General features: G+C 56.6%; 103 protein-coding genes and 8 tRNA genes (1 of these 111 cut by a window edge). 57 read left to right on the top strand and 54 right to left on the bottom strand.

Annotation, left to right across the window (positions count from 1 at the left end):
* The 3 genes in view from G482_RS17795 to lplT are tightly spaced (at most 14 nt apart) and all read right to left on the bottom strand, a layout consistent with a single transcriptional unit that may run on beyond the window.
* Positions 1–717, bottom strand: the 5' end (the start) of a protein-coding gene (locus tag G482_RS17795; RefSeq protein WP_034619275.1) for an efflux RND transporter permease subunit. 2,385 nt of this gene lie to the left of the window's left edge; only the first 717 of its 3,102 coding nucleotides appear in the window; it begins with the start codon at positions 715–717; its stop codon lies beyond the left edge, outside the window.
* Complete coding sequence (locus G482_RS17790; protein WP_051258838.1) at positions 714–1,886, bottom strand: efflux RND transporter periplasmic adaptor subunit; 1,173 nt, start codon at positions 1,884–1,886, stop codon at positions 714–716. Before G482_RS17790 ends, G482_RS17795 begins: the two co-directional genes overlap by 4 nt.
* Positions 1,887–1,900: 14 nt before the next feature.
* Complete coding sequence (lplT, locus tag G482_RS0108055; RefSeq protein WP_028449614.1) at positions 1,901–3,193, bottom strand: lysophospholipid transporter LplT; 1,293 nt, start codon at positions 3,191–3,193, stop codon at positions 1,901–1,903.
* A 161-nt stretch (positions 3,194–3,354) separates the two neighbouring features.
* Here lplT and G482_RS0108045 point away from each other — a divergent pair, with 161 nt between their 5' ends.
* The 10 genes from G482_RS0108045 to G482_RS0108000 all read left to right on the top strand — a co-directional run bounded on the left by G482_RS0108045 (position 3,355) and on the right by G482_RS0108000 (position 9,231).
* Entirely contained in the window at positions 3,355–3,957 is a 603-nt protein-coding gene (locus G482_RS0108045; RefSeq protein WP_028449613.1) for a DedA family protein, read from the top strand.
* Positions 3,958–4,059: 102 nt separating this feature from the next.
* On the top strand, positions 4,060–5,130 hold the full coding sequence (gene alr, locus G482_RS0108040; RefSeq protein WP_028449612.1) for an alanine racemase: 1,071 nt from the start codon (positions 4,060–4,062) through the stop codon (positions 5,128–5,130).
* Positions 5,131–5,239: 109 nt separating this feature from the next.
* The gene (locus G482_RS0108035; RefSeq protein WP_028449611.1) at positions 5,240–6,466 is read left to right on the top strand and encodes an aspartate kinase; all 1,227 of its coding nucleotides are present in this window, start codon (positions 5,240–5,242) and stop codon (positions 6,464–6,466) included.
* A 187-nt stretch (positions 6,467–6,653) separates the two neighbouring features.
* Positions 6,654–6,747, top strand: a tRNA-Ser gene (locus G482_RS0108030).
* A gap of 24 nt (positions 6,748–6,771) precedes the next feature.
* Positions 6,772–6,848: transfer RNA gene (locus tag G482_RS0108025), tRNA-Arg, on the top strand.
* Between the two features lie 28 nt (positions 6,849–6,876).
* A tRNA-Glu gene (locus tag G482_RS0108020) sits at positions 6,877–6,951 on the top strand.
* A gap of 37 nt (positions 6,952–6,988) precedes the next feature.
* A tRNA-Arg gene (locus tag G482_RS0108015) sits at positions 6,989–7,065 on the top strand.
* Between the two features lie 28 nt (positions 7,066–7,093).
* Positions 7,094–7,168, top strand: a tRNA-Glu gene (locus G482_RS0108010).
* 156 nt (positions 7,169–7,324) lie between these two features.
* Positions 7,325–8,497, top strand: a complete 1,173-nt coding sequence (locus G482_RS0108005) for a UbiH/UbiF family hydroxylase (protein WP_034619274.1) — start codon at positions 7,325–7,327, stop codon at positions 8,495–8,497.
* Between the two features lie 8 nt (positions 8,498–8,505).
* Positions 8,506–9,231, top strand: a complete 726-nt coding sequence (locus G482_RS0108000; protein WP_028449609.1) for a DsbC family protein — start codon at positions 8,506–8,508, stop codon at positions 9,229–9,231.
* Positions 9,232–9,286: 55 nt separating this feature from the next.
* On the opposite strand, the gene G482_RS0107995 is transcribed toward G482_RS0108000, so the two are convergent.
* From G482_RS0107995 to G482_RS0107930, 13 genes are all read right to left on the bottom strand, one after another.
* A complete protein-coding gene (locus G482_RS0107995) occupies positions 9,287–10,198 on the bottom strand; it encodes a carbohydrate kinase family protein (protein ID WP_028449608.1) in 912 nt (303 codons plus the stop codon).
* 7 nt (positions 10,199–10,205) lie between these two features.
* Positions 10,206–11,441 (bottom strand): ROK family transcriptional regulator, encoded by a 1,236-nt coding sequence (locus tag G482_RS0107990; protein WP_034619273.1) that lies wholly within the window; start codon positions 11,439–11,441, stop codon positions 10,206–10,208.
* On the bottom strand, positions 11,422–11,877 hold the full coding sequence (locus G482_RS0107985; protein ID WP_028449606.1) for an RbsD/FucU family protein: 456 nt from the start codon (positions 11,875–11,877) through the stop codon (positions 11,422–11,424). Before G482_RS0107985 ends, G482_RS0107990 begins: the two co-directional genes overlap by 20 nt.
* A 12-nt stretch (positions 11,878–11,889) precedes the next feature.
* Positions 11,890–12,726: an ATP-binding cassette domain-containing protein gene (locus G482_RS0107980; protein WP_051258837.1), complete on the bottom strand. Its 837-nt coding sequence runs from the start codon at positions 12,724–12,726 to the stop codon at positions 11,890–11,892.
* 1 nt (position 12,727) lies between these two features.
* Positions 12,728–13,687 (bottom strand): ABC transporter permease, encoded by a 960-nt coding sequence (locus G482_RS0107975; RefSeq protein WP_028449604.1) that lies wholly within the window; start codon positions 13,685–13,687, stop codon positions 12,728–12,730.
* 95 nt (positions 13,688–13,782) lie between these two features.
* Complete coding sequence (locus G482_RS0107970) at positions 13,783–14,787, bottom strand: sugar ABC transporter substrate-binding protein (protein ID WP_034619272.1); 1,005 nt, start codon at positions 14,785–14,787, stop codon at positions 13,783–13,785.
* A gap of 298 nt (positions 14,788–15,085) precedes the next feature.
* Entirely contained in the window at positions 15,086–15,649 is a 564-nt protein-coding gene (locus G482_RS0107960; RefSeq protein WP_028449602.1) for a hypothetical protein, read from the bottom strand.
* Positions 15,650–15,728: 79 nt separating this feature from the next.
* Positions 15,729–17,747, bottom strand: coding sequence for an excinuclease ABC subunit UvrB (gene uvrB, locus G482_RS0107955; protein ID WP_028449601.1), 2,019 nt, complete (start codon positions 17,745–17,747; stop codon positions 15,729–15,731).
* Positions 17,748–17,990: 243 nt separating this feature from the next.
* Positions 17,991–19,961, bottom strand: coding sequence for an acetate--CoA ligase (gene acs / locus G482_RS0107950; protein ID WP_028449600.1), 1,971 nt, complete (start codon positions 19,959–19,961; stop codon positions 17,991–17,993).
* A gap of 136 nt (positions 19,962–20,097) precedes the next feature.
* Complete coding sequence (locus G482_RS0107945) at positions 20,098–20,730, bottom strand: 3'-5' exonuclease (RefSeq protein ID WP_028449599.1); 633 nt, start codon at positions 20,728–20,730, stop codon at positions 20,098–20,100.
* The gene (locus G482_RS0107940) at positions 20,727–22,526 is read right to left on the bottom strand and encodes a DUF294 nucleotidyltransferase-like domain-containing protein (RefSeq protein WP_028449598.1); all 1,800 of its coding nucleotides are present in this window, start codon (positions 22,524–22,526) and stop codon (positions 20,727–20,729) included. Before G482_RS0107940 ends, G482_RS0107945 begins: the two co-directional genes overlap by 4 nt.
* An 81-nt stretch (positions 22,527–22,607) precedes the next feature.
* A complete protein-coding gene (locus tag G482_RS0107935) occupies positions 22,608–24,413 on the bottom strand; it encodes a cation acetate symporter (protein ID WP_034619270.1) in 1,806 nt (601 codons plus the stop codon).
* A complete protein-coding gene (locus tag G482_RS0107930; protein ID WP_028449596.1) occupies positions 24,410–24,718 on the bottom strand; it encodes a DUF485 domain-containing protein in 309 nt (102 codons plus the stop codon). Before G482_RS0107930 ends, G482_RS0107935 begins: the two co-directional genes overlap by 4 nt.
* Before the next feature lie 181 nt (positions 24,719–24,899).
* Here G482_RS0107930 and G482_RS0107925 point away from each other — a divergent pair, with 181 nt between their 5' ends.
* The gene (locus G482_RS0107925) at positions 24,900–25,835 is read left to right on the top strand and encodes a LysR family transcriptional regulator (protein WP_245575269.1); all 936 of its coding nucleotides are present in this window, start codon (positions 24,900–24,902) and stop codon (positions 25,833–25,835) included.
* A 133-nt stretch (positions 25,836–25,968) separates the two neighbouring features.
* On the opposite strand, the gene rpmG is transcribed toward G482_RS0107925, so the two are convergent.
* The 14 genes from rpmG to flhB all read right to left on the bottom strand — a co-directional run bounded on the left by rpmG (position 25,969) and on the right by flhB (position 40,951).
* Entirely contained in the window at positions 25,969–26,124 is a 156-nt protein-coding gene (rpmG, locus tag G482_RS0107920; RefSeq protein ID WP_028449594.1) for a 50S ribosomal protein L33, read from the bottom strand.
* Positions 26,125–26,141: 17 nt separating this feature from the next.
* On the bottom strand, positions 26,142–26,375 hold the full coding sequence (rpmB, locus tag G482_RS0107915; protein WP_028449593.1) for a 50S ribosomal protein L28: 234 nt from the start codon (positions 26,373–26,375) through the stop codon (positions 26,142–26,144).
* A 244-nt stretch (positions 26,376–26,619) separates the two neighbouring features.
* Entirely contained in the window at positions 26,620–29,022 is a 2,403-nt protein-coding gene (locus tag G482_RS0107910) for a DNA translocase FtsK (RefSeq protein WP_028449592.1), read from the bottom strand.
* 124 nt (positions 29,023–29,146) lie between these two features.
* Positions 29,147–29,893: a lysophospholipid acyltransferase family protein gene (locus G482_RS0107905; protein WP_028449591.1), complete on the bottom strand. Its 747-nt coding sequence runs from the start codon at positions 29,891–29,893 to the stop codon at positions 29,147–29,149.
* 147 nt (positions 29,894–30,040) lie between these two features.
* Positions 30,041–30,784, bottom strand: coding sequence for a flagellar motor protein (locus G482_RS0107900; RefSeq protein ID WP_028449590.1), 744 nt, complete (start codon positions 30,782–30,784; stop codon positions 30,041–30,043).
* Positions 30,785–31,525, bottom strand: coding sequence for an RNA polymerase sigma factor FliA (locus tag G482_RS0107895; RefSeq protein WP_028449589.1), 741 nt, complete (start codon positions 31,523–31,525; stop codon positions 30,785–30,787).
* Between the two features lie 38 nt (positions 31,526–31,563).
* Entirely contained in the window at positions 31,564–32,139 is a 576-nt protein-coding gene (locus G482_RS19520; RefSeq protein ID WP_028449588.1) for an ABC-type transport auxiliary lipoprotein family protein, read from the bottom strand.
* Positions 32,136–33,182, bottom strand: a complete 1,047-nt coding sequence (locus G482_RS0107885) for an MlaD family protein (protein WP_028449587.1) — start codon at positions 33,180–33,182, stop codon at positions 32,136–32,138. Before G482_RS0107885 ends, G482_RS19520 begins: the two co-directional genes overlap by 4 nt.
* Entirely contained in the window at positions 33,179–33,949 is a 771-nt protein-coding gene (locus G482_RS17780) for an ABC transporter ATP-binding protein (protein WP_245575268.1), read from the bottom strand. The genes G482_RS0107885 and G482_RS17780 overlap by 4 nt, the downstream gene beginning before the upstream one ends.
* A gap of 2 nt (positions 33,950–33,951) precedes the next feature.
* A complete protein-coding gene (locus G482_RS0107875; RefSeq protein ID WP_028449586.1) occupies positions 33,952–35,055 on the bottom strand; it encodes an ABC transporter permease in 1,104 nt (367 codons plus the stop codon).
* Positions 35,048–35,938 (bottom strand): MinD/ParA family ATP-binding protein, encoded by an 891-nt coding sequence (locus G482_RS0107870; protein WP_028449585.1) that lies wholly within the window; start codon positions 35,936–35,938, stop codon positions 35,048–35,050. The genes G482_RS0107875 and G482_RS0107870 overlap by 8 nt, the downstream gene beginning before the upstream one ends.
* Complete coding sequence (flhF, locus tag G482_RS0107865; protein ID WP_028449584.1) at positions 35,931–37,550, bottom strand: flagellar biosynthesis GTPase FlhF; 1,620 nt, start codon at positions 37,548–37,550, stop codon at positions 35,931–35,933. The genes G482_RS0107870 and flhF overlap by 8 nt, the downstream gene beginning before the upstream one ends.
* A 115-nt stretch (positions 37,551–37,665) precedes the next feature.
* The gene (gene flhA, locus G482_RS0107860) at positions 37,666–39,750 is read right to left on the bottom strand and encodes a flagellar biosynthesis protein FlhA (RefSeq protein WP_028449583.1); all 2,085 of its coding nucleotides are present in this window, start codon (positions 39,748–39,750) and stop codon (positions 37,666–37,668) included.
* A 49-nt stretch (positions 39,751–39,799) separates the two neighbouring features.
* A complete protein-coding gene (gene flhB, locus G482_RS0107855; protein ID WP_028449582.1) occupies positions 39,800–40,951 on the bottom strand; it encodes a flagellar biosynthesis protein FlhB in 1,152 nt (383 codons plus the stop codon).
* 86 nt (positions 40,952–41,037) lie between these two features.
* On the opposite strand from flhB, the gene G482_RS0107850 reads away from it, so the two are divergent.
* The 11 genes from G482_RS0107850 to G482_RS0107800 all read left to right on the top strand — a co-directional run bounded on the left by G482_RS0107850 (position 41,038) and on the right by G482_RS0107800 (position 48,707).
* Positions 41,038–42,270, top strand: a complete 1,233-nt coding sequence (locus G482_RS0107850; RefSeq protein WP_028449581.1) for a flagellar hook-length control protein FliK — start codon at positions 41,038–41,040, stop codon at positions 42,268–42,270.
* Between the two features lie 152 nt (positions 42,271–42,422).
* Complete coding sequence (locus G482_RS17775) at positions 42,423–42,995, top strand: flagellar basal body-associated FliL family protein (protein ID WP_051258836.1); 573 nt, start codon at positions 42,423–42,425, stop codon at positions 42,993–42,995.
* Positions 42,996–43,040: 45 nt separating this feature from the next.
* Positions 43,041–44,057, top strand: a complete 1,017-nt coding sequence (gene fliM, locus G482_RS0107840) for a flagellar motor switch protein FliM (protein ID WP_028449580.1) — start codon at positions 43,041–43,043, stop codon at positions 44,055–44,057.
* Positions 44,050–44,490 (top strand): flagellar motor switch protein FliN, encoded by a 441-nt coding sequence (gene fliN, locus G482_RS0107835; RefSeq protein WP_028449579.1) that lies wholly within the window; start codon positions 44,050–44,052, stop codon positions 44,488–44,490. The genes fliM and fliN overlap by 8 nt, the downstream gene beginning before the upstream one ends.
* A gap of 4 nt (positions 44,491–44,494) precedes the next feature.
* Positions 44,495–44,956 carry a flagellar biosynthetic protein FliO gene (gene fliO, locus G482_RS0107830; protein ID WP_034619266.1) on the top strand — a complete coding sequence of 154 codons (462 nt, stop codon included), beginning with the start codon at positions 44,495–44,497 and terminating at the stop codon, positions 44,954–44,956.
* Positions 44,946–45,704, top strand: a complete 759-nt coding sequence (fliP, locus tag G482_RS0107825; RefSeq protein WP_034619265.1) for a flagellar type III secretion system pore protein FliP — start codon at positions 44,946–44,948, stop codon at positions 45,702–45,704. Before fliO ends, fliP begins: the two co-directional genes overlap by 11 nt.
* 3 nt (positions 45,705–45,707) lie before the next feature.
* Entirely contained in the window at positions 45,708–45,977 is a 270-nt protein-coding gene (gene fliQ / locus G482_RS0107820) for a flagellar biosynthesis protein FliQ (RefSeq protein ID WP_028449576.1), read from the top strand.
* Positions 45,978–46,769 (top strand): flagellar biosynthetic protein FliR, encoded by a 792-nt coding sequence (gene fliR / locus G482_RS0107815; RefSeq protein ID WP_028449575.1) that lies wholly within the window; start codon positions 45,978–45,980, stop codon positions 46,767–46,769.
* Between the two features lie 114 nt (positions 46,770–46,883).
* A complete protein-coding gene (folE2, locus tag G482_RS0107810; RefSeq protein WP_028449574.1) occupies positions 46,884–47,672 on the top strand; it encodes a GTP cyclohydrolase FolE2 in 789 nt (262 codons plus the stop codon).
* Positions 47,673–47,878: 206 nt separating this feature from the next.
* Positions 47,879–48,139, top strand: coding sequence for a hypothetical protein (locus G482_RS17770; RefSeq protein ID WP_051258835.1), 261 nt, complete (start codon positions 47,879–47,881; stop codon positions 48,137–48,139).
* Between the two features lies 1 nt (position 48,140).
* Complete coding sequence (locus G482_RS0107800) at positions 48,141–48,707, top strand: GNAT family N-acetyltransferase (RefSeq protein WP_028449573.1); 567 nt, start codon at positions 48,141–48,143, stop codon at positions 48,705–48,707.
* A 63-nt stretch (positions 48,708–48,770) separates the two neighbouring features.
* On the opposite strand, the gene G482_RS0107795 is transcribed toward G482_RS0107800, so the two are convergent.
* The 3 genes from G482_RS0107795 to rluD all read right to left on the bottom strand — a co-directional run bounded on the left by G482_RS0107795 (position 48,771) and on the right by rluD (position 51,696).
* On the bottom strand, positions 48,771–49,703 hold the full coding sequence (locus tag G482_RS0107795; RefSeq protein WP_028449572.1) for a ZIP family metal transporter: 933 nt from the start codon (positions 49,701–49,703) through the stop codon (positions 48,771–48,773).
* 207 nt (positions 49,704–49,910) lie between these two features.
* Positions 49,911–50,648, bottom strand: coding sequence for a peptidoglycan editing factor PgeF (pgeF, locus tag G482_RS0107790; RefSeq protein WP_028449571.1), 738 nt, complete (start codon positions 50,646–50,648; stop codon positions 49,911–49,913).
* A complete protein-coding gene (gene rluD / locus G482_RS0107785) occupies positions 50,641–51,696 on the bottom strand; it encodes a 23S rRNA pseudouridine(1911/1915/1917) synthase RluD (protein ID WP_028449570.1) in 1,056 nt (351 codons plus the stop codon). Before rluD ends, pgeF begins: the two co-directional genes overlap by 8 nt.
* Here rluD and G482_RS0107780 point away from each other — a divergent pair.
* From G482_RS0107780 to G482_RS0107765, 4 genes are all read left to right on the top strand, one after another.
* Positions 51,695–52,495: an outer membrane protein assembly factor BamD gene (locus G482_RS0107780; protein ID WP_081986337.1), complete on the top strand. Its 801-nt coding sequence runs from the start codon at positions 51,695–51,697 to the stop codon at positions 52,493–52,495. The genes rluD and G482_RS0107780 overlap by 2 nt on opposite strands.
* Before the next feature lie 94 nt (positions 52,496–52,589).
* A tRNA-Ala gene (locus G482_RS0107775) sits at positions 52,590–52,665 on the top strand.
* 49 nt (positions 52,666–52,714) lie between these two features.
* Positions 52,715–52,790, top strand: a tRNA-Glu gene (locus tag G482_RS0107770).
* Between the two features lie 36 nt (positions 52,791–52,826).
* Positions 52,827–52,901 (top strand) — tRNA-Glu (locus tag G482_RS0107765).
* A 66-nt stretch (positions 52,902–52,967) separates the two neighbouring features.
* Here G482_RS0107765 and G482_RS0107760 read toward each other — a convergent pair.
* Positions 52,968–53,150 carry a hypothetical protein gene (locus tag G482_RS0107760; RefSeq protein WP_028449568.1) on the bottom strand — a complete coding sequence of 61 codons (183 nt, stop codon included), beginning with the start codon at positions 53,148–53,150 and terminating at the stop codon, positions 52,968–52,970.
* A gap of 387 nt (positions 53,151–53,537) precedes the next feature.
* On the opposite strand from G482_RS0107760, the gene G482_RS0107750 reads away from it, so the two are divergent.
* Together G482_RS0107750 and G482_RS17765 are read left to right on the top strand one after the other, a co-directional pair.
* Positions 53,538–54,626, top strand: a complete 1,089-nt coding sequence (locus G482_RS0107750; protein ID WP_028449567.1) for a YjgN family protein — start codon at positions 53,538–53,540, stop codon at positions 54,624–54,626.
* Positions 54,626–55,615, top strand: coding sequence for a M48 family metallopeptidase (locus G482_RS17765; RefSeq protein ID WP_051258833.1), 990 nt, complete (start codon positions 54,626–54,628; stop codon positions 55,613–55,615). The genes G482_RS0107750 and G482_RS17765 overlap by 1 nt, the downstream gene beginning before the upstream one ends.
* Before the next feature lie 112 nt (positions 55,616–55,727).
* Here the strand turns inward: G482_RS17765 and lpdA are convergent, their stop codons facing one another.
* The 7 genes from lpdA to zwf all read right to left on the bottom strand — a co-directional run bounded on the left by lpdA (position 55,728) and on the right by zwf (position 66,950).
* Positions 55,728–57,527 (bottom strand): dihydrolipoyl dehydrogenase, encoded by a 1,800-nt coding sequence (lpdA, locus tag G482_RS0107740; RefSeq protein ID WP_028449566.1) that lies wholly within the window; start codon positions 57,525–57,527, stop codon positions 55,728–55,730.
* 90 nt (positions 57,528–57,617) lie between these two features.
* Positions 57,618–59,252, bottom strand: coding sequence for a dihydrolipoyllysine-residue acetyltransferase (gene aceF, locus G482_RS0107735; RefSeq protein ID WP_028449565.1), 1,635 nt, complete (start codon positions 59,250–59,252; stop codon positions 57,618–57,620).
* 94 nt (positions 59,253–59,346) lie between these two features.
* On the bottom strand, positions 59,347–62,004 hold the full coding sequence (gene aceE / locus G482_RS0107730; protein WP_028449564.1) for a pyruvate dehydrogenase (acetyl-transferring), homodimeric type: 2,658 nt from the start codon (positions 62,002–62,004) through the stop codon (positions 59,347–59,349).
* A gap of 102 nt (positions 62,005–62,106) precedes the next feature.
* The gene (gene pgi / locus G482_RS0107725; protein ID WP_028449563.1) at positions 62,107–63,753 is read right to left on the bottom strand and encodes a glucose-6-phosphate isomerase; all 1,647 of its coding nucleotides are present in this window, start codon (positions 63,751–63,753) and stop codon (positions 62,107–62,109) included.
* 43 nt (positions 63,754–63,796) lie between these two features.
* Complete coding sequence (gene hexR, locus G482_RS0107720; protein WP_028449562.1) at positions 63,797–64,639, bottom strand: transcriptional regulator HexR; 843 nt, start codon at positions 64,637–64,639, stop codon at positions 63,797–63,799.
* 86 nt (positions 64,640–64,725) lie between these two features.
* On the bottom strand, positions 64,726–65,421 hold the full coding sequence (gene pgl / locus G482_RS0107715; protein WP_034619263.1) for a 6-phosphogluconolactonase: 696 nt from the start codon (positions 65,419–65,421) through the stop codon (positions 64,726–64,728).
* A 74-nt stretch (positions 65,422–65,495) separates the two neighbouring features.
* The gene (gene zwf / locus G482_RS0107710; protein WP_028449560.1) at positions 65,496–66,950 is read right to left on the bottom strand and encodes a glucose-6-phosphate dehydrogenase; all 1,455 of its coding nucleotides are present in this window, start codon (positions 66,948–66,950) and stop codon (positions 65,496–65,498) included.
* A gap of 299 nt (positions 66,951–67,249) precedes the next feature.
* Here zwf and edd point away from each other — a divergent pair, with 299 nt between their 5' ends.
* The 10 genes from edd to G482_RS0107660 all read left to right on the top strand — a co-directional run bounded on the left by edd (position 67,250) and on the right by G482_RS0107660 (position 78,894).
* Positions 67,250–69,073: a phosphogluconate dehydratase gene (edd, locus tag G482_RS0107705; RefSeq protein ID WP_028449559.1), complete on the top strand. Its 1,824-nt coding sequence runs from the start codon at positions 67,250–67,252 to the stop codon at positions 69,071–69,073.
* Between the two features lie 117 nt (positions 69,074–69,190).
* Positions 69,191–69,814, top strand: a complete 624-nt coding sequence (locus G482_RS0107700; protein WP_028449558.1) for a bifunctional 4-hydroxy-2-oxoglutarate aldolase/2-dehydro-3-deoxy-phosphogluconate aldolase — start codon at positions 69,191–69,193, stop codon at positions 69,812–69,814.
* Positions 69,815–69,997: 183 nt separating this feature from the next.
* Positions 69,998–70,999 (top strand): type I glyceraldehyde-3-phosphate dehydrogenase, encoded by a 1,002-nt coding sequence (gene gap / locus G482_RS0107695; protein ID WP_028449557.1) that lies wholly within the window; start codon positions 69,998–70,000, stop codon positions 70,997–70,999.
* Between the two features lie 425 nt (positions 71,000–71,424).
* Complete coding sequence (locus G482_RS0107690) at positions 71,425–72,501, top strand: porin (protein ID WP_028449556.1); 1,077 nt, start codon at positions 71,425–71,427, stop codon at positions 72,499–72,501.
* Between the two features lie 200 nt (positions 72,502–72,701).
* Positions 72,702–73,841, top strand: coding sequence for a porin (locus G482_RS0107685; protein WP_028449555.1), 1,140 nt, complete (start codon positions 72,702–72,704; stop codon positions 73,839–73,841).
* A 154-nt stretch (positions 73,842–73,995) separates the two neighbouring features.
* On the top strand, positions 73,996–75,096 hold the full coding sequence (aroC, locus tag G482_RS0107680) for a chorismate synthase (RefSeq protein ID WP_028449554.1): 1,101 nt from the start codon (positions 73,996–73,998) through the stop codon (positions 75,094–75,096).
* The gene (locus G482_RS0107675) at positions 75,096–75,782 is read left to right on the top strand and encodes a DUF4136 domain-containing protein (protein WP_028449553.1); all 687 of its coding nucleotides are present in this window, start codon (positions 75,096–75,098) and stop codon (positions 75,780–75,782) included. Before aroC ends, G482_RS0107675 begins: the two co-directional genes overlap by 1 nt.
* Before the next feature lie 9 nt (positions 75,783–75,791).
* Positions 75,792–76,628: a presqualene diphosphate synthase HpnD gene (gene hpnD, locus G482_RS0107670; RefSeq protein WP_028449552.1), complete on the top strand. Its 837-nt coding sequence runs from the start codon at positions 75,792–75,794 to the stop codon at positions 76,626–76,628.
* A gap of 4 nt (positions 76,629–76,632) precedes the next feature.
* On the top strand, positions 76,633–78,021 hold the full coding sequence (gene hpnE, locus G482_RS0107665) for a hydroxysqualene dehydroxylase HpnE (protein WP_034619261.1): 1,389 nt from the start codon (positions 76,633–76,635) through the stop codon (positions 78,019–78,021).
* Positions 78,022–78,126: 105 nt separating this feature from the next.
* Positions 78,127–78,894 carry an SDR family NAD(P)-dependent oxidoreductase gene (locus G482_RS0107660; protein ID WP_028449550.1) on the top strand — a complete coding sequence of 256 codons (768 nt, stop codon included), beginning with the start codon at positions 78,127–78,129 and terminating at the stop codon, positions 78,892–78,894.
* Positions 78,895–79,086: 192 nt separating this feature from the next.
* Here G482_RS0107660 and ccoG read toward each other — a convergent pair whose 3' ends face one another.
* On the bottom strand, positions 79,087–80,478 hold the full coding sequence (gene ccoG / locus G482_RS0107655; protein WP_028449549.1) for a cytochrome c oxidase accessory protein CcoG: 1,392 nt from the start codon (positions 80,476–80,478) through the stop codon (positions 79,087–79,089).
* 147 nt (positions 80,479–80,625) lie between these two features.
* On the opposite strand from ccoG, the gene G482_RS0107650 reads away from it, so the two are divergent.
* Entirely contained in the window at positions 80,626–82,053 is a 1,428-nt protein-coding gene (locus G482_RS0107650; RefSeq protein ID WP_028449548.1) for an aminotransferase-like domain-containing protein, read from the top strand.
* A gap of 21 nt (positions 82,054–82,074) precedes the next feature.
* Here G482_RS0107650 and G482_RS0107645 read toward each other — a convergent pair whose 3' ends face one another.
* Positions 82,075–82,515 carry a hypothetical protein gene (locus G482_RS0107645; protein WP_028449547.1) on the bottom strand — a complete coding sequence of 147 codons (441 nt, stop codon included), beginning with the start codon at positions 82,513–82,515 and terminating at the stop codon, positions 82,075–82,077.
* 240 nt (positions 82,516–82,755) lie between these two features.
* On the opposite strand from G482_RS0107645, the gene G482_RS0107640 reads away from it, so the two are divergent.
* The 7 genes from G482_RS0107640 (at position 82,756) to G482_RS0107610 (ending at position 92,812) form a co-directional block, all read left to right on the top strand.
* Positions 82,756–83,589, top strand: a complete 834-nt coding sequence (locus G482_RS0107640; protein WP_028449546.1) for a DODA-type extradiol aromatic ring-opening family dioxygenase — start codon at positions 82,756–82,758, stop codon at positions 83,587–83,589.
* A 67-nt stretch (positions 83,590–83,656) separates the two neighbouring features.
* A complete protein-coding gene (gene yoaA / locus G482_RS0107635; protein ID WP_028449545.1) occupies positions 83,657–85,618 on the top strand; it encodes a DNA repair helicase YoaA in 1,962 nt (653 codons plus the stop codon).
* A 23-nt stretch (positions 85,619–85,641) separates the two neighbouring features.
* Positions 85,642–86,700 carry an endolytic transglycosylase MltG gene (mltG, locus tag G482_RS0107630; RefSeq protein WP_245575267.1) on the top strand — a complete coding sequence of 353 codons (1,059 nt, stop codon included), beginning with the start codon at positions 85,642–85,644 and terminating at the stop codon, positions 86,698–86,700.
* 122 nt (positions 86,701–86,822) lie between these two features.
* Complete coding sequence (locus G482_RS0107625; RefSeq protein ID WP_028449543.1) at positions 86,823–88,271, top strand: alkaline phosphatase; 1,449 nt, start codon at positions 86,823–86,825, stop codon at positions 88,269–88,271.
* Between the two features lie 36 nt (positions 88,272–88,307).
* The gene (locus tag G482_RS0107620) at positions 88,308–89,696 is read left to right on the top strand and encodes an alkaline phosphatase (protein ID WP_211227590.1); all 1,389 of its coding nucleotides are present in this window, start codon (positions 88,308–88,310) and stop codon (positions 89,694–89,696) included.
* A 66-nt stretch (positions 89,697–89,762) separates the two neighbouring features.
* Positions 89,763–90,440, top strand: coding sequence for a hypothetical protein (locus G482_RS0107615; protein ID WP_028449541.1), 678 nt, complete (start codon positions 89,763–89,765; stop codon positions 90,438–90,440).
* 131 nt (positions 90,441–90,571) lie between these two features.
* Complete coding sequence (locus G482_RS0107610; protein ID WP_028449540.1) at positions 90,572–92,812, top strand: PhoX family protein; 2,241 nt, start codon at positions 90,572–90,574, stop codon at positions 92,810–92,812.
* Positions 92,813–92,921: 109 nt separating this feature from the next.
* On the opposite strand, the gene G482_RS0107605 is transcribed toward G482_RS0107610, so the two are convergent.
* A complete protein-coding gene (locus tag G482_RS0107605; protein WP_028449539.1) occupies positions 92,922–93,827 on the bottom strand; it encodes a PP2C family protein-serine/threonine phosphatase in 906 nt (301 codons plus the stop codon).
* A complete protein-coding gene (locus tag G482_RS0107600; RefSeq protein WP_028449538.1) occupies positions 93,824–94,792 on the bottom strand; it encodes a serine/threonine protein kinase in 969 nt (322 codons plus the stop codon). The genes G482_RS0107605 and G482_RS0107600 overlap by 4 nt, the downstream gene beginning before the upstream one ends.
* Before the next feature lie 85 nt (positions 94,793–94,877).
* On the opposite strand from G482_RS0107600, the gene G482_RS0107595 reads away from it, so the two are divergent.
* From G482_RS0107595 to G482_RS0107545, 10 genes are all read left to right on the top strand, one after another.
* Positions 94,878–95,744, top strand: coding sequence for a YicC/YloC family endoribonuclease (locus G482_RS0107595; protein WP_028449537.1), 867 nt, complete (start codon positions 94,878–94,880; stop codon positions 95,742–95,744).
* An 83-nt stretch (positions 95,745–95,827) separates the two neighbouring features.
* Positions 95,828–96,442: a guanylate kinase gene (gene gmk / locus G482_RS0107590; protein ID WP_028449536.1), complete on the top strand. Its 615-nt coding sequence runs from the start codon at positions 95,828–95,830 to the stop codon at positions 96,440–96,442.
* Between the two features lie 78 nt (positions 96,443–96,520).
* Positions 96,521–96,727, top strand: a complete 207-nt coding sequence (gene rpoZ / locus G482_RS0107585; RefSeq protein WP_028449535.1) for a DNA-directed RNA polymerase subunit omega — start codon at positions 96,521–96,523, stop codon at positions 96,725–96,727.
* Positions 96,728–96,733: 6 nt separating this feature from the next.
* Positions 96,734–98,926 carry a RelA/SpoT family protein gene (locus G482_RS0107580; RefSeq protein WP_034619258.1) on the top strand — a complete coding sequence of 731 codons (2,193 nt, stop codon included), beginning with the start codon at positions 96,734–96,736 and terminating at the stop codon, positions 98,924–98,926.
* 134 nt (positions 98,927–99,060) lie between these two features.
* On the top strand, positions 99,061–99,261 hold the full coding sequence (gene thiS, locus G482_RS0107575) for a sulfur carrier protein ThiS (RefSeq protein ID WP_028449533.1): 201 nt from the start codon (positions 99,061–99,063) through the stop codon (positions 99,259–99,261).
* A gap of 101 nt (positions 99,262–99,362) precedes the next feature.
* Positions 99,363–100,154, top strand: a complete 792-nt coding sequence (locus tag G482_RS0107570; protein WP_028449532.1) for a thiazole synthase — start codon at positions 99,363–99,365, stop codon at positions 100,152–100,154.
* A gap of 267 nt (positions 100,155–100,421) precedes the next feature.
* Positions 100,422–101,093 (top strand): tRNA (guanosine(46)-N7)-methyltransferase TrmB, encoded by a 672-nt coding sequence (gene trmB / locus G482_RS0107565; RefSeq protein WP_028449531.1) that lies wholly within the window; start codon positions 100,422–100,424, stop codon positions 101,091–101,093.
* Between the two features lie 225 nt (positions 101,094–101,318).
* Positions 101,319–101,906 (top strand): LPP20 family lipoprotein, encoded by a 588-nt coding sequence (locus G482_RS17760; protein WP_051258832.1) that lies wholly within the window; start codon positions 101,319–101,321, stop codon positions 101,904–101,906.
* Entirely contained in the window at positions 101,903–103,210 is a 1,308-nt protein-coding gene (locus G482_RS0107550) for a flagellar assembly protein T N-terminal domain-containing protein (RefSeq protein ID WP_028449530.1), read from the top strand. Before G482_RS17760 ends, G482_RS0107550 begins: the two co-directional genes overlap by 4 nt.
* Complete coding sequence (locus tag G482_RS0107545) at positions 103,207–103,914, top strand: hypothetical protein (protein ID WP_028449529.1); 708 nt, start codon at positions 103,207–103,209, stop codon at positions 103,912–103,914. The genes G482_RS0107550 and G482_RS0107545 overlap by 4 nt, the downstream gene beginning before the upstream one ends.
* A 100-nt stretch (positions 103,915–104,014) precedes the next feature.
* On the opposite strand, the gene G482_RS0107540 is transcribed toward G482_RS0107545, so the two are convergent.
* The 5 genes from G482_RS0107540 to G482_RS0107520 all read right to left on the bottom strand — a co-directional run bounded on the left by G482_RS0107540 (position 104,015) and on the right by G482_RS0107520 (position 108,476).
* Positions 104,015–104,767 carry an SPOR domain-containing protein gene (locus tag G482_RS0107540; protein ID WP_028449528.1) on the bottom strand — a complete coding sequence of 251 codons (753 nt, stop codon included), beginning with the start codon at positions 104,765–104,767 and terminating at the stop codon, positions 104,015–104,017.
* Positions 104,758–105,501 (bottom strand): type III pantothenate kinase, encoded by a 744-nt coding sequence (locus tag G482_RS17755; protein WP_051258831.1) that lies wholly within the window; start codon positions 105,499–105,501, stop codon positions 104,758–104,760. The genes G482_RS0107540 and G482_RS17755 overlap by 10 nt, the downstream gene beginning before the upstream one ends.
* Positions 105,494–106,480, bottom strand: a complete 987-nt coding sequence (locus G482_RS0107530) for a biotin--[acetyl-CoA-carboxylase] ligase (protein ID WP_028449527.1) — start codon at positions 106,478–106,480, stop codon at positions 105,494–105,496. The genes G482_RS17755 and G482_RS0107530 overlap by 8 nt, the downstream gene beginning before the upstream one ends.
* 126 nt (positions 106,481–106,606) lie before the next feature.
* A complete protein-coding gene (gene hslV / locus G482_RS0107525) occupies positions 106,607–107,179 on the bottom strand; it encodes an ATP-dependent protease subunit HslV (RefSeq protein WP_028449526.1) in 573 nt (190 codons plus the stop codon).
* 115 nt (positions 107,180–107,294) lie between these two features.
* Entirely contained in the window at positions 107,295–108,476 is a 1,182-nt protein-coding gene (locus G482_RS0107520) for an STAS domain-containing protein (protein WP_156905370.1), read from the bottom strand.
* A gap of 185 nt (positions 108,477–108,661) precedes the next feature.
* Here G482_RS0107520 and G482_RS0107515 point away from each other — a divergent pair, with 185 nt between their 5' ends.
* The gene (locus G482_RS0107515) at positions 108,662–112,237 is read left to right on the top strand and encodes a DUF748 domain-containing protein (RefSeq protein ID WP_028449524.1); all 3,576 of its coding nucleotides are present in this window, start codon (positions 108,662–108,664) and stop codon (positions 112,235–112,237) included.
* 41 nt (positions 112,238–112,278) lie between these two features.
* Here the strand turns inward: G482_RS0107515 and G482_RS0107510 are convergent, their stop codons facing one another.
* The 4 genes from G482_RS0107510 to G482_RS20490 all read right to left on the bottom strand — a co-directional run bounded on the left by G482_RS0107510 (position 112,279) and on the right by G482_RS20490 (position 115,007).
* Entirely contained in the window at positions 112,279–113,067 is a 789-nt protein-coding gene (locus tag G482_RS0107510) for a DUF3025 domain-containing protein (RefSeq protein WP_028449523.1), read from the bottom strand.
* Between the two features lie 102 nt (positions 113,068–113,169).
* Positions 113,170–113,670: a thiol peroxidase gene (gene tpx / locus G482_RS17750; protein ID WP_034619286.1), complete on the bottom strand. Its 501-nt coding sequence runs from the start codon at positions 113,668–113,670 to the stop codon at positions 113,170–113,172.
* Between the two features lie 121 nt (positions 113,671–113,791).
* Positions 113,792–114,337, bottom strand: a complete 546-nt coding sequence (gene tpx, locus G482_RS17745) for a thiol peroxidase (RefSeq protein ID WP_051258830.1) — start codon at positions 114,335–114,337, stop codon at positions 113,792–113,794.
* 67 nt (positions 114,338–114,404) lie between these two features.
* Positions 114,405–115,007 carry a DUF3426 domain-containing protein gene (locus G482_RS20490; protein WP_028449522.1) on the bottom strand — a complete coding sequence of 201 codons (603 nt, stop codon included), beginning with the start codon at positions 115,005–115,007 and terminating at the stop codon, positions 114,405–114,407.
* Positions 115,008–115,343 lie beyond the last annotated feature (336 nt).

Below are 115,343 nucleotides of genomic sequence, written 5' to 3'. Positions count from 1 at the left end.
CTCATTGGCTTGCAGCATCAGCGTTTGCCGGTCGCCTTCCAGCTGGCCGACCGGCGAGTTGGCATTGGCGGTTTTGAGTGCGCTGGCGACTTCGGGCAGCGATAAATCACGGGCGGTGAGTTTTTCCGGGTCAACGGCAATCCGCACCGCGTATTTCTTTTGCCCATAAATCTGCACCTGCGCCACGCCATCAATGGTGGATAAGGCAGGGGCGACTAGATTGTCTGAATAATCATTGAGCTGCGCCAGCGACATTGAGGGTGAGCTGATCGCCAGCATCAGAATTGGCGCATCGGAAGGGTTCACCTTGCGATAGCTCGGCGGGCTTTTCATATCGCTCGGTAGCGCCCGATTGGCACGATAGAGTGCGGCTTGGACATCCACCGCGGCAGATTCGATATCGCGGCTAGGGGCAAATTCCAGCGTGATGGTGGTTTGGCCCAGCCGGCTGGTGGAGCTCATGGTCGCTAGGCCCGGAATCGTGGAAAACTGCTTTTCCAGCGGGGTAGCCACCGAATTGGCCATGGTTTCGGGCGAAGCGCCAGTGAGATTGGCTGAGACTTGAATTGTTGGGGTGTCGTAGCTGGGCAGTGCCGAAATCGGCAAATGAAACCAAGCTACCGCCCCGGCCACCATGACGGCCAGCCACAGGAGCAAGGTGGCTACTGGGCGATGAATGGCCCACCAGGAAATCCCGCGTACTTCAGCGCCACTCATGCTGCCGCCCCTTGGCTTGCCGCATGGCTAGCCTTGGCACTGCCTGAGGCACGGCCGGCTTTTTTATCGCCGGCTTTGCTTTCTTGTACTTTGGCGCCGGGGCGCAAGTTTTGCCCGCCCTCCAGTACCACCTTGCTGCCGGCTTTTATGCCGGTGATCAGCGCCATGCCATCCGCGCTGCGCAAGATTTGCACTGGTTTAGCCTCAACTTGCTGTTGGGCATTGATTTGGTACACAAAGCGCTGCTCTGGCCCGGTTTGCACGGCTTGCAACGGCAATACGAGGCCACGCTGGCGACCCAGGTCGAGGTTTACGGTCGTGCTGAGGCCCGGCCAGAGCAATTGATCCGGGTTCGCAAATTCGGCCTTCACCAGCAAGGTGCCGCTGGATTTATCGATCTGGCTATCCATGAAAGTGACTTTGCCGGCGCGCTGCTGCCCATCCGGTAGGGTGGTGTTTACCATGACCGGGGCTTGTTGCTTGGCGGCAAGCAGGGCGGGTAGCTCGCGCTCGGGGAGCTGAAATGTCACCTGCACCGGGTCCAGCTGAGTGAGCGTGACCAGTGGCTCGCTGCCATTGGTTTGGGCCAGACTACCTTGATGCACATTGATTTTACCGGTGCGCCCAGCAAATGGCGCGCTAATACGGGTGTAAGAGAGTTTAACCGCACTGGTTTGTTGATCGGCACGGGCGGCGTTGAGCTGGGCACGTAGCGTATCCACCTTGGCCTGCGCGGTATCGACGGCCGACGGCGAAATAAATTTAGCGCGCGCTAGCTCTTGCGAGCGGTGCAGGCTGCGTTCGGCTTCGCGCAGCTGCGCGGCGGTTTGTTCGGTTTGCGCGCGGCTTTTGCTGGCGTTGGCTTCGTCATCGCGCGCATCCAGCGTAAACAGCAGCTGGCCGGCTTTGACATTAGCCCCTTCGCTGAAATGGATACCGGCAATCTGCGCGGTGAGCTGCGGACGAATCTCAACGCTGCGAATCGCTTCGACATGGCCAGTGGCGCTGAGCTGATTAGGCAGCTCGCCTTCTTTCACGACCACGCTGGTGATCAGCGTGGGGCGATCGCCTTTTTTATTCGTAGCCGCATCGGGGGCTTTCTGACAGCCTGCCAGCGAGACGACGAGCGTGAGTGGAACGAGAGCCAGTGGGCGCAAATTGTAGGTCATAGAGTGACTCTTGTTTAATCATGAAGTACACCGCGGGCCAGGCCTGCACGGTAGCGGGCAATGATCAAACTCATCGTCAGCATGACCAAGAGGCCAAACCCGATGATGATCAAATACATCGGCGGCATGCCACTGTGACCAAATTGCTTGAGGAGCAGGGCACTGGCATCGCTGGGTACTGGGCTACTCCAGTTTTTCACCAGCCAGGCATGCAGCCCCACCATCAGCAAAATGCCGAGGTTTTCGTTGAAATTTTGCACCGCAATCGAGTGACCCGCGCCCATCAGCTGATGGCCGCGGTGTTGCAGCATGGCATTCAACGGCACCACAAAAAAGCCAGACAGCGCGCCGATAATGAGCATTAATAACGCAGCCAGCCAGATCTGGTTGACGAGCAACATGATGATGACCAGTGCGCCCATCGCCACGCCGGCCCACAGTACGCTAAATGCCCGCTCCAGTTTCACCAGCCGCCCGGCCAGAAAGGCCCCGGCGGCAATCCCAACTGCCACCAGCGCAATCAGCTGACTGGCTTGTTCCATGGTAAGGGACAGCCAGATTACCGCCCAGTTCAGCACCACCAGCCGCATGGTGGCGCCTGCGCCCCAGAATAGCGTAGTCACTCCAAGCGAGAGCTGGCCTTGCGGGTCGCGCCACAGCCGCTTCACGCACCAGGCAAATTCGCGCGCTTGATGCACGGGATCGAGATGAAAGGGCTTTAGCCGTACCTGCAGTTTGGGGATAGCCAAATTGATATAGGCCGCAAGCAAATACAGCGCGATGGTGCCGGCGATGGCAAATTGGGCTGGGCTCAGATACTGTCCAAGGGTATGGCTATGCAGCCAAATAGATATTTGGGCTCCAGATAAATACCCGCCAATGATGGTGCCAAGAATAATCGCCCCCACCGTAGCGCCTTCTAGCCAGCCATTGGCCTCGACTAATTTTTCATGCGGTAGATATTCGGTAATGATGCCGTATTTGGCCGGGGAGTAAGCGGCGGCGCCAAAGCCGACGATGGCATAGGCAAAGATCGCCGGCATGCCCAGTAGCATGCTGGCACAGCCCACAAGCTTGATGCCATTGCAGATCAGCATGGCCCGGCCTTTGTGCATTGAATCGGCAAAGGCTCCAGCATACGGGGCGATCACGACATACGACACGGTAAAAGCCCACAGCAACATCGAGAGGTGCCACTCGGGCGCTTGTTGCTCTTTTAATAAGGCCAGGGCGGCGAAAAACAAAGCATTGTCGGCCAGCGCAGAAAAAAATTGCGCCCCCAAAATGGTGAAGAAACCACGATTCATGGTGTGTGCTCAGCGCTCTGGCGCGGGAATTGTGGCGTTTATATCACGATTGGATGACAAAAAAGCTGCGTGGGATCAGCTTGCGTCGATAAAAACACCAATTATCGGCGCTAAGCGGCGTGTTATGATGCGCTATTAGCTTTCCCCGATGTGGCTGCTGAATGATACTTGACGCGCTTATTACCATCTTTACCGAGTATGGTTATCTGGCCGTGTTTACCGTCTTGCTGATTTGCGGCTTTGGCGTGCCGATTCCGGAAGACGTGTCTTTGGTCGCAGGCGGGGTGATTTCCGGTCTGGGTTATGCCCATGTGCATACCATGTTTGCCGTTGGGATGGCGGGCGTGCTGATCGGCGATAGTCTGATGTTTCTATTGGGCCGCTACGCCGGCCCCAGCTTGCTCGAGCACCGCTTTTTCAAGCGGATGATGACGCCAGAGCGCTTTGCCGCGGTGCAGGATAAATTCGAGCGTTACGGCAATCGTGTGCTGTTTGTGGCCCGCTTTTTACCTGGCTTGCGTGCCCCGATTTTTATGACCGCGGGTATGTCCTGCAAAGTCTCTTATCTACGGTTTTTATTGCTGGATGGATTGGCCGCGCTCATTAGCGTGCCCATCTGGGTGTATTTGGGCTATTACGGCGCCAAAAATCACGAGTGGCTGATGACCTGGCTGGGTCGTGGCCAGGTGGCGATTTTGCTGCTGGTGGCCGTGGTAGCCGTGGTGGTGGGCGTCTGGTATTGGCGCAACCGCAAGAAAAAATAAGCCCATGGCCGCATGGCTAGTGGGCTGATTCGTCGTTCCTCGTTTTTCTATTTAATATTAATCGTGCTGTGCGCCGCCTCTGGGCGCAACATGGATTAGCCAATGACTCGCCCTATTGAAGTTGTCATTCATCGCTCCGCCCTTCATCACAATTATCAGGTGATCAAGCAGCGCGCCGCCGGCGCGCGCGCTTTGGCGGTGATCAAAGCCAATGCCTATGGGCATGGCATTGAGCAGGTGGTGGCTGCGTTGCCGGCGGCGGATGGCTTTGCCTTACTGGAAATGCCGGCTGCCCTGCGGTTGCGGGCCATGGGCGTTACTCAGCCGATTTTGCTGCTGGAAGGGGCTTTTAGCCCGGCAGAGTTGCAGCTCTGCGCCGAGCATGATTTATGGTTGGCTATTCATGAGCCGCAACATCTAGAGTGGCTCACCCAAACCACGCTGGTGCGGCCGGTGCAGGTGTTTGTGAAACTCAATACCGGCATGAATCGGCTCGGCTTTGCGGCCGAGCAGGCGAGTGCCGTCGTGGCCCAATTGCAGCAGTTGCCAAATGTCGCCGGCATTACCTTGATGACGCACTTTGCCACCGCCGATGATCCGGCCGTGGGGGTAACGGCCCAGTGGGCACGTTTCCAGCAAGGCACTGCGGGGCTGGGCTTGCCCGTGAGTCTGGCGAATTCTGCGGCGACTTTTGCCTACCCACAGGTGCACGGTGATTGGGTGCGGCCCGGCATTGCCCTGTATGGTAGCTCGCCGCTGGCCGATCAGTCTGCCAAAAGCCTGGGTTTAGTCGCGGCGATGACGCTGCGCGCCAAGATTATTAGTACCCAGCAACTGCAAGCGGGCGATAGCGTTGGCTATGGTGCTACTTTCACCGCTGATCGGCCGATGCGAATTGGCACCGTGGCTTGCGGCTATGCTGATGGCTATCCGCGCCATGCGCCGACCGGCACACCGGTTTTGGTGGCAGGGCAGCGTAGCCGTTTGCTGGGTCGGGTTTCGATGGATATGTTATGTGTCGATCTCACCGCAATCGATGCGGCGGGGATTGGCAGCGAGGTTGAACTTTGGGGGCAGACTTTGTCTATCGACGAGGTGGCTGCCAGTGCCGGCACCATTGGCTACGAGCTAATGTGTGCGGTGGCGCCACGTGTGCCAATGCGGGTGGAATAAGCGGTGTGAACCAGATCGGGCGAAAATCGCCGAAATCCCCCAATTGACATACTTTGAATTACAATATTGCGGTTTTTATTATTAATTTTCTCCAGCCTGCAGGTTAATCATGGCATTGATCGTCCAAAAATATGGCGGCACTTCGGTTGGGTCTCCTGACCGAATCAAAAATGTAGCCCGCCGCGTCGCCAAGTTTAAAGCCCAGGGGCATGATCTGGTGGTGGTAGTGTCTGCGATGTCAGGCGAAACCAATCGTCTGATCGCTTTGGCAAAAGAAATTCAAACGAATCCAGATCCACGTGAACTGGACGTGATCGTATCGACAGGCGAGCAAGTTACGATCGGCCTGTTGGTGATGGCACTGAAAGAGCAAGGCTTGGATGCGGTGTCATACACCGGTGCCCAGGTCAAAATTCTGACCGATAGCGCGCACACCAAAGCCCGGATTCAGCACATCGATGATGCCAATATGCGTGCCGATCTGAATGCCGGCCGTGTGGTGGTGGTGGCCGGTTTCCAAGGTGTCGATGCCCAAGGCAATATCACGACGCTTGGTCGTGGTGGCTCGGATACTTCAGGCGTTGCCTTGGCGGCCGCACTGAAAGCCGACGAGTGCCAGATTTATACCGATGTGGATGGCGTATATACCACCGACCCACGTGTGGTGCCGGAAGCGCGCAAACTCAAGACCATTACCTTCGAAGAAATGCTGGAAATGGCAAGCTTGGGTTCTAAGATTCTGCAAATTCGCTCGGTTGAATTTGCCGGTAAATACAATGTGAAGCTGCGCGTATTGTCTTCGTTCCAAGAAGAGGGCGAAGGTACGCTGATTACGTTTGAGGAAGATACAGACATGGAAAAACCGGTCATTTCCGGCATTGCCTTTAACCGCGACGAAGCCCGTATCAATGTGATCGGCGTGCCAGACAAGCCTGGTATTGCGTACCAGATTCTGGGTCCAGTGGCTGATGCCAACATCGATGTGGATATGATTATCCAGAACGTTGGCCAAGATGGCACTACCGATTTCTCGTTTACCGTACCTAAGGGCGAGCTCAATCGCGCGATTAAAGTACTGGAAGGCGTGCAAAGCCAGATCGGTGGCAAATCAGTGTCGGGCGACGACAAGATTTGTAAAGTATCGATTGTGGGTGTGGGCATGCGCTCGCACGTTGGCGTGGCTTCCACCATGTTCCGCACGCTAGCGGAAGAAGGTATCAATATTCAGATGATCTCTACCTCGGAAATCAAGATTTCTGTGGTTGTGGATGAAAAGTATCTGGAATTGGCTGTTCGCGTGCTGCACAAGGCCTTTGGTCTGGATCAGCAAGGCTAATTAGCTATCGGGGCAGGCTTTGAAGCTGGCCTCAAAAACAGCGCCGCTGCATGAGTTTGGTAAGTGCCAAATTCGCAGCGGCGTTTTTTTATGTTTGCAGTGAGGTACTTATGCAACCAGTCGGAAATATTTCAATAAAAGTGTTGACGACAAATGGGGGTGTGGGTATTATCTCGTCTCCCTTGACGGAGACGTGGATGAGTGGCTGAAATCACCTCCCTGCTAAGGAGACATACGGGCTTAAACCTGTATCGAGGGTTCGAATCCCTCCGTCTCCGCCAACGGAAAATTTTGTTGTGTCGTGTGCGCCCGTAGCTCAGTTGGATAGAGTATTTGGCTACGAACCAAAGGGTCGGGCGTTCGAATCGCTCCGGGCGCGCCAGCATAGCAAAATAGGTAGTTAATTTGTTGTCCCCATAGTTTAGCGGTTAGAACACTGCCCTTTCACGGCGGCGGCCGGGGTTCGATTCCCCGTGGGGACGCCAAAATCAAATTAGCATACCGTATAAAATTTAAATCAGCGCGCCCGTAGCTCAGTTGGATAGAGTATTTGGCTACGAACCAAAGGGTCGGGCGTTCGAATCGCTCCGGGCGCGCCAGCATAGCAAAATAGGTAGTTAATTTGTTGTCCCCATAGTTTAGCGGTTAGAACACTGCCCTTTCACGGCGGCGGCCGGGGTTCGATTCCCCGTGGGGACGCCACTTCCTCCCAGTAGTAATCTCTGTAGCATCTCTCCGTTTTACCTCTGTAGCAAATCCCTAGTTTGTATAAATATTCCAGCTCTGCTCACATTCAGCTTTGGCCACTGGCACTTTGCATGATGTTGCCTGTGCGTTAACGATGTTAAACTCTTGCGCATGAAAGCATATGACGCAGATGTAATTGTATTGGGTGGTGGTTTAGTCGGCTCGGCACTGGCCTTGGCGCTGCGCCATTCTGCTCATGAAGTCATCCTGATTGAGGGCCGCGAGCCGCAGCTGGATTGGCCCGTCGAGAGCTGGGATCAGCGGGTTTACGCCATTAGCCGCGCTAGTCAGCAATTATTGGCCGAGATTGGCGCCTGGGCGCAGTTACGGCCGGCGCGTTTATGCCCGGTCAGCGCGATGAAGATTCGCGGCGACGGCCACAGCCAGCTGGATTTTTCCGCGCTCGATAGCGGTGTGGATGCACTGGCCACCATTCTGGAAAACCGTGAACTGCAGCGCGCGCTCTGGCTAGCCCTTGGCGAAGCGCCCAATGTCCGCATCATGAGCGGAGTGCAAGCCCAGCAACTAGAGATCAGCCCTTCTGCGGCGACCTTGACCCTGAGTGATGGCCAACAGCTGTCCGCGCGCCTGCTGGTTGGTGCTGATGGGGCTAACTCATGGCTGCGCCAGCAAGCTGGTATTGAAGTTAAAACCCGCCCTTACGGTCAAGCTGGGGTTGTGGCCAACTTTGCTTGTGAAAAGCCGCATTACGGTGTGGCTCAGCAATGGTTCCGCCCTGATGGCATTCTGGCCTTTTTGCCCTTGCCCGATCAGCAAATGTCGATGGTATGGTCCTGTGCGGATGCGCTACGGGATGAGTTACTGCAATTAGATCCCGCTGCGCTGGCGGCTCGCGTGGCCCAAGCAGGAAGTATGAGCCTTGGTGCGCTGCAACTGATTACCCCCACGGCGGCTTTTCCATTACGGCTTAATCAGCCCGAAAGTATTGTGCGCGCACGGGTGGCCTTGATTGGTGATGCGGCCCACACGGTGCACCCTTTGGCTGGGCAGGGCGTTAACCTTGGCTTTGGTGATGTGCAAGAATTAGCGCAACTTTTACAGCAAACACCGGCGGAACGTCTCGGCGATGTGCTAGTCCTACGCCGTTACGAACGTGCCCGGCGTGAGCCGGTGTTATTAATGCAGACCGTGTGCGATGGACTGCAACGATTATTCGATACGCCTCATCCATTGGTGAAGGCCATGCGCAACTTTGGTCTGGCTGCAACCGACCAGCTGCCATGGTTGAAGCGTCAACTGATCCGTCACGCGATGGATTCCTAAGGAAAACTATGAAACATCTGACCCGATTGCTGGTTGCGGCTGGCGTACTGACTATGGTGGCTTGCTCGGCGCAGGCGGATACACCGCCGAAAAACCTGAAAGAAACCATTAGTAAAAAGCTGGGCCGCCCTGTTGATGCGGTGAATTCCACCCCTGTGAAGGGCGTGTATGAGATCGTGATCGGCAAGAACAACATCGTTTATTCCGATGCCAAAGGTCAGTATATGTTTGTTGGTGAGCTGGTGGATGTCACTAAAAAAGAGAGCCTGACCGAAAAACGCATCGCTGAACTATCCAAAACCGACTTTAACAAACTGCCATTTGCAGATGCGGTAAAAATCGTGCGGGGTGATGGTAGCCGCAAAATGGCGGTCTTTACCGATCCGGATTGCCCATTTTGTAAGCGCTTGGAGCAAGTCAGCCTCAATGGTTTAGACAATGTCACGATTTATAATTTCCTGATGCCACTGCCGGGCTTGCACCCTGATGCGGCGCGTAAATCAGGCATGATCTGGTGTAGCGCAGATCAGCAGGTGGCGTGGCGCAATTGGTTTTTTGATGGCAAATTGCCTGAAAACGGCCCTGAGTGTGATAACCCGATCGAGCGCAATATGCAGCTGGGGGCGTCATTGGGCATTAGCGGCACCCCCGCGCTGGTGTTTGCCAATGGCCAGATTGTTTCTGGCGCGGTGCCACAAGAACAGATCGAAGCGATGCTGGCGAAAAGCAAGTAAGCTTCGATACGCAAAAAGCCACCTGCGGGTGGGTTTTTTTGTTTTTGGCCTTTATTTAGCTAGTTAAGAGCTTTTGTACCTGAGCCAGCGTTGGTGGGGTGGCGCCTTGTTGGGCACAGGCGGCGGCGCCACAGGCGAGGCAGAAGTGTAAATGCTGCGCGAGAGGTTGCTCGGGCTGGGTGAGTAGGCTGTAGATCAGCCCACCCATCGCGGCATCACCGGCACCCACGGTGTCTACCACGTCCACCGGAATTGTGGGCGCGCAGACGGTTTGTTCGCCGCTGATTAGGCTGGCGCCAGCTGCGCCCCGGGTGAACAACACCATGGCCTGTGGATTGAGCTCGCGTAAGGTGGCCAAGGCTGCCGTCGTGTCGAGTGCTGGAAATAGCCCAGTCAGGTCTTCATCCGATACCTTAATCACATCCGCTAGGGCGCTCATGCTGGCCAGGGTGGCATGATAGCTGGGCCCCATTAAAACCCGATAATTGGGGTCATAACTAATGCGCACGCCGCGCAGCTTGGCGTGACGCGCCATCTCCACGAGATGGCTGGCAAGTGGTTCGCGAGCGAGGCTAATGCCGCCGAAATGCAGCCAGTCGGTGGCGCTTTCCCAGCCTTGGGGCAGGGCGTGCCAGTTAAAGGCTAGATCGGCGCTGTTTTCACCGATAAAGAAATACTGCGGCGGATGCTGCTGATGCACGATGGCCAGCAGTGGTGGTTGGGCCACAGTTTGCAGATAGCGTAAATCTAGCCCCGCTGCCGCGCTGGCGGCTTGTAAATCTTGGCCAAAGCAATCGGTGCTAATCGCGCCGGCAAAGGCTGTGGGTAGCCCGAGGCTTGCTATTACGCGGGCGACATTCCAGGTGGAACCACCGACCTTACTTACCCATTGTTCCCCATCGGTGCGGATCATATCGGTGAGTGCTTCGCCAGCGGCAATGCAGCGGGGGAGGGCGGCGTGGCTCATGCTTGCTTTATCCTTCATTCAGTTTCAGGAATAAATCCCGATCAGGGGCAAAATTGGCATACAGCGGCAGCAGCGCACCACCCAGTGCACGCGCATCCGGCCCAATGGCCCCGGCGAGTAAATCGGGCGGGCTGACGCCTTCCCAGTTCATTTTGTGCATGGCTTTTTGAATGGCTTGCAGCAATGCTTGCTGCAGCTCGCGGCAAAAGCAGCCATCGATAATCACGGCTTCCAGATCAAGCAAGCAAGCGGCATTCAGTAGCGCCAGCGCGATGGCAGGAGCGCATTCGTCAAGCCACAGACTGGTGTGCGGCCAGTAGGCCGCCGACATGCAGCGGCCATCGCTGGTGGCGGTGCCATCCAGCCCAGCGGCCACGTAGCGGTTTTCCAGTTGGTAAAGTGAGGCCACATTCAGTAGCTGGGTTTGCGCTCCTCGCGTCACTTGCCCTAGCGGCAGCGAGCCCATTGCGCCGGCATTGCCATTGCGGCCAAGATGCAGATGGCTATCGAGCACCAAGCTGCCGCCAATAAAGGTATCGACAAACACATACACAAAGTTGCGCACATCCCGCCCGCGCCCGGCCACCAGCTCGGCAACACAGGCGGCGGAGGTGTCTTTGATGGATTGCACGGGCAAGCCGGTCAGTTTGCTGACTTCTTCGTCCAGCGCCAGTGCACGCCATTGCGCGGCGACGCTGGGGTCTTGTCCGAGTAGCTCTTGCCAGCCACCCATATTCAGCGGGGCGGCTAGGCCAATGCCCTGAATTCGTGGCCACAGCGCAGCCGGCAGGCTGGCGCGGATTTGCTCCAGGCTGGCGGCAATGTGGGCCAGCACCTGCGCGGGCTTGGCCAGCGCATATTGCAGCTCCCAGCGGCCGCGCACTTGGCCGGTAAAATCGACCAGTAGTACATCCAGACTACGGCGACCGATTTTGATCCCAATGGCCAAAGCCCCATCTGGGTTTAGGGCCAGTGGCACCGATGGCTGTCCCACTTTGCCCCGTTGTGGGGTTTCTTTGCGCAGCAGCTCTTCATCTAGCAGCCGCTTGGTAATTTGGGAAATGGATTGCGCGGTCAGGCCGGTAAGGCGAGCAATTTCGGCGCCCGGCAGCGGGCCGTGCAACCGCACGGCCTGCAAAATCACCCGCTCATTGTATTGCCGCAGCCCATCTTGCGATGAGCCACGCGGCTTGAGCTTGGCGGCCGGGCTTTCCAGCGCCGCATTATCCGGCGAGCGGTTCACAAATCACTCCTTTTTTCAGGATAAAGTTGCCATAGGGCTGCAACTCGCCCGTGAGCACAATCGCGTAAGCTTGCTTCACCCGCTCGTAAAATGCAAACCGCTCAATCGCCTCCACTTGCTGAGCCTGCACGTGGCCCTGCTCAACGAGCTGGTGAATCACATGGCGCTGCAGCGCGCTGCGCCAACCCTCAGGCTGGTGGCTTACCTGCATATAGGCCACTGGCTCGGCCACATCCTGATCAAGCGGCAATAGGCTGATAATGGCTTCCACCGTACGGGCCATGCCCGCGCCGGACAGATGCAGCAATGGCTTGCCTTTGGCCAGCGTCGCGGCGGTGAAATTGGCATCGGCGAGGACGATTTCATCGCCGTGCCCCATTTCCGCCAGCACTTTCAGTAGCTCAGGCGTGAGCAATGGATCAATTCCTTTTAGCATCGTGGGCTCCTGTTACTGGGCTAGCCAGTGCGGCGGAATATCGGCCGGTTTCATCGCTCCGGTCATGACGGCTACCGCATCGCTCATGGTGATGGCTTTCGGGTTCAAGATCGCTGCACGCCGCCCCAAGCGGGCGACATGAATCCGGTCGGCAATCTCAAAAACATGCGGCATGTTATGGCTGATCAGCACCACCGGTAGCCCGCGATCACGCACATTGCGGATTAATTCCAGCACCATATTGCCTTCTTTTACCCCCAGCGCCGCGGTGGGTTCATCCATGATCACCACATGGCGGGCAAAGGCGGCCGCTCGGGCCACGGCTACACCTTGGCGCTGACCACCGGATAGCGTCTCTACGGCCTGGCTCATCGAGCGGATGCCGATCTTCAGCTCTTGCATATAGGCAATGCTGTCTTCCAGCATCTTGCGTTTATCCAGTGCGCCAAACCATTGCCCCAGCACATCATTGCGGCGAATTTCGCGCCCCAGAAACAGGTTTTCGGCAATGGTCATTGCCGGCGCAACGGCCAGATCTTGGTACACCGTTTCGATCCCGGCGCGGCGGGCATCGATCGGGCTTTTTAATACCACCGGCTGGCCATCGAGCAAGATTTCGCCACTATCCGGGCTAATCGCGCCCGACAGTGCTTTGATCAGCGATGATTTACCGGCACCGTTGTCGCCGATTACGGCCATGATTTCGCCAGCGCGTAGTTCAAAATCGGCGCCATCCAGCGCGGTGACCTGACCGTAGCGTTTAACCAGCCCTTTGGCTTGGAGTACCAGTGGGCGTGGGTCGATATTCAGGCTGTGCGTGCTTGGTTCGAGTTCGGTGATCGCGCTCATCTTAGCGGCCCCCTTTGCGTGAGAGTTGGTCGGTGGCGACGGCAAGAATGACCAAAATCCCGGTAATGAGTATCTGGTATACCGATGAAACCCCCATCAGTGTTAGCCCGTTGCGAAATACCCCCACAATCAGGGCGCCAATCAGCGAGCCAATGATCATCCCCCGCCCACCAAACAGGCTGGTGCCCCCCAAGACCACGGCGGTAATGGCATCTAGGTTTTCGGTTTGCCCGGCATTCGGGTCACCCACACCAGTGCGCGCTACCGAAAGTAGGGCGGCTAGGCCGTAACACAACCCTGCCAGCACATACACCAGCAGCAGTACTTTGTGGGTGGCAATCCCGGTGAGGCGTGTGGCTTCGGGATTGTTACCCACGGCATAAATATGCCGGCCGGTGGCGGTATCACGCAGCCACAGCCAGCTCAGGGCATACATGGCCAGCATCACCACCGTGCCGTAGGCCACCTGGGTTTGGCCGATGGCAAAGGTATTTCCCAGCAAGGTCATGCCGGCGGGCAGATCGGTAATCGTTTGCGACTGGGAATACAGTTGGGTGAGGGCAAAGGCAATATTCATTGTGCCCAGCGTAACGATAAACGAGGGCAGTTTAATCCGTGTGACCAGCAGGCCGTTAATCAGCCCAAAGCCGGCGGTAACGGCAAAACCAATACTGATCGCTACGATCGGGTGCAAGCCATGATCGTGGGCCATTTTCGTCATCACCACTCCGCCCAGTGCCATCACCATCCCGCAGGAAAGGTCGATTCCGGCGGTGAGGATAATCAGGGTTTGGCCGATGGCGATCAGCCCTACCACCATCACTTGCTGCAAAATCAGAGAAAAATTCGCCCCGGTGAGAAACTGCTCACTCTGTAGGGCAAAGAAGCCGCAGGCCAGCACTAAGGCAATCAGCGGCCCTAGTGTTCCTAATGACGGCATTTGGTCTTTCCAGCTCGGCATCACACCGCTCCTTGCTGCGTAGGTCTAGAAATTCAGAACTGAGATGAGAAAGCCCCGGTGGGGCAGGGCGCAGTACGGGGCTGCGCCCGCTGGGCTTATTTAGTGCCCCAGCACAGATCGAGGCCAACTTTGGTGTCTTTGCTATCCACACCACTGACGCTTTTCGCGGCAATCAGCGTGACGCCGGTATCGGTGTAGCCACTCGGCTTTTTGCCGGTTTTCGCGTATTCCACCCCTGCTGCAACCCCCATGGCGGCCATCTTCAGCGGATATTGCTGCGAGGTTGCGGCGATTTTGCCGGCGGCAACGTCTTTAATCCCCTGGCAGCCACCGTCCACCGATACGATCATCACGTTTTTCTCTTTGCCGGCTTTTTTCAGCGCGTTATAGGCGCCTGCTGCCGCCGGCTCATTGATGGTGTAAACCAGATTGATGTCAGGGTTTTTTTGCAGACAGTTTTCCATCGCGGTCTGGCCTTTGGCCTGATCGCCAAAACTATCGGCCATACACACTACTTCGGCTGGTTTGGCGAGCTCGTTGCTCTTGGCGTCCAGCGATTTCAGGCCAAACCCTTGCAGAAAACCATTGTGACGCTGGGCGCCCACGGGGTGGCCGGGAAAGAGATCCAGCGTGGCGATTTTGACTGGCTTACCGGCCATGCCGGCTTTGGCGTAATTGCCAATGAGCACCCCGGCTTTGTAATTATCGGTGGCAAACAGCGCATCGGTGGCGTTCATTGGGTCAGTAGGGCTATCCAGCGCAATCACCAACACGCCTTTGTCGCGGGCCTTTTTGATGGTGGGCACAATGGCTTTCGAATCGCTCGGGGTGATCAGAATCGTTTTGGCTCCAGCGGCGATCATGTTTTCAATCGCGGTGACTTGGCCGGCATTATCACCGTCGGCTTTCCCCGCGGCGGTAAGCAGTTTGGCGCCTTTGGCCTTGGCTTCCGCGGCGGCGCCTTCTTTCATTTTTACAAAGAAGGGATTGGTTTCGGTTTTGGTGATCAGGCCAATCACGGGTTCGGCGGCCAGCGCGGGCAGGCTTAGGCTGGTGGCCAGGGCGGCGATGGCGAGTTGAATGCGGTTAACTTGCAGCATGATCGTTCTCCTGAAGTGCTTCCTGTGTGTGGGTGTAGTGATCAAATTGTTTGTTGTGATAAATAAATCAATTTGATTTATCAAAAGAGTATGCCGCTAAAATTAATAAATCAACTGCGTTGATCTATATAAATACCCTTATAAAACAATCGTTTCAAACTGGCTTTGTACGCAGGAATGCGCTTTGGCGGGGCGTGGGTGTTGGCGATGCCCAGTTGTGCAGGGCATAAAAAAGCCACCGCAAGGGTGGCTGATGTTCGGGCGATTGTGGCGCTGGTGTAACAGCGCGGGTGGACGCTTAAAAATTAAGCTTGATCTGGGCGGCAACAAAGCCTTCCACATCCACCGCCTGCAGCGTGGGCACGATAAACAGATTCAGGCCCACGTGATAATCGGTTTCCAGTGACACCAGAAAGCCGCCCGCCGGCACAATCGGATAGCCTTTATCGGTATTTTGATAACCACTGACCAGGCCAGCTGCGGCACCCAAGGCGATGTGGGCTGAGCTACCTAGCGGGATTTGCAGCGGCGTCCAGCCCAGCTGCAGATACACCGAGGTGTCGCGCAAAGAATTGCGGTAGCCACCCAGCATCCAGTGCCAGCGGCCATTGCTGCGCTCAAGGCCAATCCCCGGGTTGTTTTCATTCAGATTGTCATCAATCACCGCTTGCCGATCAAAATGCCGGGTGGCCACCGGTGCGACCAGCCAGGTGCGCCACGGTTGCGGGCCATCCATCCAATCCAGCCAGCTTGGCGTGAGCTCGCCAAATGCCTGATTGCCTGCTTCAGCCGCGATAGCGCTGCCGCTACAGATACTGGTGGCAAGTATGATGGTGCAGAGCTTATGAATGAATGCCTTCATGCAGATACCCTCGGTGTTTGCTGGCAAGTGGTGTTTCGGTCGGTGATGTTTAAAGCCAATGGGGTTGCCGCTGGGCCGCTTAATCGTGCCCAAAAGCGCGATTGCGCAGCTGTTTGAGCTCGTCGCGCAGCTGGGCGGCGCGTTCGAATTCCAGATTTTGCGCGGCGGTGAGCATCTCTTTTTCCAGGCGTTTGAGCTCTTTGGCCAGCTGTTTTTCGTCCATTTCGGCGACCAGCTGCTGTTTCTTTTCTTCCAGCCGGGCGGCCACGGCTTCTTCGGCGTTGTAGACCCCGTCGATGATGTCTTTAATCCGCTTGATCACCCCGCGTGGGGTAATGCCATTGGCTTCGTTAAAGGCGATTTGCTTAGTGCGGCGGCGCTCGGTTTCATCGATGGCTTTTTTCATCGAATCGGTGATGCGGTCGGCATACAAAATCGCGGTGCCGTTCAGATTACGCGCGGCGCGGCCGATGGTCTGAATCAAGCTGCGCTCGCTGCGCAGGAAGCCTTCCTTATCGGCATCCAGAATCGCCACCAGCGAGACCTCGGGAATATCCAAACCTTCGCGCAATAAGTTAATCCCGATCAGCACATCAAACACACCTAAGCGCAGATCGCGAATAATCTCTACCCGTTCTACCGTATCAATGTCCGAGTGCAAATAGCGCACTTTCACGCCATGCTCGGCCAGGTAATCGGTGAGTTGCTCGGACATTTTCTTGGTGAGTGTGGTGACCAGCACACGCTCGCCATCGATGGTACGTTTGCGGATTTCCGACAACAGATCGTCCACCTGCGTGCCCACCGGGCGCACTTCGATGATGGGATCAACCAGCCCTGTCGGGCGTACCACTTGCTCAACCACTTGCCCCTGATGCTCGGCTTCGTAGGCGGCAGGCGTGGCGGAGACAAAGATGGTTTGCGGCATCAGCCGCTCGAATTCTTCAAATTTCAGTGGGCGGTTGTCCAGTGCCGAGGGCAGGCGAAAGCCATAATCGACGAGATTTTCCTTGCGCGAGCGGTCGCCTTTATACATGGCTCCCACCTGGCCGATCATCACGTGACTTTCGTCCAGAATCATCAGCGCATCTTTGGGAATGTAATCAAGCAGCGTGGGTGGTGCTTCGCCGGACGGTTTGCCGGAAAAATGCCGCGAGTAGTTTTCAATGCCTTTGCAAAAGCCCATTTCATTGAGCATTTCCAGATCAAAGCGGGTGCGTTGCTCGAGCCGCTGCGCCTCGACCAATTTTTGTTCGCGGTGAAAAAACGACAGCCGCTCGCGCAGCTCATCTTTAATGGTTTCGATGGCTTTGAGCACGGTATCGCGCGGGGTGACGTAATGGCTGCTAGGAAACACGGTGTAGCGGCCAACCCGCTGTTTGATTTGACCGGTCAGTGGGTCAAACAGGCTAAGTTTTTCGATTTCATCGTCAAACATCGAAACCCGCAGCGCCAGCTCGGCCGATTCAGCCGGGAAAATATCAATCACATCGCCGCGCACACGGAAGGTACCGCGGGAAAAATCAAGCTCATGGCGATCGTACTGCATGGTGGTGAGGCGTTTGATGATGTCGCGCTGACCGATGGCTTCACCCTCGGTCAGATGCAAAATCATGGCGTGATACGAGCTCGGGTCGCCAATACCGTAAATCGCCGATACGGTGGCAACGATAATGCAATCGCGCCGCTCGAGCATGGCCTTGGTGGCAGACAGACGCATCTGCTCAATGTGCTCGTTAATCGCCGAATCTTTTTCAATAAATAAATCACGGCTCGGCACATAGGCTTCGGGCTGGTAGTAGTCGTAATAGCTGACGAAATACTCAACCGCGTTGTTCGGGAAAAACTCGCGCATTTCAGCATAGAGCTGCGCGGCCAGGGTTTTATTCGGTGCCATGATGATGGCGGGCCGCCCGGTGCGCGCAATCACATTGGCCATCGTGTAGGTTTTGCCCGAGCCGGTGACCCCCAGCAAAGTCTGGTATTTCAAACCATCATCAAGTCCTTCAATCAGCTGGGCGATTGCCGTGGGCTGATCGCCTGCGGGCGGAAAGGGTTGAAATAGCTGATAGGGGGAGTTGGGGAAGTCAACAAACATGGCGGCATCAGTCGGTGAGCTAAGCGGCTATTGTCGGCGCAAGCGGGCTGCGGTTCAAGCCTGTTGAACGTTTGTACTATAAACGCCGCAGTGCAGCATTTGAGTATGAGATTTCGCGTTAATGCTTGCGCACGCGGTGACACATTAGCAAAAAAAAGCCCACCCGGCGCGAGGCTCGGGTGGGGGAAGTACTGTGGTTTACAGTCAAGCGTATTGCTTTGTTACTGCAGTAGGGCGATCTGCTTAGATTGCCGACTGACGCAGTTGCTCCAGGATCGCTGGGTTTTCTAGCGTTGAGGTATCCGCAGTGATTTCAATGCCTTTGGCAATATCGCGCAGCAGGCGGCGCATGATCTTGCCGGAACGGGTTTTCGGCAGGTTGTCACCGAAGCGGATTTCATCCGGCTGGGCGATCTTACCGATTTCATGGGCCACCCACTCGCGCAGCTCTTTCGCGATGCGTTTGGCATCATCGCCTTCTGGGCGCTGGCCTTTCAGCACCACGTAGGCAACAACGGCTTCGCCTTTCACTTCGTGCGGTTTGCCCACCACAGCGGCTTCGGCCACCAGTGGGTTGGCCACCAGGGCCGATTCGATTTCCATGGTACCCAAGCGGTGGCCTGATACGTTCAGTACGTCATCAATCCGGCCCATGATCCAGATGTAGCCATTTTCATCGCGGTGCGCTGAATCGCCGGCCAGATACAGCTTGCCGTTAAAATCGTCCGGGAAGTAGGTTTTCTTAAAGCGATCTGGATCGCCCCAGATGGTGCGCACCATTGATGGCCATGGTTTGTTAATTACCAGGAAGCCGCCTTTGCCCAGCTCAACTTGCGCGCCCGATTCATCCACGATGTCGGCCATGATGCCGGGGATAGGCAAGGTGCAAGAGCCCGGTTTGGTCGCCACTGCACCTGGCAGTGGGGCAATCATGTTCGCGCCAGTTTCAGTTTGCCACCAGGTGTCCACGATTGGGCAACGGCTGCCGCCAACCACTTCGTAGTACCACATCCACGCTTCCGGGTTGATCGGCTCACCCACGGTGCCCAAGAGGCGCAGTGACGACAGATCGTATTGTTTTGGCAGATCGCCGCCCAGCTTGATCAGCGAGCGAATCGCGGTTGGCGCGGTGTAGAACGTGGTGACTTCGTGTTTTTCGATCATTTGCCAGAAGCGTGAAGCATCTGGATACGTTGGTACGCCTTCAAACACCACTTGTGTTGCGCCAATGCCCAGTGGGCCGTAGGCGATGTAAGAGTGGCCGGTAATCCAGCCCACGTCGGCCGTGCACCAGTACACATCCGACTCTTTGTAATCGAATACCCATTTCATGGTGACTTGGGTGCCCAGCAGGTAGCCGGCTGAAGAATGCTGAATGCCTTTGGGTTTACCGGTTGAACCTGAGGTGTACAGAATAAACAGCGGATGCTCGGCTTCTACCCACTCTGGCTCGCAAGTATCGGGTTGGTCTTTGACCAGTTTGTGCCACCAGATATTGCGCTCTTCGCTCCAGTGTTCTGGCTTGTTGCTGGTGCGTTGGAACACCACCACTTTGCTTACTGATTCGCAGCCGCCCAGGCCCAGCGCTTCATCGGTAATCGATTTCAGTGGGGTGGTTTTGCCGCCGCGTACGGTTTCGTTGGCGGTAATTACCAGTTTGGCTTGCGCATCTTGAATCCGGTCACGCAGTGCGCCGGCCGAGAAGCCGCCAAATACCACGGAGTGGATCGCACCGATCCGCGCACACGCTTGCATGGCAACCACGGCTTCGATGGTATGCGGCATATAGATCACCACGCGGTCGCCTTTGGCAACGCCCAGTGATTTCAGACCGTTGGCAAACTGACACACGCGGTGATACAGCTCGCGGTAGGTGACGCGGGTTACCGAGCCATCGTCGGCTTCAAAAATGATCGCAACTTTATTGGCTTTGGTTTCCAGATGGCGATCCAGACAGTTGTAAGAGACGTTCAGCACGCCATCTTCAAACCATTTGTAGAACGGCGCATTGTCTTGGTTCAGCACGCTGGTAAATGGTTTTTTCCAATCCAGCATGGATTTGCCCAGGTCGCCCCAGAAACCTTCGTAATTGTTATTCGCTTTTTCGCACAGGGCGTTATAGCCTTCCATCCCCGACACAGTCGCATTCACGCGGAAATCGTCGGTGGGTGGGAACATCCGTGTTTCTTTCAGAACTGAATCGATACCGCTCATGCTGTGTACTCCTACAAGCCAAATCGGTTGGTCAAAAGGGATAGGCTGACTGTAAAGCTGGCCAGCGGGCAAAGCTAATTGTCTTTTCTGATGCGCGAAATCAATCTCGCTGATGAAGGCTGTAAGTGCTTGTAAATCAATTGCTATTAGGGTTTTTTCTTAGTTTCTGGAAGATCATCGCCGCCATCAGCGCGTCGTTTAATGGATCGTGGCGCGGCAGTGTTGGGAGCTGTAATTGGGCCAGAATGCTAGCTAGGCGTAGATCCACCTCCGGGTTGTAGGCGCTCACCATCTTGTCGTAATACAGTCCCGATACCTCAATCGCCGGATTGGGCAGGTTAATCCCCAGCCACGGCTTGAGCTGGCGATTGAGCACGGCCAGATCAAATTCGAGGTAGTAACCCACCAGTGGGCGCGAGCCGATAAAAGCCAGTAGCTGTGCTAGCGCATCAGGCAGTGCCAGCCCTTGCGCCACATCCTGTGCGCGCAAGCCATGAATCGGAATGCTTTTTGGGTCGAGTGCGCCGCTGGGGCGAATCAGCACCGAAAAATGCTCGGCTAGCGCAATCCGCGGGCCCTGAATGCGCACCGCGGCAATGCTAATGATCTCGGCGGTTTTCGGATCCAGACTGGTGGTTTCGCAATCGAGACTCACCCACTCTTGCGCCGGTGGCGGCGCGAATAAAAAGGCGTATTCCGGTCGGCGCAAGCGGCGGCGTTGCTGCTGGCGCAGCCACCCACTAGGGCGAAAGTGCGCAAGCCAGCTCATAGTGCATCCAGCTTGAAATGATGCCGCAGCAAGGCGCGAAACTGTTTCACCACCCCAAGTGCGTCTTTGAGTAGTTCGCGCTCCAGACTGCTCAGTTGCGCGAGCGCCAATTGCGGCTCGGCCGGGCGACCGGCTTGCTGCGCCTGCAGGCCATATTTCAGCTGCAAGCCCTGCAAAAAGCTCAGGCTGGCGGCCAGATCGTTGCCCAGCGCTTCGCTAATCACCGTGCCCCCGCGTAGGGCGGCCAGCCGCTGGTAGCTATTGGTGCTTCGGTTGCGGGCGGCGAGTGCCAAGCTACGCAGACCATGCACCAGCGGGAAAATCGCGGCTTTTTTCAGGTCGATTTGGCTACTGGCCGCGCCGGGCAGCCAGCTGGGGCGCAGACCATGGCTGCTGGCAAAGCGCTCAATCGGCAGTGCAAAATGCCCCATAAAGAGGGTATTGCCATCTATGCATTGATCTAAATGATCTTGCAGGTGATACAGTAGGGTGGTATTGCCAATGATCGGGCTGGCATCCAGCCAGATGGCCAGGTTCATCACATGCTCGCCACTGGGCGAGCTGGTCCAGGCGCTGATTTGCTGGCGAAATTCGGCCTCGCTACGCCGCCAGGCCGGGTTGCTGATCATCACCCCACCGGGGCAGGGCGGATAGCCCAATGTGATCAGGGTGGCGGTAAATTGCTCGGCGACCCGAGCTAACACGTCCTGATCGACGCAGTCGGCATAGATCAGCGCGTTATCCTGATCGGTGCGCAAGATTTGCTCGCCCCGGCCTTCCGAGCCCAGCGCCAGCAGACAAATCTGGCCGGTGAGTTCGGGCGGGGCCAGTAGCTGCCATAGCCGTGCCAGTAGTTTTTGGCGCAGCTCGCCGATCATTTCTGCGATGAGGGTAACTTTCATGCCACTGTGCTGGAGCAGCTGAATCAAGCTGTGCATGCGCTCGGCCGCGAGTTTGAGCTCGTGGGGCGAGTTGGCGCGCTCAATTTGCACGCCGATGCTGTGCGGGTTATTGGCAAGGCTGGATAACAGATCAAGCTGCTCCAGAATGCCGACCAGCTCGCCATCGCGACTTACCACCAGCCGGTGAATGCTGTGCCGGATCATCAGCAGCATGGCCTCATGCAAGGTGGCATCCGGGCTAATCGTAAACAGTGCGGTGCTGGCGTAGGCGCTGGCCGGCGTGCTGGCCGGAATTGCCCTGGCGCAAATTGCACGGCGCAGATCGCTCTGGCTAAACATGCGCGGCCCGGCGCTGTCGTTGAGCAGGACTGCACTCAAGCCGTGCCTATCCATGCATTGCGTGGCCTCCAGCACGCTGGCATTAGCCGGCAGAGTATGCAGCGGCGTTAGCGCCACCTCGCCCACGCGGCTGAGCATTTGCATGGCCTGGCTCAGCGCCTGCGGGCTGGGGGAAAGCTCGCCAATGCGGCGGGCCACATCTTGGTAGAAAAATGCCGCAAACTGGCTATTGCGCTGACACAGCGCGAGCACTGCGGCGCGGGGTAGTTGCCAGACGAGGGTGTCTTCCAGTGCTACAAATGGGTGGCTGCTCAGGCCTTCGAGTACGGCCTTGCCATCAAATAATTCGTGTTCGCCATACAGGCTGTCTTGCTCGTCGCCCCCGGCGACCAGACCTTTCATCACCACATACAGCGAATCGACCGGCGTGTTTGCGGCAATCAGTGTTTGCCCGGCTGGGTGATATTCCAGATTGAGCTGGCTGGCCAGCTCGCGCTGCTCTTGCACGCTGAGCGTATCAAACGGCGGCTGATTGAATTGAAACGCGGTGGTCATGGTGGTGGCCCATTGAGCGACAACGCCCCGCCATGGTGATGACGGGGCGCTGCCAGATACCCGCTAGGGTATATGTTGCAATTAGTGTTTGCTTGCGCCTTCTGCGCCTATACCCGTCATAGAGCGGATGAATTGCGCATTGAATTTGCCTTGTTCGCTGCGAGCTTGCTCGCTGTTATCCAGCACCGAGAACAGCCAGGTGAAGAAGAACGCCGCAGTCATCGAGAAGATGGCCGGGTTTTTGTAGGCAAACAGCTCAGAGCCTTTTGGATGGCCCAGTACATCTACCCATACCGCTGGGCCAAGGATAATCAGCACCACTGCCGAAACCAGACCAATCGCCCCGCCAATGACAGCGCCACGGGTCGTTAGGCCTTTCCAGAACATCGACAGGAACAGCACCGGGAAGTTGGCCGACGCGGCGATCGAGAACGCCAGGCCCACCATAAAGGCGATGTTTTGTTTCTCGAACAGAATCCCCAGCAGCATGGCCACCACACCCAAGGCCAGCGTGGTCATTTTCGACACGCGGATTTCATCGGCTTCGTTGGCTTTGCCTTTCTTGATGACTGAGGCATACAGATCATGTGATACCGCCGAAGCGCCGGATAGGGTCAGACCCGCTACCACCGCCAGAATCGTGGCGAAGGCCACGGCCGAGATAAAGCCGAGGAACAGATCACCACCCACGGCGTCGGCCAGGTGAATCGCCGCCATATTCGAGCCGCCAATCAGCGCGCCGGTGGCGTCTTTAAAGGTTGGATTCGTGGATACCAACACAATCGCGCCAAACCCGATGATGAAGGTCAGGATGTAGAAGTAACCGATAAAGCCGGTGGCGTAGAACACCGATTTACGGGCTTCTTTGGCATCGGCCACGGTAAAGAAGCGCATCAGAATGTGCGGCAGACCGGCGGTACCAAACATCAGCGCCAAGCCCAGTGAAATGGCATCGATCGGGTTGGATACCAGACCGCCCGGCGCCATGATATTGGTTTTCGCGGCTTTAGCGGCTTTCTCGGCGGCTTCCGTGGCGGAAGCGACGGCGGCAGACGCGTCTGAGGCATTGGCGGCGACGGCTTTGGCTGCAACTTCGGATGCCACCGCGGCTTTGTGGGCTAGCGCTTCGGCGCCGGCGTGTTTCACCGCTACGGCTTGCTGGAACATGGTTTCAAAGCTGAAACCGGCGTGTTTCATTACCATAAAGGCCATGAAAGTGGCGCCTGAAAGCAGCAAGATCGCCTTGATAATCTGCACCCAGGTGGTGGCCAACATCCCGCCGAACATCACATACAGCACCATCAAGATCCCCACCAGTACCACGGCGTAGGTGTAATCCAGACCGAAGAGCAGCTGGATGAGTTTACCTGCACCCACCATCTGCGCGATCAGATACAACGCTACCACCACCAGCGTGCCAGTTGCGGCAAATACGCGCACCGGGGTTTGCGCCAGGCGGTAAGAGGCCACGTCGGCAAAAGTGTATTTACCCAGATTGCGCAGGCGCTCGGCCACCAGGAAGGTGATCACTGGCCAGCCGACCAGAAAACCAATCGAGTAAATCAGGCCGTCGTAGCCAGTGGTAAACACCATGGCCGAAATACCGAGGAAAGACGCAGCCGACATATAGTCACCGGCAATCGCCAAACCATTTTGAAAACCGGTAATGCCGCCGCCGGCTGCGTAAAAATCTTTGGCCGAACGCGTCCGGCGCGCCGCCCAGTAAGTGATGCCCAAAGTGAATGCAACAAAGGCGAGGAACATCACGATGGCGTGCATATTCAACTCGCGTTTTTGCACTGCGCCTTCAATCGCCCCTGCGGCCCAGCTTGGCATGCTGGCCAGCGCGGCAAAGCCGGCTAGCCCCAATTTTTGTAGTGTTTTCATTGTTTGGCTTCCTCGACGACTTCACGGGTCAGTTGATCGAATTCCGAGTTGGCGCGGCGCACATAAATGCCGGTCAGCACGAAAGCCGAAACGATGACAAAAATCCCCAGCGGAATACCCAGCGTGGTGACGCCATTGCCGAGCGGGGTTCCCAGTGTTGCGGGCGAAAATGCGATGAGCAGAATAAAGCCGTAATAAATCACCAGCATGGCCACGGTGAGCGCCCATGAAAAGCGCGAGCGTGTGGCCACGAGGGCGTGAAATTTCGGATTATTCTGTACGCGTTCAATCATTGAATCATGCATACGCTGCCTCCTGTGTGTAGTCCAGGCTATCGAGTGAGCCATTCCTGCACGCACTCTAATCCCTCGCCCCGATCCGCCGCCAATCGCTTTTTCTGATACATAGAATCACCGAAAGTTATGTAGTGTTGCACGAGGCTTACTTTGTTGTTTGTAATCAAGGTTTTTCGACTACGAAAAAGACATGCTGAACGCCACAAGCGGCAAGCTTTGGGTGATAATCGCAGCTATGGAACTCTATCAATTACGTACTTTTGTGACCGTGGCGCAACAGGGGCACTTAACCCAAGCCGCTGAATTGTTGCATTTATCCCAGCCAGCGGTGACTGCGCAGATCAAAGCGCTGGAAGAGCAGTTCGGTTTGGCGCTGTTTGAGCGCTATCCGGGTGGGGTGCAGCTCACTGAAGCCGGTAAATTATTGCTACCGGAAGCCGAGCAAATTCTGGCGCAGGCCCGCGATCTCTTGCATCAGGCCAAGGCATTGCAAGGCGAGCCCAAAGGCAAGGTACGGATTGGCACCATCGGTGTACCAGCGCGCTTGCGCTTGGGGAAATGGCTATCGCTGTTGCGGGAAACCTATCCGCTGATTACGGTGCAGACCACGCATGGGATTTCGGTGAGTGTGCTGAATGAAGTGCGCAAGAAAACCCTCGACGCTGGGTTTTATCTTGGGCGCAATCCTTATCAAAATGTGATGACACTGCCGCTGAGCGAAATCGGTTTTTGTATCGCGATTCCGCCTAGCATGGCCAGCCAATTGCAGGAAGCCGACTGGCCAGCACTCGCGGCTGCTCCGTGGTTGGGGCTGTCGCAATTTACGAGTCTGGCGGATATTTCGCAGGAACTGTGGCGTAGTCAGAACATCGCGCCTAAAGTCGTCGGTGAATTTGATGAAGAAGCGACTTTGCTGGAATTGATCAAAGCCGGCGTGGGGGTGGCGATTTTGGCCGAGCGAACCGCCCAGCGTTATGCGGCCGATGGCTCGATTGTGCTGTGGCGCGGTGGCGAAATTGTCACGCGGGCCCCGCTGCAGTTTATTTATTCCGGTGATCGGGCGACCGACCCGATGATGCATAAATTATGCGCCACGCTCAAAACCATCTGGCAGCTTGAAACCTAGGGTATAGTCTGGAAAGCAAAAAGGGGTATGGCCTGCAAGGCGATACCCCTTTTATTTTGCTGAGCAAAAGCAGTGCTACAAAAACTAAAACCCTGCCGAGGCAGGGTTTCGAGTATGGTCACCAGCACTGAAATTATTTCAGTTTGGTTTCCTTGTAGATCACGTGCTTGCGAGCAACTGGATCGAATTTTTTGATTTCCATCTTTTCTGGCATGGTACGTTTGTTTTTAGTGGTCGTGTAGAAGTGACCGGTACCAGCAGAAGATTCGAGCTTGATCTTATCGCGCATGTTCAATTACCTCAGAATTAGAGTTCGCCGCGCGCGCGCAGGTCAGCCAAAACTGCATCGATGCCGTTCTTGTCGATCAGGCGCAGTGCAGCGTTAGAAACACGCAGACGGATGAAGCGGTTTTCGCTTTCAACCCAGAAACGGCGAGATTGCAGGTTCGGGAGGAAGCGGCGTTTAGTTTTGTTGTTGGCGTGGGAAACGTTATTCCCGGTCATCGGGCCTTTGCCGGTGACTTTGCATACTCGTGCCATGATTCTTGTCCTAACGTCGGAACTGGAAAAGTCCACGTTTATATCACAAAAAGCACCTCGAGCTCAAGCCCGAATTGCGATTTGCTGGGTTAGTCGGAATAAGTGTGCCAGATTGCCACATTCCAGCCACGCCTGCGGCGGGGGTCGTGTGGTACAGCTGGCCGTTTTGCCCATCCCGAAAGGTGTAGCCGCCTGTCATTGGAGGGCTGACAAATCAAGGAAGATCAGTCTTTTCAATGATTTGTTATTCACTGGCTGGCGCCAGTACAGTCCGGTTGCCGTTACTTTCCATCGCGCTAACCAGGCCGGCGCTTTCCATCTGTTCGATCAGACGCGCGGCGCGATTATAACCGATTCTGAGTTGTCTTTGCACCGAGGAAATCGACGCACGGCGACTTTTCAGCACAAAGGCGACGGCTTCGTCATACAGCGGGTCGCTCTCATCGCCAGCGCTGCCGTCGGTCGCCCACGGCGCATTGCCCGCAGCTTCAGCCTCAAAACCGCCATTCAAAATGCCTTCGATATAGTCAGGCTCGCCCAGTGCTTTGAGGGCGTCCACCACGCGATGCACTTCATCATCGGCCACAAAGGCGCCATGTACCCGCAAGGGGTAACCACTACCCGGTGGCAGAAACAGCATATCCCCTTGCCCCAGCAGCGCCTCGGCGCCCATCTGGTCGAGAATCGTACGGCTGTCGACTTTACTCGAGACCTGAAACGCCAGTCGGGTCGGGATATTGGCCTTGATTAGGCCGGTAATCACATCCACCGACGGGCGCTGGGTGGCCAAGATCAGGTGTATACCAGCGGCGCGGGCTTTTTGCGCCAGCCGCGCGATCAGCTCTTCGATTTTCTTACCCGCCACCATCATCAAGTCGGCAAATTCATCGACCACCACCACAATAAAGGGCAGGTGCTCCAGCGGCTCGGGATTATCTGGCGTGAGCGTGAACGGATTGGTGAGTTTCTGACCGGCCTTGGCGGCGTCGCGCACTTTCTGGTTGTAACCGGAAATATTGCGCACGCCCAGCGCGCTCATCAGCCGGTAGCGTTTTTCCATCTCGGCCACGCACCAATTCAAGGCGTTGGCCGCCAACTTCATATCGGTGACCACCGGCGCCAGCAAATGCGGAATGCCGTCGTAAATCGATAGCTCCAGCATTTTCGGGTCGATCATGATAAAGCGCACATCTTCGGGCGTGGCTTTGTACACCAGCGACAGAATCATCGCATTCACGCCCACCGATTTACCCGAGCCGGTGGTACCGGCCACCAGCATGTGCGGTGCTTTGGCCAGATCCGTGACAATCGGTTTGCCGGTGATGTCTTTACCCAGTACCAGGGTCAATTTGCTATTGGAAGCCTGATAAGGCTCGCTGGACATAATTTCGGCCAGCCGGATCATTTGCCGGGTCGGGTTGGGTAATTCCAGCCCCATATAGGTTTTGCCCGGAATGGTCTCCACCACGCGAATCGACACCAGCCCCAATGCACGGGCCAGGTCTTTCATCAGATTCACAATCTGCGCGCCTTTCACCCCAACCGCCGGCTCGATTTCATAGCGGGTAATCACCGGGCCCGGGTAGGCCGCGACGACTTTGACTTCGACATTGAAGTCCGCCAGCTTGCGCTCGATCAGCTGGGATGTGAATTCCAGCGTTTCCTTGCTAATGGTTTCCTGCGCTTGGGGCGCCGGGGTGAGCAGGCTTAAAGCGGGTAAATCACCTTCGCTGACGATAGGTTGTACGACTTTGCGTGGGGCGGGTGGTGGCGGTGGCGGCAGCTCATCTTCAGCAAAGAGCATGGGCTGCGCCGCTTGCCGGGCTTGTTCGGCCTGCAGTTTTTCCTGTTCTTTCTTTTCGCGTTCGAGTTTTTTCGCCACCGGCACTTCGGCCGGGGCTTGGGCAATAATCAGCGGGGCTTTGTCATCTTGTTTCTTTTTCGCGGCTTGTACTTGCTCTTCGCGGGCGCGCTTGGTCATGCGGCCGATCCGGCGATCGTGGGCGGCCTGGATGCCATCGGCCACTTTCAGCGCAGCCCATTCGATGGCCGCGCCGAGGTTTTCCATGAGATTAAGCCATGAGAGCCCGGTAAATAGCGATACGCCCAGCCCAAAGCTGGCGAACAGCAGCATGGTGGCGCCACTAAAGCCAAAATTCGCCATTAGCCAGCCGCCCAAGCTAAGCCCCAGAATACCGCCCGGCTTGTGCGGTAGCTCCAGTGTGAGGCTATGTAGGCGCAGCGCTTCCAGACTGCTGCTGGAGAGCAGGATAAACACAAAGCCAATGCAGGCCAGCAAGACCACCGGGCGCGATGACTCGGTGACTCGGTCAATCCGGCGGTAGCCCCATAAGATCGCCGCCACCAGAAAGAGCGTCCACCACCAGGCTGAGACGCCAAAGGTATAGAGCAACACATCGGCTAGCCAGGCGCCAAACGCGCCGCCGCGATTGTGGATCATGGCCTCGGTGGCGCTGTGCGACCAGCCCGGATCCGAGCGGTGGTAGCTGGTGAGGGCGAGCAAGACAAAGCCCAGCAGTACCACTAGCAGCAGCCACCAAGACTCGCGCAGTAAATTGGCCACGGGCGCAGGCAGGGCCGGCCGGGTCGAGACATTGGGGACGTTTTTCTTGCGAAACAGGGGCATGGTGTGGGGCTGATGGACAAACGCTTTCGCGATTATAACGGCTGGGCTGCGCACTGCAGCAGAAAAGCGACTAATGCGGCATATTTATCTGTCGTGGGCGTGTCAGCTGTGGCGGCGTGGGGCTTTATTGCAAAAAGCGCGCTTGCCAGGCTTGGTATTGCGCGTAAACCTGCGCATTGAGCTGCTCTTTATCCGGCTGGCTGGCCGGATCGATCGGGGCGAACACGTGATAATGCACCACCCGGTTGCGACTAGTGCTAATGCGCCAGATTTTTTGCAGCAAGGTTTCGCCCGGCCCCCATTCAAAATCGGCCTGCGCCTCGTGGTGCAAAAATACGGGTAGCAACGGCACGCCAGTGGCTTGTGCAGTGACAAACGCGCCGTGTAGAAAGCGCGGCGCCAGCCAGCGGCCTTTGCAGCCGCCTTCTGGGTAGAGCGCAATATTGTGCCCAGCTTGCACTGCTGCGATCAGCGCCTGCTGTGCCGCTTGGCGCGAAGCTTTGTTCTCTCGCTCCACAAACAGCGTACCGGCCGCGGCGGCAATTCGCCCGACCAGCCACCAATCGCGCACCTCGTGTTTGGCCAAGCTGCGCACTGGAAACAGCGCCGGAATTCCGACGTCTTCCAATGCGGAGGGGTGATTGGCGATCAGGATAAATTGCGCTGGCAGTGGCCCGGGGTAGTGCTGATGCAAGCGTAATTGAACCCCCAGTGCGCGAACAAAACAGCGACACCAGCGATGAAATAGTGCTGGGTATAGACGGCTAAGCCAGCGCTGGGGCAGCATAGCGAGCAATACCATCAGCAGGGTAAAGAATAGTAGATCAAGCCAGCCGAGTAAGCGCCAGCTGAGGAGCAGCAAAGTCTGCATGGCTTGCCCCGCGATGGGTGGGATAAGCTGACTATAGCGGCTGGCTGGCCGCTTTGCCGCGAGGCTGTGGGGATGAGGAGCTTCGGCTGGGGTATCGCGCTGAAAGTCTTGATAGATAATGCTTTTAGATCAATACCTGCGCGGGTATTAGTGGTGCAGGAAACCTGCCAGCTTGTTTTCGAGTAGGCGCGGATTTTCGCCATTGGCGATGGTTACCAGCCCCTCGGCCACCATTTCACGTCGGCGCACTTCGAGCATCACATAATGCTTGAGCTTATTGGCGATCGGCAGCAGCAATAAGTTGGCCGCACCTACGCCGTAGATGGTGGCCACAAAGGCCACGGCAATCCCGGCACCGAGTTTGGATGGATCGGTAAGGTTTTCCATCACATGAATCAGCCCCAGTACCGCGCCCAAAATCCCGAAGGTGGGGCTGTAGCCGCCGGCGGATTCCCAGATTTTGATCGCAGCGCGGGCTTGATCTTCGTAGGCATCGATATCCAGCTCCAGCGCGCGGCGCACGGTATCGGGCTCGGCGCCATCCACCACCATGGTGAGGCCGCGTTTCACAAACGGATCTTTTTCGCTATTGACGTAGGCTTCGAGCGCGAGCAAACCACCCCGGCGAGCCTGCTGGCCCCAATTCATCAGGGTGGCGAGGATTTTGCGAAAATCCATATTCGGGGGGATAAAAATCCAGCGCAGCATTTTGATGCCGGCGACGAAATGGCGCATTTCGGTTTGCAGCATCACCGCCCCGGTGGTGCCGCCGATCACGATCAGAAAGGCGGTAAATTGCACCAACGAGCCAATGTGCCCGCCTTCCAGCCAGTGGCCAAGCACAATGGCCGTCAGGCCGAGGATGATGCCAAATACACTGATTTTATCCATTTAACTCAGCCAGTCTTTGAGTTTGCTGCGCAAACGGGCCACCGCTTGCGCATGCAGTTGGCACACCCTTGATTCGGAAACGCCCAGTACGGCGCCGATTTCTTTCAGATTCAGCTCTTCGTCGTAATACAGCGCCATCAGCAGTTTTTCGCGCTCGGGCAAAAGGCCAATGGCTTCGATCAACTGACCGCGAAAACGGCCGTCGCTCAGAATATCGATGGGGTTGGCTTTGTGATCGGCAGCATACTGATCGAGCTGATCATTATCGCCATCTTCTTCGAAATCTTCGTAATGCACCAGCTGATGGCCACGGGCTTCGCCCAGCATGGCTTGATAATCGGCCAGCTCAATGCCCAGCTGGCGTGCCACTTCGCCCTCGGTGGGCGCGCGGCCTTGCTGTTGTTCCAGCGCGACAATCGCTTTTTCGATCTCGCGCATGTTTTTGCGCGCTTGCCGCGGGAGCCAGTCGGCGTTGCGCAGCTCATCGAGCATGGCGCCCCGAATGCGCTGGCTGGCAAAGGTTTCAAACAGCACGCCGGCTTCCGGATCAAAATTGCGCGCCGCTTCCATCAGCCCCATCAGGCCAACTTGAATCAAATCATCCACTTCGACGCTGGCCGGCAGCTTGCTCATCATGTGATAGGCAATTTTGCGCACCAAGGGCGCGTGCTGCTGCACGCGATCTTCTTCGCTGCTGCTTTGGGTGCTGCGATAAAGGGAGAGGGCGCGGTGAGCTGACATAAGACGGGTGAATTCAAATCGGCTTTTAGTGTAGCTGACTAATCCGCTTTTGACGAAGTCAGTTGTTGCTCTAATTGCGTCAGTGCGCGGCTCAGCGCCCGCTGCAGACCGGCGGCGGCGGCCTCAGGCTCGGCGCTGCCCAGTGCTTCACGGATCGCCAGCGGGTAGCTAAAGCTTTGCGTGCCGCGATGCAGCTGCAATTGCAGCTCCAGCACCGCAGCGGGCTGGGCCGGATCGCTCACATCGATATACAGCGCGAGTAATTCACCCTCCAACAGCCAGCTGCTGGCAGCGCTGCCTGCGCTGGGCAGTACTTGGGCAAATAAACCGCTGCTGCGCAGCCATTGGCGCAGATTTTGGCTCAGCTGTACTGGCGGTGGGGCAAGAAAACCATGGTAGGGGTCGGCCACAAAGCGCTGCGCTGTTTCGCGATAAACCAGTGCGCTATCGCGAAAAGGCGGCGCCGCGCGCAGCTCTTGCACTTGCAGCGCGCCAAAACGGACGCTTTGGGCGCTGCCCGTGCGACTGGCTTGCAGCAGAAAATCCTGCCGCGCTGGTGGGGTAGAGCTGCAGGCGGTGCAGCACAGCAGCAACAAACAAAGCAGTTTTTTCATGGCTTAGGCGGCGTGTAACGCGGTGGATATTGATCAAACAGCAGCGAACTGGGGCGTTGTTTGGCCTGTTCGCTCAGGGCTTTCAGATTGCTGCTGGTGGCATTGAGATTATCGATGATTTGCTGCACATCGCCTTCGCGCTGGCCGCTCAGGCGATCTAGCCTAGCGGTAATGGCATCAAGCCGCGCCACGGTTTGGCTTAGCTCCGGCCCCGACAGTAGGCGATCCGCCGATTGGGCGGCGCTGGCCAGATGTCGCGCCGCCTGCTGCAAAGACGGATCAGCCAGCATCGTGCCCAGCTGCTGATTGCTGGTGCGCACTTCCTGAATCAGGGCCGAGCTTTCACTGGCAATTTGCGCCAGAGGCAGGCCATTGACGGTGCGTAAGAGCTGGGTGCTTTGCCGGCTGAGATTAGCAGTATCGAGCTGATCAAGTTTGGTGTTGAGGGTGCGTAACGTCTGGTTAAAGAGCCCGATGGATTCATTCAGATCCAGCCGCTGCATTTTGGCCATCAGATCTTGGGCACTGCTCACCAGCTGATTCACCGTGCTATTGGCCGAGGGGATATACAGATTTTCGGGTTTCCACTGAATGGGCAGGGGCGGGTTATCACGCGGGTTTTCGTAATCGATTTCCAGATAGCTGGTGCCGGTAAGGCCCTGCGGCGAAAGTTTAACCCGCAAGCCTTTGCTGATTTCGCGATTTAACTGCGCTTGTGCGCTCTCGCCCGCCGCCGGTTCGCCCAGAATGGCATGATCAAGCTGGGCTTCCACCAGGACATATTGCTGGCGCTGGGCCGCGGGCAGCTCGCCTTGATAACGGCTGTAGGTAAAGGTAATGGCGGTGACCTCGCCAATCGCCACCCCGCGGTAACGCACTTTCGAGCCAATATCGAGGCCTTTTACCGATTCATTGAAATAGGTTTCCAGTGTGCTGCGCGGTTGCCACCAGCGGCCGCTGCCCACGCCAATCAGCAGGGCTGCGCCCAGCAAAATGGCGAAAATGATGAATAATCCTAAGCGAAAGTAAGACGGTTGCTTCATAACACACTCGCTGTGCCGGCGCGGGCGGGGCGCGCAGCGTGGAAAAAGTGGGCCACCCGTGGATCGCTAGCTGCCGCCAGCGCAGCCGGGGTGTCGATGGCCAGAATACCTTGGATGGACTTATCCAGCATGATGGCCCGATCGGCAATCGCCGCAATGCTGGCCAGCTCGTGGGTGACTACCACAATAGTCACGCCTTGCGTTTCGGCCAGCCGGCGGATCAGCTGATCCAGCTCGGCTGACGTGACCGGGTCGAGGCCAGCGGAGGGCTCATCCAGAAATAAAATCTGCGGGTCCAGCGCCATCGCCCGGGCGATGGCCGCGCGTTTTTGCATCCCGCCCGATAGCTCCGCCGGGTAAAAATCAGCAAATTCTTCCAGCCCCACCAGGCGCAGCTTTAGGCGCGCTAAGGTATCGATGGCCGCAGTATCCAGCGGGCTGAAACTGCCGAGTGGGAGCTTGATATTATCCAAAATCGATAGCGAACCAAACAGCGCGCCGGATTGATACATGACACCAATCATCCGCAGTATCTGCTCGCGTGCCTGATTATCTGCGCTCACCAGCTCATTACCCTGGATGAGTATGCTGCCGGCCAGCGGTGGGTAGAGGCCGATCAGGTGTTTAAGCAAGGTAGATTTGCCGCAGCCCGAGCCGCCCAGAATGGTCACCACTTCGCCGGTATGAATATCAAAATCCAGCTCGCGCAAAATCAGGCGCTCGCCCCAGCCACAACTTAATCCGCGCACCTGAATCGCTGGCTGCATGCTTACCATCCCAGGTGGTAGAACACCACCGCAAAGAGGCCATCGGTCACCACCAGCAAGACCAAAATCTGCACCACTGCGCGGGTGGTCGAGGCGCCGACGGCGCTGGCGCCATTGCCGGTGCTCAGCCCGCGCAAGCAACCCACCGAGGCCACAACCAGCCCAAAGGCCACCGCTTTGATCAGCCCGGTAAGGATATCCAGCGGCGTTACTTGGCCGCTGAGCTGCGTCCAGAAGGTGGCCAAGGGAATCCCAAACCCTTGCAAGACGATGGCGCCACCCAAGAGGGCGATCACCGAGGCCCAAATCGCCAGCAACGGTAGCATCAGGGCGCCGGCCAGCAGGCGCGGCAGTACCAGAAAATTCATGGGCCGGTAGCCAAAGGTGACCAAAGCGTTGATTTCTTCATTGACCTTCATGGTGCCGATTTCGGCGGCAAACGCCGCGCCGGTGCGCCCGGCGAGCACAATCGCGGTCATCAGCGGCCCCAATTCGCGCAGCACCGATAAGCCGAGTAAGTTGGCGACAAAGACTTCCGCCCCGAATTGCCGCATTGGTATCGCCGATTGAAACGCCAGAATAATCCCGAGCAAAAACGCAATCAGGCTGATGATGGGCAGGGCATTGGCACCCACCTGCTCGCACTGGCGCCACAGCTCGGCACGGCGCAATAACTGCGGGCGGCGCAAGGTGAGGGCGAAAGCGGCAGCCGCTTCGCCGATAAAACTGATTTGCTCGGCCAAATCATTGAGCCAGAGGCTACTGGCGCGGCCAAGGCGACTGATCAGTGGTAGTTCACCGGCTGGGGCGGGGATGTGTAGTGGCTGGCTGGGGTTGAGCGCCTGTAAGAGGCGCTGGCCATCGGCCGAGAGATGTTGCAGTTGGGCGCCCGCTTGGCTTAATTCAAATAGCAAAGCGGCGCCGGCGCCATCCACGCGAGTGACGGCGGCTAAATCGAGGGTTTGGCCCTGCCAATCGATTGCGCGGCAGGCAGGCCAGAGCCGGCTGGTGCTGTGTAAAGTGAGTTCGCCGCTGATGGCGTAGCCTCCGGCGCGCAGCTGCAATGACTCGGCAATGGTCGTGGCGGCTGCGCTGGGCTTAGCCATGTTGCAGCCTTTCGCTGAGCAAGCGCGATGATTCCACCAGCCGGTGCACAAAATGACCCGGGCTGGCATTGATGGTGGTGGGGGGTATCCAGCGCAAGATCACATCCGCCAATTGCCGCAGAGCAATACTGGCCTCGGTATCGGGGTAGGCCTCCAGCACGCTGCGGCCTAAACGCATGGCGCGGTTCAGTTTGGCGTCTTCGGGCACAAAGCCGATCAGTTTGAGCTGCAGGCTACCCAGAAACTGCTGGCATACACTGCGCAAGCGCTCAAACAGCGCCATGGCTTCGGTGAGATTATCCACCCGATTTACCAGCACCCGAAAATCGCGCCGCGCATAATCGAGCGCCAGCTGTTTGATGGCGGCATAGGCGTCGGTGAGAGATTCGGCGCGATCCGAAAGCACAATCACCACATCGTCGGCCGCCAGGCTCAGGCTCGGGATACCGCTGCCCCCGGCCGGGCGGGTATCGAGCAGCAGATAATCCACATGCTCGGTCAGCGCCTCAAACTCGGCCGCCAGCCAGCTTTGCTCGGCTTCGTTGAGCTGGCTCATGCTGTGTGGGCGGCTGGCCAGCGGTAAAAGCTGGGCATTCAGCGGCGTATCGATCAGGCAATCGGCCAGTGTGGCTTCACGCCGCAAGACATGTTCAAGGGTAAAACCCTGCTGCAGGTGCAGGCGGTTGGCCACATTTTGCGCGCCGCTAAATTCATCCAGAATCATCACTTCACGCTGGCGCTCGGCCAGTGCGGCGGCCAGATGAATGACCAGCGTGGTGGTGCCGGCGTCGCCGCGCCCGCCACACAGGCTGATGCTACGGCAGCTCACCGGGTTGACCAGTTGCCGGAGCCCGGCGGCCTGATCTTGCCAGCGTTTAGGCACGGCCCGCTCCCAGATTCAGGGTGAAATCGGTGGGGGTGTCTTGCGTGCTCATAAAGAGCGGGTATTCATCCCGTTGCAGCTGAAACACACTATTGTCCTGCTGGGTTTTGAACGCTCGATCCAGTAGATAGCTGAGATTGGCGCGGTGTAGGTCTTCCGGCACGCGCTGGCCATTGGTCACAAACTGCAGCGGCAGGCGATGGCGAATCGCCACATCCAGGCTGCCACCCAGCGCCACGGTTTCATCCAGCTTGGTCAGAATGCAGCCCAGCAAATGATGATTACGATAGCGCCGCGCAACATCATCCAGCGTGCCAGCATGGGCATTGGCCGCCAAGAGCAAGATGGTGCCGACATTGTCGTGCCCCAGCATGGCCAATTGCTCGCCAATGCGCTGGTCGCGCTGGCCCATCCCGACTGTATCAATCAGCACCAAGTGGCGCTCGGAAAGCTCGCCCAAGGTCAGTTGCAGATCGGTTTCGTCTTTGACCTCATGTACCGGCACGCCCAGAATCCGGCCATAAATGCGCAGCTGATCATGCGCGCCGATCCGGTAGCTATCGGTGGTGAGCAGGGCCACGGCTTGCGGCCCGTAGGTGAGCGCCGCGCGCGCCGCCAGTTTGGCCACTGTGGTGGTTTTGCCCACGCCGGTCGGGCCAATCAGGGCGTACACCCCGCCGCGCGCAACCAGATCGTCGTTCGGCCCGGTGGCTGGCAGATTATGCGCCAGCGCGGCTTTCACCCATTTGATGCCAGTATCCAGGCTCATGCCAGCCGGCATTTTGTCGATCAATTGCCGCGAGAGGGCGGCGCAAAAACCCGCGCCGAGTAAGAGGCGCAGAATTTCGAGTTTTTCCGGCGCGTGCTTACTCAGCTCGCCCCAGGCCATGCCGGCCATCTGGCTTTCCAGTAGGCCACGCAACATGCGGATTTCGCGCGCGATATCCTGCATGGCTTCTTGGTCGATGTTGTTTTGGGGCGCTGCCGGTTCGTCTTCAAAACTAAATACGGGCAGCGGTTTGCTCGGCTCGGCCGCCGGGCGCCGTGGCGGTGGGGCTGGGCGCGCAGCCGCAGCTGCCGGGCGTTCTGGCGCTGGTGGTGCCGCGCGTTCACTACGCTGGCTGGCAAATTCGGTAAAGGGCACTTCCTGCCGCGCCGCTGGCTCAGTGCGTGAGCTCAGTTGGGTTTCGCTGCGGGCGCTGAGATGCGGTTCTGGCCGCGACTCGACCGGGTCAAGGCGCGGTTGGCGATTGCTGCGCAGCACCGAGGGCGGCTCGTACGGGCTGTCGTCCAGTTCTTCCGGCGTTTCGTCGTCGGGGATGGCATACGAGCGGGCCAGCGCTTTGGCAATGCCCGGGCGTGGCGCTTCGGTTTGCGCACTGCTCATCAGGCGGGCGCCATTTTGCGCCGCACGCGGGCTGGGCTTCGGCGGTGCGCTGACCGTTTGCACATTGGTGAGTGCGGCAACATCGGCATCGGCGACGGCCATGATTTCGATCCCGCCGCCGGCGACTTGCCGGTTGGACAGGATAAGCGCGTCCGGGCCGAGTTCATCACGAACTTGGCGTAGGGCTTCGCGGGTGGTGGCACCGAAGAATTTTTTGACGACCATAGCGGCAGATTATCGCTGTTGCCGCGCAACTGCACAATTGATCTGCGGTGGTCGCGTCAGTTTTACGGCTGAATGTTGCAAGAATTCAGCAGTAAAACAGCGTCTTAGCCGGCGCTTAGCCATTGGCACCCAGCACGCCAATGATGCGCAAGGTCTTCGATTCCGGGATTTCGGTGTGCGCAATCACCCGCAAATTCGGGATTGAGCGCTTTAAAAAGCGTGAAAGCATCGGCCGCAACTGGGCCGGCGTGATGATCACCGGGTTAATGCCCTGCATTTCTAGCTGCTCTGAGAGTTGTGCCGCTTGCTGTAGTAGGCGCTCGGCCAGCCCCGGCTCCAGCCCGCCCGGCGAGCGGCCGCTGGCGGCCGAGAGCAGGATGTTTTCGAGCTGGGGCTCCAGCGCCACCACTTGCAGCTCGTTTTCACCCGGGAAAAGTTGATGCACGATGGCGCGGCCCAGCGCCACCCGGACCATCGAGGTTAGCTCGTCCAGATCTTGGGTGCGGGCGACTGACTCGCCCAGTGTTTCCAGAATGGTGCGCATATCGCGGATATGCAGTCCATCTTCCAGCAGGTTTTGCAGCACTTTTTGCAGCGTACCAATCGCCACCACTTTGGGTACCAGCTCTTCCACCAGCTTGGGCGATTCTTTGCTGAAATGATCGAGCAACGCTTGCACTTCTTCGCGCCCGAGTAGCTCGGCGGCGTGGGATTGCAGAATATTCGAGATGTGTGTGCCAACTACGGTGGAGGCATCGACCACGGTGTAGCCCATGGCTTGGGCCTGATCGCGATAACTGCTATCTACCCAGATGGCAGGTAGGCCAAAGGTTGGATCGGTAGTAGCGGTGCCGGGCAAATTGCCGGCGGCATTACCCGGATTGATGGCCAGCCACTGGCCAACAAAGGCTTCGCCCAAGCCTACGTCGACGCCTTTGAGCTGAATGCGGTATTGATTGGGTCGCAGCTCAAGGTTGTCGCGGATATGGACGGCCGGCACCAAAAAGCCCAGCTCTTGCGCGATTTTTTTGCGGATGCCACGTATGCGGCGCAGCAATTCGCCATCCTGATTGCGATCCACCAGCGGAATAAGCCGGTAGCCTACTTCCAGTCCGACCGGGTCAACGGCTTGCACATCCGCCCAGCTGACTTCCTGTAGCGGCGCTTCGGCCGGTGAGGCGGGGGTCGCGCCAGGCGCAGGCGCGCCACCCGCACTGCCGCCGCTGGCCGCGAGGAGGTCTTTCTGTTTTTGCTGATCGGCCCACCAGGCGAGGCTGCCGGCCAAGACAGCCATCAGCAGAAAGGCGAAATGGGGCATGCCAGGAATAATGCCCAAAACCGCCAATACCCCCGCCGTGACATACAGCACTTGCGAGCGGGCAAACAGCTGGTTGAGCATCTGTTGCGACAGATCTTGCTCGGTGCCCACTCGCGACACCACGATACCGGCGGCGACTGAAATCACCAGTGCAGGCACTTGCGCCACCAAGCCATCACCAATGGTCAGCATGGTGTAGGTACGGGCGGCTTCAGCAAAAGGCAGATCGTGTTGCAGCATGCCCACCAGCATCCCGCCCACCAGATTGATCACCATCACCAGAATGCCGGCGATCGCATCGCCGCGGACGAATTTACTCGCACCATCCATCGAGCCGAAGAAATTCGCTTCATCGGAGATTTCGGTACGCCGGCGGCGGGCTTCTTCTTCGCCAATCAGACCGGCATTCAGATCGGCGTCGATCGCCATCTGTTTGCCTGGCATCGCATCCAGCGTAAAGCGGGCCGATACCTCGGCGATCCGGCCAGCGCCTTTAGTGATCACCACAAAGTTAATGATGGTCAGAATAATAAAAGCCACGATCCCGACCGCGACATTATCGCCAATCAGCACATGGCCAAAGGCTTCGATGACTTTACCGGCCGCGTCGCCACCAGCGTGGCCCTCGGTGAGCACCAGCTTGGTTGAGGCCACATTCAGCGATAGCCGCAGCAGCGTGGTGACCAGCAGTACGGTGGGAAAGCTGGAGAATTCCAGTGGCTTGTGCGTATACATGCTCACCATCAGCACAATGACCGACAGCGCAATATTGAAGGTGAAAAAGAAATCGAGCAGCAGCGGTGGCAGCGGCAGAATCATCATGCCGAGCACCATGAGCACCAGCGCGGGTGCGGCCAAACGAGTCAGGTTAATGGACTGCATTTCTAATACGGGCTACCTGTATGGCTTGCTGCGCCTTATTAAATATAGCTTAGGGCGATATACCCTGGTTTTCGTTTTCGGGGTCTAGCTCGGGTGGTACGGGCAAGTCGGTATTCAGTACCGGCTCAAAGCCGCCCTCGCGCCGGTAGAGATCCAGCTGGTAAATGTAGGCCAGCACCTCTGCGGTGGCAGTATACAGCGCGCTGGGAATTTCTTCGCCCAAGTCGGCATGATGATACAGCGCCCGCGCAAAAGGTGGCGTACGCAACACGGCCACTTTATTGTCTTTGGCGATTTCGATAATGCGTTCAGCGAGCAGAAAAGCGCCTTTGGCCACCACGATGGGCGCACGCATTTTGCTGTCGTAGCGGATGGCCACGGCATAGTGGGTGGGGTTGGTGACCACCACATTGGCTTTCGGAATCTCGGCCATCATCCGTTTGCGCGCGGCTTCCCGCTGCAACTGGCGAATCCGCGCTTTCACATGTGGATCACCCTCGGCTTCTTTGTGTTCCTGCCGCACTTCTTCTTTGGTCATCCGCAGGCCTTTGTAGTAATCCCAGAGCTGATAAGGCACATCAATCAACACAATCACGGCCATGGCGGCGATCACCAGCAGCAGTGTGTGGCGGGTCATCTGCCAGAGCATGCCAAAGCCCGAGTCGGCGGGCATGACCAAGAGCTGGATAAAATCGGCGCGCTCTTGCCACATCAGCCACGCGGCAACGCCACCGATCAGCGCGGATTTAAGAACGGTTTTGATGGTCTCGACGATGGTGCGCGGCGAAAACATTCGGCCAATCCCGCTCATCGGGTTGAGGCGGCCAAAATTGGGTGTGAGCGCCTCGCCGCTAAATAGCCAGCCCCCGATCAGCATGGGGGTCAGAATGGTGACCAGTACCACCGCGCCAAAAATCGGCAGCAAGGCAATGATGGCGATTTTGCCCAGTGCAAACAGCATTTCTCCCATCGCCGCGGTGCTAATTAGCTGCTGGCGCTGAAAACTCAGCGCCGTGACCATGATTTCTTTCATGGCCGCATAAAGATCCGGCCCGGTAAAGATGATCGCCACCAAGCCCACCAGCAAGGTGGCAAAGGTGGTGAGTTCGTGCGAGCGCGGCACCTGACCCTTTTTGCGGGCTTCATCCAGCCGCCGCTGGGACGCCGGTTCGGTGCGTTCGAGATCTGAATCTTCTGCCATGCCGGCAGTGTATCACTGGGGGCTGATTTCGAGCTTGGCATCAACTTTGCTTGAAGGGGGCTGACTCTTTTTTGTGGTGTCCGATCATGGCGGCAAATACCTCAAACACCATTTCAGCGCTCACCGCTACACCGAGCAATACCGGTGGCAAAACCACGCGCGATAACGGCAAGGGCGGCGCGGTGGAATTTGGCGCGCAATTGCGTAACGAGCTGGGCAAGCAGCGCGAGCCGCAAGCCAGCGAAAGCCGTGAAAAGCCAGCGGCCGAGGCTGCAACTAAAACCGAGCCCAAACCGGCAGAAAACCAGGCGGCCAAGCCGGCGGATAAAGCCGCCAATCAAGTCGCCGCCAATGAGCCAAGCCCCACTGAGCAAGCGGTTGCAGCGGCCAATACGGTGGTGGATCCGAATGTGGCCGCCTTGCTGGCGGCAGCCAATTTGCAAGCGCTGAATAAAAACCTGCCACAGCTCAATCAGGCAACCCAAGCTGAGGCTGCCAATGATTTGGCTGGCGAAGCTGGCGCTTTGAATCTGCTGGGCGCAAATGGTTTGCCCGTCAACCCTGAAGCCACGCAAGCTGAGGAACCTAGCCTGAATGCAGCAGTCAATGACTTACTCAATGGCCAAAATCAGCGCCCGCAGCAAGGTGATGCAGCGGCAAAGATTGCCGTTGAGGCGGGCAATGGATTGCCGCTAAACGGCGCTGCGGCAAAAGGGGAGCAAGCTGGTTTGGGCGAGTTTGGCCAGCAATTGCAAACCGCGCTGCAGGCCGCGCCCGCGCCGGTGAATGCCAATCCGCAGCATCTGCAAGCGGCGAGCCATAACACCGCTACGCCAGTGCCTAGTCATTATGTGGCTACGCCGGTGAATGATCCGCGCTGGGGCGATGCGGTGGCGCAGCGGGTGAGCCTGATGCTGGGCAAGCAAGAACAGCAGATTCAAATGCAGCTTAATCCGCCGAATCTGGGGCCAATGGAAGTGCAGCTGAATCTGGGGGGCGAGCAGGCGAGCGTCGTGTTTACTTCGCAGCAAGCCGCCGTGCGTGAGGCTTTGGCGGCCGCCACACCGAAGCTGACGGCGCTGCTCGCTGATCAGGGGATTGTGCTCAATAATGTGCAGGTGGCTTCAGAATCTTTACAGCAGCAACAGCAAAACGCTTTTGCCCAGCAGCAAAGCCAGCAACGGCAGTCATCTGGCCAGCCTGCGCTGCCTTATGGTCAGCTGGACGCCGCGAATGGCACCCAAGTGCTTGATCGGGTGATTAATTTAAGCGATGTGCGGGTGCCGGGCGGCAGTACGCGAGTGAGTCTATTTGTCTAGTTTTGCAATGTGTTACCTGAAAAATGCTTGCTTAGCGCTTGTTTTATAGTATCTTTTGCAGTAGTGGTCGAAAATGCCTCAGCATCGCTGGGGTATTTTTGCATTCGACCAAACGACCAGTTTCATCCTTTTGCTTCATGAGGCAGTAATCTATGTCTGACGCCAAAGCAGCAGCGCCTGCGGATGCCGCGCCAAAGCCCAAGAAAAACATCCTACTGATCATCGTGATCGCCCTGTTGGTGTTGATTCTGGTCGTGGGTGGATTGCTGGCCTTCTTCATTCTGCGCACCCCGGCCGAAGGGCATGCCGATGAAGCGGTGGCCGAAGCTAACGCGGCCGCTGAGGCAGAAAAGAAAGAAAAAGAGAAAAAGAAAAAAGAGAAGGAAAAAGAAGGGCATCACGCTCCTGTGTTTGACAAGCTGCAAGATCAGCCCTTTACCGTCAATCTGGCGGGTGATACGGGCGCCGTACTGCAAGTGCAAATCATGGTTGAGCTGGCCGAAGAGGCCGACAAGCAGCGCCTGAAAGATTTCCAGCCCAAGGTGCTTGATGCCGTGGGTCGTTTGTTGCGGTCGAAAAACTTGGAAGAAATCAAAACCGCGAAGGGGCAGGAAGACCTCGCCCGCGAAATTCGCGAGCAACTGAACGTCATTCTGGAGGCGGAAGCCAAGGATGAAGGGGTGTTGAGCGTGAACTTCACGCAGTTCTTTTATCAAGAAAATTGATAAGAGCTCGATAAGTAGTTAAGCAAAGGCAGATAGAGCGAAAACATGGCTGACGATATTCTTTCCCAGGAAGAAGTCGACGCGCTGCTGCGGGGGGTAACGGGCGAGCAGGACGAGGTCGAAGAGGAAATCGACCCGCATGCGGTCCGTGACTACGACATTGGCCGGCAGGAACGGATCGTTCGTGGCCGGATGCCGACGCTCGAGATCATCAACGAGCGTTTTGCCCGTAATTTGCGCATTGCCTTGTTTAATTTCATGCGCCGCAATGCCGAGATTAGCGTCGGCCCGGTGCGGGTACAGAAATACAGCGAATTTATCCGTAATCTGGTGGTGCCCACCAATCTGAACATGATCCACATGAAGCCGCTGCGCGGCACGGGTCTGTTTATTTTTGATCCTGATTTCGTGTTTCTGGTGGTTGACAATCTGTTCGGCTCGGATGGTCGCTACCATGTGCGGGTGGAAGGGCGTGATTTTACGCCAACCGAGCAGCGCATTATTCAGCGACTGCTGGATGTGGTGTTTGAAGAATTCCAGAAGGCTTGGCAGCCGGTATTCGAGTGCGAGTTTGCCTATGTGCGCTCGGAGATGAATACCCAGTTTGCCAATATTGCGACCCCCACTGAGGTGGTGGTGGCATATACCTTCAAGATCGAGCTGGGGGCGGGCGGTGGTGATTTCCACGTTTGCTTCCCGTATTCGATGCTGGAGCCGATTCGCGATTTGCTCTACAGCAGTATGCAGGCCGACCGGATCGAGGCTGACAATCGCTGGACCAATCTGATGCGCAAGCAAGTGCAGCATGCTGAGGTCGATCTGGTGGCCACGCTGGGGGAGACCAAAATCACCCTCGGTGACATCCTGAGTTTGAAAACGGGCGATGTGATTCCGTTGGATATCCCCGAAATCATTACTGCCACCGTGGACAGTGTGCCCGTGCTGGAGTGCACCTATGGTATTCTTCACAAGCAATACGCCCTGAAAGTGCAAAAGCTGATGAGTACAGCCGAATCACTGAGCGGGCAGGAAGACGAATCGCACGAGGAAGGCCATGGCTGACGAAAACAATCCAGCAGAAGAAAATCCAGAAGACATCATGGATGACTGGGCGGCAGCGCTGGCAGAGCAAGAAGTTGCCGATAGCAGCGGCGCCACCAGCGGCGGCAGCGATGCCCAGCCGGCTAATATTTTCCAATCGTTTGACGCTAACGCCGTTCCGGCTGGGGCCCCGAATAATATCGATATGATTCTCGATATTCCGGTCGCGCTGACGGTTGAGCTGGGCCGCACTAAAATCGCAATCCGCAATTTGCTGCAGCTGGCACAGGGCTCGGTGGTTGAGCTTGATGGCTTGGCAGGGGAGCCGATGGATGTGTTGGTGAATGGCTGTCTGATTGCCCAGGGCGAGGTGGTGGTGGTGAATGAAAAATTCGGTATCCGCCTCACCGATATCATTACTCCAGCCGAGCGGATTCGCCGCCTGCATAAATAAACCGATGCGTATTTTGCCAATTTTAGTGAGCGGCAGCCTTAGCGGGCTGCCGTTGTCCGTTTGGGCCGCCGCCAGCGGCCCTGCCTTGGCCAGCAGCTCGCCGAGTGGCGTTGGCTCTTTGTTGCAGGTGATGCTGGCGCTGGGCTTTATTTTGCTGCTGATTGTGGGGGCAGCGTGGCTGGTGCGCCGGTTCTCGCTCTTGCCGCAAGGTTTGCAGGGGCCGCTGAAAGTGGTGTCTGGGGTGATGGTCGGCCCGCGGGAGCGGGTAGTAGTGGTGCAGGTGGATGGCCAATGGCTGGTGCTGGGCGTGACTAGCCAGCAAATTAACCTGCTGCACACGCTGAGTGAGCCACCAGAGCTGCCCGCCGCAACGCCGGTGGCGCCGGCTTTTGCCCAGTGGCTGCAGGCGGCTTTGGCCAAGCGCGGCATGAACGCTAAGCCGGATGGAGGCTCTGATGCGCGCTGATCGTGCTCGCTTATTGCTAATACTACTGCTGGGTATGTTGCCCCCTGCCTTGTTGGCGAACGAGCCGGCGGGTATACCCTTTATGACTTCAACGCAAACCGCGGGAGGGACGGCCTATTCGCTGCCGATTCAAACCCTGCTATTTATGACCGCGCTGGGGTTTATTCCGGCCATCTTGCTGATGATGACCGCCTTTACCCGCATTGTGATTGTGTTATCGCTGCTGCGCCAAGCGCTGGGTACCATGCAAAGCCCGCCCAATCAGGTGATTGTGGGGCTGTCTTTATTCCTGACTTTTTTTGTGATGTCGCCGGTGTTCGACAAAATCTACACCACGGCTTATCAGCCCTATAGTGCCAACCAGATCAGCTTTAACGAAGCGCTGGATAAAGGCGCGGTGCCGCTCAAAGACTTTATGCTCAAGCAAACCCGGCAAAAAGATCTGGCCTTCTTTATCGAGGTGTCGGGGGCCAAAGCGCCGCAAGGGCCGGAAGATGTGAGCCTGCGGGTGTTGGTGCCGGCTTTTGTGACTAGCGAGCTGAAAACTGCGTTCCAGATTGGGTTTATGGTGATTATTCCTTTCCTGATTATTGATCTGGTGGTGGCCAGTATCTTGATGGGGATGGGGATGATGATGGTCTCGCCCGTGATGATTTCCTTGCCCTTCAAGCTGATGCTGTTTGTGCTGGTCGATGGCTGGACACTGCTGATGGGCTCGCTGGTGCAAAGCTTTTACGTGGGAGGCTAGCGCATGAGCCCGGAAATGGTCGTCACCCTGCTGCAAAAAGCCATGGAAGTCATGGTGCTGTTGTGTGGGCCGGTGTTGCTGGCCACGCTGGTGCTGGGTTTGCTGGTGAGTATTTTTCAGGCCGCCACCCAGATCAATGAGGCCACGCTGTCGTTTATCCCTAAGCTGCTGGTGGCCTTTGTGGTGCTGGTGCTGGCCGGACCATGGATGCTGGAGCTGATCATGGATTACACCATCCGTCTGTATCAGAGCATTCCGCAAGTGATCGGCTAAATGTGGGTTGTTACACAGGCGCAAATCGAGCTTTGGCTGGCGCTGTTCTGGTGGCCATTTTTACGCATTCTCGGCCTGATGCTGGCCGATCCGTTTTTCTCTAGCCGCCGTATTCCTATCCGCGTGCGGGTGCCCTTGGCGGTTGCGTTGGCCCTTGTGGTGGCGCCAGCGCTGCCGCCTATGCCCAGTGTGCCGGTGGTCTCGCCCGATGGCATGCTGATTGCCATGCGCGAGCTGCTAGTTGGGGTGGCGATGGGCTTTGTAATGCGGCTGACCTTTACCGCGGTGGAAATGGCCGGGCATCTGGCTGGTTTGCAAATGGGGTTGGGTTTTGCCTCATTTTACGATCCGCAAAATGCCAGTAATACGCTGGCGGTGGCGCAGCTCTTAAGTCTATTAATGTTGCTGATGTTTCTGGCGGTGAACGGCCATTTGCTGATGCTGCGCATCCTGCTGGAAAGCCTGATCCAGCTGCCGGTGGGGCAGGTGCAATTGAATGCGCGGGGTTTTGAGCTCTTGGCGCTGTATGGCGGGGTGATCTTTCGCACCGGGGTCTTGCTGTCTTTGCCGGTGCTGGCGGTGTTGCTGATCACCAATCTGGCCATCGGGGTGATGACCAAGGCCGCACCGCAGCTGAACGTTTTTGCGATTGGTTTTCCGCTCACCTTGGGAATTGGCTTTGCGGCCTTATATTATTCTTTGCCCCTGTTGGGGCCGCAAATCGAGACCTTGCTCGCCACCAGCAGCAAGGTGATTGCCCAGATCTTGCAGGCCTTTGGTCAGCCCAAATAAACCCGCGCATATCCTCTGGCAATCAGGCCCATTGAAAAATGCAATACCCGAGTGGTTTAATCGGGTATTGGCCTCTGATATAATTTCACCCTGAATACACATTGAGAGATCCTCATGAGCGCAACGATTGCCGACGTGCAAAGCAGCCCCGATGTGCGCAACATCGCCATCAATAAAGTGGGCGTGAAATCGATCCGTCACCCGATCAAGGTCGCAGACCGGGCCGATGGCGTCCAGCACACGGTGGCCACCTTTGATATGTATGTGTACCTGCCGCAGCATTTCAAAGGCACCCATATGTCGCGCTTTCTGGAAATCCTCAATAGCCGCGAAAAAGAAATCTCGGTGGAAGCGCTGGAAGACATGGTGCGCGAGATGTGCGACAAGCTCGAAGCTGATTCAGGCTATCTGGAAATGCGTTTCCCGTTCTTCATCAACAAAACCGCGCCGGTGTCTGGCGTGCAAAGCCTGATGGATTATGAGGTCGCCCTGATTGGCGAGCTGAACAATGGCGTCTTTACCCAGCGCCTAAAAGTGCTGGTGCCGGTAACCAGCCTGTGCCCATGTTCGAAAAAAATCTCGGCCTATGGCGCGCACAATCAGCGCTCGCATGTCACCGTGGATGCGGTGCTGGGCGAGCATATCTGGATCGAAGAAATCGTGACCCTGGTTGAGCAGCAAGCCTCGTGCGAGCTATTTAGCTTGCTCAAGCGTACCGATGAAAAATACGTGACCGAGCGCGCGTATGATAATCCGAAGTTTGTGGAAGACATGGTGCGCGACGTGGCCGCCAGCCTGAATGCCGAGCCGCGGATTGTGGCCTACGTGCTGGAGGCGGAAAACTTTGAGTCGATTCACAATCACTCGGCGTATGCCCTGATCGAACACGACAAACGCCGCTAAACTCACTGGGCTGCTGCGCCTTTGCATTTGGGTTCAGCCGGTGCTCGACATCCTCATGGACGTCATGTCCATTCCGGTGTCTGCGCTCCGTGTGAATCCCTAACTGCGCTGGCTCGCTAGCCCATTGAGCTTAGCTTGGTATTCATTGTGAAGTATCATCAACATCTTCAAAGGCTCCTTAGGAGCCTTTTGTTTTGGGGTAAGCGATGTATATCGTTTTGATTGGGTATTTGTTTGTTGTGATTATGATGTCGCTCGGGGCGGGGAGTATTACCGTCGGGCTCTTTTATTTCATATTCTTGGCAGTATTACCTACCTGGGGTATTTTGGCTTTGCGCCGCAGTGTGCAGCGAGGCAAAGCGGCCCGTGCGGCCGACATCGCCGCGCGTGAGGCCGCGCGCCAAGCTGCGCATGAGGGCGGCGCCGCCAGCGGCAACCCCCCAAGCGACAAATCCGCAGGGGCTTGAGGTGAGCCAGCCCGTGGTGACGCTCACGACCGAGCGGCTGATTTTGCGCGATTGGCGCGCTAGCGATTTGCCGGCGTTTGCGGCCATGAGTGCCGACCCAGACGTGATGCGTTATTTTCCAGCAGTGCTCAGTCCTAGCGAAAGTGAAGCCTATATCTCATTATTTCGCGACCGTTTGCATGAACATGGCTGGGGCTTTTGGGCGCTGGAGTTGCGCGACAGTGGTGAATTTATCGGCATGGCCGGCCTGAATATCCCGCGCGTCGCCTTGCCATTTATGCCCTGCGTTGAGATTGGCTGGCGACTGGCAAAGCCGTACTGGCGGCAAGGTTTGGCCTTGGAAGCGGCCAGCGCCGCGCTGGAGTTTGGCTTTACGCAACTGAATCTGGACGAAATCGTGTCATTTACCGCGCTGAGTAATCTGCGCTCGCAAGCCTTGATGCTTCGCCTTGGTATGCAGCTCGATGCGGCGGGCGAGTTCGATCATCCGGTCTTAGCGGTCGATCATCCACTGCGGCGGCATTGTTTGTATCGCTTGCAGAAAGAACAATTTACCAGGGGTATATAAACAAAAGCCAATCAATGATTGGCCTTTATGCTGATACCTGCCGATGTATCGGGCGGTGCGCGCTTAGTGCGGCATGAAGTGATGCACCAGCGCAATCGGCATCGCCCCGGCTACCATCAGCAGTACCTGGTGCAGGGTGTCTTTGATGTGCGGGCGTTTGTGCAGGGTCGGGATTAAATCGGCAATCGCCACATAAATCAGGCTAGCCGCACCGAGCGCCAGCAAATAGGGCTGCGCGGTTTCCACCATGCTGAGCGAGAAATACGCCAGCAAACCACCAGCCAGCGCCGCCAGCGATGAGAGCAAATTAAATAGTAGCGCCTTAGCTTTGCTATAGCCCGAATGCAGCAGCACGATAAAATCGCCGACTTCTTGCGGGATTTCGTGCGCAATAATCGCCACGGCGGTGGCAATGCCGACCGAGGTATCGGCCATAAACGCCGCCGCGATCACCGCGCCATCCAAGAAATTATGCAGCGTATCGCCGACCATAATCATCATGCCGGCGCGACCATGCTCATTACCATGGCTGTGCCCGTGGCCGTGCGAATGACCGTGATGTTCGCTATGTTGGTGTTCGTGCGCGCTACCCGCTAATTCTTCACACGCCTCGTGATGGCAATGCCGCCAGATCACCAGCTTTTCCATGATGAAAAAGATAAAAATCCCAAGCAAAATCGTGACCGAAATTGCTTCCGGGCTCGCATGTGGTGCGTGTTCAACCGCGGCTTGTACGGTTTGAGAGGCCGCATGCTGCACGTCAGTCAACAATGACAGCTCGCTCGCGCCATGCGCGTGGCCTTCATGACCGCCATGCGCCCCGAAGGCGTGCGGCAAAATCTCTAGAAATACCGCGGCCAGCAAAGCGCCCACGGCGAAAGAAACCAGTTTGGGAATCCAGTGTGGCTTGGCTAAATACGCCATCGCCGCGGCGGCCAATACGCTGAGCACGCTGCCCAGCAGGCTCATGGTAATGATCCAGCTTAATGTCGACATCGGTAAAAATCCTGCAGATGCAACACTGTATCATAAAAAGCTTGGGCTCGGCATGAGAAAGGTTCTCATCTTCTGCGCGGCGTTGGGCCGAACAAGTATTTGCTAACGCTTGCCCTCGCGGCGCTCCTGGCTCAGAGGGGGCGAAAAAATACCAGCCATGCAAAAGGGGCGCTTAGAGCGCCCCGGTATTTTTACCCAAGCTGGGATTTATTCCAGCCAGATCAAACTTGCCAAACGCCCTGTTTGCCCATCGCGGCGGTAGCTGAAGTAGGTTTCAGCCTGCGTCACCGTGCATTGGTCACCACCATAAATGGCAGTAATACCCAGGGTATGTAATCGCTGGTGAGCCAGTAGGTATATATCCGCCAGCCATTTACCCCCTTCTTGCTTCTTGAATGCTAGCTCGGCTTGCGGATCTGTGGCCATAAAAGCCGCGCGTACTTCGTCGCCGACTTCAAAGGCATTGGGACCGATGGCGGGGCCGAGCCAGACGAGGATCTCGCTGGCGGGGCAGGCCATTTTGGCAACGGTGGCTTCAATCACGCCATTACACAAACCCCGCCAGCCCGCGTGCGCAGACGCGACGACGGTGCCGGCACGGTCGCAAAACAGCAGTGGCAGGCAGTCGGCGGTCATCACCACGCTCACCACACCTAGCGCGCGGCTGTAGCTGGCATCCGCATCCACCGGCTGCGTGATTTCTGCTGCATCGACTACCGCCACCCCGTGCACCTGATTGAGCCAGCGGGGCTGGCTGCCGCAGGCTGCGGCCACGATGGCGCGATTGGCCGCAACCTGCTGCGGATCATCGCCCACGTGCTGGCCTAAATTCAGGCTGGCATAGGGCGGCAGGCTGTGGCCGCCCAGCCGCGTGGTTTGCAGGGCGCGCACACGGGCCGGGGCTGGCCAGTTGGGGGTGTAGAAGGCAGGCGTGGGATTATTCACGGGTGTAGATCACTTCGCAGTCGTGGTCGTCGTCTTCGTCATCATCATCTTCGTCGGCATCATTAGCCATGGCCAATTCGGCGCGCAAAGTGCCGATCAGCTGTTCCAGATCGAATGGCGTCGGCGCTTTCCATTCCATGGTTTTGCCGGTCACCGGATGCACGAGCGAGAGTTTGCGCGCATGCAGGGCTTGCCGGTTGAGTTCTTCCAGCGCCAGCCGCACTTCGGGCGAGATATCCAGCCGCGGCGGGGTGCCATAAACCGGGTCGGCCGCCAGCGCGTGTTTCAGGTGTGCCATATGCACGCGAATCTGGTGCGTGCGGCCGGTTTCCAGCCGGCATTCAATCAGGGTGTAGCCGGCAAATTTTTCCAGCACCAGATAATGGGTGATCGATTCTTTGCCGCTGTGAATCACGGCCATTTTGGTGCGATCTTTCGGGTGGCGGCCAATAGGTGCATCCACCGTGCCATCGCGGCGAATTTCGCCACTGGCCACCGCCAGATAGTGGCGTTTTACCGTGCGCTCTTGCAGTTGCTTCACCAGATGGTTTTGCGCTTGCAGCGTGCGCGCCACCACCATCAAGCCGCTGGTGTCTTTATCCAGCCGGTGCACAATGCCGGCACGCGGAATGCTGCGCACCTCAGGGTAGTGAAACAGCAGGGCATTTAAGAGTGTACCTTCCCAGTTGCCGTTGCCGGGGTGCACCACCAAGCCCGCCGGCTTGTTGATGATCAGCAGCGCTGCATCTTCGTACAGCACTTCCAGTGGCAGATCTTCGGCCACATACGCCACTTCATTGGGGTCGGGCTGAATGGTGACGGTGAGCGTTTCACCGCCCCAGAGCTTGGTTTTGGTGGTGGCGGGGGCGCCATCGAGCAAAACCTGTCCGTCTTTAATCCAGCCGGCCATGCGTGAGCGGGAGAAATCAGGCAAAATCTTCGCCAGCGCCGCGTCAAGCCGGGTGCCAGCCAGGTCGGCGGGCACAGTCAGCACACGGGTGTCTGCGAAGTCGTTATAATCGTCGAGTTCAATATCGGATTGCATCATGAATAAGATTCTACCTCGAATCCTCGTTTCTGCCTTGCTGATCGGTTTAGTGGCAGGTTGTGCCAGCACCGGCAGCACCAACGATGAAACGAAAAACTGGTCGGCGGACAAGCTGTTCAATGAAGCTAAATCCGAGCAGGCCAGCCGCAATTTCACTAAATCGAATCAATTATTCGAGCGGTTGGAAGCGCGTTTCCCATATGGTAAATATGCCCAGCAAGCCCAGCTGGAAACCGCCTACAACTATTACAAAGATCAGGAGCCCGCGCTGGCGCTGGCGGCAATTGATCGCTTTATGAAGCAAAACCCAACTCATCCAAGCCTGGATTACGCGATGTACCTGAAAGGGCTGGTGACGTTTAATGAGTCGCAAGGCTTCTTGTCGGTGCTGTCTAAGCAAGATATGTCTGAGCGCGACCCTAAAGCGGCCAAAGAGTCATTCAATGCTTTCCGTGAATTAGTCACCCGCTTTCCTGAAAGTAAATATGCCCGCGATGCCCAGCTGCGGATGGGGTATCTGATCGGCGCGCTAGCTAATTACGAATTGCACGTTGGCCGTTACTATTTCAAACGCGGCGCATATCTTGCCGCGGCCAATCGCGGCAAGGCGCTGATTGATAACTACAGCAATACCAAGCAAGTGGAAGGCGCGCTGGGGTTGATGTATCAGGCCTACGATAAGCTGGGCATGACCGATTATCGTGATGATGCCAAACGCGTGTTGCTGAAGAACTTCCCGAATAGCAAAGCGCATGAGCAGGAAGTGGCGAGCGACGCTTACTGGTGGGCGCCAATTTAAGTTGCTGAATCAAGCTTTTGTGCAATTAGGTCAAAAATATTGCAGCAAAAGCTTGACGCGACTGAGATGTGTAACTATTATGTGCATCTCTTTTGGGGGTATAGCTCAGTTGGGAGAGCGCTTGCATGGCATGCAAGAGGTCAGCGGTTCGATCCCGCTTACCTCCACCAAAGAATACAAAGTGAGTGTGTGACAGCCTGACGAAGTTAGTTGTACGCAGTCCCCATCGTCTAGAGGCCTAGGACACCGCCCTTTCACGGCGATAACCGGGGTTCGAATCCCCGTGGGGACGCCAGTTTAGGCGGCCAGCACACATTGACTTACCAGTTAAGTCCCCATAGTTTAGCGGTTAGAACACTGCCCTTTCACGGCGGCGGCCGGGGTTCGATTCCCCGTGGGGACGCCACAATCAAAAAGACACCTGGGGGTGTCTTTTTTCACTTCTGCGCTGATTTTTTCTACTGCGACAGTCTCAGGCGCTTGGTTCGCGCTGATGTTTATCGAATTCGATGCGGGCGTGGGCCAAACAGGCATAGAAATCGATCTGCAATTGCTGGCAGAGTGATAAACACTGCTCCAGCTCATGCGTAATTTCGTGACTTAAACGCTGATGCGTGAGCTGTTTGGTGCTGTTGCTGTTGTCGCTACTTGCCATGATGCCTACCTCTTGCGGGTTCGACGCGCACTACAGAGCATAAAACGTGCCATCGACGGATTACTGCTAACCGTTTTCCCAATTTATTGCACTGCACGATTTCTTGCTGCTGCCGTTGGTCATTTCGGCTTAGGTTATTTCATACAGGGTATGGGTATATCTGTGTATGTATTAATTCTATTTGTATTGATGGCTATACCCACTGCTTCATTAATATCCTGCGCCGCTGTGTTGCTGCGGCTTTGCAACATGCTGGCTAGCCTGGCGGTGCAGATACTGGCGCGCGCAGGCAAGCTTTGCCGCCCAGCTTTGCGCCGCCGGCAAAGCAACATGGCTGTCATCCAGCTTGTGTAGTGTCTTACGTGAAAATAATATGATGGTTTTTGCATGATTAAGGGGCAGGGGATGGACGAGCAGATGCAGAGCAATCGCTGGGCGATCCAGTTTCATGGACAAGGTGGCGAGTATTTCCGGATCTGGATTGTGAATCTGTTACTCAGCGTCCTCACCCTGGGCATTTATTCGGCCTGGGCCAAAGTGCGGCGTTTGAAGTACTTTTATGGCAATACCGAGCTGGCTGGCTCACGCTTTGATTACACCGCGCAGCCGGTGAAGATTTTGATTGGTCGCCTGATCGCCTTTGCTTTCTTTGCCTTGTACGCCGTTGGCTCGAATCTGCATCCGCTGCTGGGCGGGCTGTTTGGGCTGTTATTCCTGCTGGTGTTGCCATGGATGATCGTGCGCAGTATCCGGTTTAATCTGCGCCAAACCCGTTATCGCAATGTGCCCTTTGATTTTCATGGCACGGTGTGGGGCGCGGTCAAAAATTACCTGCTGCTACCGCTGTTGCTGATTCCTTCCCTGGGGTTGGCCTTGCCTTATGTGCAGCATCAGCAATTCCGTTTTGTGGTGGATCATGCCAGCTTTGGCGATCAGCGCTTTAGCCAGCTGGGTTCGGCGGTGGGGGGCTACTATCGCGCAGCCTTGGCCGGTTTGGGCGTGATGCTGGTGGTGGGGCTGGGTTTTGCTTTCACTGTCGGCGCAACGATTTTTGGCGCGGGCGTGAATTTGAGCGAGCTGAATAAAAGCAATCCGGCGCTGCTGATCGCTGCGATTTTGCCGCTGGTGATTGGCTATATCGTGATGCTGGTGGGCTTTAGTGTGGTCGCAGCAGCGGTGCGTTTGGCGCAGGCCAATTTTGGCTGGCGGCAAACCGCACTGGGGGCGGTGAGCTTTGATAGTCAGGCCAGCCCCTGGGCATATGGCCGCATGATGGCGTGGCGCTTGCCTTTGGTGGTGCTCACGTTCGGCCTTGCCTTGCCATGGTTAAAAGTGGCGCAAAGTCGCATGCGTCTGAATGGCATGAGTCTGCACGCACCGGAAGGGCTCAATCAATTTAATGCCGTAGTGCAAAATGCCGGCTCGGCGGTAGGCGCTGAAGCCACTGATCTTTTTGATGTGGATTTAGCGATCTAATGCTGAGCGCCAGCTATCTGGATGGGCATACCAGCCACCTGTTTACGGTGCAATTAAGCCGCGTGGACGAACAATTGCTGATCCATGGCGAGGGCTGGGAGCGGCAAGTGCCATTGGCGGCCTGCGCCCTAGAGCCCATCTTGGGCAATCTGCCAGCGCGGGTAAACCTGCCTGATGGGGCGGTACTGGAATGCCCAGCCGCACAGGCCTTGGCCGAATTACTCGGCCAAGGTCAGCAGCCACTGGCGCAACTGGAGGCGCGTTGGCGCTACAGTGTACTGGCGGTGCTGGGGATTGTGCTGGCAGCGGTGCTGCTTTATTGGCAAGGTATGCCGCTGGCCGCGCATCTGGCGGCCAAGCTCACCCCAGTGAAGCTCGAATCCATGCTGGGTGAGGCCACCCTGGCTTCGCTACCTAAGCTCGGGATTACATTGCAACCTAGCCAGCTGCCGCCGGCACGCCAGCAGGCTTTGCTGCAGCGCTGGCAGGCGCAAACGCAAGCGAGCCATTTTCCGTATCAGCTGCATTTTTATGATTTGCCCAACGTTGGCGCCAATGCCTTTGCCTTGCCGGGTGGGCAAGTGGTGGTAACGGATCAGCTAGCCACGCTCTTGAGCGACGATGAAATTATCGCGGTCTTGCTGCATGAAATGGGGCATGTTGAGCGTCAGCATGGGCTGCGTAATGTCTATCAGGCGGCCGGTCTGGGCCTGATTGCCGCGGTGGTGCTGGGGGATGCACCCAGTGCGGTGAGCAATGTCGCGGCCATGGCTGCGCTGGTAGTGCAGCTGGGTTATACCCGCCAATTCGAACGCGAAGCCGATGAGTTCGCCGCGCAGCGCCTGCGTGCGCAGGGGAAATCGCCAGCTGTGCTGGCCGATGCGCTGGAAAAACTCGTCGGCAGCCAGCCTGCGCATACTGAAGTGCCGGAGTTACTGGCCACGCATCCGGCAACGGCAGAACGCTTGCGCACATTGCGGCAGCCTTGAGTCTCGGCGTAGGCTGCGATGAGCTAACTGCGGCGGCCTCAATCGTTGCAATTAAATCAGCCACAAAAAAGCCACGGCATGCCGTGGCTTTTTATTTACGCAGTGTCTGCGCTTATTTCTTGCGCTGCGGTGGCAGGTCGGTACATACGCCTTTGGCCACTTCGGCAGCCATACCAATCGACTCGCCCATGGTTGGGTGCGGGTGAATGGTTTTGCCGATGTCCACTGCATCTGCGCCCATTTCAATGCCCAAACACACTTCACCGATCATATCGCCAGCGTGCGGGCCAACAATCGCGCCGCCGAGGATTTGGCCGTTTTCAGCGTCGAAAATCAGCTTGGTAAAGCCTTCATCACGACCATTGGCAATCGCACGGCCTGAAGCCGCCCATGGGAATACGCCCTTGGTGATCTTGATGCCTTCTTTCTTGGCCTGATCTTCAGTCAAACCCACCCAAGCCACTTCTGGGTCGGTGTAGGCTACGCCTGGAATCACGCGTGCATCAAAGTACGCTTTGTGATCCGCTGCGTTTTCTGCGGCCACGTGCGCTTCGTGTACGGCTTTGTGCGCCAACATCGGTTGGCCGACCAAGTCGCCAATCGCGAAGATGTGTGGCACGTTGGTGCGCATTTGCTTGTCAACGGCGATAAAGCCACGCTCATCAACGATCACACCCGCGTTTTCCGCACCGATTTTCTTGCCGTTTGGCGAGCGACCGGTTGAATACAGTACCAAGTCGTAGCACTGTGGCTCGCTCGGCACTTTCGGGCCTTCGAACGTCACCCAGATGCCGTCTGCTTTTGGCTCAATGCTGGTGGTTTTCGATTGCAACATGATGTTGTCAAAACGGTGTTTATTCCAGTCTTGCCATACTTTCACCAGATCGCGATCCGCGCCTTGCATCAGGCCGTCAGACAACTCCACCACGTCTAGACGCGCGCCCAGTGTTGAATACACCGTACCCATTTCCAGACCGATAATACCGCCGCCGATGATCAGCATGCGTTTTGGCACTGATTTGAGTTCCAGCGCGCCAGTTGAATCAACGATACGTGGATCGTTCGGAATGAACGGCAATTTCACCGCTTGCGAGCCGGCCGCGATAATCGCTTTGGCAAACTTGATGACTTTCTTCTCGCCAGTCAGATCTTTGCCCGTGCCCGAAGTCAGTTGTACTTCGATGTGGTTGGCATCAAGGAAAGTACCGATACCGCGCACGTGCTCAACTTTACGCATTTTGGCCATGCCAGCCAAACCGCCAGTGAGCTTGTTGATGACTTTTTCTTTGTAGCCACGCAGACCATCGATATCGACTTCTGGTTTGCCAAATTTGATCCCGTTGGACGCCAAGTGGGCGACTTCATCGATCACCGCCGCATTGTGCAGCAGGGCTTTCGATGGAATGCAACCGACGTTCAAGCAAACGCCGCCGAGTGAGCCATAACGCTCAACGATCACGGTTTTCATGCCCAGGTCAGCCGAACGGAACGCTGCAGAATAACCGCCAGGGCCTGCGCCCAAGACCATCATGTCCACTTCCATGTCCACCGCGCCAGCGTATTGGCCGGCCACGGGTGCAACAGTTGGGGCAACTGCAGGCGCAGCGGCTGGTGCTGGTGCAGCCACCGGAGCGGGGGCAGCCGCGGCAGGGGCTGGCGCAGCGGCGCTCGCGGCCACTTCCACGATGGCGATCACGCTGCCTTCTGACACTTTGTCGCCGACGGCGACTTTCATTTCTTTGATCACGCCGGCGTGAGTGGCGGGCACTTCCATGGTCGCCTTGTCGGTTTCCAGGGTGATCAGGCTTTCTTCAACGGCGATGGTATCGCCGGCTTTCACAAAGACCTCGATGATGGCCACATCGCTATGGCCGCCGATATCGGGTACTTTCAGTTCGATTGTATTGCTCATTTTTTGTCCTGTGAGGTCAAGGGTATGAGGTGGGAGCGATTGTGGGTATTGCTCTGTAGAGCAATACCCCGGCTCTCACGCCTCGCAGAATTAGAGAATCAAGCGGCGAACGTCGCTGAGCAATTTGCCCAGATACACGGTGAAGCGACCCGCTTGCGCGCCATCGATCACGCGGTGATCGAACGACAGCGACAATGGGCACATCAGCCGTGGCGCAAACTCTTTGCCGTTCCACACTGGTTTGATTTGCGATTTGCACACGCCCAAGATCGCGACTTCAGGAGCATTGACGATTGGCGTGAAGCTGGTGCCGCCGATGCCGCCCAGGCTAGAAATCGTGAACGTTGCGCCTTGCATATCGGTTGGCTTGAGTTTGCCTTCGCGAGCAGCGAGCGACAATTCGGTCAACTCTTTGCAAATCTCTTTCAGGCCTTTCTTGTCGGCGTCTTTGATCACCGGTACTACCAAGCCATTTGGCGTGTCGGCCGCAAAACCGATGTGGTAGTACTGTTTCAGCACCAGATTGTCGCCATCGAGTGACGAATTCATTTCTGGGAAGGCTTTCAGTGCTTCAGCGGCGGCCTTGATGATGAAGGCCAATGGGCTGATCTTCAGGCCTGATTTTTCCCACTCTTTGCCCACTTGCTTGCGGAATTCTTCCAGCTCGGTGATATCGCACTCGTCGTTGAACGTTACGTGCGGGATTACCACCCAGTTGCGGTGCAGATTCGCGCCAGAGATTTTCTTGATGCGTGACAATGGCTTGGTTTCGATCGGGCCAAATTTGGCGAAATCGACTTTCGGCCATGGCAACAGATCCAGACCACCGCCCAGTGATGCCGCTGCAGGCGCCGCACCAGCAGCGAAAGACGAAGCTACCGCGCTAGTCATCACCGATTTCACGAAAGACTGTACGTCTTCGTGCAAGATGCGGCCTTTCGGGCCTTTACCGGCTACTTTGCTCAAATCCACGCCCAATTCGCGCGCAAATTTACGCACTGATGGTGAAGCGTGCGCTTTGTTGAAGTTCGCTTCGTCAAACTTGGCTGGCGCAGACGCGACTGCTGCTGGTGCTGCAACTGGAGCCGCTGCTGCTGGTGCCGCCGCAACGGGTGCTGCTGCAGGTGCAGAAGTTGCTACTGGTGCTGCCGCTGGCGCAGCTGCTGCCGCGCTAGAGCGTACGGTCAGTACCAAAGCGCCTTGCGCCACTTTATCGCCCACTTTTACGGCGATGCTTTCAACCACACCGGCCGCAGTGGAAGGTACTTCCATGCTGGCTTTGTCAGATTCCAGCGTGATCAGACCGTCGTCAATCGCGATGGTGTCGCCGACTTTGACATTGACTTCAATCACTTCCACCGCGTCGAAGTTGCCGATATCCGGCACATGCACTTCAACCAGCGCCGCAGCGGCAGGGGCGGCCGCAGGTGCTGGTGCTGCTGCCGGAGCCGCCGCAGCAGCTGGAGCAGGGGCGGCAGCCGCCGCGCCCACTTCAAGCAACAGTACAACATCGCCTTCTGAGGCTTTGTCGCCGACTTTGATCTTCATTTCTTTCACGACGCCGCCTTCGGTGGCCGGCACTTCCATGGTGGCTTTGTCGGTTTCGAGGGTGATCAGTGATTGTTCTTTTTCGATGGTGTCGCCAGCCTTGACGAACACTTCAATGACTTCAACGCCCGCGTGGCCGCCGATGTCCGGGATTTTCAATTCAATAATATTGCTCATGTCTGAATCCTGTGAGGTGGGGGTATTGCCCGCCGTTGCTCATTCAGCCTGCCGGAGAAGGGTATACCCCGGCAGGCTGGTCTCACTTAACCTATTACACGGTCCATGGTGCTGGACGGTCGGTGCGGATGCCATACTTGGCAATCGCCTCGGCCACTTTCGCTGCTGGCAGCTGGCCTTCGTCGGCCAGTGCTTTCAGCGCAGCTACCGCTACGTGGTAACGATCTACCTCAAAGAAGCTACGCAGTTCCGAGCGGCTGGCTGAGCGACCGAAACCATCGCAACCCAGCACGACAAAGCGGTTCGGAACGTATTCGCGAATCTGGTCGGCATAAGTGCGTTTGTAGTCGGTAGCAGCAATCACTGGACCTTGCGCGTCTTTCAGGCACTCGGTCACGTAAGGCACGCGTGCTGGTTCGGTTGGGTTCAGATAGTTGTGGCGGGTGGCGGCCATACCGTCACGACGCAGTTCGTTAAAGCTTGGCGCTGACCAGATGTCGGCATCAATGCCGAAATCGTTTTTCAGCAGGTCGGCTGCCGCGATTACTTCGCGGAAGATGGTGCCCGAGCCCATCAGCTGAACTTTCAGCTTGCCGGCTTCGCCTTGTTTGAATTTGTACAGACCTTTCAGAATGCCCGCTTCTGCACCCGCCGGCATGGCTGGATGGGTGTAGTTTTCGTTCATGACTGACAGGTAGTAGTAGATGTTTTCCTGATCTTGGTACATCCGGCGCATACCGTCTTGCACAATCACCGCCAGCTCATAAGCAAAGGTAGGATCGTACGACACGCAGTTCGGAATGAACTCGGCAAACAGGTGGCCATGACCATCCTGGTGTTGCAGACCTTCGCCATTCAGCGTGGTGCGACCGGCAGTACCACCGACCAAGAAGCCGCGTGCACGCAAATCACCGGCGGCCCAAGCCAGGTCACCAATCCGTTGGAAACCGAACATCGAGTAGTAGATGTAGAACGGAATCATGGTGTGGCCGTGATTCGCGTAGGCTGTTGCAGCGGCAATCCAATCCGACATCGCGCCGGCTTCGTTAATCCCTTCTTGCAGGATCTGACCGGTTTGCGACTCTTTGTAGAACATCAGTTGGTCGGCATCTTGTGGCTCGTACAGCTGACCTACGTGTGACCAGATGCCCAATTGACGGAACATGCCTTCCATACCGAAGGTACGGCTTTCGTCTGGAACGATCGGCACGATACGTTTACCGATTTGTTTGTCTTTCACCAGGGTGTTCAGCAAGCGCACGAAGGCCATGGTGGTCGACATTTCGCGTTCGCCAGAGCTTTCCAGCAGGGCTTTGAATGCGTCCAGTGGTGGCACTTCCAGTGGCTCATTCACTGGTTTACGCGATGGGATAAAGCCGCCCAGTGCTGCGCGGCGTTCCATCATGTATTTGTATTCCTGGCTGTCTTCGCTTGGGCGATAGAACTTGCACGCTTTGGCTTCTTCGTCAGTCAGTGGTACGTTGAAGCGATCACGCAGGTGCAGCAGATCGTCGTCACCCAGTTTTTTGGTGTTGTGCGCGGTGTTTTGCGATTCGCCCGCAGCGCCCACACCGAAGCCTTTAACAGTTTTAACCAGCAAGAGGGTTGGTTGACCCTTGTGCTCTACTGCGGCTTTGTAGGCTGCGTAAACTTTAAACAGGTCGTTACCACCGCGAGTCAGTTTCCAAATGTCGTCATCGGTCATGCTGGCAACAAGGTCGAGCAGCTCTGGGTATTTGCCAAAGAAATGCTCACGCACGTAGGCGCCGTTTTTCGATTTGTAGGTCTGGTATTCACCATCGACCACTTCCATCATGCGTTTTTGCAGCAGGCCTTTCTTGTCTTGGGCCAGTAGGGCATCCCAGCCTGAACCCCAGATCACTTTCACGACATTCCAGCCTGAACCGCGGAAATCGCCTTCCAGCTCTTGAATGATCTTGCCGTTACCACGCACTGGGCCATCCAGACGCTGCAAGTTGCAGTTGATCACGAAAATCAGGTTGTCGAGTTTTTCACGGCCAGCCAGAGAGATCGCGCCCAGTGATTCTGGTTCGTCCATCTCGCCATCACCGCAGAAGCACCATACTTTACGATCGCCTTTTTGTTTGAAGCCGCGATCGTCCAGGTATTTCATAAAGCGAGCCTGGTAGATCGCCATCAGCGGGCCCAGACCCATTGATACGGTCGGGAATTGCCAGAAATCGGGCATCAGCCATGGATGTGGGTAAGACGACAGACCGTCACCATCCACTTCGCGGCGGAATTTATTCAGTTGCTCTTCGCTGATCCGGCCTTCCAGATAGGCACGGGCATACATCCCTGGTGCAGAGTGGCCTTGGAAATACACCAAGTCACCACCGTGGTTTTCGTTGGCCGCATGCCAGAAGTGGTTCCAGCCCACATCGTACAAGGTGGCTGCCGAGGCAAACGATGAAATGTGGCCGCCTGGTTCGGCTGCATCACGATTGGCTTTCGCTACCATCGCAGCGGCATTCCAGCGGGTGTAGGCCAATACACGCTCTTCCAGCGTTGGATTGCCGGGGTGTTTGGCTTGCAGGTGCGCCGGGATCGTGTTGATGTACGCCGTAGTGGCGGTGTAGGGGATATTTACACCGTCTTGACGGGCTTGATCTACCAGTTTTTCCACCAGGAAGTGGGCGCGCTCGGCACCCTCGGCTGCAATGACGCCTTGCAGCGCATCCAGCCATTCTTTGGTTTCAAGTGGATCATGGTCATGAATCTGATCTGCCATCGTATATCTACCTTGTGAGTGGGTTATTTTGAAATCACACTGGGTCTTGTCCGGTTCATGTGGCCGGACAGTAGTGGCGCAGGGTTTGCCTGCGCCCTGTTTTTAGCGCGGTGTATTGCGTTTGAAATAGTTAATCAGGCCATTGGTGGACGAATCGTGTCCCACGGTCAGGCCTGGGGTGGTCAGATCGGTTTCAATCAGCTTTGCCAGCTGTTTGCCTAGCTCGACACCCCACTGGTCATAGGAGTTGATATTCCAGACCGTGCCTTGCACAAACACTTTGTGTTCATACAGAGCAATCAGGGCGCCCAAACGACGTGGTGTCAGGCGTTGCATCAGAATGGTGGTGGTAGGGCGATTGCCCTCGAAAATCTTATGCGCCACCAGTTTTTCTTGTGCTTCACCCACAATGCCCAGCTTGGTCAGCTCGGCGCGCACTTCGCTTTCGTTTTTCCCGCGCATAAAGGCTTCGGTTTGCGCGAAGAAATTCGCCATCAGAATCGTATCGTGCGGCTCTGGCACGTCGGGATGCTCGATGGTGGCGATAAAATCGATCGGCACCAGCTCGGTGCCTTGATGCAGCAGCTGATAATAAGCGTGCTGGCCGTTAATGCCGGTGTCACCCCAGACAATCGGGCCGGTCGCGTAATCCACGCGATTGCCATCCAGATCAATCGACTTGCCGTTGGATTCCATATCCTGCTGTTGCAGATAGGCCGGGAAGCGATACAGACACTGGTTGTACGGAGAAATCAGCTGGGTTTTGCTATTGAAGAAATTGCAATACCACACGCCCAACATGCCCATGATCACGGGCAGGTTTTGTTCCAGCGGTTTGGTTTTGAAGTGCTCATCCATGGTGTACGCACCATGCAGCAAATCTTGGTAATTGTGTTTACCCAGATAGATGGCAATCGCCAAACCGATGGCTGACCACAGCGAGTAGCGGCCGCCGACCCAATCCCAGAATTCGAACATATTGTCGAGCGAGATCCCGAATTCGGAAACAGCCTTGCTGTTGGTCGATACCGCCACAAAATGCTTGGCAATGTGGGCTTCGTTGCCCACCCGCTCCAGGAACCATTTGCGCGCGGTGCGGGCATTGGTCATGGTTTCCTGCGTGGTGAAGGTTTTCGATGCCACGATAAACAGCGTGGTTTCTGGGTTGAGCTTTTTCAGTGTCGAAACAATCTGATCGCCATCCACGGTCGAAACAAAATGCATATTCAGGCGTGCATGGCCGTATTCTTTCAGCGCATGGCATACCATCAAGGGGCCCAGATCCGAGCCGCCAATTCCGATATTCACGATATCGGTGAAGGCTTTGCCGGTGTAACCCACGCGTTCGCCTGAGCGAATTTGATCCGAGAAGAGGAACATCTTCTCTTTCACCGCATTCACTTTCGGCATTACGTCTTCGTCATCGACGATCAGCGGGTTTTTATCCAGATTACGCAGCGCCACGTGCAAAACCGCACGGTTTTCGGTGATGTTGATCTTCTCGCCGGCAAACATCTGCTTGATGCGGTTTTCCAGCCCGCTTTGGCGCGCCAGATCCATCAAGAGACGCATCGTGGTTTCGTTAACCCGGTTCTTCGAGTAATCGAAGAACAGGCCGCCGGTTTCCAGAGAAAACCGCTCAAAACGCTGTGGATCTTCGGCGAACATATCGCGCATGTGCAGCGGCTGGATTTGCTGGAAATGCTCAGCCAGCGCCTGCCAGGCAGGCGAAGAAGTCAGTTTCGACATCGACTCGTTTCCTTGTGGAACAATGTTTTTATTTTTCGCCCGCTTACTCATGGCCGCGGACTCGTTTTTCTTTCATATTGCGTTTCATTTTCTCGAGCTGATCGATCAGCTCAGGGCCGCGCTTGAGCGCAACGCCAACGGCCAGTACGTCAATAATCACCAAATGCACAATCCGCGTGATCATTGGCGTGTACAGATCCGGGTCTTCCATCGTGTCGGCGTACAGGCAAATATTGCAGCGCTTGGCCAGTGGCGATTTGCTGTGGGTAATGCCAATCACATCGGCACCGGCATCGCGGGCAATCTCGACCGAGCGCAGCATATCTAACGTGCGGCCCGAGTTTGATACCGCCACCACGGCATCGCCCGGTTTGAGCATTGAGGCGCTCATGCCGTGCATGTGCGGGTCGGTGTAGGCCACCGTGGGCACGCCAAGGCGGAAGAATTTGTTTTGGGCATCAATGGCCACTGCACCTGACTGACCTTGCCCCCAGACTTCGATCTTGTGGGTGTTAGACAGCACTTTGATCGCGCGTTCCAAGGCTTCGGTATCCAGCTCATTGCGGCAGCGCAGCAAATGCGAAATATTGTTATCAAACAATTTGCGCGCCAGATCGTGAGCCGAATCATCCGCCGATACCATGGAATGCACATACGGCACCCCTGAAACCAGCGAGCGGGTGAGCCGCAGCTTGAAATCCTGCAGGCCAGAGCAATTGAGTGAGCGGCAGAAACGGATCACCGTCGGCTGGGAAACATCGGCCATGTCCGCAATCTGGGCAATCGGCGCATTGGCCACCAGATTCGGCTGGGCAATCACCAGTTCAGCGACTTTACGTTCCGATTTGGACAGCGAGTCCAAGACAGTTTTGATGCGTTCTAGCATGGGATCCGTCCTCGCAGGGGCGAGTGTGCACGCTCAGCTTGTGGCTGGGCGGTAAGTGGAAGAAAAGTGCGGCTGTGCATGGCTGATCAAGCCGCCCAGAACACCTGTGCCGTCGCTACCTGATCCAGCACACGGCGGATCGGGTATTGCTCGGTGAGGCTCACTTGGGCTTGCATCGCATCGTTGAGCAGGGTTTTTTTGCCTTCGCCGGTGATGTGGACGATGACATTCGGGCTCTTCACGATGGTGGGCAGGGTGAGGGTAATGCGCTGGTGTGGGGCCACCGGTGGCGTCACGGCCGCCAGCAAATTGTCGGATGCACAGGCCGCTTCCAGCTCGGCTGCGGCAGGGAAAAGCGAGGCGGTATGGCCATCATCGCCCATACCCAAAATCACCACATCAATCGGGTTAGGCAGGGCGGCCAAGCGGGCCTCAATGCTCGTTAGGGCAGCGTGGGGCGTGGCTTCTTGATTCACCAGTGAAATAAACGTCGCAGCCGCGGCACCATCTTGCAGTAGGTTTTCGCGGGTTAGACGCTCATTGCTATCGGCATGATCGGGTTGCACCCAACGCTCGTCCACCAGTGTGATCACCACGCGCGACCAGTCGATGGCGGCGTTGCGCAGCGCTTTAAACATGCCGGCTGGGGTGCGCCCGCCTGATACGGCAAGGCCAGCGCAGCCACGGGCCGCAATGGCGGCTGCCAAGGCGCTGGCGATGGTGCTGGCCAGTTGTTGATCCAGTTGGTCTTTGCTGTCAAATTCATGCCATTGCAAGGCCATCGAAAACTCCTGAGGGTATTTGCGTCAAGACCATGCTAGGCATGGTCTTGAGGATGTTACTGGGTGGGGGTAAGTTAGGCTTCTTCGTACCAGCACAGGCCATCGCGAGATAGCAGTGCCGAAGAAGCGGCTGGGCCCCAAGTGCCGGCGGTATAGGTTTTTGGACCTTCCGGGCTGGTTTCCCATGATTCGATAATCGGCTCAACCCAGCGCCATGCAGCTTGCTGCTCATCGCGGCGCACGAACAGCGACAGGTCGCCACGGATCACGTCCATCAACAGACGCTCGTAGGCTTCAGGGCTACGGGTCGCGAAGGTTTCTTTGAAGTCCAGATCCAGATACACCTGACGCAGACGGGTTTGGTTGCCCGGCTCTTTGGCCAGCAGGTACAGGCGTACTGACTCATCTGGTTGCAGCTCGATCACCAGACGGTTAGGTTGGCCGAGGTTTTTGCCGAAAATCGAAGTCGGTGCTTCGCGGAAGTTGATTACGATCTGGGCCAGGCGCTCAGATAGACGTTTACCGGTACGCAGGAAGAACGGTACGCCCGCCCAGCGCCAGGTTTCGATCTCGGCTTTTAAGGCCACAAAGGTCTCGGCTTTCGAGCCCGCAGGTACGCCTGGTTCATCCTGATAACCAATCACCGGTTTGCCGGCAACGGCACCGGCGCGATACTGGCCACGCACCACTTTGGTTTTTACGTCGTCCACGCTCAGTGGTTTCAGGGCGCGCAATACTTTCAGTTTTTCGTCACGCACTGCGTCGGCATCGATCGAAGCTGGCGGCTCCATCGCCACGATGGTCAGCAGCTGCAGCAGGTGGTTTTGCACCATATCGCGCAGCGCGCCTGTTTTATCGTAGAAATCAGCACGGGTTTCCACACCCACTTGTTCGGTCACGGTAATTTGCACATCGCGAATCCATTCGCGGCGCCACAGTGGCTCGAGAAGAGTATTGGCAAAGCGCAGGGCGATCAGATTCAGTACCGGCTCTTTGCCCAGGTAGTGGTCGATCCGGTAAATTTGCTTCTCGGTGAAGTATTCGCCGACTTCGTCGTTGATCTTGTTGGATGATTCCAGATCGTGACCGAGTGGTTTTTCCAGCACAACACGGGAATTACCTTCGTTCAGGCCTTGGGCTGCCAGATTTTTGGCGATGGGGGCAAAGAAATCAGGGGCGGTCGAGAGGTAGAAAACGCGCTCGCGACCAGGGAATTTGTTCAGTGTTTCGGCCAAAGCCACGAAATCGGCTTCAGTGTGCGCATCGACTTTCAGGTATTCGATGCGGCTGGCAAACTTGGTCCAGTCATTTTCGTTATAATGGCTGCCGAGATATTCTTTCGCTTTAGCGTGGGCTTTTTCGACGTAGCCTGCGGTGTCTGACGGGCTGCGGCCCAGACAGATGATGCGACCTTGTGCTGGCAGATTGCCATCTTGATCCTGATGATAAAGGGCCGGGAGCAACTTGCGCAGAGCGAGGTCACCAGTACCGCCAAAAAACACAATGTCGAAAGCATCGATTGCAGTCATGAGCCAAACATCCTCAGTTGGAATTGGGGGCTTGACAATCCGCCAAGCATAGTAAGCTTTGTAATCTTACTACAAGCACAAACTCGCTAGCAAACGAATTTGTTGCGTACTGGTTTGCACTAATGCGGTGCAAGCCTTGCACAGCGAAACCCTTTGTCGAGTAAGGCCTTGCTGCACTGCAACGAATTGACTTTGTTAAGAGTTTTGCTTGTCGAAATGGCTTGATTGTAGTAAAACTACGCTAAATTTCATAAGTCGTTTGATAGACGGTTTAGTTACAAAAAATCGGAGTTCTTTCCATGTCCCTGCATCCTGCTTTGGTTGAAGTTACCCAGCGAATTATTGAGCGCAGCAAAGAGTCCCGGACTCGCTACCTAGAGCGGATGGAGCAGGCGGCCAGTAAAGAGCCGGTGCGCAAAGGTCTGGCCTGTACCAACCAGGCCCATGCTTGGGCGGCAATGCCTGAGGGCGATAAGATCATGTTGCGCGAAATGCGCCAGCCCAATATCGCCATTGTGTCAGCCTACAACGAGATGTTGTCAGCGCATCAGCCCTTCGAAACCTTCCCAGCCATTATCAAAAAAGCCGCGAACGAAGCCGGCGCTACTGCACAATTTGCCGGCGGCGTGCCAGCAATGTGTGATGGCGTGACCCAAGGTCAGCCCGGCATGGAATTGTCGCTGTTTAGCCGCGACGTCATTGCCATGTCGACCGCAGTGGCGCTGTCTCACAATATGTTTGATGCCACGCTCTGTCTGGGCGTATGCGACAAGATCGTGCCGGGCCTGCTGATCGGCGCCCTGCAGTTCAGCCACTTGCCAACGATTTTTGTGCCGGCAGGTCCAATGACTTCCGGCATTTCGAATAAAGAAAAAGCCAAAACCCGCCAACTGTTTGCTGAAGGCAAAGTTGGGCGCGAGGCGCTGCTGGCTTCGGAAGAGGGCAGCTACCATGGTCCAGGTACCTGTACTTTCTACGGTACGGCCAACTCCAATCAGATGCTGATGGAAATCATGGGTCTGCATTTGCCAGGCGCGGCGTTTACCAATCCAGGCACTCCGTTGCGCGATGCGCTGACTGCCGCGGCTGCTAAGCGTGCAGCGGCGATTACTTCGCTGGGTAATGAATATTTGCCAATCGGCAAAGTGATTGATGAGAAAGCCATCGTCAACGGCATCATCGGTTTGCTGGCGACCGGTGGCTCGACCAATCACACCATTCACTTGGTGGCGATCGCCCGTGCGGCGGGCGTCATTATTAATTGGTCAGACTTTAACGACCTGTCGGCCATTATCCCGCTGCTGGCGAAGGTGTATCCAAATGGCTCGGCCGATGTGAATCATTTCCATGCGGCTGGTGGCATGGGGTATCTGATTCGCGAATTGCTCGATGCGGGCTTGCTGCATGAAGATGTATATACCGTAGCTGGGTATGGTCTGCGCCGCTATGCGCAAGAGCCGTTCCTGCAAGATACCCAGGCAGTATGGCGTGATGCACCAACTGAAAGCGGCGATGCCGACGTGCTACGCCCGGCGAGCAATCCATTCCAGGCCGATGGTGGTACCAAATTGCTGTCAGGTAATTTGGGCCGTGCCGTGATCAAAACCTCGGCGGTGGCACCTGAGCATCGCGTGGTGGAAGCACCTGCGATTGTGTTTGATGATCAAGATGATGTGCTGGCGGCGTTCAAACGCGGCGAGCTGGAAAAAGACTTTATCGCCGTACTGCGCTTCCAGGGCCCGCGTGCCAATGGGATGCCAGAGCTACACAAACTGACTCCGCCGCTGGGCGTGTTGCAGGATCGTGGTTTCAAAGTGGCGCTTGTGACCGACGGCCGCATGTCGGGCGCGTCTGGCAAGGTGCCGGCCGCAATTCACATCACGCCAGAAGTGGTGTCGGGCGGCCCGCTGGGCAAAGTCCGCACCGGCGATGTGATTCTGCTGAATGCTGAAACCGGTGAATTGGTGGCCAAAGTTGATCAGGCTGAATGGGATGCCCGCGAAGTGGCAACCGCCGATATGGCGAAAAACGGTCATGGTATGGGGCGTGAATTGTTTGCTAGCTTCCGTGCCGCAGCCACTGGTGCAGAAGATGGTGCATTGAGCTTAGGGCTGGCTCACTAAAATCAGCTCGCTTGATAATAATAAGTAGCGTGCGACTGGGGTGTGAGGAGATGCACCAGTCGATTTAAAAAACCTTGCTGACCTTGTTAGGCCGCAACTCAGAAGACGGAAATTCTCATGCAAATTCGTGACATCATGCGCGCTTGTACCGTTATGCCGGTGCTGGTGATTGAAAAAGTCGAGCACGCTGTGCCTTTGGCGCAGGCTCTGGTCGCTGGTGGTATCCGGGTCCTTGAAGTGACTCTGCGTACCGAAGCTGCGCTGGAAGCAGTGAAAGCCATTGCCGACAACGTGCCTGATGCCATCGTGGGTGTGGGTACCGTGGTTCGTCCTGAGCAGTTTGCACAAGCCAAAGCGGCGGGTGCCGTGTTTGCGGTGACACCAGGTCTGACGCCAAAATTGGCGGCTGCGGGTCGTGAAGCGGGTATCCAGATTCTGCCTGGCGTGATGACGCCATCTGAAGCAATTGCGGCGCTGGAAGAAGGTTTTGATGCCATGAAGCTGTTCCCAGCCGAGCAGGCGGGTAGCCTCGGTATGCTGAAAGCTATGGGTGGCCCGCTGCCCCAAATTCTGTTCTGTCCAACTGGCGGCGTGAGTGTTGAGTCTGCGCCGAAATTGTTGGCCTTGCCGAACGTGGGCTGTGTGGGCGGTTCTTGGTTGGCGCCAAAAGATCTGGTGGCCAAAGGTGATTGGGCTGCCATTACTGAATTGGCACGCGAAGCCTCTGGTCTGCGTGGGTAATTTTTGTAGCACGAAAGCGGCATAGTTCGCTTGCAAGACGCACCGTGAATTGCTGCAAATTGTGGCGATTGCGGTGCGATTTGGTTTTTGCACGATAATTTGTCATGGCGCAAAGGCAGTCTCCTGCAATATGGTGCATGCTTAACCGTCCCGATTTATTCGATCCTTTTCTGGAGAAGATTCATGACTATTAAAGTAGGTATTAACGGTTTTGGCCGTATTGGTCGCATGGTATTCCGTGCTGCGGTTTACAACTTTGCTGACGACATCGAAATCGTTGGTATCAACGACCTGCTGGAGCCAGATTACCTCGCCTATATGCTGAAACACGATTCTGTGCATGGCAAATTCAAAGGTGACGTAGCGATCGAAAACGGCAATCTGGTGGTAAACGGTAAAACCATTCGTCTGACCGCTGTGAAAGACCCTGCTGAATTGAAATGGGGCGAGATCGGTGCGGATGTGGTGGTTGAATCGACTGGCCTATTCCTGACTAAAGAGACTTGTGAAAAACACATCGCCGCAGGTGCGAAGAAAGTCATCATGTCAGCACCATCGAAAGATGACACGCCAATGTTTGTGTATGGCGTAAACAGCGACACTTACGCTGGCCAGCAAATTATTTCTAATGCCTCTTGTACGACCAACTGCTTGGCGCCAATCGCGAAAGTGATTAACGATAACTTCGGTATCAAGCGCGGCCTGATGACGACTGTGCACGCAGCCACTGCAACCCAAAAAACCGTTGACGGCCCATCGAACAAAGATTGGCGCGGTGGTCGCGGTATTCTGGAAAACATCATCCCATCTTCAACTGGTGCGGCCAAAGCCGTTGGTGTTGTGATTCCTGAAGTTAAAGGCAAGCTGACTGGTATGGCATTCCGTGTGCCAACTTCGGATGTATCAGTGGTCGATCTGACGGTTGAGCTGAATAAAGAAGCGTCTTACGAAGAAATTTGCGCAGCAATGAAAGCGGCTTCTGAAGGCGCGATGAAGGGCGTGCTGGGTTATACCACCGAGAAAGTGGTGTCGACCGACTTCCGTGGCGAAGCTTGCACTTCAACGTTTGATGCCGATGCGGGTATCGCATTGGATAAAACCTTTGTGAAGCTGGTGGCGTGGTATGACAACGAATGGGGCTATTCAAGCAAAGTGCTCGAAATGGTTCGCGTGATGGCTAAGTAAACGCTAGCCAACCCATAAACAAAACGCCAGCGGCGCGAGCCCTGGCGTTTTGTTTTGTCTGCTGAGTGGGAATATTTACTTGTGGCCTTTGCAATGTTTTGCATGAGTGGTGCTAAGGATGGACATGTTGGATGGATGGCCGGTTCGAGCGTATTGCAATGTAATCCTTTGCATAAGCTTGATTCGCTAAATTATTGTTTTTATTGTTTAGTTTTGACTGGTGTTTTGGTGAGGTTTCGGGATTAAGGGATTGGTTTGGGTGTGTTGCGCTAAGGCTACATCTAGGGCCAGAAACCGCAATTGCTTTTGCTTCACTCGGCGTTCTTCCGTAATCTTGAGTCTGTAAAGCAGTGGCCCGTTGCAAAAACAAAGAGGCCCGCTGTTACGGTGGTTTAAAAAATCAACTCTCTTTTGGAGATAATTTAATGTTCAAGCGCGCTCTTATCGCTGCTGCTGTAGCAGCTGCAGTTTCTGCTCCAGCTTTTGCGGATGTAACAGTTTCTGGTGAAGTTGATGCATACATCGACTATCGTTCACAAGATGGCAAGTCGGCTACTACTTTTGAAAATGAAACAACTATTTTCTTTAGTGGTGAACATAAACTGGATAGTGGTCTGCAGGCTATCTGGTTGTACGGCCTGACTAACTCTGATGAAAAAGGCGCTGAGGGTGTTGCTCTGCGTACTCACCAGTCCTGGGTTGGTTTGAAAGGTGACTTTGGTCAAGTACGTTTTGGTAAAATGCTGACCCCAGCTTTCCAAATGATGGATTGGTACATGACGCACTCTGGTGCTGTGTACGGTGAAAATCACTTTGGCTTTGGTGGCTCAGGTGTTGTTAATACTAATGATGCACACCAAGGTCACGTTTGGGGTGGTACTAGCGAAGGCGAAGACGGTCGTCGTACGCCAAACCAAATTCGCTACGACGGTTCGTTTGGCCCGGTAGCCCTGAATGCTGGTGTTATTCTGAATGAAGTAGGTATGGCTAATGACAAAGCTGGTAGCATGGGCTTTAGTGCTGCGGCTATTGTAGATTTCTCGCCAGTTAAGCTTTATGGCGCATTTGAATCTAACAAAGATCGTATCTTCTCTAATGGTAACGAAGGCGGCTACGAGTTCTACTCAGTTGGTGCAAGTGCTGATGTAGCCGGCATTAATCTGCTCGCTTCTTACCGCAGCAATGATTACAACTTGGACAAATTGGCTGGCGTAAGTGTTAACAAGAAAGCTTCTCAAGATGCTTGGTTGGTAACTGCCTCTAAAAGCTTCGGTAACCTGGGTGTGAGCGCTTTCTATTCTCATTTTGATGAGATCGATGGCGACAAGACTGTAGCAAATGCTTGGACCTATGGTCAGAAAGGTTCTTACCAAGAGTACGGTGGTCGCGTTACTTATGCTCTGGGTAAAAATGTTACCTGGCGCAATCGTGTAATTGTACGTGATGATGAAGGTGCTAAGAACGACGTGCGCTTCCGCACAAACCTGTTGGTTGGTTTCTAATCTGATACTTTCAGCTTAGATTGCCTATACAAAAAGCGGCTTCGGCCGCTTTTTTGTTTTTTCTGGCAAAACAAGATGTTATTGCAAAATGTAATACAAATGTCATTGAAATGACCTCGAATATTAACAATGAATTTATAGAATGCGCTCATTGTGAAATTTCACAGTAGCTAACTTTTATAAAGCCGGAGTTAATAGAAATGATGAAATTGATTGCTGCTGCAGTTGCTGCCGCGTTTGTTGCCCCAGCCGCTTTTGCTGATGTTGATCTGGGCCCAGTAAAGATCTACGGCAGCTTGCGTACAGCAGTGGAAATTGCTAGCGTATCGCCGCTCGCCGGAACCACCGTCACTGATGCTAATGATGATCAAACCCGTTTGGCTGATCAAGGCTCACGCTTTGGTGTTAAGGGCGAATGGAAACTGAACGACAACCTGAAGGCTATCGGTCAAGTTGAATCGCGCATCTATGTGGGTGATAGTGGTGAGAAAAAATCAGCCACTGCAACATTCGGTACTCGCAATACCTTCATCGGTTTGGAAAGCACTGCTGCGGGTAAATTTCTAGCTGGCCGTTACGATAACGCCTACAAAAACCTGAAAAAAGCGGCTTACGGCGTATTTGATGACAACCTGAACGATACAACTGATTTGACTGGTAAAGACTCAATCATTGGTCGTATGGGCGGTCGCGAGGGTGATATCGTTCATTATGAAACTCCGAAATTTGCTGGCTTTTCAGGTCAATTGAGCTACAACTTCGGCAAGGTAGGTGAGGTAAATGCTCCGCAACTGTCGCTGATGGCAGCTTACTCAAGCCAATTTTTTGATCTCGGTGTGGGTTATGCGAAGTTGAGTGATGCTTCATATGATCTGACCGGCGTTAAGCTGTCGAGCAAATCAGATGTTACTGGCAAACAAAGTAACGAATCGGCAGATGCAGTGACTGTTGGCGGCACATTGAAATACGCTGGTGTGAAATTCAGTGCTGTTTGGGAAAAAATGAACACTGAATACGCAATCGGTTCAGCTGCTAAAACTGAGCAAGAGCAAAATACTTACGGCTTTGGCTTGGGCTATGCCATGGGCGACTGGAACTTCCACGCCAATTATGCGATTGCAGATGAAGTTGAACAAAATGGCAAAACCGTTGCTGATTCAGGTGCGAAGCAATTTGGTCTTGGCGCTTCATATAATCTGCACAAACAAGTTCGTGTGATCGCAACTTACACCAAAATCGATAATGACAAGAACGCAAACTCAACCACTGGCTCAGGCTTTAGTTTGAGCAAAGGTTCAGACGCTAGCATCTTCGCAATTGGTCTGCGCGGCGACTTCTAATCGCCTCTGGCGCGCTTGAAACCACCGTCTTTAAACCGCCGTTCTGCAGCTGCAGAGCGGCGGTTTTTTTCTGTGGGTCGCCGCTGCGTATAGCGGCGGCGCGCGTGGTAAAATCAAACTATTGACCAATAAATACAATTTTCTGGAGCACAAGATGTCGGGCAATAGTATGGGTTTGCTGTTTACGGTCACCTCGTTTGGTGAGAGCCACGGGCCCGGCATCGGTTGTATTGTGGATGGCTGCCCTCCGGGAATGGATTTGAGCGTGGAAGATATCCAGCTGGAGCTGGATCGCCGCAAACCCGGTACCAGCCGTCATGTCACCCAGCGCAAAGAGCCCGATACGGTCGAGATTCTCTCCGGTGTGTTCGAGGGCAAAACCACCGGCACGCCGATTGCGCTGCTGATTCGCAATCAAGATCAGCGCAGCCAAGATTACGGCAAAATCGTCGAAACTTTCCGCCCTGGCCACGCCGATTACACCTATTGGCATAAATACGGCATTCGCGATTATCGCGGTGGTGGTCGTTCTTCGGCGCGCGAAACCGCAGTGCGGGTGGCGGCAGGGGCGATTGCCAAAAAATGGTTGAAAGAGAAATTTGGCGTGGTGATTCGCGGTTATATGAGCCAGCTGGGCGAGATCAAAATCCCGTTCCAAAGCTGGGAGCACGTGAGCGACAACGCCTTCTTTGCCCCGAATGCCGAGATCGTGCCGCAACTGGAAGCCTATATGGATCAAATCCGCGCCGAGCGTGATTCGGTGGGGGCGCAAATTTCGGTGGTGGCCGAAAACGTGCCAGTGGGTTGGGGCGAGCCGGTGTACGATCGGCTTGATGCCGACATCGCCTATGCGATGATGAATATCAATGCCGTCAAAGGCGTCGAGATTGGTGCCGGTTTCGACAGCATCGCGCAACGTGGCTCGGTGCATTGCGATGAGCTGACGCCCAATGGCTTTGCGACTAATCATGCTGGCGGTATTTTGGGGGGTATCTCTTCCGGGCAGGCTATTACAGTGAATCTGGCGGTTAAACCCACCTCCAGTATTGCCCAAGAGCGCCAATCAATCGACAAAATGGGCAATCCAGTTATGATGGCCACCACCGGCCGTCACGACCCTTGTGTCGGCATTCGCGCGACGCCGATTGCCGAAGCCATGTTGGCCTTGGTCTTGATCGACCACGCGCTGCGCCATCGGGCGCAATGCGGTGATGTGGTCGTGAATACGCCGCGCATCCCCGGGGCGATTGCCTAATGCGCGCCGCCAGTGCACTGCTCGCGCTTGCCTTGCTGGCCGGTTGCGCTAGCCCCAGCTTTGTCGCCACCGTCTCGGTGCGGCATCAGCTACCGGCCAGCGCGCCAGCGGCTGCTTCGGGCGCAGCGGCGGTACAGGCGGCTATGGCTTTGCCCAAGGCCTTTGCCATTGAAGCCAATAGCAAACACAGCCAGAGTCTGGCCTACCAGCAATTCGAGCAGCAACTGGGCGAACAGCTGGCCAAGCAAGGCTATATCTGGCAGAAAGATCCGCTCAAAGCCGATTGGCTGGTGAAATTTGATTACCAGATTGATGACGGTAAAAACCAGTCTTACCAGCAACCGATCTGGGGCACGATTGGTTATTCGGTTAGCTATCAGCGAGTGATTAGCGGCGGTAGCGTGGTGTTAGTGCCGCGCTATTATCCGGAAACCGGCATTGTGGGTAGCCAAACGGTGAATGAAACTGTCTACACCCGCGAGCTATTTGTAGATATTTACGACCGCAAGGCGCTCAAAAACGGCGAATTTGCCAAATTATACGAAGGCCGGGCCCGCAATCGCAGCCAGCAAGATGAGCTGGAATCTGCCGTGCCATGGCTGATGAAAAGCCTGTTTATGCCATTCCCCGGTCCGACGGGTGCCAGCCGCGAAGTGAAAATCCCGCTCGCCAGCCCCAAACCATAAGAGAACATCGTGACGCCCGATCAATACTGTGAAGACAAAGCCGCCAAGAGCGGCTCCAGTTTTTATTACAGCTTCCGTTTTTTGCCACCGCAGCAGCGTCTGGCCATTACCGCTCTGTATGCGTTTTGCCGCGAAGTGGACGATGTGGTGGATGAAACCAGCGATGAAAATGTCGCGCGCACTACGCTCAATTGGTGGCGTAGCGAAGTGGATCAAATGTATGCCGGTGCGCCGCAGCATCCAGTAACTCAGGCTTTGTTGCCGGCAGTCAAAGCCTATGATTTGCCACGCGAAATGCTGCTGGAAATCATTGACGGCATGGAAATGGATCTAAATCAGGCGCGCTACAACAGCTTTAAAGACCTGCACCTGTACTGTTACCGTGTGGCCAGTGTGGTTGGGCAGCTGGCCGCGACGATTTTTGGCTACACCGATCGCAAAACACTGAAATACGCCCATGATCTGGGCATTGCCTTTCAGCTCACCAATATCATCCGTGATGTGGGTGAAGACGCCCGTCGTGGGCGGATTTATCTGCCGGTGGAAGAGTTGCAACGCTTTAATGTGCCGGCGGCAGATATTCTCAATTATCGCGAAACGGCCGAATTTAAAGCTCTGATGAATTTTCAGATTGATCGGGCCGAGCAATATTATCAACAAGCCATGGCGCTACTGCCGGCGGCCGATAAGAAAAGCCAGCGCACCGGGCTGGTGATGGCGGCGATTTACCGCGCCACGCTGGATGAAATCCGCCGCGATGGCCCGCAAAAAGTGCTGAATCAGCGCCTGTCGCTGACGCCGATTCGCAAATTATGGCTGGCGTGGAAAACCTGGTGGTTTGCCTAAGCGTATGCCGCAGCCGTTGAATTCCGGCGCACCCAGCCGTGTGGCGGTGATTGGTGGCGGCTATGCTGGCCTTACCGCTGCGGCCGAGCTGGCCGCGCAGGGCGTAGTGGTAACGGTGTTTGAAGCCGGTAAAGTTTTGGGCGGCCGGGCGCGCCGTGTTGAGCGCGCGCAGCTGTCGGCACACAGCAGCCCGGGCAAACCTGCGCCGCTGGATAATGGCCAACATTTACTGATTGGCGCATATCAGGCTTTACGCGGGCAGTTGCGCCGCTTTGGGGTGGACGAAGGCCAAGTGCTGCGCCGTTTGCCAATGCGCCTGCAAGTGGAGCCCGATTTTGTCCTCGCCTGTGCCCGCTGGCCCGCACCGCTGCATTTGCTGTCGGGCTTGCTCAGCGCCAAAGGGCTGAGCTGGGGTGAACGCTGGGCGCTGCTGTGGCTGATTCAGCGCGCTAAATGGCAGCGCTGGCGTTTGCCGGTGGATCAAACCGTGAGCGAATGGCTGGCGCAAAATCGTCAGCCTGCGCAATTGATCAGCCGTTTCTGGACACCGCTGACGCTAGCGGCGCTCAACACCCCGCTGGAAATCGCCAGTGCGCAGGTGCTGTTGAATGTCTTGCGCGATAGTCTGGGTGGCCGCCGTGCAGCATCAGATTTATTACTACCGCTGGTGGATTTTAGCGCGCTGTATGCTGAGCCGGCGGCGGCGTATATCCAGCAGAAGGGTGGGTATGTGCAGCTAGGCCATAGAGTTAAAGTGCTGCGACACGATGCTGCTGGTTGGTATCTGGATGGCGCAGCCGAGCCGTATCAGGCGGTGGTGGTGGCCACCGCGCCGCATCAGGCGGCCAAACTGCTGCAAGATAGTCAGTTGCCCAGCGTACAGACGCAGGCGGCGCAATTGGCTAGCTGGCCGTATCAGCCCATCGTGACCGTGTATTTGCAATACACGCCGGCAGTGCGCTTGGCGCAGCCGATGCTGGGTTTGGCCGATAGTCTGGCGCAATGGGTGTTTGATCGCAGCGATACCCATGGATGCCCCGGCTTAATTGCGGTGGTGATTTCGGCGCAAGGCGTGCACAGCGGCATGGGGCATGAGGAACTTGCGCTGGCGGTGCAAGCTGAATTGCATCAGCAGCTGGGTTTGCCGGATGAGGTGTTTAGCCGGCAGGTGATTACCGAAAAGCGGGCGACGTTTGCCTGTAGCGTGGGCTTGGCCCGGCCGGCCAATCGCACTGCGGCGAGTGGGCTTTACCTCGCCGGCGACTACACCGCCGGGTTGGCGGGGCCGGGGCGTGGTGAATATCCGGCCACGCTGGAAGGCGCCGTGCGCAGCGGCTTGCTGGCCGCGCAGGCGCTCCTGGCCGATCGTGCGGCGGCGGGTGTGGCTAGCTAATACAGATACATCAGTAGGGTATGGCTTTGTAGTCTATTTGATTTAAAGCTTGGCAAGCTATACCTAGATTGAAATTAAGATTGATTGCAGATAGGCAGAACGAATATGGAAAACTGGCAGCACTATCAGGCCCCCGCTGGCGCGATGCAAGATCGGGTGATTATGGTCACCGGCGCGGGGCAGGGCATTGGCGCGATGGCGGCGGTGGAGCTGGCCAAGCTCGGCGCAACGGTGATCTTGGTGGGGCGCAACGAGAAAAAACTCAGCCGCACTTACGATGCAATCGAAAGTGTCGGCGGCCCGCAGCCTGCGGCCATTCCGATGGATCTGGCCAAAGTGGGTGAGGCAGAGCTGGCCCAGCTCGGATTACTGATTCAAAAAGAATTTGGCCGGCTCGATGGCATCTTGCATGCCGCCAATGGCTTTAGCCATCTTTCGCCGTTGAATATCCAAAAGCTGGATGAATGGGTGGACATGTTCCGCGTGAATGTTGCCGCGCCTTTTGCCATGACCCGCGCGCTGATGCCGCTGTTGAGCAAAGCCCCCGATGCGGCGGTCTTGGTGCTAGGCGAAAGCCATGCTTTTGAGGCCAAAGCCTACTGGGGCGGCTTTAGCGTGAGTAAAGCCGGCCAGCAAAACTGGGTGCAAATTGCCGCCTCGGAATGGGATAAACAGCCGCAGCTGCGGATTAATCTTCTGGTGCCCGGCCCGATTCAGTCGCCGTTCCGCTTGGCGACCCATCCGGCCGAGCCCAAAGAGAGCCTGCCGGAAACCAGCGCGATCATGCCGGCGATTATGTATTGGCTGGGCGAAGCCAGCCGTGGTCAGAGCGGGCAAACACTGCATTTTGCCGCCTCGCAGGCTGATCAGTAAAAAGCTGCAAAAAAATTGCGCGAGTGATGAACTTTCTGCCGACACCCGACTCAGAGCTAAGGCAAGTTTGTGATTGATCTCCAAACTTTGCCCCACTGCCAGCTTTGGCGGTGGTGCATGCAAGTGTGTAGTTTGTTTCATCTCTCCCTGTAGTCATTCGCCCTGCCACGTGGTGGCAGGGCTTTTTTTTGCCTAGCGGCCGAAGAAAGTGGCGCTTTCGCTGATGTGCACCGCCGGATCATCCGCGGCGGTCAGCTGAAACAGCACCGGGTGTGCGCCCGGGCCGGGTGGCGTGGCCGTCTTTACGCGCACCACAAATTCGCGGCTCTCGGTGCCGGCGAGTTCCAAAGTTTGGGCCTGATCAATTTCGGCCTGCAGCCCTGGCAGGCCGGTAACGCGCAGCTGATAGCGGCGGCTTTGTTCGGCGGTGTTTTGTAATTGCAGCCGGTACAGGTTTTCAGTGCTGCCATCGGCTAATTCGCGCGCCAGCGTATTGCGCTCGCGCACCAGATTCGCCTTCAGCGGCTGACGCGTACTGAGCGTATAAGCGCTCAAACCCAGCACCAGCAGCAGCGCCACACTAAAGAGCGCCACATGTGGGCGCCGCAGCTGTTGCCAGCCGCTCAGTCGCTGCGGCTGCTGCGCCAGTTCATTGGCGGTGGTATAGCGAATCAAACCACGCGGATACCCCACCTGATCCATCACCTGATCGCAAGCATCAATACAGGCGGTACAGGCAATGCACTCGTATTGCAGCCCTTCGCGAATATCGATTCCGGTCGGGCACACCTGCACACACAAGGTACACGATACACATTCGCCCAAGCCCAGTAGCTTGGGGTCTTGACCAATCGCGCGCGGGCCACGCGGCTCGCCCCGGGCGGCGTCGTAACTGATGATCAGGGTGTTGTCATCAAACATCGCGCTCTGAAAGCGCGAATACGGGCACATATGCTGGCACACTTGCTCGCGCAGCCAGCCGGCATTGCCATAGGTGGCTAGGGCGTACAGGCCAATCCAGAAACTATCCCACGGCCCCAGGCTGAAGCTAGCCAGCCCCGGCAACAGCTCGCTTAGCGGGGTGAAATAGGCCACGAAAGTAATCCCCGTCCAGAGCGAGAGCGCCAGCCAGAGGCTATGTTTCAGGCCTTTGCGCGCGAGTTTGGCAAGGCCCCACGGCGCCCGATCCAGCTTGATTCGTGCTGAGCGATCCCCTTCGCTTAGGTGTTCAAGCCACAAAAACAGCTGCGTATAGACCGTTTGCGGGCAGGCGTAGCCACACCATAAGCGCCCGCCAATCGCGGTCCAGACAAATAACCCAAAGGCCGACACCAGCAACAGCGCCATCAGATAAACAAAATCTTGCGGCAACAGCACCAGGCCAAATACATAAAACTTGCTGTGCGCCAGATCGAACAGCATGGCGGGGCGCTCATTGATCTGCAGCCACGGCACACCATAAAAAAACAGCTGGGTGAGCAGCACACAGGCAATGCGCCAGCGGTTAAACCGCCCATGCACCCAGCGTGGGTAGATTTTATTGCGCGGTTGAAAATGAATGGTCTGGACAGATGAAGTCGACATTGGGCGTATCCTGCCAGCGCAGGGCTGGCTGCAAGCAAATAGCCGCAGTATGCAAGCGCGCAAAAAACCAGAACAGAATCAGAAACTGCGGCAAAATGCGTATCAGATGTGCAGTTGGCTGCACTGCACCTGCCGTGGAAAATGCTGATGAAACGTTACGAAGCCCTGGCCGAGCTGTTGGCCGCCGATATTCGCAATGGCACCTTGCCGCCCGGCACGCGCTTGCCCTCGGTGCGCAAGCTACGCGCCCAGCATCAGGTGAGCCCGGCGACGATTTTTGCCGCCTATCACCGGCTGGAAGATCGCGGGCTGGTGCGCGCGCATGAGCGCTCGGGCTATTTTGTGCGCGGCCAAGCCAGCGCCCCGCTGGCCGAGCCACAAACGCACGCCACTACCTTGCCGCCGGCCGAAGTGGATATCAGTCAGCTGGTATTTTCGATTCTGGGGGCGGCGCAAGACCGGGCCGTGGTGCCGCTGGGCTCGGCCTTTCCATCGCCACGGCATTTTCCTTTGCCGCGGCTGGCCAAATCGCTGGCCAGTAGCGCTCGCTTTATCGATCCTTGGGAAACCGTGGCCAGCCTGCCGCCGGGGCATTTACCCCTGCGTCAGCAAATCGCCTTGCGCTATTTGGGTTTGGGCATTGCCCAGCCCGCCGATCAGATCATCATTACCAATGGGGCGCTCGAGGCGCTTAATCTGGCGCTGGCCGCACTCACCCAGCCGGGCGATCTGGTGGCGATTGAGTCGCCAGGCTTTTATGCCGCGCTGCAAGCGATTGAGCGGCTGAAGCTGAAAGCAATTGAAATTCCGGTGTGCCCAAAAGAAGGGTTGGATCTGGACGTACTGGCCGAGCTGTTGGCCGCGCACCCGATCAAGGCTTGCTGGTTGATGACCTCGTTTCAAAACCCGATGGGGGTGAGCCTGAGCGACGAGAAAAAGCAGCGCTTAGTGCAGATGCTCAGCGCGCGGCAGATCCCGCTGATTGAAGACGATGTGTATGGCGAGCTGTATTTTGGTCAGCGCCAGCCCTTGCCTGCCAAGGCGTTTGATCGCGCTGGCTGGGTGCTGCATTGTGGCTCTTTTTCCAAATGCCTCGCCCCCGGTTACCGCATTGGCTGGATTGCGCCCGGCCGGTTCGCTCGCCAAGTGGAGCAGCTCAAGCTGATGACCACGCTCTCGGCCAGCGTGCCTGCCCAGGCGGCGCTGGCCGATTATCTGCAAACTGGGGCCTATGACAAACATCTGCGCAAACTGCGGCATGTACTGGAAGGGCAGCTGGCGCTGATGAATGACGCGATTCGCCGGTATTTCCCGCCGGCCGTGCGTGTCTCCCGCCCGCAAGGCGGCTATTTTGTCTGGCTAGAATTCCCCGCCGGCTTTGATACGCTACAACTGCATCGCCAGGCCGCCGCCCACGGCATCAGCATTGCCCCTGGGCCTATTTTCTCTGCCAGCCGCCAGTTTCAGCACTGCATGCGGCTCAATTTTGGTGGGCAGTGGGGCGCCGAGTTTGAGCAGGCGATGCAAACCTTGGGGCGCTTGATAAGAGAGCAAGCCACGAGCTTTTCTTGTTAGCTTCTCTCCAGAGGCGGATAGTTACTGGCTATTTTCAGCGCTACTGATAGCTTGCTGTGCTTTGGTTTTAATTGCTTTGGCGGCCGTAATAATCATGGCGCCAAAGCTAATTGCACCTGCTGCCGCATTGAGTGCCACTGGTGTTACATGGCTTATGCTCGCCGCCGCAATGATCGCTAGACCTGCCACAATAACCCCCCCGATGGCGAACAAAACTCGATGACTGAATAAATGCCGATGCCCCGAGCTTGGCTGGAGAAGCTTAAAGGCTACGACAAGAAAAAAAGCCGCAAAAGTACCGGGCAGTAGGGCCCAAATAGCATGGTGTTCGCTGCCTCCTTCCGATTTAAAAGCCGCTAGCAATATCAGCACGGTTAGCCAGAGTAAGGGTAAGCCAAGCAGCGAGCACACTGTGGCGGTAATCAAGCGCACCCAAAGTTCTTGTTTGGCGTTTTTATCCATCAGCAAGGCCCTTATTTATTAAGCTCAATATCATGGTTGCCTGCGCCAAAAAAAGGTTGACCATGGCTTCGGCAGATTAGTGTGATCGAGGATTTTCCGTCTAGATAGTCGCGGATTAGTGTGTGCTTTTCGCCGCGATACTGCTTCAAGCAATTTGCACAAGAGCTTCAAATCTCTTCGCCGCGGCTGAATTGCGAACGCCTTATCATGGCTTGATTCAATTTTCCTTGGCAGCACACCATGTTTACCCATTCCAGTTTGTTTATTAGTCATGGCGCACCGTCGACGGTGATCGATGATATTCCGGCGCGGCATTTTCTGGCCGGGCTGGGCGCGCGCTTGCCGCGGCCGCGGGCGATTGTGCTGATTTCGGCGCACAATATCGCGCGGCAAACGGTGGTGGGCACCGCGCCGCAGTGGCAGGAATGGCATGACTTTAGCGGCTTTGCGCCCGAGTTGTATCAGCTGCAATACCGGCCGCAAGGCGCGCCGGCACTGGCCATGCAGATTGCGCAGGGTTTGGCGGCGGCGGGTGTGCCGGTGGCAGTGAGCGATGATCCGGCGCTGGATCACGGCGCGTGGGTGCCGCTCAAATTAATCTACCCGCTGGCTGATGTGCCGGTGGTGACGGTCTCGCTGGCATTTCCGCTCGATAATTTGCACCATTGGCAGTTGGGCGAGCAGCTGGCGGCGGTGCTACCTCCGGATGTGTTGCTCGTTACATCCGGCAGCATTACACATAATTTGCGCGATGCCTTTGCCCGGATGTCGCCAACTGCTACGGCGGGCTCGGCAGAGTATACCCTAGAGCAGTATACGGCTGAGTTTATTGCGGATACTTATGCTGCGCTCAATACCCAGGGTAAAGATGGCTGGCTGCAATGGGAGCAACAGCTGCGCTACGCACGGCGGGCCCATCCGAGCATCGAGCACTTTCTGCCTTTGCTGATCGCGCGCGCAGCAGCCGGTACGCAGCAGGCCGCGCCGCAGGTGCAGCCTTTGCATCAGAGTATGGTACTGGGGGTGCTGGGCATGGATGTGATCGGGTTTAATTTGCCACCCATGGCGCAATAATGCGTTTTTGGCTGGGCTGGCTGCTACAATCGGGTGCTGATTTTTGTCTGATAGTTAGAGCCTGTTGATGACGCTTGAGGAAGCCTTTGCCGACGACGGCCCGTTTGCCGCCGCCTTTCCCGGCTATAAATTGCGCCAGCCCCAGCTGGAGATGGCGCAGGCGGTGGCCAATGCCATTGAGAGCCAAGGCCAGCTGATTGCCGAGGCCGGCACCGGCACCGGCAAAACCTTTGCCTATCTGGTGCCTGCGCTCCTGTCGGGCGGCAAAACCATTGTCTCTACCGGCACCAAAACGCTACAAGATCAGCTATTTAATCGCGATATTCCCAGCGTGCGCGATGTGTTGAAAGTACCGGTGACGGTGGCGCTGTTGAAGGGGCGTTCTAACTACGTTTGCCACTATCATCTGGAGCGCGCCGAGCATGAAGGTCGCTTTATGCGCCGCGAAGATGTGGTGGATTTGCAAAAAGTAAAACGCTACGCCAAAGCCACGCAATCAGGCGATAAAGCCAGCTGCCCGGGCGTGCCGGAAGACGCGCCGATCTGGGCGCATGTCACCAGCACCCGCGATAATTGTCTGGGCCAGGATTGCCCCAGCCACAAAGATTGCTTTGTGCTTAAAGCCCGCCGCGAGGCGCAAGAAGCCGATGTGGTGGTGGTGAATCACCATCTGTTTTTTGCCGATGTCTGGCTGCGCGACGAAGGGGCGGGCGAGTTGTTGCCCGCTTGTAATACTGTGATTTTCGACGAGGCCCATCAGCTGCCCGAAGTCGCCAGCCTGTTTTTTGGCGATACACTCACCAGCGGCCAGATTGTTGAGCTGGCCCGCGATGCCCGCGCCGAGGCGCTGGTAGTGGCCAAAGATTTTATCCATTTGCCAAATGCCGCCGAAGCGCTGGAAAAAAGCGTGAAAGATCTGCGGCTCACCTTTAAAGATCAGCTGCGTTTGCCGCAACATGAGCTCGCCGCAGCCAATAAAGAGTTTTACCCGCAGCTTTTGGCGCTGCAAGCGGCGCTCAATACCCTGACCGATCTGTTGGCCAAGCAGGCTGAGCGTGCCGAAGGGCTGGAAAAATGCTATCAGCGCGCGAGCGAAATGGCCCGCTTGCTGACCGAATGGCAAGCCGAAGATTCAACCGAAACCGTACACTGGATCGATGTCACCCCGCATGGCTTTATGCTGCATGTTACGCCGCTGAACATCGCCGATTTATTCCAAAAGCAGGTTAATTTTCATCCCCGCGCCTGGGTGTTTGCTTCGGCCACGCTGGCGGTGAACAATCAATTTACGCATTTTCAGCATGAGCTGGGGCTATGGAAAGCCGAAACGGCCACGTGGGATAGCCCATTTGATTACAAGCAGCAGGCGGTACTGTATGTGCCGCAAGACATGCCGCCCCCGAATACGCCGAGCTATACCCCTGCCGTAATCGACAAAGCCTGGCCTTTGCTACAGCTCACGCAAGGGCATGCATTTTTGCTGTTTACCAGCTTGAAAGCCATGCGCGAAGCGCACGAGCTGGTGCTGGAAAAACTCAAAGCCGCCAATCTGGATTGGCCGGTGTTTTTGCAAGGCAGTACCTCGCGTACCGAGCTGCTGGAGCAGTTTCGCCGTTCGCCCAATGCGATTTTGGTGGCGAGCCAAACCTTCTGGGAAGGGATTGACGTGCGCGGCGAGCAGTTATCCTTGGTGGTGATCGATAAACTGCCGTTCTCGCCGCCGGATGATCCGGTGCTGTCGGCGCGGATGGAGCAAATTACCAAGGCCGGCCGTAGCCCGTTTATGGATTATCAATTGCCTAATGCCACCATTACCCTTAAGCAGGGCGCGGGGCGGCTGATTCGCGATGAAAGCGATACCGGTATTTTGATGATTGCCGATACGCGTCTGGTTGAAAAACACTACGGCAAGTTGATCTGGAAAAGCCTGCCGCCGATGTTTCGCTCACGCGAGTTGGCCAATGTGCAAAAATTCTACGCGCTCAAACAAGCGCAAAAAACCGCCGGCCCTGCGGCCGAGCCTAACTAACTCATCGCTGCTGGAGAACCACCGTGGCCCGATCTGCTAAAGCCACTCCGTCACCCCGTGCGCCCAAAGGGGCCAAACCGACTGGCCGGCCGTCCTTCTGGGGCCGTGTGGCCGGCTTTGCGCTCTTGGGCTTCTTGGTCTGTGGCGTGCTCTTGGGCGGCTGGCTGTATAGCTGGGCCACCGAGCCGCAGCCCAAGCCGGCAGGGGGCTATGTGCAGCTGGAAGCGGGCACGGTGCAGCAATTGGCGCAGCAATTACAAGCACAAGGGGCGCTGGATTCGCCCACGCTATTTGTCTGGCTGGCGCGCGCCAGCGGCAAAGATACGCAATTAAAAGCCGGCCGCTATCGCATCATGGCGGATATATCGCCGTGGCTGTTGCTGCGCAAGCTGAGCAAGGGCGATACCGATGAGCTAATGGTGACGCTGGTGGAAGGCTGGAACTGGCGGGAAGTAAAGAAAACCCTGCTGGCCAATCCTCATCTGAAGCACGAGATCGCCCAGCTGAGCGATGCCGAGATTCTGGCTCGCCTCGGGATTGTGGCCGATTCGCCCGAAGGGTTGTTTTTCCCTGATACCTACCAGATCGAGGCCGGTAGCTCGGATTTAAAACTGCTGGCACGCGCGCATCAGCGCCTGCAAAGCAAGCTAGAAGCGGCCTGGGCTGCGCGCAAGCCCGATTTGCCGCTGAAAAATGCCTATGAAGCTTTGATCTTGGCCTCGCTGGTGGAAAAAGAAACCGGCCGCGCGGCCGATCGGCCGCTGATTGCCGGGGTGTTTATCAATCGGCTGAAGCTGGGCATGCGCCTGCAAACCGATCCGGCAGTGATTTATGGCGTGGGGGAGGGCTTTGCCGGGGACATTACCAAGGCGCATTTACGCACCGATACCCCGTATAACACCTACACCCGCAATGGCCTCACCCCCACACCGATTGCCATGGTGGGCGAGGCTGCTCTGCTGGCCGCCACCCAGCCTGCAGATACCTCCGCCCTGTATTTCGTGGCACGCGGCGATGGATCTAGCCAATTTTCAAATACCCTCGATGAGCATAATGCGGCGGTGAATAAATACCTGCGCTAAGCTCGCCAGCGCTGTTTGCGCTGCGTCTGATCTAGATCAAGCGGGTCACCAAACGGTCACCTGCCTGTCGCCAATTTGTAAGTGTCTCTCGCCTAAGCTGTGCGCACCTTTGGGAGAGCCTTATGAAACAACTATTCATGGTGAGCGCCATTGCGCTCGGTTTGTCCGCATGTGGCGGTTCCTCCGTCACCAATCCCGCCCCTGCGCCAACCGCCACGCCGGTTGCGCAGGCCAGCACACCGAAAAATGTGATCTTCTTCCTCGGCGACGGGATGGGGATGACTACCCTGACTGCGGCGCGGATCTACGCTGTGGGCGAAGACGGTGAGCTCACCATCGATACCCTGCCCGAAACCGCTTTCGTTAAAACTTTCTCTAATGATGCGCAAGTCACCGATTCGGCGCCGTCAATGGCGGCCTATATGACCGGCGTGAAGATGAATAACGAAGTGATTTCGATGTCGCAAGACACGCTGGCCAAAGATCCGAATAAAGACCTGACCAGCAACTGCGGCACTAGCAATGGCAAGCCTGTGACGACTTTGCTGGAAATCGCCAAAGCCGCGGGCCTGGCGACGGGCGTGGTCACCACCACCCGCATCACCCATGCCACCCCAGCGGCCACTTATGCCCACGTTTGCCACCGCGATGCGGAAAACGACATTGCCGCCCAATTGGTGCCTGGCGACGACAAGAGCGGTTTTAATCGGCAATTACTCGATGGCGTGGATGTGGTGTTTGGGGGCGGTAGCCAATTCTTCAAGCCTACCGCCGCGGGTGGCAAACGCGCCGATGGCCGCGATCTGATCGCCGAAATGAAGGCGAATTCTTATAGCTTTGCCAGTAACAAAGCTGAGTTCGATCAGCTGGACCCCAAAACAGCCAAGAAAATGTTTGGTCTGTTTAGCTCAAGCCATATGAGCTACGACCTGGATCGCGATCCGGCCAAAGAGCCAAGCCTGGCCGACATGACGGTGAAAGCCATTCAGGGTCTGCAAAAGAATAGCAAAGGCATGTTCCTGATGGTGGAAGGTGGCCGCATTGACCATGCGCTGCACGAAACTACAGCTAAGAAAGCGCTGCAAGACACCGTGGCCTTTGATAACGCGATTAAAGCCGCAATTGCCGAAGTGAAGAAAACCGATCCGGAACTCAAAAACACCCTGATCGTCGTTACCGCCGACCATGATCACACGCTGGTGCTGAATGGCTATGCCGCACGGACCGGTAAATCTGCCGCGGGCAACCCTGGGGTGCTGGGGTTGGTGCGTAATTACAGCGATGGCAGCATCGCCAAAGACGACGATGGGATGCCGTACACCATTATCGGGTTTGGTACCGGTGAAAACCGCGTGAATGACAGCCGCAGCAAATTTGCCGCGCTGACCGATGAGGCGGTGTTTGCCAATAGCTATCACCAGGAAGCAGTGATTCAAACCGCGGTAGGGGCAGAGACGCATGGTGGTAATAACGTCTTTCTGGGCGCGATCGGTAAAAACGCCGATTCATTTGCCGGCGTGATCGACAACACCAAAGTCTTCTCGCTGATTCGCAGCGCCATGGGCCTGTAAGTGATGCAGCGCAACCGAACTTATTCTGGAATGATGATGAAAAAGACCTTACTTGCAGCCTTGTTTGTTTCTGCCTTTGCGCAACCGTCGCTGGCTGCCGGCGAAGCGAAAAACGTGATTTTCTTCCTGGGTGATGGCATGGGCCCGGCCACCGTCACCGCGGCGCGCATCTACAAATACAAAGAAGAAGGCGAGCTGAATATGGAAAAGCTCGATGGTAAAACCCGCACGGCCCGGGTGAAAACCTTCTCGAATGATGCGCAAACCACCGATTCGGCGCCGTCGATGTCTGCCTATATGACTGGCGTGAAGATGAATAATGAAGTCATCTCAATGAGCCCGGATACCAAGCCAACCAAGCCCAATGGCAAGGATTCGGCCTGCGCGGCCAATAATGGCAAACCGGTGGACACCATTCTGGAGCTGGCCAAAGCCAAGGGCAAAGCCGTGGGCGCCGTTACGACGACGACGGTTACCCATGCCACCCCCGCGGCCACTTATGCGCACATTTGCCACCGTGATGCTGAAAACGCAATTGCCGCGCAGGCCGCGGTGGGTGGGCTGGGATACAACAGTAAGTTGGGCGATGGGCTGGATGTCTTGATGGGTGGCGGCTGGCAATTCTTCCGCCCAACCGGTGCCTCAGGTGTACGCACGGATGGCCGTGATCTGATTGCCGAGTTGCAAGCCAAAGGCTACACCTACGCCGCCAGCGGCAGCCAACTGGCGGCGGTAGACGGCAAAAACACCAGCAAATTGCTGGGGCTGTTTAATAAAAGCCATCTCTCATACGAGCTAGACCGGGTGAAAGGCAAGCTGGATGAGCCAAGCCTGAAAGACATGACCTTGAAAGCGATTGAGGTCTTGGCCAAGAAACCCGAAGGCTTTTTCCTGATGGTGGAAGGCGGCCGGATTGACCATGCCCTGCACGGCACCAATGCCAAAAAAGTGCTGGATGACACGATTGCCTTTGATGATGCGATCAAAGCGGCGCTGGATGAAATGCAAAAACGCGATCCGGGCCTGAAAAACACCCTGATCGTGGTCACCGCCGACCATGATCACACCATGACCATCAATGGTTATGGCAAGCGGGGCAGCAATATCCTTGGCACGGTGAAAGACTACAAAACCGGCGCTGAATCCAAAGACGTGAACGGCAACAACTACACCACCTTGGTGTTTGGTAACGGGCCAAATCGCAAACCAGTACGCAGCAATTTGCTGGAAGGCGATGCAGATAAAAGCCAGGTGTTGCACGATGATTATCAGCAGGAAACCGGGGTGCGCCTGGGCAGCGAAACCCACGGTGGTGGCGATGTGATGCTGTTTGCCACCGGGGCGGGTGTGGCCTCCAAAACCTTTAAAGGCACCATCGACAACACCAAGGTCTTTAGCTTGCTGAAGTCGGCTTACGGTTTCTAAGCGCCTGCTTGTGGAGTGAACCAGGCCCTGCCGCGTTGCGGCAGGGTGAGTTTAATGATTGAGTTTATGTCTATTATTCGTGCAATTTTCGGGTTGGCACTGCTGCCCGCCCTCGCCAGCGCCGCCAGCCAGCCGCAGCAACTCTCCGCGATCATGACCTTTGAAAGTAAAGTGCTCAGTAGCGAAGGGGTAGAAAAACAAACCCGCTTTCAAGAGCGCTTCATCCGGGATGGGCGTAATGTCTGGACGGTGCGGCTCCTGCCGGCCGGCACCCCACCGCATGTGCATCAGGCGGGGGATCATCAGCACAAACACGACACCAATTTTGTGTTGGCGGCCAAATGGATTGCGCTCGATGCACAGCAAAAAGCGCAGCTAAAGTTTGTGCGTCAGGAAACCAAAACCATCATCACCCCACGGACCGAAGAGTTTGCCGGGCTGGGTTTTGATGGCTCATGGGAGCATGCGGCTTATTTGCTCGATCGCTCGGCTTTGCAGCAGATGCGGGTGCTGAGTAAACCTGCGCCAGCTGGCTGCCAATGGTATGAGCGCAGCGGCGATAAACTGTACACCCGCGTGCTGTGGGATCAGGCTTGGCAGCTGCCACGGCAGATTGAAACGGGCAGCCTGGATGGCTTGTCGTTCAACCGGATTAGCATCGAGCGGCGGCCGATGCCGGCCACGATGCCCTGGCGTACCCTGGCTGGGTATCGGGCCGTAGCCTATGAGGATCTTCTGGATTGAGGCTATACCTATTTATTTCATCAAGCTGACGCGGATTGGTTTCTCATAAAACTGTCATCTGATTGGTATTTTCCTGTCATATTTGCTGATTACAGTGTCGCTTTTTCTGACCACCCTTCAGGGTAAGAGCGATGTCCAAGTCTAATCATTTCAATGACGAAAATTCCAACACCTCTGCCAACCCGACGTTTGATTCGGTACTCGAACAGCGCTTGCTGAATCGTCGCAGCTTCTTGGGTATGGGCGCCTCTGCGGCCGCCGTGCTGGGCGGGATGAGCCTAGGCCTGACTGGCTGTTCGTCGGGCGGCGATGTAGTGCCAGGTGCGACACCTGCCCCAACTGCAACGCCTGTGCCTACCGCTGCGCCGAACCAGATTGTTACCCGTCTGGGTTTCAGCGCTGTGCCAAAAACAGTGGCTGATGTGGTAACACTGCCACCGGGCTATAAGTATCAAGTGATCTATGCGCTAGGCGACCCGTTGACTGCGGATACTCCTGCTTTCAAAAATGACGGTACAGATACTGATTTTGATAAGCGCGCGGGTGATCACCACGACGGTATGGAATGGTTTGGTCTGGATGCCGCTGGCAAACCATCCGCCTCTGCCGCTGATCGCGGCCTGTTGGCGATGAACCATGAAGCCACCACGGATGAAGTTTCTTCTTTCTTTATCCATGCCAATGGCGGCACCAAAACCCTGCCACGTCCAGCGGCAGAAGTCGATAAAGAAGTCGATATCCATGGCTTGTCGGTCGTTGAAATCAAAGCCACCAACCGTAAATGGGCCACCGTCCAAGGTTCTAGCTTTAACCGCCGCGTTACACCACTGACCGAAGTTGAAATCGCCGGTCCAGCTCGTGGCCACGCGCTGTTGAAAACCAAGTTCTCGCCAACCGGCACCAAAACCCGCGGTACGATCAATAACTGCGGTTGCGGTAAATCGCCATGGGGCACTTATCTGTCTGGCGAAGAAAACTGGGCAGGTTATTTCTATCGCGTCAGCGCGGATGACACCAATCGTGGTGACAAGAGCGTTGTTGCACTGAAACGGTACGGCCGTAACGCCGGTTCGACTTCACGTCACGGTTGGGAAACCGCTGGTGCAGACGACAAGTATGCGCGCTGGAATATCAGCAAAACCGGTACTTCGGCTGACGGCTCTGATGACTATCGCAACGAGATGAATGGCCAAGGCTATATCATCGAGATGGATGCATACGATAAATCCAAAGCACTGAAAAAACGCACCGCCTTGGGTCGCTTTGCGCATGAGAGTGCTGCCTTTGGCCTGCCTGTGGTCGGCAAGCCACTGACTGTGTATCTGGGTGATGATTCGCGCAATGAATACATGTACAAGTTTGTATCCAAAGCCGTGTGGTCGGCTGCGGATGCCAACCCAAGCGATCGCATTGCCATTGGCGACAAATACCTCGATGAAGGTACGCTGTATGTGGCCAAGTTCAATGCGGATGGCAGCGGTGACTGGATCGAGCTGTCGCTGAACAACCCGCTGATCAAAAACTACGCTGGCTACACCTTTGCCGACCAAGCGGACATCTGCATCAATGCCCGTCTGGCTGGTGATGCGGTTGGCGCGACGAAGATGGACCGTCCAGAGTGGGGTGGTGTGCACCCAGTCACCGGTGATTACTATCAAACCCTGACTAACAACAGCAACCGCGATATCAACGCGGCCGCGAGCCCGAAACTGGTGCCAGACAGCGCCAACCCACGTGCTTATGCTGATGCCGATGGCATTAAGAGCAAAGGTAACCCGAACGGCCATATCCTGCGCACCAAAGAAGGCGCAACCGTGACCAGCTTTAAGTGGGATGTGTATCTGTTCGCCGCTGAAGCCGATATGGATAAAGGCACGGTTAACCTGTCGAATCTGACCGATGACCAAGATATGTCGTCGCCGGACGGCCTGGCCTTTAGCCAGAGCACCGGCATTTGCTGGATTCAAACCGATGACGGCTCGTACACCGATGTGACCAACTGCATGATGCTGGCCGCGATTCCAGGTAAACAGGGCGATGGCGCGAGCAAAACGCTGAGCTACACCAAAACCGATGGCAGCAAGCTGGATGTGGTAACCCAAGTTGGCGCAGCACCTACTGCCGATACGCTGAAACGCTTCTTGGTGGGCCCGAAAGATTGTGAAATCACCGGCCTGTGCGAAACCCCGGATGGCAAGGCGCTGTTTATTAATATTCAGCACCCAGGTGAAGGCACCAAAATGGCTGACGTGGCAGACCCAACTAAATACACCAGCCAATGGCCAAGCAATGCCGGCTACGGCGCGGGTAAACGTCCGCGTTCTGCTACCATCGTGATCACCAAAGATGACGGTGGCCGTATCGGTACCTAATGCATTACATGCAGCAATAAAAAACCCGCCGGAAGGCGGGTTTTTTATTGGGTATATGTCGGAGGGTATTTTGAACTAATGCTTCTGGCGCTATACCTAGGTGGCGTATCTATTTGGAGTATTTGTTGATCGCGGCCTGAATCTCGGCGATGGCTTTTTCGATGTCTTCGTCGCTGATATCGGGGATCTTGTCTTTACCGAGGGTATCGATGTGCGTGCTGACGGTGTTTTCATCTAGCTTCACCGTCGAGACAAAGGCGCTGTCTTCTTCGCGGTCGGCCTCATGCCAGTTAATGCCCAGTGCAGTGAGATTGTCGCCAAATTTCCCGCCGCGTAACTCGGCCTTATCCAGTAATTGCGGCAAGGCAAACATGACGGGGAATGAGCTGAGGAAATGGGTGATTTCATCTTCGGCCAGCGAGCCCCACAGCCCATCGGTACACAGCATAATGCAGTCACCGGCAAACAGCGTCATGCGGCCGCCGACTTCGATTTCCGGCATCAGGGTACCGCCCAGGCAGTTGTAGATTTTGTTTTTTTCTGCGTGATGCAAGGCTTGCTCGGCGGAGATTACCCCGTTTTCGACGAGCTTTTGCACTTTAGAATGATCGCGCGTCTGGGCAATGGTAAAGCCATCGCGAATCAGATACAGCCGCGAATCGCCCACATGCGCCCAAAATGCGGTTTCATCCTGCACGATGCAGGCCACCACCGTGGTGCGGGGGATTTCCAGTAAATGCTGTGAAATCGCGTAGTTGTAGATTGCTTCGTGGCAGTTAAGCAGTGCCTCGGTCAGAAATTGCACCGGGTTGGCAATCACTGGCGTGGCTTTTTTCTGAAACTGATCTGTGAGCAGCTCGACGGTAATCTGGGCGGCGACTTCGCCGTGCAAATGCCCGCCCATGCCATCGGCCACCACCAGCAGCAAGGCATCGCGACTGTAGGAGTAGCCCACACGGTCTTGATTGTATTCACGCCCGCCTTTGCGGCTATCCTGAAAAACCGTGAATTTCATTCCTCACCTTTGCGTTTCGGGCGAGTCATTTCGGCCCATTTGCGTTTGATCGAGTTCACCAGATTGTTTTTCTTACGCGGCGGCGAGCCGGCTTCGAGCAAGGCTTTCTGGATTTGCGGCACGCTTTGCGGCCGCACCGTCGGGTCAACTGCGATACATTGATGGATTAAATCCAGCAACTCAGGCGAATAACGATCGCCATACAGCGTATCTAGGCGTTGGACTTTGTCTTCTTTTTCGCGCGCATCTGAGGGCTGCGGTGCGGTGCCGGCGATGCAGGCATACATCGAGGCGCCAATCCCGTAAATATCGGTCCATGGGCCCAACTGATCTTTGCGCCGGTATTGCTCGGGCGCAGCAAAGCCTGGGGTGTACATCGGGGTGAGCCGGGCGTGCTCGGTGGTTAAGGTTTGCCGGGCCGAGCCAAAATCCAGTAGCACCGGCGAGCCATCTTTGCGGATATAGATATTGGCCGGCTTGATATCCAGGTGCAGTAATTTATGCAGGTGTACTTCACGCAAGCCGTTGAGCAGGTTGTAAAACACGCTGCGGATCAGTTTTTCATCCACGCCTTCGCGGTCGTGGTTGAGCTGGATTTCCTTTTGCAGCGTGCGACCGCGCTCGTAATCCATCACCATGTACACGGTTTCATTGGCGCGAAAGAAATTCAGTACGCGGACGATATTCGGGTGCTGAATGCGGGCCAGTGTTTTGCCTTCTTCAAAGAAGCATTTCAGGCCATGGCGAAAGAGGGCGATATTCTCTTCGCTGGTGGCCTGCACGGCCACGCCCTCTTTGCGCAGGGCGAGCGAATTGGGCAGGTATTCCTTGATGGCGACCGGATAATCGTTCTCATCGTGGGCCAGATACACAATACTGAAACCGCCAGCAGAAAGTAGCTTGGCGATGGTGTAATTTTGCAGCTGGTAGCCGCGCGCGAGCGGTTGATTGCTTGGGGTGGCCATGCTTGGCTTTCGGTATAATTGCAGTATCTCTAAATTGTGTGTCGCCACCCGCTAATTGTAAAGCGGGTTCTTACAAAGGAAATTTATGATTCTCAGCATGACCGGCTACGCCAGTAGCCAGCGCGAGTTATCTCATGGGGTTTTGTCGGTTGAGCTGCGTGCCGTCAATCATCGTTTTCTCGATCTAAGTCTGCGTTTGCCAGAGGAATTTCGCGCACTGGAAGGGGCGATTCGCGAAAAACTCAGTGGCCGGCTTAATCGCGGCAAGCTCGAATGCCGGGTGGCATTTAATGCCCGTGAGGGGGCCGCTAGCCAGTTGCGCCTTAACAACGCTCTGGTGGCCGAGCTACTGCGCTTGGCCGATCAAGTGAAAGAGCATCAGCCGGGGGCGGGTGATTTGCGCATGGGTGAAATCTTGCGCTGGCCCGGAGTGATTGAGTCGGATGCGCTGCCGGCGGAAGTGTTGCACGCTACGGCGATGCAGCTCTTGGATGAGGCGCTGGATGAATTTGTGGCCGCGCGTGGGCGCGAAGGCGAGAAACTAGGCGCGATCTTGCTGGCCCGCGCTGACGAAATGAGCAGCGTACTGGCGCAAATTGCCCCGCGCCTGCCGCAGATCATTGATGAATACGAAAACAAACTTAAGCAGCGCCTGCAAGAAGCGCTGGGCAGCGCCGACGATGAACGCGTGCGCCAAGAGCTGGTGCTGTTTGCGCAAAAAGTCGATGTACAGGAAGAGGTCGATCGCCTGCATACCCACTTGGCCGAGTTGCGCCGCATTGTGCAGCAAGGCGGCCATGCAGGTAAGCGGCTGGATTTTCTGATGCAGGAGCTTAATCGTGAAGCCAATACGTTTGGTTCTAAATCGGTTTCGACCGATACCACCAAAGTTGCAATGACACTGAAAGTGCTGATCGAGCAGATGCGCGAGCAAATTCAGAATATCGAATAATCAGCGCCAGAATCTCGCGCTAGTTTTCGTGCGGGCGCGAGTTCACTTATACTGGCTGACAACTCGAAACACAGGAGCCAAACATGGCCAAAGGAAATCTGTTTGTGGTGACCGCCCCCAGTGGCGCTGGCAAAACCACGCTGGTCGCAGCGCTGCTGGCGGCCGATGCCAATGTGCAACTGTCGGTTTCATACACCACTCGCCAGCCGCGGGCTGGTGAAGTGGATGGCAAGGATTACCACTTTGTCGAACGCAGCGAATTCGAGCGCATGATTCATGCCGGCGAATTGCTCGAGCACGCTGAGGTATACGGTAATTACTACGGCACTTCGCAAGTGTGGATCAATGAAGTGATCAACAATGGCCGCGATATTCTGCTGGAAATCGACTGGCAAGGCGCGCAGCAGGTGCGCCGCCTGTTCCCTGAGGCCATCGGCATTTTCGTACTGCCGCCTTCACTCGAAACACTGGAAAACCGCCTGCGCAATCGCGGTAAAGACAGCGATGAAGTGATCGCCAAGCGTATGGCCGTGGCCAAAGAAGAATGTGGCCACGTCGATGAGTTTGATTATGTGATCGTGAATGAGCATATCGATGATGCCGTACGCGATATCGTGGCGGTGGTGCGGGCGCAGCGCCTGACGCTTGCACGCCAGTCGGCGCGCCATACAGGCTTGATTTCAAGCTTAAAAGGTTAATTCCGGCGCAAGCTGGTATAATGCACGGTTTCGCCGCTGTTGGCGGCCGCCCAAGCATTTTTCGGAGAGTAAAAGATTATGGCCCGTATTACGGTTGAAGATTGTCTGGATCGTATCCCAAACCGATTTGACCTGACTCTGGCTGCCGCCTACCGCGCCCGCCAGCTGGAAAATGGCTCTAGCCCGCAAGTTGAAAACAACGGCCGCGATAAGCCGACCGTGATGGCATTGCGCGAAATGGCCGCGGGCCTAGTTGGGGTTGAAGTCCTGAACCGTCGCGGTTAATGCAGTATGTCGGCAAGCTCGGTTCCCCTCGTCGTTGAAGATGTCCCTGCGCTGGCCACTGCGCCGGAGGTAATCGAGCAAGCCAACCGTTTTCTCGCTGAGCAAACGGCCTATCTCAAACCAGAAGACCGCCAGATGTTACGGGCGGCTTTTTTGTTTGCAGAAGATGCTCACCGCGGCCAGATGCGCCGCTCGGGTGAGCCTTATATCTCCCATCCGTTGGCTGTTGCCGGTATTCTCACGCAATGGAAGCTGGATGCGCAGGCGCTGGCTGGCGCGCTCCTGCACGATGTGATGGAAGATTCCGGCGTGACCAAGCTGGAGCTGACCGAAAAGTTTGGTAAAGCGGTGGCCGAGCTCGTCGATGGCATGAGCAAAATCGACAAGCTGGAATTTCAGAGCAAAGAAGAGGCGCAGGCGGAAAACTTCCGCAAAATGCTGCTGGCCATGGCGCGCGATTTGCGCGTCATGCTGATCAAGCTGGCCGATCGTTTGCACAATATGCGCACCATGGATGCAATGCGGGTCGATAAGCAAAAGCGCATCGCTCGCGAGACCATGGAAATCTATGCCCCGATCGCTAACCGGATCGGGCTTAATGCCATCTACCAAGAGCTGGATGATCTGGCGTTCAAATACCTGCACCCGCGCCGGCATCATGTCTTGTCCAAAGCGCTGAAAGCCGCCCGTGGCAATCGCCGCGAAGTGGTGCAGAAAATCCTCGATGCCATCAATGCCAAGCTAGCCGCCCAGCAGATCGAGGCGCAGGTATCCGGCCGCGAGAAAAACCTGTTTTCCATCTACCGCAAGATGGTGGAAAAACATCTTAGTTTTTCCGAGGTGCTGGATATTTATGCCTTTCGGGTGATCGTGAAAGATCACGCGCACTGTTATCTGGCGCTGGGCGCCTTGCATGCGCTGTTTAAGCCGATTCCGGGTAAATTTAAAGATTACATTGCCATTGCCAAGAGCAATGGCTACCAAAGCCTGCACACCACGCTGTTCGGCCCCTACGGCACCCCAATTGAAGTGCAGATTCGCACCCCCGAAATGCACCGTATCGCCGATGCTGGCGTGGCCAGCCACTGGATGTATAAGAGTGGCGATGAGAGCTTCTCGGATGTGCAGCAACGCACGCACCAATGGCTGCAATCGCTGCTGGAGCTGCAGGTGGATTCGGGCGACGCGGTCGAGTTTCTGGAGCATCTGAAGGTCGATCTCTTCCCCGATCAGGTGTATGTGTTTACGCCGAAAGGCAAGATCCTTAGCCTGCCCAATGGCGCGACGTGTGTCGATTTTGCCTATGCCGTGCACACCGATGTTGGTCATGGCTGTATCGCCGCGAAGGTGAATCATGAGCTGGTACCGCTGCGCACCAAGCTGAAAAACGGCGATCACGTGGAAATCGTGATGGCCGCGCATGCCAAGCCCAATCCGAGCTGGCTGTCGTTTGTTACCACCGGCAAAGCCCGCTCGCAAATTCGCCATTTCCTGAAAACCATGCGCTTTGATGAGTCGATGCATCTGGGCGAGCGTTTGCTCAGCCAGGCCTTCTCGGCGCTGCATCAGCCGCTGCAGGTGAGCGACGAAGTGTGGGAGAAATACCTGCGCGAAAGCGGCGAGAAATCGCGTGAAGCGGTGCTGGCCGATGTCGGTTTGGGGCAAAAACTCGCCGTAGTCGTTGCCAAACGGCTGCTGCAGCTGGCGGGCTCGTGGAGCGATGATCTACGCCAGGGCAAAAAACCGATGGCGGTGACGATTCGTGGCACCGAAGGTATGGCGATTCAGTTTGCCCGCTGTTGCAACCCGATTCCGGGCGACCCGATTCTGGGTTTTGTGAAGAAAGATCACGGGCTGGTGGTGCATACCCATGATTGTCCGCAAGTGGCCAAGGGCCGCATCGACGCCGATAAGCTCATCGATGTGGAATGGGACCCAGAAGTGGCGCGGGTATTTGATGTACCTGTGAAAGTGCTGGCCGAAAATGAGCGTGGCACGCTGGCGGCGCTGGCTGCAGCAGTGGCCGAGGCCGAAGCCAATATCGCTGCCGTCACCATGGGCGACGCAGTTGAGTCGCATGAGCGCTATCTGAGCGTGCAATTTACCCTGCAAGTGAATAACCGCATTCACTTGGCTAAAGTGCTTAAGCGTTTGCGCGCCTTGCCGACGGTTTATCGCCTGCAGCGCGTGCGCAACTAAATCCCTTGGCGTGCCCGCTGGCTGGGTGCCGCGATTCCTCGCGGCAATCTCGCGCAATCTGAGCCGCATCAAGGCAGCATCCCACCTGCATGTTAGAATGGCCGCTGTTTTCTAGAACAACAGCGGGCTTTCCCATGCAGCTTTCTCTGAATGGCCAACAACGCGAATTTCCCGATGGTCTGACCGTTGCCGGTTTGATCGAACACCTTGAGCTCACCGGCAAACGCGTGGCGCTCGAGCGCAATGGCGATATCGTGCCCAAAAGCCAGCATGCCAGCACTTTGCTCGCGCACGGCGATGTGCTGGAGATGGTGGTGGCTGTGGGTGGTGGTTAAGGGTATCTGGCTAGAGGCCAAATAATAATTAGGCTACAGGGCTATACCCTGTGGCTGGCAGTGAATCTCTACAGTTTGATCCAGACGCAGGGGCGTAAATCATGAGTGATACATTTCAAATTGCGGGCAAAACCTATCAATCCCGCCTGATCGTTGGTACCGGCAAATACAAAGATTTCACCGAAACCCGCGCCGCTGTGGATGAATCGGGCGCCGAAATCGTCACCGTGGCGATTCGCCGCGTGAATATCGGTCAGGATGCCAGCCAGCCTTCGCTGCTGGATTATCTGCCGCCCAGCCAGTTTACCTATCTGCCCAATACCGCCGGCTGCTACACCGCCGAAGACGCGGTGCGCACTCTGCGACTGGCGCGTGAGTTGCTCGACGATCACCGGCTGGTAAAGCTGGAAGTGCTGGGTGACCCCAACACGCTATTCCCCAATGTGCGCGAAACCCTGAAAGCCGCAGAAACGCTGGTTAAAGAGGGGTTTGATGTCATGGTCTACACCTCGGATGACCCGATCATCGCCAAAGAGCTGGAACAAATCGGCTGCTGCGCGATTATGCCGCTGGCCTCGCTGATCGGCTCGGGCATGGGCATTTTGAATCCGTGGAATCTGCGCCTGATTATCGAAGCCGCCAAAGTGCCGGTGCTGGTGGATGCCGGTGTGGGTACCGCCTCTGATGCCGCGATTGCGATGGAATTAGGCTGCGATGGCATTTTGATGAATACCGCCATTGCCGGCGCGCAAGACCCGGTACGGATGGCGCGGGCGATGAAACTGGCGGTGCAGGCCGGGCGCGATGCCTTCCTCGCCGGTCGCGTGCCACGCAAGCTGTATAGTGCCGATCCATCGAGCCCGGTGACCGGGATGATTGCCGCCAGCAAATAAGCCATGGTCTGGGGTATTGCCTATCAGGCTATGAAAAATATAGCCTGCAGCTTAATACCCTGGTGAAGCTTGGCTGGGTCGCGCGGGCCGGCACCGCAAAATTTGGTGAATCGCCCGCCGCGCATTAAAATACCGCCATTGAATACCAAACCGCCGCCACTTGTCGCTCAAGGGCGGCGTTTTACATGGCAAGGAATCCCCATGAACGACGAGCAACTCGACCCGCAAACCAGCCTGCAGGATGAAGCCGCTGGCGAAGGCAAATTTATGCGCCGTATTCGCAGCTTTGTGCTGCGCCAAGGGCATCTGTCGACCGGGCAAGCCAAAGCGCTGGAGCAATTCGGCCCTGAGTTTTGTCTGGATTACCGCCCAGAGGCGCTGGATCTGGATGCGGCATTTGGCCGTCAGGCGCCACGGGTGCTGGAAATCGGTTTTGGCATGGGGCAGGCCACGGCCGAAATCGCTGTTCATCGCGCAGATACCGATTTTCTGGGCGTGGAAGTACATACCCCGGGGGTGGGCAGCTTGCTGAAACTGATTGGCGAGCAAGCCATCCGCAATATCCGCATCGTGCAACATGATGCGGTCGAAGTGCTGGAAAACATGCTGCCAGCCGGTAGCTTGGCCGGTGCGCATATTTTCTTTCCCGATCCATGGCATAAAAAACGCCACAACAAGCGGCGCCTGATTCAGCCTGAATTCGTGAAGCTGCTGGTTTCACGCATTCAAACTGGCGGCTATGTGCATCTGGCTACCGATTGGGAAGACTACGCGATTCAGATGCTGGAAGTGCTGAGCAATGAGCCAACGCTGAAAAACACCGCGACCAGCGACACCGGCTACGCCGAGCGTCCCGATTACCGTCCGCTCACCAAGTTTGAAAACCGTGGTATCAAGCTGGGCCACGGCGTGTGGGATCTGGTGTTTATCAAGCAATAAGCGCGGATTCGATAGCTTTGCACTCGGCACGGCGGCATTTTTATGCCGCCGTGTTGCGTTTGGGCTGCAGAAAAAACTGCGGCTGCCGATAAAGCGATAACTGGCCGCTTGGCCATCCGCCGCGTCAGCGGTGTGCTGTCGGTAAAGCACTGGCGCTTCGCCAGCGGATGACTACAGTGGAACTATCGTCAGGCATCGCCTTAATGACATTGTCAGGAGAACAAGATGACCCGTATGCGTACGTTTTCCGCCAGCTGGCGCACCGTGGTGGTGGCGCTGCTGAGCTTGGGTCTGGCCGCTTGTGCCAGCAGTGGGAAAACCACGGTAAGCCATGATGAGGGCGTGAGCAATCCGCCGGTGGTCTTGCCAAGCAAAATCACGGCAGTGGGCTATGGCGCGATGCCAACCATGGATGGTTTATCGCCTTCGCAGCGCCGTTTGTTGGCGATGCGTGCTTCGAAGCTCGACGCTTATCGCACACTGGCCGAGACCGTATCTGGGGTGAAAATCACCGGTAACAGTACGGTATCGGCGATGGCGCTGAATAATGATGGCTTTCGCGCTTATGTCGAATCGTATCTGCGTGGCGCTCGTGTGGTCACCGTAACGCCACTGCCGGATGGTGCTTTTGAAACCACACTGGAAATTACGCTGGGCGGTGAGTTTTATCGCGCAGCGCAAACCGCCAGCCACCAAAGCGGTGGCAGCGAAGCTACCCCAGCGGCAGCGCCCATGAAGGCGGTGCCACAGCCGGTGGCAATGCCGGTAGAATCAGCCATCTTACCTAGCCAGAATTTCTATCTGTCACTGTGATTCGAACGCTGATCGCCGGCTGCGTGCTGGCAGCGCCGCTGTGGGCGGCTCAACATGAAGGCATTGCACCGCTGGGTAGCGAGGGCTTAGAAGTCGCCCGCCGGCAGGCGATCGCCGATGCCCTTGAAAATGCGGCTTTGTTTAATGGCGCAACGGTCAAAAGCTATAGCCAGCATGGCCCGCAACGCAGTAGCGACAACACGCAAATCCGTGGCACGCCGGCGCAGGATTACACGGTGGTGCGCGAGTGGACGACTCAAAGTGGTTTTTTGCACGTCATCATCGATGTACCGCCACCAGCGCCGGCGGAAGCTAAAAACGCGACCGTCACGCAGGCAGCGGCTACGGCTGCAGTAGCGCCAGCGGTAACGGCGACTGCGATGGCGCAGTGTGGCGGCGGCGATTACAAGCGCAAGCTTTTGCTGGCGCATATGTGGGTGCAACATCCGGCGCAAACTCGCGATCTGGATCGGCTGCCGGAAGGCATCCAGCTGGATTTGATGCGCAAATTGTTTGATAGCGGTGGTTTTTTGCCGCAAAAGGCTTTGTCCGAAGCGGCATTTGATTTACAGCCACAGTTTGCCGACCCCTTATTGCAGCCTGAGCGGGTGCGTGAACTCGCTCGGCGCTATGCGGTGCAGTTTGTGGTGGGCGGTATCGTGCGCGATACCTCGACCAGTGGTGAGCGCTACGCAGCGAGTTACGGCAATGATTTGCGTGAGGGTGAGCGCAAGCTGGAGCTGAATATCCCGCTGGTGAATTTCACCCAGCTGGGGCTCAAAGCCACCCCAGCCGAGCGGCGGTTTGAGTTTGAATTATTTGTGTTTGATGGCGTGTCCGGTGCGCTGGTGAATCGGCATCGGCTGGCGGGAAAAGCCAGTGGCCAAGTGATGCAGGATCGCGCCACCAGCATGGCCACCGAAGGATTTAAAGAAACCGCCTACGGCCAGCTGATTGAACAAAAAATGCAGGAAGCTGCCCGGCGCATCACGCAAGACATTGCGTGTATTCCATTTTCAGCCCGGATCACGCGGGTAGAAAAAAACCGCGTGTATTTCGATGCCGGTACTACCTCGAAAGTAGGGGTGGGCGATAGCTTGCAGGTGTATCGAGTGGCGCCCGGTGGTTTGCCGCTGGCCGCGGCTAGTTTTGAGCCCAGCATGTCGCTGGGTTTGCCAGAAGAGATTGTGGGTAGTCTGAATGTCACCCAGGTGCAGCCGCTGTTTTCAGTTGGGATTTTGCAAGGCAGCGGGGTGCAGGCGGGCGACTATGTGCGATTTGTAGGACGCGGAGGTCAAAAATGAAAGCCCTGCTCAGCCTGTGTTTATGCTGGCCAGCCTTAGTGCTGGCATCCGAAGCCGGCCATGGCACACCAGCGGAAAAGCCGCCGGCCAAAACCGAAAGCCATGCAATTAAAAATGCCCCGCCCACCAAAGTGGATAATCTGAAAGGCCAGTTGCAGGTGAGCGGCTCGCACGGCAGTGAAGCGCCCAAAGCCAGCACCAAGCCGGCTGCCGCCGAAACCAAGGCCGAGCCAGCTAAGCCTGCGGCCCATGGCGAAGCGCCCAAGCCGCAGTTTACCGAGCCGCCGGTGGTACAGTATGTGCCGCCCAAATACGGCAGCAGTAGTGCGACACCGGTGCAGCGCGTGTATGTGCCTTCCAAATCGCCCGCCGCGCGTAAATCAAGCGCGCATGCTGGCAGTGCCCATGGCGGTACTAGCAAGAGAAGTAGCGGGCATGGTGCGGCCGAGTCATCGCAAGCTGTGACGCCTGGCCTGGTGCGGGTCATGCCTGCCAGCAGCCTGCCCGGGGGTAAGGTGCTGCCACCGGCCAAAGGCTTGAACGAGGTGAGCGCAAGCAGCGGCAGTAGTAGTGCTGGCAGCAGTGGCAAGCCACGACTGACTTGGGGTGAAACGACTGTCATCAAGCCCGCCGCCAGCCCTGCGCCGGAAATCTATATCGTGCGCGATCCTGAATTGCGCTGGCAGCAATACAGTTACCCTTAAAGCCTTAAACTTAAAAAACATAAAAGCCCGCACGCGGGCTTTTTTGTTGGCTTGATTTGTATTAACTCGGCGCAATGGCTAAGCCCATTTGCCGCCGAATTTATTTGCAGCTGGTTTCGCGCAAGACCGAGCCTTTGAATTGCGCGCTGAGTTTGTTCAGCTTGGCCACCTGCTCTTCGCTCAGCCCTTTCATCGTAAAGCTGGCTTGCTTGAGGGTATCATCGCGATCGCGCACCACGGCAGAGCGAACCCCTTTGGCTTGCAGCTCGGCCAGATGCCGCTCCCCCGCTTCACGGGTGCTGAAAATCCCCAGCGAAATGGCGTTTTGCCAGCGCCCGCCGTTATTGACCACAAAGTAATCCGTGACGCCCAACGAGGCCAGCTGCTGAGCTTTGGCTTTGGCGACTTCCTGGCTTTCCAGTGGTGGCATATACACCCACACTTTGGTAGATTCGCCGCTGCTCTTTTCAGTAGCCGTGATGCCCAAGCTGCCCAGCTTGCTGCGGGCGCTATCAATCTGCTCGCCGGTAATGCCGGTCCAGCGCAGGCAGGCTAGTTTTTCGGCCACGGCGGTAGGCGCTGCGGTGGGTTTGGGGGCGGTGGTGGCCGTAGGGGTAGGTTGCGTACTCGGGACTGGCGTCGCGGGGGCGGGGCTGGCCTCTGCGGGGGCGCTGGCGGGCGCTTCGGTGCTGGCTGGCTCGGCGGTGCTCCCCAATTGGCCGGTTACAATTTTGACGGCCGAGGCGTTTTTCTCGCGGCTTTGCAGCTGCACTTGCAGCCCGCCGCCATCAAGTTGAAACCAGCCATAGACGGCTAGATTCGCCAGTAGCAGCAGGAAAAAAATCACACGCATGGGACAAACACTCCGTCATTGCTTTGCGCAAGGGCGTACAAACCATCGAGGACCAGATTATCTACTGTCTGGCACGGGGCGTTAAGCAAACTGGCGATCAGTGCGGCATCGCCACCAAAGCACACAATCTGCTGCGCGGGTATATCGTTCTGAGTCATTTCAGATAAGGCTTCTAGCAACATACCCTTGATGGCGCGGCGGCAGCCGGTTTCGATGGCATCGCTGGTTTGAGTCGGAAAGCCTTGGTTTTGGCCGCTGCTGGCGGGTAGGCGAGCAGTGCCTTGCTGCAGCGCCTGTTTCATCAGCCCCAGTCCCGGCCCTATGGTGCCGCCCAGATAGTCGCCAGCGGCGCTGAGGGTATCGACCACCAACGCCGTACCGGCGGATACCACCAGAACATTTTTCTGCGGGTAATGGCTGCGGGCGCCCAAAATCGCGGCCCAGCGATCCGGCCCCTGTTGATTGAGAAGCTGATAGTGATTGCGCACGCCCAGTGCCGTGCGACTCACTTGCAGTAGCTCCGCACTCAATTGCCAACGGCGTTGGCACCATTGCCCGATCTCGGTGCTGAGTTCAGGTTGTTTCACCGAGCAGAGCAAAATGCGCTGCGGGCGAGGCAATGCAGCGAATTGGGCCTGCAGGCTGGGCCAGTCGGCGGCGATCTGCACCGGCCCCGCGTTGCAGCGCCACTTCAGCCGGGTATTGCCCAAATCCAGCAAGAGCACATCAGCCATGGCTGGCCTCACTATTGGCTCGGCGTAGGCTCACATCACCAGTGTGGATCAGCTGTTCGCCCGCGGCTGTGCCCAAGCGCAGGCTGCCATCGGCAGCCAGGCCGAGCAGTACGCCGCTCTGAGTGGCGCCAGTGGGTGCCAGCACTTGCACCTGCTCGCCTTGCCAGGCGCTATAGCTTTCCCACACCGGCAGCAGCGGCGCAAAGCCGCTGTGGGCAAACTCGCGCAGGCCGCGCTCCAGCCGGCTTAATATGGCCGCGAGCAGAGCATTACGGCCTAGCGCTAAACCCGCGGCCTGCAAGCTGGCCGCGCTTTGGCCAAGCTCGGCTTGCCAGTGCGCCGGAAACTGCAGATTCAGCCCAATGCCAATCACTACTTGCGCCGGACCCAAGGCATCACCCTGCATTTCGATCAGAATGCCGCCTACTTTAGCGCTCCCTGTGGTGGCGGGCAGCAGCAGATCATTCGGCCATTTCAGGCCGATGTCGCGCACGCCCGCGGCCGCCAGGGTTTCGGCCACCATGGCGCCCACTGCGAGAGATAAACCCGCCAGTTGCGCGGGGCCGCCGGCAAATTGCCAAGCCACAGAGAACATCAGGCTGCCGCCCAAGGCACCCAGCCAGCGCCGGCCGAGCCGGCCGCGGCCACCGGTTTGCCATTCGCAGGCCAACACATGGCCATGCTGCGGGTTTTTGAGTAGCTGCCGATTGGTGGAGTCAAGGGTATCGGCCAGGGTGATAGATAATTCAGTATCTGCAGGTAGATACCCATTTAGGGTATGTGGATCGAGCCATTCGATTGGTGTGGCCAGTTGGTAGCCGGCACCCGTGCGGCGGGTGAGGGCGATGCCGTAGTCTTCGGCTTGCGCCAGCGCGGTGGAGACACTGGCGCGCGAAATGCCCAGCCGTTCGGCAATAGCGGTGCCCGAGGTGAAATGCTGCGCGTCGAGTTCGCGCAGCAGGCGGATTGGATCAGTCATGCCGGCATTTTACGGCAATTGCTGCCGCTGTGCCGTGCTGAGCGGTGGCTGGTATGATGTACCGCCTGCTCGGTTGAATCTGCTTGAGCTTGGATTCAGATTGCCGCCGGCGGCACGTCGTAGCACTTATTCGGTGGCGACTGGTGCGGCCTCGCTGGCTGGCGCGCCCATGCTTTCCACCACATGGTTTTGATTGGTGTAAATACACAGATCACCGGCGATTTCGAGCGCTTTTTTCACGCAGGCTTCCGGCGGCAGATCGGTGTTTTCCAGCAGGGCGCGGGCGGCGGCCTGAGCGTAAGCGCCACCTGAGCCGATGGCCGCAATCCCGCCCTCTGGTTCCAGTACATCGCCATTGCCGGTGATGACCAAGGTGGCGGTGGGGTCGGCCACGATCAGCATGGCTTCCAGCCGGCGCAGCATGCGGTCGGTGCGCCAATCTTTGGCCATTTCCACCGCGGCGCGGGTCAGGTGGCCCTGATGTTTTTCCAGCTTGGCTTCAAAGCGCTCAAATAGGGTAAATGCATCGGCAGTGCCGCCGGCAAAGCCTACAATCACCTGATCGCGATACAGCTTGCGTACTTTGCGGGCGGTGCCTTTGATGACGATATTGCCCAGCGTGACTTGCCCATCGCCCCCCACGGCCACGTGTTCACCTCGGCGCACCGAGACAATAGTGGTGCCGTCAAATTGTTCCATGCTGACTTCCTTGCGTGCTGCGGGCCAGTGCGGCCCAATAGGCTGTAGATGGCGCTGCCAGCGCAAAAAACAAGCGCCGGGCTGGCCGGCGCTGCTGGGTGAGGCGTGTTGAAGCTTATTTGCGCGCTTCGATGGTGAGCATGTCTTGCAGGCTCATAATGCGTAAAAGGGCGTGAACTAGTGGATTGACATTGTAAAACTTCACCGCTTTGCCTTGCTGTAGCCAGTTCACCGCGTGGGTAAGTAATTGGCCGGCGCAGTCGAAATCCATCCGGTCGATCTGGCGAAAATCGATCTGCGGCTTGGGGCTTTGCTCAATTTGCTTAAGTAGGCGGGCAAAGAGCTCGGGTTGCTCGGCGCATAAATTACCCGCGAGCTGGTTTTTCTGTTGCTGCTCGGCGGCGATTTCAGCTTTAGCGGCGGCTTCATCGCGGGCGATGTCTTGCGCCGATTTGGCGGCCTGACGCGCATCCCAAGACGGCGGGGATACCTCGTAGGTGATGGCGTAATCCACGGCCAGATTTTCAAATTCTTCCTGCAGGCCCATGATTTGCAGCATTTCGATGTGCAGCAACCAGAAAGGGGCTTCCGCCGGATGCCGGCGACCGACTTCGATTTTGGCTTTCAGTAAATCGAGCACGGCGCTTGCGCCAATCAGCTGCAGGCTATTGGGCTTTTTGTGCGTTTGTTGCAGCGCCGAGAGTAATTCGGCGGCTGAAAGGGTGTCGATTTCTGCCACTTTGGAAAAATCGAGCCGAATCTGATCGTGTTTTTTATGTAATTGCAGCAGCTCGTTGATTTGCTGATCAATGTTGGTGTGGCTGAGTTTGGCGGCAAAAGCAAAATAGCCGCTGCCACTGCTGGCGGCCTTGGCGGGTGTTGCGCGCACTTGCCAAGCTGGTGGGGTTTTTTCAAATTCCACCACGTATTCCAGCGCCAGCGTATCAAAAGCATCGTGCTGATTATCTTGCTGCAATAGCTCAAACAGCATCAACCATGAGTCATGCCGTTTCTTGCCGATGAAATTGGCCTTGTCGGCCTGTAGGGCGCCGTAGGCGGCTTTGAGCTGGCCGTTGGCAAACAAAATGGCGGCTTGTTCTTCGGCACTGCTGAGCGTGTCTGAGCTACTAGATACCTCAATGGCCAGCGCCGACAGATCGTAGCTATCGCTGGTGTTTTTTTCTGCAGGCGCAGCGTCGACGCGCGCCTGGGTGGCGGGGCCCGTTTGCGTCATGGGGCCGGTCTGGGTCATGACTTCCTGACCATCCGGACCTTTTTTACGGAAGAAAGAAAACACGGTGATTATCCTGCAGCAAGGGAACGTTCAGTAGCAATCACTTATTTTACTGCGTAAGCCCGCCCTCGTGGGCGTGGTTTTTACCTTTGTTTGACTACACTGATGACTGGCGAGTTTCCTTTATCGTTGATTCGGGCTTGGAATACAATTGCTGTAAATAATTAGCCAGACTACAGGTGCACTGCATGTTGCCAAATGTCATAAAACGCTTGGCCAGCCATCGTTGGGGGCGACGATTGGGTTGGCTGGTGCTGGGCTGGGTGGTTTTGGGCCTGATCGCGATGCTGGCATTGCCGCCCATGCTCAAACCCTATCTGGAGCAACAAGCCAGCGCCGCCTTGCAGCGCAGCGTAACGCTCGGCGAGCTGGGGCTAAACCCGTTTACCTGGACCGTGACACTGCGTGATTTACGCATCCGCGATCGTTATGGCGATTTTGTTGTGGCCAAAGAGATTCGTGCCAATGCCGAAGTGATGTCTTTGCTGCGAGGTGGGCCGGTGTTGCGTGAGCTGACCTTGGTGGCGCCGCAAATCCGGCTGGTGCGGCTGGGTGAGCGCAAGTTTAATTTTTCCGATTTATTGCAAACCAAACCCAAGCCAGCGCCCAGCGAGCCGCTGCGCTTTGCGCTGAACAATATTCAGGTACAGCAGGGTGAAATCGCGCTGGATGATCGCTATCGCCATACCCAGCAGCGGCTGGATCAGCTGGAACTCGCCATCCCGTTTATTTCCAATCTGCCGCAGCGGGTGGATGAATACATTGCGCCGCTCTTGCGTGGGCGACTGAATGGGCAGCGGTTTGCGCTGCAGGGTCAGAGTAAGCCCTTCAAAGATAACCTAGATACCTCCCTGGAGTTTGATCTGCAAGGCCTTAAATTAAAAGACTATCTGGCCTATACCCCTCTACCGGCTGCCTTGCAAATTCCCAATGCCGTACTTGATAGCCGCCTGCAGCTGGTGTTTCGGCAGCAGCCCAAAGACACCCAGCTCATCTTGAAAGGGCAGCTCGCTTTGCGCGATGTGGCACTCAATATTGCCGGCGCACCGGCGCTGCGACTGCGGCAAGCCAAGCTTGAACTGGGCGATCTGCAGCCTTTACGAGGGCAATGGTATTTGCAAAAGCTTGGGCTGGATGGGCTGGAATTGCATACCCAGCGCGCCGCCAATGGCCAGCTCAATTGGCAACAGCTGGCGCCCGCTGCGTCAGCAAACTCGACTGCGGCTACGACAAACCCGCCGGCGAAAACAACGTTGCCGGATGTTAAGATCGGCGAATTTACCCTGCGCAATAGCCAACTGCATTGGCAAGATGCGGCGGTAAGTCCGGCGGTGGCGCAAAGCGTGCAGATACAGCTCTTAAGCGGGCAACACTGGGCGCTGCGCGGACAACAGCCCTGGCTGATCAATCTGCAGGCCCAAGGGGCTAATGCGGCCAATCTCACCGCCGCCTTGCAACTCAAGCCGCAGCCTTTGCAAATTCAGGGCAAGCTGGCCGCGCATGACTGGCAACTGGCCGATTGGGCCGGTTACGCCGCTAGCGCTGTGCGCGGCCAATTGCGCGGGTTGTTGAATGTACAGAGCGAGTTGCAGTTTCAGGCGGCAGCGGGCACCGCCGCACCTTTACTGCAATTGCAGCACACCGATGTCACCCTGCGCGATCTGGGCTGGACCCTGCCCAATAGCCGCCAGCCTGCCGTGGCCATCGGCGAGCTGGCCGTGCAGGGGCTGAGCTTGGATACCGCAGCGCGACAGCTGCAGATTCAAGAATTGCGCAGCGGCGCGGGGAAAATTGCCCTGCAATGGTTGCCGGATAATGAGCTGGATTTACAGCAGGCGCTGGTCAGCCATGGCGCACCGCGCACCGCCGCCCAAGCGACACCGGCCGCGCACGCCGCTGTGCCATGGCGGGTGCAGCTGGCGAATGCGCAGCTGGATGACTATCAGCTCAAATTCGAAAATCGCCAGTTGGCGCAGGCCGTGCCACTGGGCCTGCAGCAATTGCAAATTCGCCTGCAGGGCTTGGATACCCAAGCCGGGCACGCCGCGCAGTTGAGTCTGCAAGCGCGCTCCGGGCGCAAGGCCACCTTGGCGCTCACGGGTACGCTCACTCCGCAGCCGTTCGCTGCCAATCTGCAGCTCGACACGCGCAGCCTTGATGCCGCCTATGCGCAGCCGTATTTCAGCCGCCTGCTGAATATTTCGCTCGCCAGCGGTTTTGTGGATGCCAAAGGCCGGCTGAAACTCAGTAGCCAGCCGCAATGGGGCGGTGGCTTTCAAGGCGATGTGGCTTTGCGGCAGTTTTATGCACTCGACAAAGCCACTGGCGAGGATTTTCTGAAATGGAAAACCCTCGCCTTTAACGGCATTAACAGCCAGTTTGCGCCGGTGAAAGTGGAGGTGCGAGATGTGCTGGTTGATCAGCTGTATTCGCGACTGATTTTGTCGCCCAATGGGCGGATGAATGTGCAGGATGTATTGGTGAGCGATGCCGGGCAGGTGTCGGTGACGCGCGAATCGGCCGTCGCCAGTCGGCCTGCCGCAGTGGTGGCCAGTCGCCCGGCGAGCGACGCAGAATTACCCCCGATCAAGGTGGGTAAAATCCGCCTGCAGCAAGGTAATGTGCGCTTTAGTGATTTGCTGATTAAACCCAACTACACCGCCAACCTCACTAGCCTGAATGGCGAGATTCAGGGCCTTGATAGCGCGCAGCTGGGGCGCGCCACGCTCAATCTGAAAGGCTCGCTTGATCAGGTGGCGCCCGTTGCGATTGCCGGTACGCTCAATCCGCTGGCAAAAGCGCCATTTTTCGACCTGCGCGGCAGCGTGCAGGGCTATGAGCTCACCTCGGCCAGTAGCTATGCGCAAAAATATGCCGGCTACGGCATTGTGAAAGGCAAGCTTTCCAGCGAAGTGAGCTATCGGGTGGAAAACCGGCAGCTCAAGGCCAGCAATCAGATTTTCCTCGATCAGCTTACGCTGGGGAACGAAAAAACCGATGGGCCGGAAGTGACCAAATTGCCGGTGAAACTGGTGCTGGCCTTGCTGAAAGATCGCCGTGGGCAGATCAAGCTGAATTTGCCAGTGGAAGGCTCGCTGGATGATCCGCAATTCAAACTCAGCGCAGTGATCTGGCAAGTGATCGGCAATCTGCTCGAGAAAGTCGTAACGGCGCCCTTTGATGCGCTCAGCGGCATGGGCGCCGGCGGGCCGAGCCAATCGTATGTGGCGTTTGAATCGGGCTCTAGCCGGCTGAGTGAAGCGGCTCAGCAGGCCATCCAGCAAACCAGCCAACTACTGAACGATCGGCCGGCCTTGCAGCTGGAGCTCAGTGGCTGGGCGGCGCGTAGCGCTGATGAGGCGGGGCTGAAAACGCGCTTGCTCAATCGGCAGTTGCGGGCCTTGAAAGCTCGCCAGCTCGGCGAAACAGCCCAGTCGCTAGAGAGCGAGCAAATCCAGATCAGTGCCGAAGAGCGCGCCGAGCTGCTGAGCAAATTGTATAGCGCGGCCAAATTTGATAAGCCGAGCAATGTGCTGGGCCTGGCCAAATCGCTGCCGCCCGAGCAAATGGAAGCGCTGTTGCTGCAACATCAACCGGTGACCGAGCAGGATTTACGCACCTTAGCCGAGCAGCGCGCCAAGCGGGTGGATGAGGCGCTGAAAGCCGCCGGTTTGCCTGGCGAACGGATTTTCCTATTGCGGCCGAATTTAAACCCCAGCGCCAGCGATGGCGCCCTGAGCCGGGTGCAGTTTAAATTGCAATAGGGGTATTGCTGTTTAAGTATTGTATGCTTTGGTTTGCAGGCTTATACCTTGCTGGGTATGGTCTGCCGCTTGGGCCGGAAGTAAGCGGTGTTCTGGTAAAAGGCAGTATCTTGCTGGATATACCAACCGGGTATGCCCAAGTAGGGGAGCGGTGGCAATTGGCGCGGTGTTTGCAGCTGGTCCGCATCCACCGCGGCGGCGAGCTCGCCATCGAGCCAACTCAGCTGCGTATCGAGCGGCCAGCTAAAAAAATCGGCCGCCACCGCGATCGGCCAGCATTTCCCGGTGAGCCCTACAAAGGGGGCCAACAGATTTTCAAAATTGGCGTGCCCAAAGGAATAGGCCGCAATCGTTTGCCCCCATGCTGCGCGTTCGGTTAGAAACAGCGCTTCCCAGCGATGTTGCTGCAGGAGTTCCAGTAGCGCGGGCTGGCTGTAGGGCAAGATAAACCCGCATTCATCAAACAAGGTGGCGGCATCGCGCACCGGGCCGCGAATATTGGGCGCGCTGGCCTGGCTGATTTGCCGTTGGTGTAGTTGATTCAGCGCGATTTTCAGGCGCGGGAAACGATGCCAGATTAGTGCGTTGAAGGTGTCATGCCAGTTCAGCCGCGTGGCCACGGTGCCGTGCTGATAAATCGCGAGTTCGTAATAGGCCGTGATGCTGTCTGGGTCAACAAAGCGGATTGGTGCACCGCTAGGGCTGCGCGCGGGGCTCGGTAGCTGATCCCAATCGGCATGGGTGGGAATGGCGCGAAACTGGCCCAGCAAAGGATGCAAAAGACGAAACGCCGGATGCTGCTCAAACAGCGCTTGTGGCCAGCTAGACATGCAGACTTCCAAAAGCAAACAGGGCAAATCCCCTAGCTATTGTACGGGATTTGCCCTGCTAAGCCGAGCTAGCGCGCGGCGGGCGTGATGGCGCGGAGGCGCTTAAGCCAATGCGGCCAGTGCGGCGTCGTAGTTTGGCTCGTTTTTGATTTCGCTCACGAGCTCGCTATGCAGCACTTTATTGTCGGCATCCAGTACCACGACGGCCCGCGCGGCTACGCCAGCCAATGGGCCGCTGGCCACATCTACGCCGTAGGCAGTCAGGAAGTCGCGACCACGCATGGTTGACAGATTCACTACATTAGCCAAACCTTCGGCGCCGCAGAAACGGTTTTGGGCGAAAGGCAGGTCAGCTGAAATACACAGCACGACGGTGTTTTCCAGCTTGGCCGCGGCTTCGTTAAAGCGACGTACTGAAGTCGCGCAGGTAGGGGTATCAACGCTTGGGAAAATATTCAGCACTTTGCGCTGACCCGCAAAGCTAGCCAGGGTCACGTCGGCCAGATCTTTACCGACCAAAGTGAAATCAGCGGCAACAGCGCCAACGGTTGGGAAAGTGCCATTTACAGTGACGGCGTTGCCACCCAGAGTAACGGTAGACATTGATGAGCGCTCCAGTAGTAGTTCGTTGTGGTTTGATAGCAGCAGGCAATTGCTACTGCTGGGTAGATAAGGCTGAAGCCATAAAAAAAAAGCGGCCGTAGCCGCTTTTTTTCTGCTGTGCTTAGCCGGCAGCCGGCGCTTCGGCGCCACTCTCTTCTTTGGTGGGCGGATTCAGGATATTCATCGCGGCATCGTAGTTGGGCTCGTTCATCAGCTCTTGCACCAGCTCGGCATGCAAAACGACATCATTAATGTCGAGCACAAATAGCGCCGTGGTCATCAGCCCAGACAGCGGGACATCGGTGATCATCACACCATAATCTTTGTGAAAATCTCGCCCGCGCAGCGTCGACATCAGATTGAGTTTGCGAAAACCCTCGGCCTCGCCGATGCGGGCTAGGGCGTAGGGAGTATCGACCGAGACCGTCATCAAGACTGTATTGGTGAGCGAATACGAGAGGCGCTCCAGCTGGCGTGCAATGGTGAGGCCAATGGCCGCATCCAGGCTTGGCACCACGGCGATCAGCTTGCGCTGGCCCCAGTATTTGGAAAGTGCAACATCTTGTAGATTGGTGTCCACCAGCATAAAGCTGTGGGCGGTTTCACCAACGTGGGGAAAACGGCCGCCAATACTGATTGGCGTGCCATTAAGTAAGACTGTGGACATGCCCGGTTCCTCCTGAAAGTTGCTTTCAGTATGGTTCGCCGGGGCTTAAATGCAAGGCGGGCGGGGCTTAGTCGTAAAACCAGTACAGTGAATAACCGGTGGAGCGCAGGTTGCCAAGGTCGAGCTGCAAAAAGGCATGCAATTCATCATTGGCATTGAGCTGGTTAACCGGTGTGTCGTTTTGCGCCAGATATTGCGCCGGGGTAAAGACTTTTTTTGCCACCAGCCGTTCATTATCGTCGGTGAGGCTTAGCTCGAGTTTGGGCAGGGCTTGTTCATACGGCGCCAGATTGCGCAACGTGGCTTTCACCTGAATCAGCGTGGGGTGATCAGGAATATAAGTCAGCTCCGACCATTCGGAGCGCAGCATTTGCCCGTTGCGCGGCAGCGGCATATCGCAGCCCACTTTGCTGCACAAATGCAGCCAGCGCGGGCGCAGGGCTGGGAATTCTTGGCTGAGTTCCAGTCGGTATTGATACGCTAATTGGGCAAACAGACTGAATGCCAACACCACAGTGCCTACCCGCCATAGCCAACGCCAGCGCGAGGGCGGCTCGGGCATAAAGAGCGGGTCACTGTCATCCAGAATGGGTCGGTATTCCAACTCATCGGTGTCGGCCTCGGTCTGTGGTGCGTGGCCTGCATCGAGCTCGGTGCCATCATCGTGCAAACTGGCGGCAATCGTATTGCGCGTGAGTTTGAGGTTTTTCCGTTTTTTCTCTTTGCGGGTTTTCTTAATTAGCTTGGCTAGCGCCCGCTGTAAATCCCGATCTTCAGCTGCTGGTGCTGGGCGATTGGGTTTGGCTGCCTGCGGCGTCGTAGTTTCGCGTGGCTGTGGCTCGGTGGGAATATCGAGTGGGTCGCGGGGTATGGCCTCAGAAGGCTTTGACTGTTTGGTCTTGGTGGCAATACCCTGAGATGCTGGAGCTGGAGCTGGAGCTGGAGCTGGAGCTGGAGCTGGAGCTGGAGCTGGAGCTGGAGCTGGAGCTGGAGCTGGAGCTGGAGC

It is taken from the genome of Chitinibacter tainanensis DSM 15459, assembly GCF_000429785.1.
In the GTDB taxonomy this organism is placed as follows: Bacteria; Pseudomonadota; Gammaproteobacteria; order Burkholderiales; family Chitinibacteraceae; genus Chitinibacter; species Chitinibacter tainanensis.
The sequence above is the reverse complement of the archived record's forward strand: the minus strand, read 5'-3'. Positions and strand labels throughout refer to the sequence as shown.

Coding starts and splice junctions, on each gene's coding strand:
- G482_RS0107970 (WP_034619272.1), bottom strand. CDS start 14,787: ATGCTGCAAGTTAACCGCATTCAACTCGCCATCGCCGCCCTGGCCACC.
- G482_RS0107935 (WP_034619270.1), bottom strand. CDS start 24,413: ATGAAAACACTACAAAAATTGGGGCTAGCCGGCTTTGCCGCGCTGGCC.
- aceE (WP_028449564.1), bottom strand. CDS start 62,004: ATGGCAGATCAGATTCATGACCATGATCCACTTGAAACCAAAGAATGG.
- G482_RS0107650 (WP_028449548.1), top strand. CDS start 80,626: ATGAAACGTTACGAAGCCCTGGCCGAGCTGTTGGCCGCCGATATTCGC.
- G482_RS17770 (WP_051258835.1), top strand. CDS start 47,879: ATGTATATCGTTTTGATTGGGTATTTGTTTGTTGTGATTATGATGTCG.
- fliQ (WP_028449576.1), top strand. CDS start 45,708: ATGAGCCCGGAAATGGTCGTCACCCTGCTGCAAAAAGCCATGGAAGTC.
- folE2 (WP_028449574.1), top strand. CDS start 46,884: ATGAGCGCAACGATTGCCGACGTGCAAAGCAGCCCCGATGTGCGCAAC.
- flhB (WP_028449582.1), bottom strand. CDS start 40,951: ATGGCAGAAGATTCAGATCTCGAACGCACCGAACCGGCGTCCCAGCGG.
- G482_RS0107685 (WP_028449555.1), top strand. CDS start 72,702: ATGATGAAATTGATTGCTGCTGCAGTTGCTGCCGCGTTTGTTGCCCCA.
- G482_RS17780 (WP_245575268.1), bottom strand. CDS start 33,949: ATGCAGCCAGCGATTCAGGTGCGCGGATTAAGTTGTGGCTGGGGCGAG.
- G482_RS0107945 (WP_028449599.1), bottom strand. CDS start 20,730: ATGAGCTGGCTTGCGCACTTTCGCCCTAGTGGGTGGCTGCGCCAGCAG.
- G482_RS0107985 (WP_028449606.1), bottom strand. CDS start 11,877: ATGCTAAAAGGAATTGATCCATTGCTCACGCCTGAGCTACTGAAAGTG.
- G482_RS0107750 (WP_028449567.1), top strand. CDS start 53,538: ATGATTAAGGGGCAGGGGATGGACGAGCAGATGCAGAGCAATCGCTGG.
- hslV (WP_028449526.1), bottom strand. CDS start 107,179: ATGGAACAATTTGACGGCACCACTATTGTCTCGGTGCGCCGAGGTGAA.
- zwf (WP_028449560.1), bottom strand. CDS start 66,950: ATGACTGCAATCGATGCTTTCGACATTGTGTTTTTTGGCGGTACTGGT.
- acs (WP_028449600.1), bottom strand. CDS start 19,961: ATGAGCGGTATCGATTCAGTTCTGAAAGAAACACGGATGTTCCCACCC.
- G482_RS0108035 (WP_028449611.1), top strand. CDS start 5,240: ATGGCATTGATCGTCCAAAAATATGGCGGCACTTCGGTTGGGTCTCCT.
- flhF (WP_028449584.1), bottom strand. CDS start 37,550: ATGGTCGTCAAAAAATTCTTCGGTGCCACCACCCGCGAAGCCCTACGC.
- G482_RS0107960 (WP_028449602.1), bottom strand. CDS start 15,649: ATGAAGGCATTCATTCATAAGCTCTGCACCATCATACTTGCCACCAGT.
- G482_RS0107940 (WP_028449598.1), bottom strand. CDS start 22,526: ATGACCACCGCGTTTCAATTCAATCAGCCGCCGTTTGATACGCTCAGC.
- G482_RS0107850 (WP_028449581.1), top strand. CDS start 41,038: ATGGCGGCAAATACCTCAAACACCATTTCAGCGCTCACCGCTACACCG.
- G482_RS0108005 (WP_034619274.1), top strand. CDS start 7,325: ATGAAAGCATATGACGCAGATGTAATTGTATTGGGTGGTGGTTTAGTC.
- G482_RS0107530 (WP_028449527.1), bottom strand. CDS start 106,480: ATGACTGATCCAATCCGCCTGCTGCGCGAACTCGACGCGCAGCATTTC.
- G482_RS0107515 (WP_028449524.1), top strand. CDS start 108,662: ATGTTGCCAAATGTCATAAAACGCTTGGCCAGCCATCGTTGGGGGCGA.
- fliO (WP_034619266.1), top strand. CDS start 44,495: ATGCGTATTTTGCCAATTTTAGTGAGCGGCAGCCTTAGCGGGCTGCCG.
- G482_RS17790 (WP_051258838.1), bottom strand. CDS start 1,886: ATGACCTACAATTTGCGCCCACTGGCTCTCGTTCCACTCACGCTCGTC.
- G482_RS0107690 (WP_028449556.1), top strand. CDS start 71,425: ATGTTCAAGCGCGCTCTTATCGCTGCTGCTGTAGCAGCTGCAGTTTCT.
- lplT (WP_028449614.1), bottom strand. CDS start 3,193: ATGAATCGTGGTTTCTTCACCATTTTGGGGGCGCAATTTTTTTCTGCG.
- G482_RS17755 (WP_051258831.1), bottom strand. CDS start 105,501: ATGGCTGATGTGCTCTTGCTGGATTTGGGCAATACCCGGCTGAAGTGG.
- fliP (WP_034619265.1), top strand. CDS start 44,946: ATGCGCGCTGATCGTGCTCGCTTATTGCTAATACTACTGCTGGGTATG.
- tpx (WP_034619286.1), bottom strand. CDS start 113,670: ATGTCTACCGTTACTCTGGGTGGCAACGCCGTCACTGTAAATGGCACT.
- G482_RS0107780 (WP_081986337.1), top strand. CDS start 51,695: ATGAATAAGATTCTACCTCGAATCCTCGTTTCTGCCTTGCTGATCGGT.
- alr (WP_028449612.1), top strand. CDS start 4,060: ATGACTCGCCCTATTGAAGTTGTCATTCATCGCTCCGCCCTTCATCAC.
- G482_RS0107885 (WP_028449587.1), bottom strand. CDS start 33,182: ATGAAGCAACCGTCTTACTTTCGCTTAGGATTATTCATCATTTTCGCC.
- G482_RS0107975 (WP_028449604.1), bottom strand. CDS start 13,687: ATGCCGAGCTGGAAAGACCAAATGCCGTCATTAGGAACACTAGGGCCG.
- G482_RS0107895 (WP_028449589.1), bottom strand. CDS start 31,525: ATGTCAGCTCACCGCGCCCTCTCCCTTTATCGCAGCACCCAAAGCAGC.
- G482_RS0107540 (WP_028449528.1), bottom strand. CDS start 104,767: ATGCGTGTGATTTTTTTCCTGCTGCTACTGGCGAATCTAGCCGTCTAT.
- trmB (WP_028449531.1), top strand. CDS start 100,422: ATGCGCCGTATTCGCAGCTTTGTGCTGCGCCAAGGGCATCTGTCGACC.
- G482_RS17775 (WP_051258836.1), top strand. CDS start 42,423: ATGTCTGACGCCAAAGCAGCAGCGCCTGCGGATGCCGCGCCAAAGCCC.
- aroC (WP_028449554.1), top strand. CDS start 73,996: ATGTCGGGCAATAGTATGGGTTTGCTGTTTACGGTCACCTCGTTTGGT.
- flhA (WP_028449583.1), bottom strand. CDS start 39,750: ATGCAGTCCATTAACCTGACTCGTTTGGCCGCACCCGCGCTGGTGCTC.
- G482_RS0107625 (WP_028449543.1), top strand. CDS start 86,823: ATGAAACAACTATTCATGGTGAGCGCCATTGCGCTCGGTTTGTCCGCA.
- G482_RS0107795 (WP_028449572.1), bottom strand. CDS start 49,703: ATGTCGACATTAAGCTGGATCATTACCATGAGCCTGCTGGGCAGCGTG.
- G482_RS0107875 (WP_028449586.1), bottom strand. CDS start 35,055: ATGGCTAAGCCCAGCGCAGCCGCCACGACCATTGCCGAGTCATTGCAG.
- rpmB (WP_028449593.1), bottom strand. CDS start 26,375: ATGGCACGAGTATGCAAAGTCACCGGCAAAGGCCCGATGACCGGGAAT.
- tpx (WP_051258830.1), bottom strand. CDS start 114,337: ATGTCCACAGTCTTACTTAATGGCACGCCAATCAGTATTGGCGGCCGT.
- G482_RS19520 (WP_028449588.1), bottom strand. CDS start 32,139: ATGAAAAAACTGCTTTGTTTGTTGCTGCTGTGCTGCACCGCCTGCAGC.
- G482_RS0107620 (WP_211227590.1), top strand. CDS start 88,308: ATGAAAAAGACCTTACTTGCAGCCTTGTTTGTTTCTGCCTTTGCGCAA.
- hexR (WP_028449562.1), bottom strand. CDS start 64,639: ATGCTAGAACGCATCAAAACTGTCTTGGACTCGCTGTCCAAATCGGAA.
- uvrB (WP_028449601.1), bottom strand. CDS start 17,747: ATGTTTGTTGACTTCCCCAACTCCCCCTATCAGCTATTTCAACCCTTT.
- G482_RS0107900 (WP_028449590.1), bottom strand. CDS start 30,784: ATGGATAAAATCAGTGTATTTGGCATCATCCTCGGCCTGACGGCCATT.
- G482_RS0107645 (WP_028449547.1), bottom strand. CDS start 82,515: ATGGATAAAAACGCCAAACAAGAACTTTGGGTGCGCTTGATTACCGCC.
- ccoG (WP_028449549.1), bottom strand. CDS start 80,478: ATGTCGACTTCATCTGTCCAGACCATTCATTTTCAACCGCGCAATAAA.
- rluD (WP_028449570.1), bottom strand. CDS start 51,696: ATGATGCAATCCGATATTGAACTCGACGATTATAACGACTTCGCAGAC.
- G482_RS0107600 (WP_028449538.1), bottom strand. CDS start 94,792: ATGGCCACCCCAAGCAATCAACCGCTCGCGCGCGGCTACCAGCTGCAA.
- G482_RS0108000 (WP_028449609.1), top strand. CDS start 8,506: ATGAAACATCTGACCCGATTGCTGGTTGCGGCTGGCGTACTGACTATG.
- hpnE (WP_034619261.1), top strand. CDS start 76,633: ATGCCGCAGCCGTTGAATTCCGGCGCACCCAGCCGTGTGGCGGTGATT.
- gap (WP_028449557.1), top strand. CDS start 69,998: ATGACTATTAAAGTAGGTATTAACGGTTTTGGCCGTATTGGTCGCATG.
- G482_RS0107610 (WP_028449540.1), top strand. CDS start 90,572: ATGTCCAAGTCTAATCATTTCAATGACGAAAATTCCAACACCTCTGCC.
- G482_RS0107640 (WP_028449546.1), top strand. CDS start 82,756: ATGTTTACCCATTCCAGTTTGTTTATTAGTCATGGCGCACCGTCGACG.
- G482_RS0107910 (WP_028449592.1), bottom strand. CDS start 29,022: ATGCCCCTGTTTCGCAAGAAAAACGTCCCCAATGTCTCGACCCGGCCG.
- thiS (WP_028449533.1), top strand. CDS start 99,061: ATGCAGCTTTCTCTGAATGGCCAACAACGCGAATTTCCCGATGGTCTG.
- rpmG (WP_028449594.1), bottom strand. CDS start 26,124: ATGCGCGATAAGATCAAGCTCGAATCTTCTGCTGGTACCGGTCACTTC.
- pgi (WP_028449563.1), bottom strand. CDS start 63,753: ATGTCGAAACTGACTTCTTCGCCTGCCTGGCAGGCGCTGGCTGAGCAT.
- G482_RS0107580 (WP_034619258.1), top strand. CDS start 96,734: ATGTCGGCAAGCTCGGTTCCCCTCGTCGTTGAAGATGTCCCTGCGCTG.
- pgl (WP_034619263.1), bottom strand. CDS start 65,421: ATGGCCTTGCAATGGCATGAATTTGACAGCAAAGACCAACTGGATCAA.
- rpoZ (WP_028449535.1), top strand. CDS start 96,521: ATGGCCCGTATTACGGTTGAAGATTGTCTGGATCGTATCCCAAACCGA.
- G482_RS0107595 (WP_028449537.1), top strand. CDS start 94,878: ATGATTCTCAGCATGACCGGCTACGCCAGTAGCCAGCGCGAGTTATCT.
- G482_RS0107510 (WP_028449523.1), bottom strand. CDS start 113,067: ATGTCTAGCTGGCCACAAGCGCTGTTTGAGCAGCATCCGGCGTTTCGT.
- G482_RS0107615 (WP_028449541.1), top strand. CDS start 89,763: ATGTCTATTATTCGTGCAATTTTCGGGTTGGCACTGCTGCCCGCCCTC.
- G482_RS0107605 (WP_028449539.1), bottom strand. CDS start 93,827: ATGAAATTCACGGTTTTTCAGGATAGCCGCAAAGGCGGGCGTGAATAC.
- lpdA (WP_028449566.1), bottom strand. CDS start 57,527: ATGAGCAATACAATCGAACTGAAAGTACCCGATATCGGCGGCCATAGC.
- G482_RS0108045 (WP_028449613.1), top strand. CDS start 3,355: ATGATACTTGACGCGCTTATTACCATCTTTACCGAGTATGGTTATCTG.
- G482_RS0107995 (WP_028449608.1), bottom strand. CDS start 10,198: ATGAGCCACGCCGCCCTCCCCCGCTGCATTGCCGCTGGCGAAGCACTC.
- gmk (WP_028449536.1), top strand. CDS start 95,828: ATGGCCAAAGGAAATCTGTTTGTGGTGACCGCCCCCAGTGGCGCTGGC.
- fliN (WP_028449579.1), top strand. CDS start 44,050: ATGGCTGACGAAAACAATCCAGCAGAAGAAAATCCAGAAGACATCATG.
- fliM (WP_028449580.1), top strand. CDS start 43,041: ATGGCTGACGATATTCTTTCCCAGGAAGAAGTCGACGCGCTGCTGCGG.
- edd (WP_028449559.1), top strand. CDS start 67,250: ATGTCCCTGCATCCTGCTTTGGTTGAAGTTACCCAGCGAATTATTGAG.
- G482_RS0107700 (WP_028449558.1), top strand. CDS start 69,191: ATGCAAATTCGTGACATCATGCGCGCTTGTACCGTTATGCCGGTGCTG.
- fliR (WP_028449575.1), top strand. CDS start 45,978: ATGTGGGTTGTTACACAGGCGCAAATCGAGCTTTGGCTGGCGCTGTTC.
- G482_RS0107760 (WP_028449568.1), bottom strand. CDS start 53,150: ATGGCAAGTAGCGACAACAGCAACAGCACCAAACAGCTCACGCATCAG.
- G482_RS0107925 (WP_245575269.1), top strand. CDS start 24,900: ATGCTGAACGCCACAAGCGGCAAGCTTTGGGTGATAATCGCAGCTATG.
- G482_RS0107675 (WP_028449553.1), top strand. CDS start 75,096: ATGCGCGCCGCCAGTGCACTGCTCGCGCTTGCCTTGCTGGCCGGTTGC.
- G482_RS0107570 (WP_028449532.1), top strand. CDS start 99,363: ATGAGTGATACATTTCAAATTGCGGGCAAAACCTATCAATCCCGCCTG.
- G482_RS0107660 (WP_028449550.1), top strand. CDS start 78,127: ATGGAAAACTGGCAGCACTATCAGGCCCCCGCTGGCGCGATGCAAGAT.
- G482_RS0107545 (WP_028449529.1), top strand. CDS start 103,207: ATGAAAGCCCTGCTCAGCCTGTGTTTATGCTGGCCAGCCTTAGTGCTG.
- G482_RS0107905 (WP_028449591.1), bottom strand. CDS start 29,893: ATGCAGACTTTGCTGCTCCTCAGCTGGCGCTTACTCGGCTGGCTTGAT.
- aceF (WP_028449565.1), bottom strand. CDS start 59,252: ATGAGCAATATTATTGAATTGAAAATCCCGGACATCGGCGGCCACGCG.
- G482_RS17760 (WP_051258832.1), top strand. CDS start 101,319: ATGACCCGTATGCGTACGTTTTCCGCCAGCTGGCGCACCGTGGTGGTG.
- yoaA (WP_028449545.1), top strand. CDS start 83,657: ATGACGCTTGAGGAAGCCTTTGCCGACGACGGCCCGTTTGCCGCCGCC.
- G482_RS17765 (WP_051258833.1), top strand. CDS start 54,626: ATGCTGAGCGCCAGCTATCTGGATGGGCATACCAGCCACCTGTTTACG.
- G482_RS0107980 (WP_051258837.1), bottom strand. CDS start 12,726: ATGAGCGCGATCACCGAACTCGAACCAAGCACGCACAGCCTGAATATC.
- G482_RS0107930 (WP_028449596.1), bottom strand. CDS start 24,718: ATGCATGATTCAATGATTGAACGCGTACAGAATAATCCGAAATTTCAC.